The following is a 100,356-nucleotide window of genomic DNA, read 5'->3' as shown; positions in this document are numbered from 1 at the left end:
CCCAGGGTGTAGTAAATGCATGGATTAATAGTGATAGCCACAGAGAAGTATTGGAAGATGATTTCTCGCATATCGGAATCTCCGCTAAAAAAGATAACAACGGAAAGTATTACTACACTACTATATTTTCTAAACTACAATAAATAACAAGACATAAAAACTTAGTTTGCGATTACATATTGATTGATTAGTTATTGAAAACTCCGGCAGCCCCAAGCTGGAGTTTTTGTATTTAAGACATTTCATAATTAAACAATGACCTAATAGTTCAGGTTTTCAAGCTCCTATAAACGTTTTGCATACGCTTATTTATCAACGAGTTAATCGATATTTAAATGAAATGTTAAATAATTGTAAAACTTAGGAAACTTTTGCCGTACATAAAGTTTCCTTAACTACTTTTACTGTCCACTATGAAAAATAAAATACTTCATAAAGCGACAGAAATGTTTTTGGACATTGGTTTCAAAAGCGTCACTATGGATGATCTTGCTGAAGAAATGGGAATCTCCAAAAAGACTATTTATACCCATTATGAAAACAAGACCAGACTAGTGGAGGCAAGTACATTTCACTTATTTGACAAAATTTGTATAGGAATTGATGCTATTTGTGAAAACACGCCAAATCCTATTGAAGAGCTTTATCATATAAAACGATTTGTGATGCTTCATCTAAAAAATGAAAAGGCATCACCGCAGTATCAACTTAAAAAATACTATCCGAAGATTTTCGAGAACCTTAGTTGGAAACAATTTGAGGTAATGCACGAAAGTGTATCAGAAAATTTGCAACGTGGAATCGATCAAGGAATTTTTAGAAAAGACCTTGATGTCGACTTTGTTGCACGTATGTACTTTAATGGAATGTCTGGTATTAAAGACGATAAATTATTTCCAAAAGAGACTTATACGGCGAACGATCTTATGGAGCATTATCTTGAATATCACCTTCGAGCCATTGTGACCGAAAAGGGTTTAACCGTACTTAATCAATTCATACAATCAAATCACGAACACTAATGATGCAGAAATTTGTATTACTAACAACCACCTTATTTTTTAGCATTGTAGCTTTTGCGCAGCAAAAGGAATACATCTTTTCACTAGATGAGGCAATAGAATTTGCGCTTGAAAATAATTATACAGCGATTAATGCTAATAGAGACATTGAAGCCGCTAAAAAACAAAAATGGGAAACAACCGCAAGCGGACTTCCTCAAATAAGCGCTAGCATTGAATATCAAAACTTTTTAAAGCAACCTGTGAGTCTATTACCGGCGGCGGCGTTCGATCCACTAGCTAGTTTAAGAGATATCGAGCAGTATTATAATCTTGACGCACTGCAAATACAGCAGTTTCCCGATCCGCCTGAAGGATTTATTCCGGTTGTATTTGGAACCAAGCAGGCGGTGAATGCGAATGTTAATGTTAACCAGTTAATTTTTGATGGGTCGTACATTGTAGCATTACAAGCGGCCAAAGCTTTTACGCAGTATTCCCAAAATTTTAAGGACAAGACTGATCTCGAAGTTCGAAAATCGGTAATTAGCGCATATGGTAATGTATTGTTATCTAAAGAAAATATTGCCATACTTAAAAAGAACAAAGAAGCACTTCAAAAAAACTTAGATGAAACAACCGCAACGTTCGAAAACGGATTGGCAGAAGAAGAAAGTGTAGAGCAGTTAAAAATCACCATGTCGAATGTTGAAAGTGGCTTGAATAACGCAGAACGGTTGCTGGGCATTACTGAAAAGCTATTGAATATTACTTTAGGTATTCCCGTTGAGTCGAAAGTAACTTTGACTGAAGAATTAGATAAACTGGCGGTTCAAAATATTGAACCGGTACTGTTGGCTAATGAATTGACACTTACTAACAATGTGGATTTCAAAATTGCGGAAAACCTAACGATTCAAAGGGAGCTTGAGCTTAAAAATGAAAAGGCAAAGGCCTTGCCATCATTATCGGCGTTTTTGAATGCAGGATACAATGGTAATAGTGACACTTTTACTTTTTTGGATAGCGATCAACGTTGGTTTGGACAGGCTTTGGTTGGTGCCCGTTTGAATGTGCCAATTTTTAGTTCTTTGGGCAGAAGTGCTAGAACACAACGTGCAAAAATTGCTTTCGATCAAGCAAAAACACAGTTAACAGAAACTGAGCAACGTATCAAACTACAAACCGAGCAAGCTAAAAGCAATTATAGCTTTGCTATAGAACAATATGATACCTCAAAGGAAAATTTGAATTTAGCCGAGCGTATTGAGCGTAAAAATCAAACAAAATTTTCTGAAGGTATTGCTAGTAGTTTCGAGCTGCGTCAGGCACAAACACAATTATATTCAGCCCAGCAAGAATATTTAAATGCCATGATTAATGTCATTAATAACAAAGCTGAATTAGAAACAATATTGAATACTATCTCAAATTAATCAATCAAAAAAATGAAACAGACATTATTATACATCGTTATCTCATTAGTATTTATCGCTTGTGGAGGATCTGGAGCGACCGGAGACAAGGACGTGGCAGCGATTATCGAAAATGGAGATTTAGCTGCAATGAAAGAAATGAAAGAAAATCTTGCTGCTGAACAAACTGCTCTAGAAAGTAAGATTAAACTATTAGAAGATGAGATTAGCAAAAAAGATACCACCAAAAGGTTACCACTAGTAACTGTTTTTAAGGCTAAAGACACTGTTTTTACTCACTTTTTAGAGTTACAAGGAAGCGTTGCTACCAAACAAAATGTGGTTATTTATCCTGAAATGTCGGGAACGTTACTACAGGTGTATGCTAAAGAGGGACAAAGGGTTCGTAAAGGGCAATTGTTAGCGCGCATCGATGATGGTGGAATGAGTCAGCAAGTGGCGCAATTGCAGGTACAGGCGGAGTTGGCAAAGACTACTTTCGAACGACAAAAAAGACTTTGGGAACAGAATATTGGATCTGAAATCCAATACCTACAAGCTAAAACAAATTATGAGGCAACCCAAAATGCGGTGAAACAAGCAAAAAGTCAGCTGGGTAAGTCGACCATTGAAGCACCGTTTTCTGGTGTGATTGATGAAGTAATTACAGAACAAGGCACTGTTGTAGCTCCTGGTCAATCAATGATATTTAGGTTGGTTAACTTAAGTGATATGTACATTAATGCCGACGTTCCTGAGACCTATATAACTAGTATAAAGAAAAACAAGAAAGTAGAAGTTAACTTTCCGGTGTTAGGAAAGAATGTGGATGCTAAAATTCGTCAATCTAGTAATTTCATCAATCCTGCGAATAGAACTTTTACAGTCGAAATAGCTGTGCCAAATAAAGACGGTGAGATCAAACCAAACCTTACCGCGAGATTACGTATTAATGATTATACGAATGAAAAAGCTATTTTGGTTCCGCAAAGTATTATTTCAGAAAATGCCAATGGAGATCAATATGTATACGTGGTTGAAAATAGAACAGGTAATAATGAAGCGACTGCCACACAACGTATTATTACTACAGGAAAGACACAAGCAGGTGTTATCGAAGTGTTAGACGGATTATCTGCCGGTGATGAAATCATCGAAGAAGGTGCCCGTAGTGTAAAAGATAAGCAGGGAGTGAAAATAATGAACGATTAAACCAACCACCATGCAACAAAAGAAAAAGAAAGTAGATAAAGAGTTTGGCTTATCATCATGGGCCATTAACAATAAAACGACCATTTATGTTTTAATGGTGCTGTTCTTATTCCTTGGTGTCCAAGCATATTTTAGTATGCCACGTGAAAATTTCCCTGAGATTAAGGAAACCAAAATTTACATAAGTTCTTTATACCCAGGTAATACTGCTGAAGATGTCGAAAAGTTGATCACGGATCCCTTAGAAGACAAATTAAAGAATCTAAGTAATGTAGTCGAAATTACTTCAAATTCGCAAGAAGATTATTCAATGATCATTGTTGAGTTTGACGAAAGTATTACTGTTGATCAAGCTAAGCAAAAAGTAAAAGATGAGGTAGATCAGGAAACTTCAGGTGAAGATTGGCCAACCTTTAATAATGCTAAGGTAGAACCTAACATATTCGAATTGAGTATGTCCGAGGAGTTTCCTATTGTAAACATTAATATCTCTGGAGATTACCCTGTAGACAAGCTAAAGGAATTTGGGGAGTACCTTCAAGATGAAATTGAAGACTTAGATGAAATAAAGAAGGTCGATATACGTGGGGCACAAGAGAAAGAAGTTGAGGTTGCTGTTGACATTTACAAAATGATGGCTGCTCAAATAAGCTTCAACGATATTATTTCTGCAATACAAAATGGGAACACCACGCTCTCAGCTGGTAATTTAATCGCCAGTGGTCAGCGTCGTACCATGCGAATACTTGGTGAAATTGAAGACCCTGCTGAGTTGAATGATTTTGTGATCAAATCAGAGAACAATAAACCAGTTTATCTCAAAGATGTTGCAAGGGTAAGTTTTAAAGACAAGGACAAAACAACCTATGCTCGTAAGTTTGGCGATCCGGTGGTGATGCTAGACATTAAGAAGCGATCTGGTAAAAATGAAGTAGCAGCTGTAGAAAAGGTTAGAAAAATAGTAGCAGATACCAAAGCTGATATTTTTCCTAAAAATCTAGTAGTTGATATCACAAACGATCAATCTAGTAAAACTATTGGCCAAGTTGATGATCTGGTAAACAACATCATTTTTGGGATTATTCTGGTAGTAACCGTGCTAATGTTTTTCTTAGGATTTAAAAACGCCTTGTTTGTTGGTTTTGCCATCCCGATGTCAATGTTTATGTCATTGATGGTACTTGAAATGCTTGGTTATACAATGAACACCATGATCTTATTTGGTCTGATAATGGGACTTGGGATGCTGGTAGATAATGGTATTGTTGTTGTCGAAAATGTGTATCGCTTGATGGATGAAGAAGGATTAACTAGAATACAGGCGGCAAAAAAGGGGATCGGAGAGATTGCCTTTCCAATTATAATATCAACAGCCACTACGGTAGCAGCCTTTATTCCATTGGGATTGTGGCCTGGACTTATGGGGCAGTTCATGATTTATTTCCCAATAACATTATCAGTAGTTCTTGGTTCATCACTTTTTGTGGCGATATTCTTTAACTCCGTTTTAGTGTCCCAATTTATGACTACTGAGGACAAGGAAATGTCATTGAAACAAATTGTGCGAATCACTTCAATCGTTGGTGGGATAGGTCTGGTGATCATGATTTTCGGTGGTGAGTTTAGAGCATTTGGAACACTCATGGTTGTAACCTCTGCTATGCTATGGATATATCGACTTATTTTGCGAAAAATGGCCAACAATTTTCAAACAAAAACTTTGGTTAGGTTAGAAAATTGGTACCGTCGTCAACTTGGTAGGGCGCTTACGGGCAGAAGACCTTACTTTTTAGCAGTGGGTATTTTTACCATGCTTATTCTTGCCTTTATGGCATTTGGAGCTTCGGTAGCATCACAAAGAACAAAGATCGAATTCTTTCCCGACAATAAACCAAATCAAATTATTGTCTATATCGAATATCCTGAAGGAACTGATATTGAAAAAACCAATAGAATTACGAAAGAAATTGAAACGAGAGTGTATGACGTATTAAACGCGAACACCTATGTTGATGACGATTATAACTTTTTGGTTGAAAGTGCTGTTTCGCAAGTAGGCGAAGGCGCCGGTAACCCAATGACTGATGGTGGCTCTGCTGCAGAGATGCCGCATAAAGGAAAGATCACGGCGTCTATGCGCGAATATAAGTACCGTCGAGGGGAAGACAGTGAAGTGTTACGTACTAAAGTACAAGAAGCATTATCGGGTATTTATCCCGGAGTACTAATTTCAGTGGAAAAAGATGCAAATGGTCCACCGGCTGGCCCACCGGTAAATATTGAATTGGAAGGGAATAATTATGAAGAGTTGGTGGTTACCGCAGAACAGATGCGTAACTATATAAATTCCAAAAATATTCCTGGGATTGACGAGCTTAAAATTGATGTAAACAAAGGAAAACCATCAATGCAAATTAATGTTGATCGTAAAAAAGCCGGGGAGCTTGGTGTTAGCACTGGTCAAGTAGGACAGCAACTACGAAACTCAATTTTTGGAGCAAAAGCGGGTATTTATAAGGAAGATGGAGAAGATTATGATATCTATGTTCGTTTTGACGAGAGAAACAGATATAACACCAGTGCAATATTTAATCAAAGCATCACTTTTAGAGATCAGGCATCTGGAAAAATAAAAGCAATACCTATTTCTGCGGTGGCTAAACGTTCAAATAGTTCAGGTTTCAATACCATTAAACATAAAGACACCAAACGGGTAGTTACAGTATATTCTGGTCTTGCACCTGGATTTACCGATGCTGGAGCCATTGTAAGTCAGATTCAAAAGGAGATGGAAAACTTTAATGGACTGCCTGAAACTGTAAAGATTGATTACACCGGTCAGATAGAAGAGCAGGAAAAAGAAATGAACTTTTTGATGGGAGCATTTTTTTCAGGCTTGTTCTTGATTTTCTTGATATTGATTTTACAATTTAACTCCGTATCAAAACCAGCAATTATTATGATTGCTATCTTCTTAAGTTTAATCGGCGTATTTGGAGGAATCGTAATTACTGGTGCATCTTTTGTGATTTTGATGACCATGATGGGAATTATTTCATTAGCTGGTATTGTGGTAAACAACGGGGTGGTACTACTTGATTACGCACAATTGTTGTTGGATCGTAAACGAGTAGAATTAGACCTTGCTGATGATGAGCATTTATCAATTGATGATATTCGAGATAGTATTGTAAAAGCAGGAAAAGCGCGTTTGCGCCCGGTATTGTTAACAGCTATTACTACCATTTTAGGATTAATTCCACTAGCAATAGGTTTGAATCTTAATTTCTTTACGTTGTTTAGTGAATTTGATGCAAATTTATATTTCGGGGGTGACAATGTTATTTTCTGGGGACCACTAGCATGGACGGTAATTTACGGATTACTAATCGCTACCTTCTTAACCTTGATCATCGTACCAGTATTGTTTTACATTGTGCATAAGATCAAAATTCGATTTAGAAATTGGAGAGGAAAAGGCGTACAAGAAGTGGTTTTGGAAACCCCTGTTTTAAAGGAAAAATCGGCAGCCTAAGTCCGATGAGTTTAAAAATAAAAAGGGAAGCCAACGGCTTCCCTTTTTTATATGAATAATTCTAATTCTATTCGTTTTCCGTAAGTGGTGTTGGGAAAACATTGAATATTTGATCACCTGCTCTATCGATTGGTAAGGTGTTAGAAAGATTATATCTTCTAAGATCAAACATTCTATGATTTTCTGCCCATAAAGAATACCTACGTTGATTGAGCATTTCTGTGGTAAGATCCTCAGCCGTAGCAGCAGCAGTATCGCCTAATCCGGCTGCATTTCTAATAACATTAAGTGCACTAGCAGCATCAGTTAAATCGGTTGCACTACCCATACCAATTTTTGCTTCGGCGTAGATTAGTATTAATTCTTCATTTCTAATTATATCAATCGGAGATACATTTGTTTCATAAAGTTCTGTTTGATTTGAACCTGTTAAACCATCTTGAGTAGTTGCGTTCGCTCTCACACTTGTTTTGTTGGTTACTCTTGTGTCGCCAGCTTCGGCATCGTTAATCCAGCTATTATGAACTATTATTTGATCCCCATTATTGTCCGTGATCTTAAATAAATCATTGGTGATATCACCTGCACCTAGACTAAATACATGTTTTGGGCCAACGGTAAGTTCTCCATTTAAATCCAAAAAAGAGGCATTTAAGGCTGTCATTGTGCCGCTAAAATCACTGGCATATAACGCGGCAACTGCAGCAATTGCCCGATTAAACTCAACAAATGTACTTGGTGAATCAAATCCAGCAAAGCCTCCTAAGTCAAAAGCAAAATCTCCTCCGGCAGCATTAAGATCAGTTAATGCTTCATCTAGAAGTGAGCGTATAGCAGTAAGTGCAGCGTCAAATTCAAGAATTGGGCCTAGATTGTCTGGATCAGAGACATCAATACGCGCTCTTCCATACGATTTCAGCACATCAATAAGTTCATGAGCAATTATTGTTTTAGCAAAACCTGAATACCCTGATCGTTGTGCATCTGTAATTGCATCTGTATTCGCAACAGACTCCAGTAATATGTTAGCATTCTTAATAGCTCTATATCTACCTGCCCATGGTGCAGTAGAGTAAAAAGAGTTGTTGTCAAGAGTAGCTCCATCAGCCCCAAGTAAATCTCCTGTATTTCGCGGATCTGCATCGAACAAATAAAGTTCACGTGCCATAGTACCACTACCTGTGGTTTGAATGCCTAGACCGTTTCGCATAGTAGCTTCAACACCTACCACCAAATTATTTAATTGGTTAACAGAAGCGCCTGTTAGAACACCTTCTAGACTTGGTCTATTAGGATCTACTTGTTCATCAAATGAACATGAGGTTAATGCCAAAGACAATGCAATGGCAACCACAAATAATGTATTTATTTTTTTATGAATTGATTTCATTGCTTTTATTTTAGAAATTAACATTTAAGTGTAAGTAAAATTGTTTTGAAGAAGGGAATGGGGTCACTTCAATACCACTAGATAAACCAGCACCACCATTTGTGGAGACTTCAGGATCATAACTACTATAATCAGTTATTGTAAAGATATTTCTGCCTGACACACCTATTCTTATACCATCAATAGCATCACCTAACCAGTTTATTGATTTTGAAGGAATGTTATAGTAAACTGCCGCTTCACGTAGCCTTAAATATCCTGCTGGTTCAATAAATCGTTCAGCAACAAAACCTAACGTAGTACGCTGTTGTCCTGCGACTGTTTCTAAATCTGGAGTAGTACCACCTAAATCAGTTAACAATTTTGAAAGGTTGATATTCTCACCTCCTTGTTTCCAATGTAATAAGAATGAAATATCCCAGTTTTTGGCAATAGTCAATTGATTTGAAAATGACATTTGGAAATCTGGTTCAACATCACCAATCTGTGTCGGAACCCCATTTACATTACCAGCTAACTGAGTTACTGGTTGACCTTCTTCAATATAAAAGGTTCCAAGGCCTAAACCAAAGCCTGCTCCTGGTTGAGGAAATGCAGGAACGTCAAGTCTTGTTACTTCAGATCGGTTTAACCAAAATTGTACCCCAGAATTCCAAATAAAATTCTCATTTTGAAAAGCGTCAATATTAATACCAAGTTCAACCCCTGTATTTTTAAGGTCTGCCAAATTAGTAGTTTCTGTGCCAAAGCCAGAAGATGTAGGTAGTGTTCTACTAAGAATAAGGTCATTTACCTTTCTGTTGTAATAAGTAAACTCTAAACCTATCTTATTAGCTATTCTGGTATCAATACCTACTTCAAATTCAGCTGAAGTTTCAGGTTCTATACCCGCATCACCTTTAAGTGCGCTAATACTAGAACCTCCATTTCCGCCAACAGAAATTTGATTTAAACTGGTAAATGCTGATCCAAATGTAGCCGAAGACCCCGTTTCTCCATAAGCAGCCCTGAGTTTAAATTGACTGAACATTTCTGAACTCCAAAAATCAAAGTTGTTGAAGTTTAAAGCTACAGAAGCTCTAGGAAAACCGTAGAATTTGTTAGGATCGCCGTTTAAGGTAGATTTGTCAATACGATAACCTAAGGTTGCTATAATTTGATCTTTATAATTTCCTTCAATCTGACCGAAATATCCAAATTCTTTAACAGTAGAAACAGCTTGTGTAATTGATTGTGCAGAGCCTTGTCCTAATGTAGTTTGATTCGGAATTAATTGAGTCGCCTGATTAAATACAATATCGGCCTGTTGTTCTAGATAAGAAATACCGGCCTGAGTGGTTAACCCCAAATCACCATTCATGGCATCGTTATTCCAAATTGCAATACCTTGATAGTTTAGATTGGTGAAATTGTTTTTACCAACACCTATAAATCCGTTTTGATTACCTCTTTGTGCTTGATGAGTTTCAGGAACATAAACGTAAGTTTCATTAGCCAAGAAATCTAAGCCCCCATTAAATACTAAACGTACGCGATTTCTTTCTCCATTGTAAAGATTTGTAGTAACCTTTAATCCTTGTATAAATCGATTGTTTTCATCTTCATTAGTCGCTTGATCCCTTACAAAAATCGGGTTACCAGAATAATTGGGATTATCTGGATAATTACCTAATGCATCTGGAAATTGATTAACCCATGGACGGGTAAAAGCCAATGTATAACCATAGCTCAAACCTCCTTCATTCTCATTTCCTGTAAAACTTCTACTAGAAGCACTATTTACATAATTTGAGCTGGTTGAAATGCTAAAGGTCTTAGATATTTGATGATCAATGTTAGCTCTTATGGAAAAACGTTCAAAGCCTGTACGTTTTATAATACCATCCTCATCTCTATAGGAAGCACCTACATAAAATCTGGTTTTATCATTACCTCCACTGGCGCTAATTTTTGTTTCAGTAATGAATCCTGTTTCTCCATAAATTTCATCTTCATAATCGATTAATCCTCCATTACTAATAGCATTATTAAATGCTGCTACTTCAGCTTCTGCTGCTGCTCTTGAATCTGCTTCCGCTGCTGGATCATCTGGATTAGGAGTAAAAAATTGATTAAATACACTTTCGGCCGTCCACTGTCTTAAACCTAAGGGATTGTTAATGGTATTGAAACCAGTGTCTTGTTTAAAATTAATAGTAGTCTTACCGTTTTTACCTTTTTTAGTAGTGATAATTACAACTCCAGCATTTGCACGAGTACCATAAATGGCTGCAGCTGAAGCTCCTTTTAATACCTCAATATTCTCAATATCGTTCGGGTCGAGATCGGCAATTCTGTTTGATGAGTTTTCTTCGTTACCTCGATTTGCACCAGATGCAAATCGCAATCCAGAAGGAATTTCAGCGTTGTTGATGTAAACTCCGTCTACAATAAATAATGGTTGGTTATTCCCATTAATTGAAGATATACCTCTTAATCTTAAAGCAAAACCTCCACCGGGGGCACCCGAAGATGATGTTATATTAACTCCTGTTAACTTGCCATATAATGCACCATCCAGAGTGGTTTGCGCCGTTGTACCTACTAACTCTTCGGAAGAAACAGTAGAAACTGCATTTGCTAGATTACTTCTTTTTATCGAAGTACCTAAACCCGTAACAACAACTTCATCTAGCTGTTCCGCAGATTCATCTAAAGCAACATTCACTCCTGAAATACTAGTAACTCGTATTTCTTTGGTTTCGAAACCTAAAGATGAAAAGACTAAGGTAGCAGGCAGCTCTCCTACAGTAAGGGAAAAATTTCCGTCAAAATCTGTGGTTGTGCCATTAGAGGTACCTTTTTCGACTACTGTTGCTCCAGGCAGAGGACTCCCATTACTGCCATCGGTGACATTACCGGTGATCGTTTGCTGTGCAAAAGCCCATACTGGCAAAAAGGCAAGCACAGCAAAAAATGCCTTTTTAGGTAAAAGATGTTTCATAATTATCAGTTTTTGATTCGTTATGTTAACAAATTAGTAATTATTTTACCATTAAGAGCAGAATTTTTCGATAAATGTGTTCTGAACAATTGTTTTTAACAAGAAAATCATTAATGTGTAATTTCTGACAAAAAGATTCTAATCTCAATTCATAGGCGCTTTTATGGATTAAGAAGTTTAACTTATTAAATTTGCAGCCAGTAAAAAACAAGCAATGTATAGAAGTCATAATTGTGGTGAATTAAGAATTGGGGATGTAGGAAAACAAGTTATACTCTCAGGGTGGGTACAACGTATAAAAAACCGCGGAGTATTAAACTGGGTTGTAGTTCGCGATCGTTACGGGACTACTCAGCTTGTATTTGATGAAGAACGCTCTGCTGCTGATTTGTTAGAGCAGTCGAAAACCTTAGGTCGCGAATTTGTAATTCAAGCCGAAGGAACCGTGATCGAACGAGAATCGAAAACCCAAAGTATGACTACCGGAGATATTGAAATTTTGGTAACCAAACTAACTATTTTAAACGCAGCGGAAACACCACCATTTACGATTGAGGATGAAACCGATGGCGGCGATGATCTTCGCATGAAATATCGTTACCTTGATATACGTCGTAATCCAGTAAAAAACAGTTTGATTTTTCGCCACAAAGTGGCGATGGAGGTACGTACATACCTCTCAAATCAAGATTTTATTGAGGTGGAGACCCCTTATTTAATTAAATCTACTCCGGAAGGGGCTCGTGATTTTGTAGTGCCAAGCCGTATGAACGAAGGCCAATTTTATGCATTACCACAATCGCCTCAAACGTTTAAGCAATTGCTTATGGTGGGTGGTATGGATAAGTATTTTCAGATTGTGAAGTGTTTTCGCGATGAGGATTTGCGCGCTGACCGCCAACCGGAATTTACGCAGATAGATTGCGAAATGGCATTTGTAGAACAAGAAGATATCCTGAATACATTTGAAGGTTTGACCCGTCATTTATTAAAAGAAATTAATGGTGTAGAGGTCGACAAGTTTCCAAGAATGCTATATGAGGATGCCATGCGTTTGTATGGTAACGATAAGCCTGATATTCGTTTCGGAATGCAGTTTGGTGAACTGAATGAAGTGGCGCAACATAAGGAGTTTAATGTTTTTAATAAGGCTGAGTTAGTAGTTGGCATTGCTGTTCCTGGCGCAAATATATTTACCAGAAAAGAGATTGATAAATTAATCGATTGGGTTAAACGACCACAAGTTGGAGCTATGGGAATGGTGTATGTTCGCTGTAATGAAGATGGATCCTACAAATCCTCAGTCGATAAGTTTTATGATCAAGCTGATCTTGCTAAGTGGGCTGAAGTGACTGGAGCCAGCGCTGGCGACTTAATTTGTGTATTATCAGGTGAGAAAGATAAAACTAGAGGTCAGCTAAGTGCGCTGCGAATGGAATTAGCAGAACGCCTAGGTCTGCGTAACCCGGATGAATTTGCACCACTTTGGGTAATCGATTTCCCTTTGCTTGAATGGGATGAAGAATCAGAGCGTTATCATGCAATGCATCATCCATTTACCTCACCAAAACCGGGTCAAATTGATCTTCTGACTACTAAACCAGGCGAAGTTAAAGCTAATGCCTATGATTTAGTTTTAAACGGGAATGAAATAGGAGGAGGCTCTATCAGAATCCATGATAAAGAAACCCAGGCACTCATGTTCGATTATTTAGGGTTTACTCCTGAAGAAGCGAAAGCACAATTCGGATTTTTAATGGATGCTTTTCAATATGGTGCACCACCTCATGGAGGTATCGCATTTGGTTTAGATAGGCTCGTTTCTATTTTAGGAGGTCAAGAAACCATACGTGATTTTATCGCATTTCCTAAAAATAATTCTGGTAGAGACGTGATGATCGATGCGCCAGCACCCATTGATAATGAGCAATTAAAAGAGCTAAATTTAAAGCTGGATTTATAACACACAATTCAACTTTTAAAAATAAAAGACCTATAGGCACTATGTAGCTTGTAGGTCTTTTTTCTTATTTTTAAGTGCTGCTAGTTAATTGTTTATGAAATGGGCTATTACAAAATTTGGATGCCGAACTAGATGCTTATCAGCGAATTACATCTGACCTTTTAGAAATAATAAACCAAACAGGTGAAACAAAACTACTACTTCAAGAAATTTCTAATTTGGAAGTATAAGAACATTTCTGAAAAAACCTTCATTTTAATTTTAAGCACCTTAGTTGGATTGTTAGCAGGATTAGCAGCAGTATTCATTAAGAATATTACGTATGCAATTGAGGCGGCTTTAGAAGATGGCATCGTTTTTTCTAAAAACCAGCTATATTTTATTCTACCGGTAATTGGGTTATTATTGGTTTTTCTTTTTGTAAAGTTTATCAGCAAAAAACCAATTGAGCATGCGATTCCATCAATACTATATTCCTTATCAAAAAAAAATGGGTTTTTAGCTAGCACAAAGATTTATTATCCGCTTATTACAGCACCATTAACGGTTGGGTTTGGAGGTTCGGTAGGGCTTTTGGGACCAGCAGTAGCCTCCGGTGCTGCATTAAGCTCTAATGTTGGGAGCCTATTTCACTTAAAGGGGAAAACGAAAATGTTACTGATTGCCTGTGCATCGGCAGGGGCAATTTCGTCTATTTTTCAATCTCCGATCGCTGCAATAATTTTTGCAGTTGAAGTGTTTAGTCTTGACCTCACATTTGCTTCTTTATTACCCTTGTTGCTGGCATCTATATCATCAATTATTACTTCTTACTTTTTTAGGGGGGACGCTATTCTGTTTGATTTTTTAGTGACGGATAAGTTCGAAATTAAGGATACCTTATTTTATGCTTTACTAGGTGTTGCGACTGCATTTGCATCGATATATTTTACAAAAATGTATTTCGCAATCATTCAATTTTTTAACAGGTTCAAAAGTCCGATTAAAAAATTATTGGTAGGAGGATTGACTATAGGGGGCATGCTTTATTTTATTCCTCCATTATATGGTGAAGGTTTCGGTTTTATTAATAGTTTGTTAGAAGGAGATCATATGAAGGCATTAGGAAAAACACCTTTTGATTCGTATGTAGAAAACATTTGGGTGGTTATCGGCTTATTGATAGGAATTACTATTTTCAAAGCGGTTGCGATGACTACGACGTTCGCAGCAGGTGGCGCAGGGGGAATTTTTATTCCTTCACTAGTAATGGGTAGTGCCTTAGGGAATGTAGTGGCTAAAATCATCAATAATTTAGGGCTTGGTTTTAACGTATCAGAGTCTAATTTTACCCTGATAGGAATGGCGGGATTAGTAGCCGGAGTACTTCACGCACCTTTAACATCTATTTTTTTGATTGCTGAAATCACCGGAGGTTATCAGTTATTTGTCCCGCTAATGATTACTGTTGCTATTTCATTTATTATAACTAAAAATACGCTTGAACATACCATTTATACTAAAGAATTAGCAGAGCAAGGAGCGTTATTAACACACAATAAAGATCAAACCGTACTTACATTAATGACTTTAGATAGTGTTATAGAAAACAATTTTGTTGCGTTACACCCAGAGATGAAGTTACGCGGAATGCTTCATGATGGTGTAGCCAAATCAACTAGAAATTTATTCCCTGTAGTTGATGAAAATGGTCACCTACAAGGGGTAGTACTTCTTGATGATATCCGGGAGTTTATGTTTGATACAAGCTTATATGATGTTACTTTTGTAAAAGAATTAATGCAAAACCCACCAGCACTTATTCATCAAGAAGGAGATTCGATGAAAACAGTTATGCAGAAATTTCAAGATAGTGGTGCTTGGAATTTGCCGGTAGTAAAAAATGGTAAATATGTTGGTTTTGTGTCGAAGTCTAAATTGCTAACAGCCTACAGAAGAAAGCTAATCGATTTTACGGGATGAAATATGTTTTAAGGATTTTATTAGTGGCTATTATAGGCGGAGTTGCGGTTGGTTATTACTACCGGAACACCGGTGATTATCCTACAGGCGATAAAATAATAGGGATTAGCATTTTGGCATTATCTTTTATTTTGATGCCGCTCTTTATTTATCATCGATACAAGAACAAAGATTTAAGCGGTTATCAGCTATTTCCTGAAACTGATGATGAAAAAGATGGAGATAAAAGTAAGTTGAATTGAAATCTGTTTGTGCTTACTTGGAGTCAGTAGGTTATTAATTCAAATTTCGTTTTTCAATAAAAAAACGTTTCATAATCTGGCTGCATTCGGCTTCTAAAACTCCTCCTTTAACTTTTGTTTTTGGATGCAGTTGTGTACCCATAGATTGGTATCCTCTTTTATCATCTGATGCACCGTAAATAATTTCTGAAATTTGACTCCAGTATAAGGCGCCTGCACACATTTGACAGGGTTCTAAGGTGACGTACAATTTACAACCTGTTAAGTATTTTCCTCCTAAAAAGTTCGACGCTGCAGTAATTGCTTGCATCTCTGCATGAGCAGTAACATCATGTAATGTTTCAGTCAAATTATGACCCCTTGCGATAATACGATTATCAACAACCACAATAGCGCCTACAGGCACTTCACCTTTATCAAAAGCAGCTTCCGCCTCTTGTAAGGCCTTTTTCATATAATATATATCGTCAAAAGGTGTGATCATACGCTGTAAAAATACAATTTCAACTTGTACCTTTATCAACTTATAATGGTACTACTAAAAAATATCGATTCACCTAAAGATCTCCGTACTTTAAAAAAGAACGACCTACCTCAGCTCGCCCGAGAGTTGCGGGAGTTTATTATCGACATTGTTAGCACCAAAGAAGGGCATTTAGGTGCCAGTTTGGGCGTTGTTGAACTTACCATTGCATTACATTATGTATTCGATACACCAAATGACCAGTTGATTTGGGATGTAGGCCATCAGGCATATGGACATAAAATACTTACTGGGCGTAAAGATATTTTTGACACCAACAGAAGACTAAACGGGATTAGCGGATTTCCAAAAAGAGCTGAAAGCGAATACGATGCTTTTGGCGTAGGGCACTCATCTACTTCCATTTCTGCAGCTTTAGGTATGGCAATTGCATCTAACTTAAAAGGAGAAACAGAAAAACAACATATTGCGGTCATTGGGGATGCTTCTATTGCCAGCGGAATGGCATTTGAAGGTTTAAACCATGCTGGTGTTACCGATGCAAATTTATTAGTAATCTTAAATGATAATGCAATCGGTATTGATCCTAGCGTAGGAGCCTTGAAGCAGTATTTAACCAATGTAAAGAAAGGCACTGTGCGGGAAGAAAATATCTTCGAAGCACTTAATTTTGAATATTCAGGCCCCATTGATGGACATGATTTGGGTGCATTAGTTACCGAATTAGCACGACTTAAAAAGATAAAAGGCCCAAAGTTTTTACATGTGATCACTACCAAAGGCAAGGGGCTTCAACAAGCAGAGGAAAACCAGGTAGCATATCATGCGCCTGGAAAATTTGACAAAACTACCGGCGAGCTAACTCCAAAAGCAACCAATGGAGACGAGCCACCAAAATACCAAGATGTTTTTGGTCACACCATTGTTGAATTGGCCAAGAAAAATGAAAAAATTATCGGAATAACACCCGCAATGCCTACAGGAAGCTCGTTAAAATTTATGATGCAGGCCGTGCCGGCTAGGGCTATTGATGTTGGCATTGCTGAGCAGCATGCTGTGACTTTGGCCGCAGGGATGGTAACGCAAGGGATGGTGGTTTTTTGTAACGTGTATTCTACTTTTTTGCAACGTGCCTATGATCAAGTGATACACGATGTGGCACTTCAAAACCTTCCTGTTATATTCTGTTTAGATCGTGCCGGGTTAGTAGGTCAGGATGGCGCCACACATCACGGGGTTTATGATATTTCGTATTTAAGGTGCATCCCGAACCTGATCATTTTTGAACCGATGAATGAAAGTGAACTTCGAAACATTATGTATACTGCTCAATTAGGATTAGATCATCCTATTGCAATTAGATACCCTAGAGGTAGAGGAGTATTAACGAAATGGGAAACGTCATTTAAGAAGATTGAAATCGGAAGTGTTCGAAAACTTTCCAACGGAAGTCAGATTGCTATTTTATCCTTAGGCCATATAGGGAATACCGTAACAAACTTGCTGAATGATTCTTTGTTGCGCAATAATATTGCGCACTTTGATATGCGTTTCGTTAAACCTTTAGATGAGGCCATGTTACATGAAATTTTTAATGAGTTTGAACATGTTATTACTTTAGAAAATGGTGTGAAAAAAGGTGGCTTTGGCTCAGCAATATTAGAATTTGCTGTAGATAATCATTATAAAAATAGCATTAAGGTATTTGGTATTCCAGACCAATTTATTGAGCATGGAACCATTGAAGAACTTCAAGAAATTGCACAAATTGATATCAGTAGCCTTAAAAATTACATTGAAAAAATTCTGAAATAGCCTTTCATTTTACTGATCGTATGTATTTTTGAAGCTTTATTGGTCTATTCATGCGAAAAGCACTGCTACTTTTCATTTTAATACTAACTAGTCATATCGGCTTAGCCCAACGTGGTTATCAAAACCCGATACCAGAAATTAAAACTGAAGGAGTAAGAAAATTTAAGCCAGATCTTGGAATTTTACCTTTCGATGAGCAGTGGCTACGATTTAGCGTAGCGATCGATACGATGTGGTGGACTAAAAAAAACAACTTTGGGATTGACCTAAGTCAAGTGTCATTCGTTAATTGGAATGCCGGGGGGAATAATGCTATTTCCGGATTAGTAAAGGGTGCAATTACGAGAAATTACTTGCGCAAATTGGTTAGCTGGGATAATGAAATCGAAGCACGCTATGGCTTGAGTAAACAACAAGAAACCGAGGTGCGTAAAACTGATGATTTAGTACGTTTGAAAAGTACTTTCGGATATAGAAAAGACAGTGTTTCTAGCTGGTATTATTCCGTAAAACTTGATTTTAGAACACAGTTTACAGACGGATTTAAGTATCCTGATACTTCCACCCCAATTTCCCGGTTTATGGCACCGGGATACTTGTTTTTGGGTGTTGGTGCCGAGTATGCGCCAAAAAAGAAAAAATTTAAGCTGTTTTTATCTCCGCTAACGCAAAAATCGACTTTTGTGCTAGATCAAGATTTGGCCGATGCCGGTTCTTTTGGAGTTGAAAAAGCTGTTTTAGATGCTGATGGGAATGTTGTTCAACGAGGTAAGAACTCCAGAAATGAACTGGGGATTCTTATTACACATAACTGGGAATTTCCCATTTACGAAAACATGAATTTTAAGACCAATAGTACTTTCTATTCAGATTATTTAAACAAATTTGGAAATATCGACATCGACTGGGAAGTACTGATCGATTTTAAGGTAAATGAGTATGTCAATGCATCGCTAGGCACTCAGGTACTTTATGATGATGATGTAAAATTTAGAGATGATCTCGATGGAGATGGCACTTTAGAGACACTCGGTCCTAGAGTTCAATTTAGACAAGTATTGGGTATTGGGTTTAACTATAATTTTTAACTCAAAGACCCGCAATAATAAATCTTCTAAAGAAAAAGCTAATTACTATTAATAGAATGTGAAATGTTTGTTTAGCGTTAAACAGACCTTTATCTATGCAAAATTCTTAATGCCTGAATAAAAGGCGTTTTTATAAAAAATAATAGTTATATCGATTGAATACTACCCTGCTTGAAATATCAATAATTGCAAGTACTATTATTGGTTGCTTTATAAGCATCGTATTGTTTACATCTTCTTTTTATAGAAGTCGAGCGAATAACTATTTGGCACTATCATTACTAATACTATCAATTTTAACCCTTTTATTATGGTTAGAGTTGGAGTATGAAGACAGTATCTTGCTTGCATTCATTGGTAATTTAAAGTTAGAAGCATTATTTGCGAGTACCTTATTTACCTATTTTTTAATTCAGATTAAACATAACTTTTATAAAAGTAGGAGGTATAAACTGCTGTATCTTCCCTTTATTAGTTGTGTTATTCTTGAAATACCCGTTTACTATTTCAATTTATACGGTTCAGTTTCTGAATTGATCCTATTCTTATTTAGAGATACATTAGCGATCATTTTTAATACAGTGCTAATTTTTTGGAGTAGAAAATTAATTATAAAAGCCACTAGTATTTCCAAGGATAAAAGACGTTGGATATTGCGTTTAAACCTTTTTATGATATTACTAATCATGTGTTGGATACTAACACGGATAGAAGCGTATGTATTTCAATCATTTTATACGGTATATATTTTAACGATAGGCATGTCTTTGTCTTTGTGGTGGGTACTTTATTATGGCATATTTAAGTTACAGATCATTGCTCAAAAAGAAGAAATACATAAGTATCTGCTCACAAAAAAAGCAGCCAAAAATCAACCAAAAAAGAAAATAAATAGTACCACTACCTCAAAAATTATATCTGAACTATACCTATTAATGGAAGAGGAAGAGTTGTACAAAAATCCACTGTTAAGTAGGGCTGATTTAGCCAATGAATTGAACACAAACGAAGGTTATTTATCTCAAATCATCAATCAGGAAATTAACAAAAGTGTTATTCAATTTGTCAATGATTATAGAATTGAAGCTGCCAAAAAACTGCTAAAAGATCCAGTTTTTAATAAATACTCAGTCGAAGCCATAGGCATGGAAGCGGGTTTTAAATCGAAGAGTGCATTTTATAATACTTTTAAAATGAGCTTAGACATGTCACCAGGTATGTATAGAAAACTTCAAATAACGTCCTGATTCGTGTGATCCCTTCGTTTTAGTACTTCTACAAAGCAAAAAACAGCTGCTGCTGTTTACTGCAACAATACTTTTGCATCGATAAATCAAAAAACATAAATCGATGAAAAGAGTATCCTTAAAAATGACAAACCGTATTGGTTTTCGTTTTATCCCCAAAATGCTACTAATATTTTTAGCAATTGTTACAGGGTCATGTTCTAATGATGATGACCAACCGACTACCGCTATTACAGAAATCTCTCAAGAAATTAAAAACCTTATCTATTTCAAAGGAGATGAAAAAGCAGCCACTGTACTAATTACCGTATCAGGAGGACCAGGTACAGTTATAGGTTCAGATACCGTAGATGATTTTTCCCCATTTCTTAATCCAAAAGGCATTTTAACCGTAGCGGTACATCAGGCGCAAACATTAAATCCTGAGATCCTTGCCGGAAATGATATTACGTTAGCGCAAGCCAGTTCTTTTGATGCAGAAAGTACCGAGATGCTTGGTAAAGTGATTGCCTATTTTAAAAATCAAGGTAGAACGGTGTATGTCGTTGGGCTTTCATTTGGCTCATTTGTTACGCAAGACCTTATTGCAAAAAAAGGAATAAATAGTGCCGATAAGTACCTTATTCTGGCAGGAAGATTAGATATGAATGAAATTGTTTGGCAGGCAGCCGCCGAAGGGAAAACGAGCTATTTCGAAAATGGGATTACGCCTATAATAAACCCAGAGCCGAACCCCGATGTTAAAGAAAGAAACCTTGAAAGAATAGGTGCTGGATTTGTGATGAACCGATATACTCAGCTATTTAATTCTATCGAGAGTTTATGCAACCTCACATACATTTATGGAGAAGTAGATCAAGCTGTTGGCGCTCTTACCGCTAACGAGATTCAATTTTTAGAGTCGAAAAATGCCAACGTAATTAAAGGGCCTGGAGATCATGATGATACGCTTAACAACTTTTTAGAACGCGGTTTTGAAGAGGCTTTTGACATAACAGTACAATAATAGTTAACAACACCATAATCAAAAAACATAAAAAATATGAAAAAATTAGTATTAGCAATCGTAATTGCGGCTATAGGATTTACAAACATCAATGCACAAGACATTAAACTTGGCACAAAAGCAGGGCTAAACTTTGCATTTATTACTGGAGACGATACAGATGACATTACTCCCAATACAGATTTCCATTTTGGCATTATGGCAGAATTTAAGATTTCAGATAAATTCTCTTTTCAACCCGAATTAATCTATTCTGGACAGGGGTCTGATCTAAATATTGCATCCGAAGGCAGTATTAGTTTAAACTATCTAAATCTTCCTTTGATAGGCAAGTACTATGTTACAAAACAATTGAGTTTAGAAGCTGGACCTCAAATTGGTTATTTGCTCTCTACTAAAGGAGGTAGTGTGGATTATAAAGATTTTTTAAAACCTACGGATTTTGGTGTCGGTTTAGGTGTCGGCTACAAACTTGATAACGGACTCAATTTTAGCGCAAGATATAATCTTGGACTAACTAACATTAATGATGTAGAGGGTGTCACGGATAAAAACAGAAATGGAGTAATTCAACTATCTGTTGGCTATTTCTTCTAAAATTGAATTTTATAGCTACCCAGGTGAATTCACTTGGGTTTTATTTAAACTTTTATTTCGATCACAATCAATTAAACAATATAAAATCATGAAAAAAACAGATACGATCTTATTACTTCTAATAATGTCATTTTCATTAATGAATTTTAGTTGTACTAATAGTGATGATGGGGTAATAATTGATGATTTTTCTTCTCTTGATAAAGAACTTTTGGCGAGAGATTTTTCAGGTGTTGTTTTAGTAACTCAAAATGACGATATCTTATTTAATAAAGCATATGGAAGAAAAAATAATCAAGAAAATGGATTGAATGATATCAATACTGTTTTTGATATGGGCTCTATTACTAAACAATTTACTGCGGCTGGGATTTTAAAATTAGAGATGCAAAATGAGCTCTCAGTTAATGATAATTTATCAAAATACTTTGATGCTGTTCCTAACGACAAAAAAAATATAACCATTCATCAGTTGCTCACACATTCTTCTGGTTTAGTAGGTGGAATCGGTGGAGATTATGAAACCATTACCGAGGAAGCGTTTTTAGATCAAGTATTTGATAGCGAATTAATTGGTCCCGTTGGAGAAAGATTTAATTATTCTAATGTAGGCTATAGCTTACTTGGTTTAATAATTGAAAAAGCTAGTGGAATGGATTATGAAAGCTTTTTAAATCTAGAGATTTTTGAACCTTCAAACATGTACCATACTGGTTATATAATTCCAGATTGGCAACAAAATGAAGTGGCCAATGGTTATTTGAATGGTGTTGAAAATGATAAGCCAAATGAAGAGAATTGGAGTGACAATGGTCCGTATCTCAATCTTAAAGGAAATGGAGGGATTCTAACACGAGCGAATGATTTATTACTCTGGAGCCAATCAATAATGAATAATACCGTACTAGATGAAGCAACTACCTCTAAATATCTTTTTCCGCATTTTCAACCTACAGGTTTATATGAAAGCTATGGATATGGCTGGGGTATTGAAAATAATGATTCAGAGAATAAGTTAGTGGTACATGGAGGTACGACTGAATTTTTTGCATCTGATATGTGGATCTACCCAAACAAGGGAATTACAATAATCGTACTCAGTAATGAACTTAAGGAATCTGTTTACACAATTGCACCAGAGATATCAAATTTTTTATTAACGGAGTAAAAGTAATATGTACAAACCTGAGTTCGATTATTGTGAATTAGCATTGAAAGTTGTCATTTCGAGTGTTTTTTCTGAGGCACGATAGAAAAAATGTATCGAGAAAGACTACGTTCTCTTCCCAACCTCGGTCTCGATACAATTTTTTACAATTTCGATTGAATCTTACTTGCAAAAAATCACTCGACCTGACATCATGTTTTATTAATCGAACTCATGTTACAACAATATTTACATAGACTAATAAAAGCATAACTAAAAATTTTAAAATAAAATGAAAAAAATAAACGCAATCATTGTAATGCTATTGCTGTCATTAATTTTAGCAAGTTTCAGCTATATAACAAATAGTAAACAAGATCCGATGATCATCAGACATGATAAAGATGAAGCCGAGTTCATAAAGCTTGCTGAGCGCTTCGAAAAATATATGTGTCATTTAAATCTACCCGATTGTGAGGGCACCATCATCGCAGATCAATGGGCAATCACCGCCGCACATTGCGCAATCGGAATTGCTGAAAAATTTAATAATGGACTGAAGCACTTTGTTATTGTAAACAATGAAGAAATTGAAGTAGATAAGGTCATCATGTATAAGGAATGGGATGATATCCAAAAAAACCCTTCCAATTATAACGATATGACACCATTAAATGATATCGCATTAGTACATCTAAAGACAAAACCCATTGGTGCGTTGCAAGCAAAATTATATGTCGATGAAGACGAAGTGGATAAACTGATTTATATGGTAGGAAAAGGAGATATAGGTACTGGCTTAACTGGAGTAAAAGGGAATGATGGAAAGCAAAGAGGCGCCACCAATAGGATTGAAACCGCTAAAGGCAAATGGCTAACATGGACCTTTGATCATCCTGATACCAAATCAAAATATCTAACCGAATATGAAGGTATTAGTGGTCCAGGAGATAGCGGAGGGCCAGCCTTTATTGTAAAGGACGATACGGTATATCTAGCCGGAATTAGCTCATGGCAAGACACCAAGGATGGTCCGGAAGGTTTATATGGTGTTGTAGAAAATTACGCTAGAGTGTCGCACTTTATAAAGTGGATTCAAGAAGAAATGTCCGGAACGGACTCTAAGTCAGAGCCGATGTTAAGGGTAGAGCCAAAAGCAAACGCCATTGATGACAGACCCAAAGCCATCGATATAAATCCAAATGCATTAAATCAATACGTAGGGGATTATAAATTAAAAGAAACGACCATAAAGATCTATACTGAAGAGAATGGAACAAAACTGTATCTATTCGTGGCTGACCAACAACCCTATGAATTGGTCCCAACAGCAAAACACCAATTTACTTTTAAACTATCAAATGAATATAAAGTAGAATTCAAGAATCTAAAAAATGGTGTTTTTAAAGAATTAATTGCAACTCAACCTGAAGGGACATATACAGCGATTCGCAAATAAAAAAGATGAAAATGCTAAATAAAATCAAAAAAACAAAAGCAATCTTAATACTTCTAATGATGTCATTCTCATTGACGAGTTTTAGTTGTACTAACAGTAAATCAAAAACTTTCGCTTTAAATACAGAAAATATCTTAAAACAATATGTCGGCGAGTATATATATGAAGCAGTAGGAATTTCCATAATGATTTATACCAAAGAAGAAGAAAATAACAGAAAGCTTTATTTGTTTGTGTCGGGGGATCAAGAAAGTGAATTGATGATCACAGGAGAACATAAATTTGCTTTTAGAGCAGAACCAGAATTTAAAGTAGAGTTCAGGAACAAGAAAAATGGGATTTTTAATGAATTAGTTCTAATACAACCGCAGGGAAACGTAACAGCGGTTCGTAAAGAAAAGGCAACTATTAAAATTGATGATCTAGCAACGATTGATGATAAACTTACTGAAAGAGATTTTAGAGGAGTGGTTTTAGTCGCCCAAAATGACAGTATTATTTTCAACAAAGCCTATGGTAAAAAGAATAACCAAGAAAATGGACTTAATGACCTTAATACCGTTTTTGATATTTGTTCTATTACAAAACAGTTTACGGCAGCAGGCATTCTAAAACTATCGACGCAAAATAAACTTACTGTTACCGATAAACTATCAAAATACTTTGATGATGTTCCAAAAGACAAAAAAGACATCACCATACATCAACTGCTAACACATTCCTCCGGATTGGCAATTGGAATAGGCGATGATTATGATACAATTACAGAAGAAAAGTTCCTACGTCGTGTATTTCGAAGTAGATTGATAAGTACAGTTGGTAAAGAATTTAACTATTCTAATATTGGATATAGTTTACTTGCCTTAATCATTGAAAAGGTTAGCGGTATGGAATATGAAAGCTTTTTAAATGAATACATTTTTAAACCTTCAAAAATGTATCACACCGGTTATGTCATTCCAAAATGGAAAAAAGATGATGTTGCCAATGGTTTTTTTGAAGGCCAGCAGGCCAAAAAACCAAACGAAGAAAATTGGAGTGATAAAGGACCATATCTTAATCTTAAAGGAAATGGAGGTATTTTAGCAAGTGCCAATGATATGCTGCTTTGGAGCAAAGCAATACGAGAGAACACTGTTTTTGATGAAGCCACAACGGCTACCTATCTCTATCCTCATTTTGAATACAGCGGCGGAAACGAGACCTACGGATATGGTTGGTGGATTGAAAATAATGATACCGAAAATAAGCTAGTGCGTCATAGTGGCGGGAGTGATCTATTTGCTACAGATTTATGGATGTATCCCCAAAAGGGAATTACCATTATTGTATTTAGTAATACACAAGATTTGACAGTATTGTCGATTACAAGAAAGATTTCAAATTTTTTATTGCAGGAATAAATTAACGCAAGCCCTAGTTCATAAATGAGTAAGAGAGATCAGTTTTTAATTTTAAAAGACGAAAGAAAACTGGGTTTTGCTGAATATGGTAAGCGAGGTGGTTTTCCTATTATTTATTGTCATGGTTCGCAAAGTTCAAGATTGGAAATGCATTATGACATGTCATTCGCCTTGAAGAACGATTTACGAATAATTATAGTCGATAGACCCGGTCATGGAATTTCAGATTTTAATCCTAATGGCTCTATTCTAGAATTTGGAAACGATATTAAACAATTAGTAGACCATCTGAAAATTAATAGGTTCTCTGTCGCAGGAATGTCGGCAGGTGCTCCTTTTGCTTTAGGTATTGCATATTTATTTCCAGAAAGCGTCTATAAAACCTCCGTAATTAGCGGATTTGCACCTTTCAATAATGAAAGTAAAAAACACCTATCAAACAAAGTTCTACAGATACTTAACCTCGCTAAATCACTTCCTTTTTTTGTAAAATTCTTACTTAAGCTTCAGGCTAAAAAAATAGTTCATAAGCCCAAAAAAGTGCTTCAAGGCTTTTTGAATATCATGAGCGAACCTGATCAAAGAATCCCGAAAAATGAATCTGTAAGACAAGTTATTGAAAGCACGTTTAAAGAGGCTTTTAGAAACGGCAGTAAAGGCATAGCCTATGAGATTTGCAATGTACTAGTCCAAGATTGGGAGTTTGAATTGGATGAAATTCAAGCGCCGATTACATTTTGGCAAGGAGAAAAAGATACTAATGTACCTTTTAGATGGGCAGAATTAATGGCGAATAGCTTTAGTAATGCCAATCTAAGGAAATATCCTGAAGAAGGACATTTATTAATATTCAAATATGCTCAAGAGATATTTACCGAACTAAAAGAAGTTGGCACTCATACAGATTAAGATGCTGTCGACTGAAGACTGATTACTGACAACTAAAGGCTACCAGCTTTGACCGCTTAACTTTAAAGCACCTTTTAGAATGTCTTTTCGGCTAATCTGTCCAACTAGCTTTCCATTTTGCATAATGGGGAAGCGCCGTCTTTTTGAGTCGTAAAACTGCTTTGCGGTGTCAAATATATTTTTATCCCACTCAATAGTTTCTACATTGGTGTACATATATTTTTCTACCGTTTGATCTCCCATGGGCATATTAAAGTAACGACTTTCCGATACCTGTTTCATACAATCACCTTCAGAAATCATGCCGACCAACTTCCCAGTATTATCAACGACGGGTCCTCCAGAAATTCGTTTTTTAATTAGCACCTCCATTACTTCCAAAACCGATTGATCGGGTTTAAAAAGTATTAAATCTTCTACCTTGGTCATGTAATCTGATACTAAAATGGGAGCATCATATTCTTTTTTTTGCTCGGCTTGCGCGCCTCTAAAACTTTTAATCCCCATAGCTGTTAGTGTTGTGGTTGGTATTAGAATTCAATTTTGAATAGAAAACATCAAAATGAATTATCGTAAGTTAATAAAGATAAGGGGTTTAGTTTAGAATACCAATCTTAATTGCAACCACAGTCGTCTCCACAACCATTTTTTTTAGCATTTTTTCGGGAACCAATGCGTCTTGGGAAGAATTTATTCACTAGAAAAACGATCGCACCAATGAAGGTGATTAGCACTAAAATGGTTTGAAGATCGAGTTTCATAAATGCAATATTTGCTATTTTTATTATTGGTCGATTATTACAAAGATAGCGCACTATTGTTTAAAATAGATATCTACATAATCTGCGACTTGATCACAAGGATTATTGATATTGTTTAGGCGCCAATATTTGCGTTTGCCTTTTGCTTTGAATTTGAAAATGCCATTGCGCTTACAAGCTTCACCGTCATTAATAAAACTTACTGAAGTTTCTATTATTCCGGTAAAAACCAATTCATTTAAGCTGGTAACTTTAAGTGTCCCATCAATTTTTAAATAATCAGCGTTTTCTTTACTTTTTTGTGCTCCGTTTATGGTGTATTCGTTGGGGTTTTCTGTTTTGGTGACCATTGCTTTACCAAAGTAGTCCCATGAAATCCATTGCAAAGAGATCATGTGTTCTCCAACTAATTTTTCATCAAAATTAGACTGAGCGTTTAGAAATTGAAGCCCGAAGAATAGCACTATTAGAAGCAATTTCTTCATACTGTTATGTTAAAAATTGATAAGCAATTAACGATACGATATATGCGATAAAGCTCATTGATACAAGTTGTAGAACCGGCCATTTCCAGCTGTTCGTTTCTTTTTTTACAATGGCTAGGGTACTCATACATTGCATAGCAAATGCATAAAACAATAGTAATGAAATGCCCGTGGCGAAGGTAAATACTTTTTTACCCGAATCTGCATGCACTTCTGACCGCATTTTGGTTGTTATGGTGTTCCCTTCTTCATCTTCACCTTCGCTACCTACGCTATAAATCGTGGCGAGTGAGCCAATAAAGACTTCTCGTGCAGCGAATGAACTTACCAATGCAATACCAATTTTCCAGTCGTAACCTAAGGGCTTAATCGCTGGTTCAATTGTTTTTCCTAAGGCACCAAGAACAGAGTTTTCAAGTTTGTACGCTGCAATTTCATCATTGACAATTTCCTGACCAAAAATAGGGAGTTGCTCCTCGACGGCACTCTTTATTTCTTCATCGGTTAATGTCTGGTCGTTGCTCGCCGCATCTTCTTGCAGCTGCCTTTTAAATCTTATTACTTTATTGTCTATTGATATTTTTTGTATTTCGCTAAAACCGTTTTCCGAAATGGACTCGGTCACGATTTGATCTGCATTTTTAAAGGAATCATTCACGCCGACTGATGCCAAAACCCAAAGAACAATGGAAAGCGCTAAAATAATTTTACCCGCCCCGAATACAAACGATTTTGTTTTTTCTAGTACATTAATTAGTACATTTTTAAACATTGGGACTTTGTAGCTGGGCATTTCAATAACGAAATAAGACCTACTTCTAATTTTTAAGGTTTTACTAAGAATGTAAGAAGCAAGAATTGCCGCAGCAAAACCTATTAAATAAAGTAACATTAAAGTTAGTGCCTGAGCACTCAATCCTAGGTATTGATCGTTAGGAATAACAAGAGCAATGATGATAGCATAAACAGGTAATCGTGCAGAACATGTGGTAAAAGGCGTTACCAAAATGGTGATTAGCCGTTCTTTCCAACTTTCAATATTTCTTGTAGCCATAACGGCAGGTATGGCACATGCGGTTCCAGAAATTAGTGGTACAACGCTTTTTCCGCTAAGCCCGAAACGTCGCATTCCGCGATCCATTAAGAATACCACTCTACTCATATATCCGGACTCTTCTAAAACTGATAAAAAGAGAAATAAAAATGCGATCTGCGGGATAAAAATCACAATTCCCCCTAATCCGGGGATAATACCTTCAGCAATCAGATCGGTAAATACTCCGGGAGGCATTGAGTTTTTGGTCCATTCGCTTAATGAGGCAAAAGCATTATCAATAAAATCCATTGGGACGGTACTCCAATTGAAAATCGCTTGAAAAATGGTCAATAAAATAGCAAAGAAAATAACATACCCCCAAACTTTGTGTGTAAGAATACGGTCTAGTCTTATACGAATATCAGTTGCCGACTCAAGATCGACTTTTTGTCCCTGTTTAAGCACATTATTTATAAACTGATAGCGCTTAACTGTTTCTTTTTGCTGTAACCTTTTTAAGTGCGATTTCGATTTCGTCTGAAATTCGGTCGCATCGGCAATTGTCTTTCTATCAATATTATTAAAATTGACATCTTGGGTAATCACTAACCATAGCTTATACAATTGTTGATTCGGGAAAGCCTTTTGAAGACCCTCAAAATATTCCGAGTCAATTTCTGAGGTGTTTAAGCAGGGTGCGGTATCTAATTTTTTATAGGAGATGATGAGTTCTTTTAACTCATCAATACCTTGACTTTTTCGTGTACTTATTAGTGCAATTTTTGTTTTTAATTGCTCTTCCAGTAGTTTAATATTGAGACTAATTCCCTTGCGTTTCATTCTGTCGGCCATATTAATGACTAGAATGGTCGGAATATTAAGATCTTTGATTTGGGTGAAAAGAAGTAGGTTTCTTTTTAAGTTTTCAACATCAGTAACTACAATGGCTACATCGGGAAAGTCTTTGTCATTTTTGTTTAGCAATAACTCAATCACTACATTTTCATCCAAAGACGAAGCGTTTAGACTGTAAGTGCCAGGCAGGTCTAAAATATGTGCTTTTATACCCCTTTCGAGCTTGCAAACACCTTCTTTTTTCTCAACAGTAATACCGGGATAATTGCCTACTTTTTGGTTGAGTCCAGTAAGTGAATTAAAAACTGATGTTTTTCCGGTATTGGGATTCCCAATGAGTGCTACATTTAGTTGTTTGCTCATATGGGTTATGCTATTTCTTCAATTTCAATAAAATTGGCAGTTTCCTTTCGTATGGCGAGATGGCATCCATTAATGTTTAAGTACAAAGGATCATTAAAGGGGGCTACTAATAAAAGTTCAACTTCATTGCCGGGAAGACAGCCCATTTCTAATAGTTTTAAAGGAACCAGATCAGAATCGATATCTTTTATGATTGCACGTTCTCCTAACTTTAAATTAGCAATGGTTCTTTTCAATTTTTATTTAGATTGATTTTAATTAAGACAAAAGTAAGGGAAAAACAAGAAAGGGTAAAGTAAAGTTATATTGGTATTGTCTATGCCAGCATTTGTTTAGTCTTTATAGCTGTCTTTAAGTATTTTAATGTCCTCAAGTAATTTTTCAATTTCTTCCTCTTTTGTTCCGTCATAGTAGCCTCGTACTCTTTTTTCTTTATCAATAAGTAAAAAGTTTTCGGTATGTATCATATCGTACTTGCCACCATCTCCATCTTCCTGTACTGCCATGTATGACTTTCGCGCTAGCGCGTATATTTGTTTTTTATCGCCCGTAACCAGATTCCATTTGGTATCGATTACTCCTTTTTCAATTGCATATTTTTTTAGTTGAGCAACACTATCTATTTCAGGAGTTACCGTGTGTGATAGTAACTTTACCTCAGGGTCATCAATGATCTCTTTTTGGATATCGCCCATATTCTTGGTCATTATCGGGCATATACTTCTACAGGTGGTAAAAAAGAAATCTGCTACGTAGATCTTGTTTTCATAATCCTTTTGTGTAATGGTGTCACCATTTTGATTAATTAGCTTGAAGTTGGCTATTGTATGATACTTTTTTTGCTGTTGTATGGTGCTATCAACCAGGCTAGGGTCAACCATTGTAGGTTGATAAGTAGGAAGCACTTTTTTTGGTTTCAAAGCAATATAAAATAAGGAAATTATAACTACAGAAAGTAAGAAAAAGACAATTCCGAATATCTTATATCTACTAAAAAATGAGATCATATCACCCGATTAGACGACAAAATTACGACCTGAAAATCATATTCTTTCGCTGTTCTCATTAAAAAAATCATAAAAACTAGGGCATAGCCAAACTATCTTTTTTTACATAGCGCTAAAAACGTACTTTTACGCACTAAATTTACTGACACAGATCTCCCATATGGAAATTGTTGTACAGATTGCACAGTTTATAGCAATCATCTCCTTACTAGTAGTTTTGCATGAATTAGGACACTTCATTCCTGCGAAGTTATTTAAAACAAAGGTTGAGAAGTTCTACCTATTTTTTGACGTAAAGTATTCCCTTTTTAAAAAGAAGATTGGCGAAACGGTATATGGCATTGGCTGGCTTCCTTTAGGGGGGTATGTAAAAATAGCAGGGATGATCGATGAGAGTATGGATAAAGAGCAAATGAAATTGCCTCCTAAGCCTTATGAATTTCGTTCGAAACCTGCATGGCAGCGTTTAATTATCATGGTGGGTGGTGTTGTGGTAAATGTGTTACTTGCCTGGTTTATTTATGCCACGCTGTTGATTTCTCAAGGTGATACGTATATACCTGTTGAGAATTTAAAATATGGATTGACAGTAACTGAACAAGGTCAAAAACTTGGCTTTAAGGATGGTGATCAAATTGTTGCGGTTGATGGAGAAAAGATAAAGCGTTTTGATGAAATCATGCTCGAAGTTATTCTTGCTGATACCGTTGAAGTAGTACGTGACAATAAAAAATTATTTATTCCCATCACCGATGAAGCATTGGGTGAGGTGTTTACAGGATTAAAAAATCCATTTTTTGCTCCGCGCACCCAAGCCTTAGTCACTCGAGTAGTCGACACCTTGAATGCTGGTAAAGCCGGATTAGAAAAAGGAGATAGAATACTTTCTGCTAATGGTAAACCTGTTGCTTATTGGAATGAGTTTGTAAATGCGATAGGCGAAGTTGAAAATGCTAATTTAAACCTAGTTATTGACCGTAACGGAACACAAATTGAAAAATCGGTTTTTGTGGATAAAGACCAACCTATTGGTGTTGGCACAACAGCCGACTTATTTACTACCGATGAGTATTCATTTGGTGCTGGTATTCCGGAAGGGTTTAAAAAGACATTTAGAGAGTTAAGCAAGCAAGTGCGACAGTTTAAGGTGATTTTTAAACCCAAAACAAAAGCATATACACAAGTGAAAGGACCCATAGGTATTATTGAAGTGCTCCCTAAAACATGGGATTGGGGCTTTTTCTGGAGTTTTACTGCAATGTTTTCTGTTTGGCTGGCCTTTGTTAATATTTTACCGATACCAGCTTTGGATGGGGGTCATGTTATGTTCTTATTATATGAAATGATTACAGGCCGTAAGCCAAGTGAGAAGGTTTTGGAATATGGTCAAATAGCCGGTTTTATTTTCTTGGTAGCACTTATGGGGGTTATTTTCGGAAATGATATCTGGAACATCATTAAAAGATTCCTTTAGATCTTGATTATACTCTAAAAAATCTATTGCGGGAATGAACCTGCTTCAAAACCTAACATTACATTTTTAGGTTTAACCATAGCGATGCTATGCTAAAACCTACAAAACATAAGGTTTTATTGCATTTTTACCCCTCATAAAGAAGTTCTAAAGCAGAATCAAGGTTAAAAAAGATTTCTTTTGTTTTGGGGCTTTAAAAAAACTGTTATATTTGCATCCGCTTAGGCAAAATATAAGGGTTGTTTAAGTATTTTAAATTATTGAAATTCCTCCTTAGCTCATCCCGATAGTTATCGGGAGGTTAGAGCATCAGAGGTAAAGTTCTTTTAAATTTTTAATGAAATATGTTGTTTATATCATTTATTCTGATGGGTTAAACCGATATTATGTTGGCGAAACTATAGATTTGGATAAAAGACTTAATGAACACAATGAAGGGTATTACAATAATTCTTATACCTCTTTGTCAAATGATTGGAAACTAATCCTTTCAATTACTTGTCATGATAGAATTCAGGCGAGAAAGATAGAGGGCCATATCAAGAGAATGAAGAGTAGAAAATATATTGAAGATTTAGTGAAGTACCCTGAAATCATTGAAAAACTAAGAGAGAAGTATTAATATTCCTCCTTAGCTCAGTTGGTTAGAGCATCTGACTGTTAATCAGAGGGTCCTTGGTTCGAGCCCAAGAGGGGGAGCAAAAAGTAAAAGAGCTGCACGAAAGTGCGGCTCTTTTACTTTTGCCCTTTTGGGCTCGCCCAAGAGGGAGGGCCGAGCGTTAATAAAATGTCCGGTGGACATTTTTAGCGAGGAGCCAGGAGTTGCATGGGCTGGAAAGAGCGTTAATAAAATTATTTTTCACCCCACCTCTCCATTAATTTGTTTATACAATTGCAGCGCACGACCATCGGTCAAACTGGCCACATAACAACAGACGTCTAGAAGGTTTTTATATAGCGAATTGCTTTCTACATGTAAAGAAGCTGGGAGCAGTTTGAGTATCAGTTTATCATAGTTATTGGCCTTTCCATTGCTATTGTTTACAACGGCATGGACAAAAACATCCAACAAACTGTTTAACATTTTATAACCGGCAACTTCTTTTTCAATAACCTCATTAGATTGGTATATATTTTCAACACTCAATTTAATGATATCATTAATCTGCGGTTCAAATCGGCATTTATCAATGAGCGCAACGTCAAAATCACCATTTAAAATGGCATTTTCATTATCAAGAAATACAGAAACAGCCTCATTTATTAAAGTACTAATCGACAATGCACGCAAATAGCTTAACCGATCTTCCTTAAATTTTAAAGCGTTGTATTTTTTGGTATTAATGGTGTCTCTTACCAAATTAATAAGATATTCTAAGGCGTAACTTTCATCAACCAAGCCAAGATTGATACCATCTTCAAAATCGATAATGGTATAACAAATATCGTCTGCAGCTTCAACTAAAAAAGTAAGGGGGTGTCGACTAAAACTAATGTCTTTTCCCGTTCTTGTTTGGTTTAATCCCAGCTCATTCGCTACATCAATAAATACCTCTTTTTCTGATTGAAAAAAACCAAATTTCTTATCTACAATATGCCTTGTTGGTTTCTTGGGAAGTGATTCTTTTGGGTACTTTGTAAATGTGCCTAAAGTGGCGTAGCTTAATCGCAATCCACCTTCAATACCTTGTCTTGATTCTGTAAGAATTTTAAAGCCGTTGGCATTACCTTCAAAATCGATCAGATCTTGGTATTCCTTGGCTGATAATTGATTTTTAAATTGAAGTCCGTTACCTGATTTAAAATATTCTCCAATCGCTTTTTCACCGCTATGCCCGAAAGGAGGATTTCCGATATCATGAGATAAAGCCGCGGCAGCTACAATAGCACCGAAGTCGTTAAATTGATATCCATGTGTTTTCTTTAATTGCGGATGGCGCTCTAATAATTGTTTACCGACAATTCTACCTAATGATCTTCCGACCACAGATACCTCCAAACTATGAGTTAATCTGGTATGAACGAAGTCGGTTTTCGATAATGGAATTACCTGGGTTTTATCTTGTAAACTTCTAAAAGCTGATGAAAATATGATACGATCATAATCTACTTCAAAACCAAGTCGGGTTTCATCTTGTTCAATTCTAAGTCTTTTGTGAGTGTCGCCAAAGCGTTTAAGTGACAGGAGCGCTTCCCAATTCATAGTAACATATTGATTGGCACAAGATACTATTTGTTGTGTTATGAAAATGTTTCCAAAATAAAAAAGGAAGGTCTTTTTAGTAACATTTAGATAACTGTTTTATTACTGATACTTCATTTTTGGTTAACCACTGCTTTACAGTATGACGGTTTCTTTGCAGCGGTAATTATTTGTAATACTTAATATGAAAATTAAATTATTCGCTTTGATGTTGTTTATGGCATCATTTGCATTTGCACAAACCGGTAGTATTGCCGGTAAAATCACAGACAAGGATATGAACAACGATCCTTTACCGTTTGCAACTGTTGTAGTAAAAGGAACTACCAAAGGAGCCCAAACCGATTTTGATGGTCTTTTTAATATAGAGGGACTTGAGCCTGGCACCTATACAGTAGTAATAAGCTTTGTGGGGTATGAAACGTTAGAAATACCCAATGTAGTGGTAGAGGTTAATAAAGTAACTGAGGTTAATTCAGGAATCGGATCTAGTGCGGTTAGCCTTGACGAGGTCGTATTGTCTGCTCCTGTAGCTAGAAAAGACTCTCAGGTAGCCTTGTTATTAGAACAAAAAAAAGCGGTTCAAATTGTAGAAAGTATTGGAGCCAAAGAACTTGCAAAGGTAGGTGTTTCTGATGCTGCATCAGCCACAACTAAAATTTCTGGAGTTACCTCAAGTGAGGGATCTGGTGACGTTTTTGTTCGAGGGCTTGGCGATCGTTATTTAGCGACTACTTTAAATGGATTGCCCGTACCGTCAGACGACGTCGATAGAAAGAATATTGATTTGTCATTATTTCCAACTAGAGTGATTCAAAATGTTGGTATTAGTAAAACCTATGCGGTAGCATCTTCGGCCGATCAGTCTTCTGGTAATGTTAACATTGTTTCGCGAACTCTGGCTGGAGATTCTGAATTTTCAGCAAGTGTAAGTTCTGGAGTAAATACGAATGTTGCGCAAAGTGGTGTATTTGATAATTTTCGGGTGTCACCTAATTTGAATGATGCAAGCTTCGGTTTTTACAAACAACCGCGTCAGTTGTTGCAGCAAATTACGCAGCAAAGTTGGAACACGGTAAAGCAAGACAATCCTATTAACTATTCGGCCTCTGTTACCGGTGGATACCGATTGAAAGAGAAACTTTCTTTATTGTTAACTGCTTCTCACTCCCAATCATACGAATACAGAAGGGGATTGTTCCGTCAGTTTAGATCGAACTTTATTGATGATACCATTACTGATGCAACAACCTACAGTAAAAAGATTACGAATACATTGTTAGGAGATGCGACTTATTTCATTAACGATAAAAATAAGTTGAAATACACTTTTTTCTTCATCAATAAATTAAATGATGAAGTTTTTGAAGGTGGTCGAAATGGCGAAGCAACCATCTTTGAAGAAACCAATCCGGCAGAAGGGTTATTTCAATTTATCCGAGATCAAAATACAAAGCAAACCAACGTGGTTGTAAATCAACTATTAGGAACACATCGTTTTGGTGAAAAGAATACATTGGAATGGGCAGGAAGTTTTAATTTCTTAGAAGCAGATGAGCCGAATCGTATTAGAAATGAGATCAACTTTGATCCTGATGGGACCTTAATTCAATTGGGCCGTAATGGAGGTTTCCAACAGCGAAAATCGAGTCAAAAGATTGAAGATTTTGACTACAATGCTCGAATTAAAGATATCTTCAATATTCTAGATGAAGAAAATAGATCGTTTAAGGTTGAGGTTGGTGGTGCTTACCGAAATAAGGAACGTGAATTTAGTTCTGAGTTTGTTGGGGTCGAAGAAACCGCTACCAATGCGATTAATCCAACATCAATTGATGATCTTGGTTCCATTTTTCAACTGCCAAACTTTCAAGATGAATTACTGGAAATTAACTTATTAGGTATTAATGGTCGTGGCCGAAGAAGAGATATTTATGACGGATCACTTGATTCTAAGGCCATTTTTACCAATGTGAATGTCGGCTTAGGTAAATGGAATTTCAACGGTGGATTACGCTGGCAAGAAGATAATATTAATGTTACGTATGACATTGGTAACCTTTTTCCAAGAACGGGAGAGAGTATTCAAAATTACAATAATGTATATCCAACTTTTAGTGCCAAATATTCACTAAATGAAAAGCATGCATTCCGTTTTGCAGCTAGTAGGACGATTACACTTCCTGAATTTAAAGAGATTGCTCCTTTTGAATATGTATCTCCAACTGGGCAAATTACCCGTGGTAATGTTGATGTTGCTGCTTCGACAGATTTGAACTACGATATAAAATGGGAATATTTCCCATCGGCAGGGCAACTAATATCGCTAGCTGCTTTTTACAAAGATATCGATGACCCAATTAACCGCGTAAGAGATCGAGGATCAGCAGGAGTGTTTTCATTTTTCAATTCTGCAGAAAAAGCGGAGATTTTTGGACTAGAGGCTGAAACAAAACTTGATTTAATAAAGCCGGATACTGATGAAGAGGATAACGCTAAAGGGTATGCATTAAATATGATCTTCAATGCAACAAGAATGTGGCATACGCAAGATCTAAGAGATATTCGTGATGAAAGCGGAAATCTTATTAGAACCTTTAAATATGGTGATAATACGGATACTGATTTACAAGGCGCATCAGATTGGATATTTAATGGAAGTTTGAACTTTAATACGGCTGGTGAAAATCCGTTGGCGGCATCTATTTCGGCCAATTTTGCATCGGACAAAATTTTTGCTTTAGGTGTGCCGACAGACCAGGCGAATAGAGTTGCTTTTTATGATGATGCTATTGTCGAAAAAGGTTTTGTAGTACTCGATGCCGTGGTCAGTAAGGAATTTGGCGAGCATTTTAAACTGACATTTACGGGTAAGAATTTATTGAATCCTACTGTAAAACAAGTTCAAAGTATTTTACAAAATTCTGGTGAAGTATTAGCTAATCCTGATACTGCACCAAGAATAACAAGAGATGAAACGGTACTTTCTTACACCAATGGTGTAGGATTGAGCCTTGGCTTAAGCTATAAATTTTAACCAACATATCTTTTAACAACAATTTTTAACTATGAAAACAATGATGAAATTTACACAAGTTGCAAGTATGCTATTATTGGGTGCTTTGGTAGTAACCAGTTGTGGTAACGACGATGATCTTCCTCCAGTTCAGGCTAGCTGTTCTGACGGTATCCAAAATGGTACTGAAACAGGTGTAGATTGCGGTGGGACTTGCCAGCCTTGTATAAGTGAAGATACTAATCTTACAGGATCAATGACTGAAGATAGAACGCTAGATGCATCAGTTGCATACACACTTACCAATACATTTAGTGTAGAAGCAGGTGCGACATTAACAATTCCTGCAGGAACTACAATTACAGCATCTGTTCAAAGTGGAAGTGAGACCAACACCTATATTGTTGTTCAAAAAGGAGCTCAAATTAATATTCAAGGTACCTCGTCAAATCCTGTTACAATGACATCTGCAAATGATAATCCTGGTGATTGGGGTGGATTGGTCATTGCTGGTGATGCTACCACTACCGAAGGTACAGATGCAATCGCAGAAATTGGACAAATTAGATATGGCGGCACGAATAATTCTGATAATTCAGGTTCAATTAATTATCTGATTATTAAGAATGCAGGAGCACAAATTAATGCAGAAGCACAGTATAATGGCTTAACACTTTATGCGGTAGGTTCAGGTACAACAATAACCAATGTTGCTACAATTAATGGTGAAGACGACGGTGTTGAATTTTTTGGTGGAACGGTTTCAATGACCAACTTCTATTCAGAAAATAACCAAGACGATTCAGTCGACTGGACAGAAGGATGGAACGGGACACTAACCAACGCCTACATTGTTCATACGGAAGATGGTTTTTCTACCGCTGTTGAGGCTGATGGGAATAACGGAAATCCGTCATTAGTAAACCTAACAGCAGTGTCTTCAGTAGGAGGTTTAGCATTACAGTTTAAAAAAGAATCTGGTGCAACTATTACCGGATTATCATTACAAGGCTACACAACATCTATCGATTATAAAGATAATGGTGCGCTAACTAACGTTACTATTGACGGTGAAACCTCTAACCCAGCTTTGAGTTATGTAGCTCCGGCAACAGTCGATGCATCATTGTTTGATTGGGTAAATAGTAATAACCAAGTTTCGACGCAAGTTATTGGAGGTAGCCAAACTTCTGATTTGACATTGGATGCTTCTATTTCGTATTTCCTAAAGGGAACATTAAGTATGGAAGCGGGGACTACTTTAACAATTCCTGCAGGGACTAAAATTACTGCTGATGTAGAAGCAGGTGATGAGACAAGCACCTATATCGTAATACAAAAAGGAGCAACTATCGATGTACAAGGTACTGCTGCTAATCCAGTAGAAATGACATCGGCGACTGAAACTCCTGGTACTTGGGGCGGACTTGTTATTGCCGGTGATGCTACCACTACAGAAGGTACTGACGCAATTGCTGAGGTAGGCCAAATTGTTTATGGCGGTACTAATGATACTGACAATTCAGGATCAATCAGATATTTAATTATTCGATATGCGGGTGCTCAAATTAATGCGGAGTCACAGTATAACGGATTGACCTTATATGCGGTTGGCTCAGGAACTTCAATTGAGTGGGTGGCTGCTATTGATGGTAAAGATGATGGTGTTGAGTTTTTTGGCGGGACAGTATCTGTTACGAATTTCTATTCTGAAAATAACGAAGATGATTCTGTTGACTGGACTGAAGGTTGGAATGGTACGTTGACAAATACCTATGTGTCTCATACAATTTCTGGTTTCTCAACAGCTATTGAGGCAGATGGGGCTAATGGAAACCCAACAATTACAAACTTTACAGCAGTAACTGATGTTAATGAAGGTATTGCATTACAGTTTAAAAAGAACTCTGGTGCAACAATGACTAATGTACTTTTGACTAATTACGTTACTAATGTCGATATGAAAGATGATGGCCCAGTAGCTAATATAATTGTTGATGGTACTGCACTAACAACGGTTGATGATGATGTATTTAATGGCACTGCTGTTGATGTGGCTACCTTTGCTTGGGCAACAGGAAACTAGAAAATATTTGAATTAGAGTTAGTTTATAAAAGGCAATAGTTTTTTGTATTAATTATACAAATACTTACCTAGGAAAAGCGTTCATGTTAATGGGCGCTTTTCTGATTAAAAAAAGCCCTAATGCTAAGTATTAGGGCTTTTTACGTAATTAAATTATCAGATTAGTTAGTCTCGAACAGCAACTACTTGCTTCTTATTGGTCCAAAGGCTAACATTTACGATTCTATTGTCTGTGTAGTCAACTTCTTTTAAAGTATTGTCTGACCAGAAAAACCATTTCCCAGTTTTAACGCCATTAGTATATTCTCCTACCGCTGTTTTTTTACCAAATTCATTATAGCTAGTCCAAGCACCTTCTAATTTACCAGCTAAATTATAGGTACCTTCTTGACTCATTACACCGTTATCATGGTATAACTTAGCTTCTATTAAATTGGTCTCTTTATTTAATGTTAATGTCTTTTTCTCTTGGGCAAAAGAAAAAGTCACACTTACTAGTGCTATTATTGCGATTATCTTTTTCATCTTTTGTAGGTTTTAATTAATCTTTACATTACAAACATAACATTAATTTCTTGATTAGGAAACAATTTGGTAACATTAAATTTACATTAAAAATATAATTAACTGATAACCAATTATTTATTATGAATGAATGGTTTAATTTTTGCATTATGGAGCGCTATTTTAATTATACTGTAATCTTGATCTTTGCCAGCAACTAATTTTGTTGATTTGGTTGTATTTTATCATGTAAACTAAGAACCTAGATTATCTGCTATAACATAACATTACGGTAACATACTGATGAAATTTATATAAGACATTTATCCTCAGAATTTTTGACATGGAGAATATCTATATTTTCATGCTGGTTGCCCTAGTAACCTTAGCTATTATTGACCTAGTTGTGGGTGTTAGTAACGACGCAGTTAACTTCTTAAATTCGGCTATTGGCTCTAGAGCCGTTTCCTTCAAAACAATCATGATCGTTGCCAGTATTGGCGTTGCTTTTGGTGCCTTGTCTTCTAGTGGAATGATGGAAGTTGCTAGAAAGGGAATTTTCGTTCCCGGACAATTTATGTTTAGCGAGATCATGGTGATATTCCTCGCCGTGATGTTAACAGACATTCTGTTACTGGACTTTTTTAACACTATGGGACTCCCTACTTCGACAACCGTTTCTATTGTTTTTGAATTATTAGGTGCGGCAGTTTGCGTAGCCGTCATCAAAATAGCCTCAAGCGAGACTGAAACTTTTTTGTCACTTGGCAATTATATCAATTCCGATAAAGCTTTGGAGATCATAGTAGGCATCTTACTATCCGTCTTTATAGCGTTTAGTATAGGTGCTTTGGCACAATTTTTATCGCGATTGGTATTGTCATTTAAATTTGAAAAACTGTCACCTATTTACGGAGCTGTTTTTAGTGGAATTGCGGTTACGTCTATCGTATATTTCTTACTAATCAAAGGTTTCAAGAATGCTGCTTTTATGAGTGATTCTGTAAAAGCGTTTGTAAACGGCAATGTTTGGGGTACCGTGGGGATCAATTTTGCTTTTTGGACCATAGTTTCACTTGCGCTTATTCAGTTTTTTAAGATCAATATATATAGGATTATTATTATTCTAGGTACGTTCGCATTAGCCATGGCATTTGCAGGTAATGACTTGGTTAATTTTATTGGTGTGCCCATTGCAGCTTTTAATTCTTATGAAGGTTGGACATTAGCTGGATCACCTGACCCAACAACATATAGTATGGAAGGTCTTGCTGGTGCTGTACCTACAAAACCTATATTATTATTAGGAGCTGGACTAATAATGGTACTAACCCTTTGGTTTTCAAGTAAAGCAAAAGCGGTTGTGAAAACATCAGTCGACCTTGCGCGTCAAGATGAAGGAAGCGAGCGTTTTGAACCGAATTACCTGTCAAGAATATTTGTACGCTTTTTTATAAATGCAAACTACACAATCGATAAAATCACCCCAGAAGGATTTAAAAAGTTTTCTGATAAACAGTTTTCACAAATTCCTGCAAGTAGATCAAGAAAAGAAGAAGCCCCCGCATTTGATATGGTACGGGCATCCGTTAACTTAATGGTCGCCAGTGTACTTATTTCTATTGCTACTTCTATGAAATTACCGCTATCTACTACTTATGTAACTTTTATGGTTACCATGGGTACCTCATTGGCGGATCGTGCTTGGGGAACTGAAAGTGCAGTATATCGGGTAGCCGGAGTGCTTAACGTTATCGGGGGATGGTTTTTTACGGCTATCAGTGCATTTGTGGCAGCAAGTGTTATGGCAGCTGCAATTTACTTTTTAAAACTACCCGGAATAATTGGGTTGCTATTACTAGCAGCTTTTTTCTTGACGCGTAATTTTCTTAGTCATCGGAAAAAAAGTAAAGAAATAAAGACAGAGACTAGTCTTCAGAAAGCAGAAAGTAGCTCGATACAAGGTGTTATTCAAGAAAGTGCTGCTAATATTTCATCCGTTGTAAAACGTGGTAACAAAATTTATAGTACTTCTTTAGATAGTTTGGCAAGGCAAGATCTTTCACGACTAAAAAAGAATAAAAAAGGAATTAGCAAGCTCAATGTCGAGGTTGATGAGCTTAGAGATAACATTTTCTATTTTATTAAAAATCTTGATGAGTCTAGTGATGGTGCGAGTCAATTTTACATCACCACTTTAGGTTATTTACAAGATATGACCCAGTCGCTTGAATATATTAGTAAAGCGAGCTATAAACACGTTAATAACAATCATAAAAACCTTCGTTTTAATCAAATAAAAGAGTTGAAAGAAATAGAAGGTAATTTAAATGAATTGTTTGATGAAATTCAAATAACTTTTGAAAACAAAAACTTTGAACATATTGGCGCTATACTAGATCAAAAACAGCAGCTTTTTGATCAGGTATCTGATAAGATAAATAAGCAAATTCAACGTACCCGTACAGAAGAATCAAGTCCGAAAAACACGACACTCTATTTTGGGTTATTACAAGAAACCAAAGATCTAATTGTAGCGACCATGAATTTATTAGAGCAATATGATAACGCTTATGATGGTTCAGTAACCGCAGCAACAATATCGATGCCTGAAAAAGACACTTCAGATTCTGAAGTGACGGAATAGCTTTGGTTTTTATTTAGTGCCAGTATTAATCCCATTATTTTCGGTCAATGGATCGTAACCTTCATATAATAGATGAGCCACATTGATTAGTTCTTTAATAATGTTGTTAATATGGTCGTTATCGTTTACTAGCGACGATGCCATATCTACTGATATTAAATTGTCGCGTATAAGTTTATCGATTTTTCTATTTCCCGTTAACGCTTCTTCCTGAGCCCTAACACTAAGTTTTATAAGTTTTTCATGATAAGAAAACCTGTCTTTCTCAGTCCTAAAAAGATAAATAATCCGAAGGGTTTTGGCCACTTTCTTTCGGAAGGAATTGTACATATCACCGAGGTGTTCATTTTCTGAATTTAAATAGGTAGAAATACTTCTGCTTATTTCTGTGATTTCTCTGATGATACGTACCATTTTACGGTTTGCAACCTGTATTTCAGTGAGGCGCTCGCTTTGTTCGTTATTAAAGTTCACTTTTGTTTGAACATTGCTCATGTAAGTAAGTATTTGTCCGTATATAGATTTTACTTTTCGATAGTATAAATCTCGGACATCTGTTTTAAGATCTTTAGTGGATTTTTCAATGACTTCTCGAATTCTCAGTTCTGATTTAATATCATCTCTTTGAATATTTAGTCCGTTCGCAACAATTTGAAAAATGGCATGTTCAAAAAGATACTTCGATTCTTCTAGTAATGCTACAATTGCGGTTTCAGGGTACTTTTTTGATTCCTTTGTAAGAAACTTTGGTTCATCTATGGCCCTTTCAGGTATCATTTTTTCCGGAACAAATCGCTGTACAATCTTCGCAATAGGTTTGACAAACCAAACCAATAACAAGGTATTTGTTATGTTAAATGCCGTGTGAAACAGGGAAATTGCTACAGGAACAGCAGCAGCGCTTACATAGGGTGATTCCGATCCCAATTCTGTCGATAGCCAGCTAATAAATCGCAGAAAAGGATAAAATAAAATAAGCATCCAAAGCACCCCTAGTAAATTAAATATAAGATGTGCTCTTGCCGTTCGCTTCGCATTAAAATTACCTACAATGGCAGCGAGATTTGCGGTTATGGTGGTACCCACATTTTCACCCAGGACCATAGCTGCAGCCATTTCAAAAGGAATCCAACCTTGAGCGGTCATAATCAAAGTTAAAGCCATCGTAGCACTTGAAGATTGTATGACAACCGTCAAAACTGTACCTATTAATAAAAATAGCAGTATGGACCAGAAACCAAGATCTGTGTATTTAGATAAGAATGCTAAAATTTCAGGGTTTTCATTAATGTTGGGCATAGCTTCCTTCAAAAACTGAAGTCCTATGAAAAGTATTGCAAAGCCAATGATGAATCCACCCCAATCTTTTGCCTTTTCCTTTTTTATAAAGGTGAATGCAAAACCAAAACCAACTAATGGTAAAGCGATAGCACTCATACTTACTTTAAAACCTAAAATGGTAATCAACCAAGCGGTTATGGTCGTGCCAATATTTGCTCCCATTATTACACTAATCGATTCTGTTAAGGTGAGTAAAGAGGCATTTGCGAAACTTACTACCATTAAGGTGGTTGCTGAAGATGATTGAATAACAGAGGTGATTAAAAAACCGGTTGCTATACCAAAAACCCTATTAGAAGTCATCCTTGCAAGAAAAGATCGCATCTTGTTGCCTGCCAGATTAAGTAATGCATCGCTCATTACTTTCATTCCGAAAAGGAACAACCCTAAGGAACCAATTAATTGAAGTATTTCATAGAATCGGTATTGCATGCGCCGTGGTGCTAATTAACTACTGGAAGCAAATATAATTGTTAGTGTGTTTTTTTGTAATTTTCTTAAATTATTAATTAATAAGCATTATGAAAATTACTGCTTACGGCCATGGCTGTATTGGAATAGAAACCGGGACAAAAAACATTATTATTGACCCATTCATTACTGAAAATCCGCTAGCAAAAGAAAAGATAAAGTTAACGGAACTTAAAGCGGACTTTATTCTGGTAACGCATGCCCATTTTGATCATACTGCTGATGTCGATGCTCTTGCAAAACATACTGGAGCCATCATTGTATCTAATTACGAAATAGCAATGCATTATCAGGCAAAGGGACATAAAGTGCACCCAATGAATCATGGAGGAGCATGGAATTTTGATTTTGGAAAAGTGAAGTATGTCAACGCTGTGCATACATCGTCTTTTGGTGATGGTACTTATGGCGGTCAACCGGGAGGGTTTGTTATGGAGGCAGATAAAAACATTTATATAGCCGGAGATACGGCCTTAACGATGGATATGAAATTGATACCAATGCAGACCGCTCTAGACCTAGCTGTATTTCCTATCGGCGATAATTTTACTATGGGTGTTGATGACGCTGTCGTTGCTTCTGATTTCGTTGAATGTAATCGTGTACTCGGTATTCACTATGATACTTTTGGGTATATCGAGATTGATAAAGAGGAGGCAAAAAATAAGTTTTCAAGTGCTAGTAAAGAGTTAATTCTTTTAGAGGTTGGAAGTAGTATCGAAGTGTAATTTGACAGTTTTTGAAATAGTTTTTTCATACTGAAATCAGTTGAATCTAACCAATCTACTGGTCAATTCTGTATGTTTTTTTATCGGGACCTACACCTTTAATGGTTAACGATTTCCATTGCTTGGGTAAAATGGGATTTTTTTGAATAATTCCTTCACTAGAAAACTCTAATCCGGCAAATCCGAATAACACACTTTGTAGCATACCACCCGCACCGGTAGCAAAATAAGAGAAGTTGGAAGTAGCTACTTCAGATAAGGCACCAAAAGGTGCTTGTTGATTAGGTACATAACTATCTTTAAAAAGCCTAAATGCATTTTTTGCATCTCCTTGTCTTGCGTACAATACAGCAAAAATTGATTTACCCATTGCAGGACCTTCTTTTGCTAGTTTTGGTTCATAGTACTTGAGGTCTTTTAAAATGGTCTTTTCATCGTTTACCACATTTAAAGGGTAGGAGAGTAAATTGACATCAGCCTGTTTAATCCGCTCGCCATTATAGTGGCTATGTTCTTTAGTAGTACCATCTTTAAACTTTAAGATTCTTATTTTGGATGCCACTTCGGTCCACTGTTGATCCGGGTCGATGTTTAACTCTTTAGCGGCTAAAACAGCATAATTTAAGGCAGTTATTGCGGCACCATTCGTAAAAGCGTTATCATTTACATTAGGGGCAAATTCATTGGCGCCAACTACATTATTAATCGAAAAACTACCATCATTATTTTTAGTGACACGACTTACCCAAAAGTCTGCCACCGCCTTCAACACTGGAAATCCTTTTTCCTGTAACCAACGTTTGTCTTTGGTTACCCTATAGTAGTTCCAAAAAGCGATGCCAATATCGGCAGTAATATGATGCTCAAATGGCCCTGTTAATGCAAATGGCGGTGTTGCTTCCTCTCCGGTATCATCGCTTTCCCATGGAAACATAGCACCTTTATATCCATAGTTTAGTGCGCGCTGTTTTGCTTTATCTAATCTGTCAGAACGGTAGTTAACCAACGAACCTGCAATATCTTGGTTGAATATAAGTAGCGGTGGAAACATCCATAATTCCGTATCCCAAAAAATATGTCCGTTATAAGGTATTTGAAGTGATAAACCCATGGGTGCGATACTTAGATCTGAATCACCCCGGCCGAATGCATATAAATGATAAAGGGCAAGGCGAACATCCTGTTGGGAGGTTAGGTCACCTTCAATAATGATATCACCTTCCCACAGTGCTTCCCATTGCTTTTTATGTTGTCCCAAAAGGACTTCACGACTATTCAGCAAATTATAAATAACAATGCGTTCTGATTCTGATTTTGGGTCGGCAAAATCTTTGGTAGTACATTGTGCTCCGGTCCAAGCAAATTCTAAAGTGTTCCCTTTTTTAATTTGCTGTTGCCATGAAAGAGTGTTCTCATAGTCTGAAATAACCTCATGTTTTAGTTCGGGCCTTTGGTGTTCTCTGGAAGAATTAATAGCGTGCCAAACAAAGGTCCCCGATGTGCTGACAAGATGTTTTCCGAAAGGACTCTTAGCTTTTGATTGTAAAATGGGCATGGTGGTTTCTACATCTTTAAGTACTTGATAGGTGTTGGTAGGTTTTTGATATTCTTTAGGCACGATAATCTTTCCTGCAATCTTTAAATCTATTGTTTTTTTGGCAGTTACTTTAATGTCTATGTAGGATGCGTACTGGATGTTTCTAAGTGCGTACAGGGTGCATGAAACATCCGCCTTATTTTTAAATGAAAAGGAAGTAGTAAAGGCAGCTTCCTTCATATTCATAGTTTGTTTCCAATTACTGATATTATCTTCTGATATTTTTTCGCCATCGATATACATATCTAGGTTACCAAAATTCATTCCGTGTAAAATCTGACTCACTTTTAGGTTCGGATCAACATCGTATACATTATTTAGTACAACATGTTGTATTTCTAATGGTTTTTTAGAAGAGAGCATTCCGATTCTTCCGTTGGCGATAGCGATACCGGTATAATCAGAATTATCAGTGGTTGAAATATGCCACTCGTCATTTTGAGCATTGACTACGAAGAAAAAACTAAAAAAAGCAAAGAAAAGAAGGATGTTAGTTAAAGAAGTTTTCATTGGTAAATACTTATTGATTTAAAATTAAGGAATCAATTTTTAGTTATCAAACCAATTATAAAAATGATATGGGAATCCTATCTTTGTCAAAACTTTTTTTGAATGGAAGCTAAAACGCCAAGCGAATCCCAAGCAATATTGACTGATCTTGTTTTACCTAGTGAAACCAATCCGCTAAATAACCTTTTTGGAGGTGAATTATTGGCCAGAATGGATCGGGCTGCCAGTATTGCAGCTAGACGTCATTCTAGGCGCATTGTGGTAACTGCATCGGTGAATCACGTGGCGTTTAACAGAGCGATTCCGTTAGGAAGCGTAGTAACTGTAGAAGCAAAAGTAAGTCGGGCATTTACATCAAGTATGGAAATATTTATTGATGTATGGACAGAAGATAGGGAGTCGGGGGCGCGTGCAAAAGCAAATGAGGCTATCTATACGTTTGTTGCGGTAGATGAAACTGGACGTCCGGTGGCAATACCTAAAATTAAACCTGAGACTGCACTTGAAAAAGAGCGTTATGAAGCTGCTTTGCGAAGAAAACAACTAAGTTTAGTATTAGCTGGTAAAATGGAACCTAAAGATGCAAGTGAGTTGAAAGCGCTGTTTACTTAGACGCTAGCCAGGGAGCTGGATTCATGGTTTTAGCTTCCTTAAAAACGCTAAAATAAAGCTCAGTTTTTCCACTACTTCTGCTAGTAAATACCTCGCCAATTTCTTGTTTGGCTTTTATTTTGTCACCCTTTTTTACATATACTTTCCGCAGGTTTCCGTAAACGCTAATATAATTACCGTGTCTGATCAATACCTTCGGATTTCCTCTTTTCTGCACCTGTACTTGTAGCACTTCACCGTCAAAAATAGCACGTGCTTTTGCTCCTTTTTCACTAGCAATACGTAAGCCATTACTTTTAATGGTATTACCTTTAAATACCGGGTGTTGTTGAATGCCATATTTTCTAGTAACCACTCCTTTTTCAATAGGCCACGGGAGTCTTCCTTTGTTTGCAACAAAATTCCCGGCGATAATTTTGTCTGCCGGAGTTAATGCAAAGGTTTTTGCCCCGCTTTTTCCAAGTTTTTTGTTAGATGCAGCAATCGCTTCAGCAATGAGTGATTTTATCTGCGCATCAATTCTGTTTGATTCTCGTTGTTTACGCTTAATCTCCGCAACATATTTATTTTGATCTTTTTTAAGAACAGCAATGAGTTCTTGTTGTTGTTTTTGATCTTCTTTTAACGCTTTTTGAGTTTTCTTGTTTTCAGCTAAGACCTTTTCTTTTTCTTTTTTCTTTTCTTTGAGATCGATATTGAGCAATTGCAATTCTTCAGTCTTAGCGCTTATTGCTTCACCCTGTTTACGACGGTGGCGTGTAAACTGTTTCATGTATTGCATACGTTTGTATGCCTGTAAAAAATCATCAGACGATAATAAGAACATAATTCTACTTTGTTCCGATTTGCTTTTATACGACTTTCTAATCATATCGGCATATTCATTTTTCAATGAGCTTAAATCGGACCGAAGTTTTGCGATGTTCTTCAAATTTTCATCAATTTCTCTGGTATATAAGTTGGCTTGTTGGTTGCTTACCCGAATTAGTTTTTGAAGTGCATTGACCTTTTGGTCCATATCTTCTAATCGTTCTAAAACGGATTTGGATTCTTTTTTAACTTCGAAAAAAAGCTTATTAATTTGCTTAATCTCCTGTTGTAGCTTTTCCTGTCGTTGTTGTAGTTCTTTTTGTTTTGTAGACTGTGCTGAAAGTGACGTAGGAAGCCAAAGTATTAATGTAAATAAGGGAATAAAAATAAAAGTAGCAACAGACGTTTTTTTCATTTTAGTTGATCTGAATCTCTTTATACCCACTAGGTATTTTAAACGGAAAAGAAATATCCTCATCAAAATTAACACTTCTATATTCAAACGCAATTTTTGTGCTTGTGGTATTTTCACTGGCAACAATGTCAATCTTCTTTGGGAGTATTTTTCCTTTTACTTTTTGGTATTCAGGATATAAAATTGATAGTTCGCGCGCTTTGTCTTTTTGTCTTAAGCGTTGCTCAGCCATTTTAAAGTTTTGACTATTTACAAAAAATAGTTTGTCGAACAACGGAATATTTTGACTGGACTGTAATTTGTAAGATCTGTTGAAAACAGAGCTCTCCAATTTTTCATCCTTCAAATCAAAGATAGCCTGTCCCATTAGCATATCTTCTAATTGGTTATAAGTAAGTTCTGTACCTAGCAAATCAGTTAACAAACTAAAATCACCATCAAAATAGTTTTTTTCCAGCTTGTTGTAATACTGTACCTGATCGGGGGTGATTAATGCTTTAGCCCCGACAATTCCCAAAAATGATACACTTAGCCAAATAGTTTTGCCTTTTTCAATACGGATGTTAGCAGTTACGGTTTGTCCCCGACTTTCGTCTTCATAGCGAACTTTTGCACGACCTTTTAAAGTTTTAAAAACCGTACTGCTTTTATAATGATTTTTTACAATTTTTCGGGCGTTAAGAGGTGCAACCACTGTAGTGTTTGTTACTTTATTTGTTGCCTTACATCCTGATAATAGAATGACGAATACAGCAAATATTATCTTTATGAATTTTTTAGATGACACTAAATAAAATTTAAGAATATTCTTTCTATTTGATTATTAACTATTTATTCGAATCAGAAGTGCTTCATAGTATTTCATTTTCTTCGTATTATTTAAACTACGATAGGCCACAATTAATTCTTTATAAATGCTTGATTCAAGTTTTATATTATCTACTACAAAATCAATACCAATTTCTAAAACGTCAATAGCTTCTTTATATTTTTTAAGATTATTACATGCAGCACCCCTTAAAAAATACAAAAGTGGCTGTGAAGGATAATTCTCAATAGCCTTTTCTGTTTTTTCATAAAGCTGCTTATAGTTATTAGATTCTGCTAACAAGAATAGCTGCTTTTTTAGAGCATCAAAATTATTGGTAGGGAGCTCTCCATTAAATGCAAGCTGCAAATATTTATTAGCTTGTTGGTCTTTCCCATTTTTTAGGTAATAATTGCCAATATCAGTGTAGACTGATCGCATTCCTTCGATCTCTGCATACAAATTTGCAGCTTTTTCAAGGGCTGGTTCTTGTTCAGGGTGTGTATCAGTATAACGCATAAAATCGTACAGCACTTTAAACTTTGCTTCTTGATTTATTTGCGTTGCCTTCATTACAATATTCATTGAGTTAATGGCTTTATTAACTTGATCATTAATTAAATAATTTTTGAACAAGCCAAGATGTGCCAATTTTGAATCGGGGATAGCTCTCAGTAATTGTTCTGAAATTTTAAAGGCAGCTTTGGCATCCCCTTTTTCGCTCAACAAATAGATTAATGAAAGATAGTTTTTCTCATTTCTTGGATCATTTGCAATGCGCTTTTTCCAGTAATTTACTTCTTCATTTTCAAAACTACTTGTAGTATATATTTGAGCTCGAATACTATCTCGTCTTGCAGATCGTCCTTTGCTAGCATCAAGATCATCAAGAATATAAATAGCTTCTTCATATTGCTTAGTGCGCATGTATAAGCTTAGCAAATCTTCTTTATAAATAGGATGATGTGCAATTAATTTTTTGGCTGTAATAATTGCCTGATCTAGATTTTGAGTTTGGTAATACACTTCATACAGCGATTCTAGGTACCATTCGTTGCTGGGTGCTTTCGCTATGGCTTTTTTTAGATTTTCTTCCGCTGTATCAAATTTTCGAAGCAGTAAGTTGTTTTTACCTATTTCAAAATCAACAATCGCCTTAGAATCGTCAATGCTTTTGCATTTTTGAAGTGCTTCTAATGCTTTCTCGTAGTTTTCGATACTACGTTGTTTTAGCGCTTCAAAAAAATACTCTTGAAACTCATCAGTTACATCGCCAAGATCATCATTAATTTCAACCTGTTGGGCATGTAAGGGCAGAGGGAGTAAAAATCCCAATAAAACAAGGCAGTATAAAGTGTTCAAACGAATAGACAACAACAGGTAGGTTTTGACCGTAAATTACGCATTTTGATGTAAAATGGGCTTTGATTAACTAAAATATAGGATATAGGCTGGATTATCGTAACAGTTAGAGCGGATTTGATAACAATATAAAAGAAGCAATAAGATTTCGATTGCGCTCAATCTGACAATGTAGAATGTTAGTTTTGTTAGGATTAAACCTATTCTAAAACTGAATAATCTCCAATACTTATTGTTGTGAAATCACCATCAAATTTAGCATGATTACCCACCATGGCATTATTTAATTTGGCATTTTTAATCTCTGATTCGTTTTGAATCAAGCTATTTTTTAGTGTAGAATCGATGATTTTGGTTCCTTTTCCGATAGAAACATGAGGTCCTATTTTCGAATTACTAATTACCACACCCTCTCCAATAAAACAAGGTTCAATCACTTCCGAATTTTCAATGTTGGCTGAATCTGCAACCAGTTTTTCACCATCGGCATGTAAGAAGTTAAGCATACGCTGATTGGTTTCAACGGTGACATTTTTGTTACCGCAGTCCATCCACTCATCAACGGTACCAGTTTTAAATATCTTTCCTTTGGCCATCATCTGCTTGATTCCATCATTGATCTGATATTCGCCGCCATTGATGATATTATTATCTAGTACGTATTGCAGTTCGTTTTTCAATATTCCTACATCCTTAAAATAGTAAATACCAATTACCGCTTGGTCGCTAACAAATTCTGTTGGTTTTTCAACGAGTTCAATAATCTCATCGTTCTCATTCAAATTTACAACACCATAGGCTTCCGGATTTTCAACTTTCTTGGTCCAAATAACACTATCAGCATTAGGATCAAGATCAAAATCAGCACGAATTAACGTATCTGCATAAGCAATTACTGCCGGACCACTTAATGAAGGTTCGGCACACATAATGGCATGACCTGTTCCTTTTGGATCTAATTGGCGATATATACTTGCTTTTGCACCCAAACCTTTTGCAAGCTCTTCTAAGCTTCTAATAACATCATCTCCAAAAAAGGCGGGGTCGCCAAGAATAAAGGCAATTTCTTCGATGTCTTGTTTAAGCACTCCGGCAATATCAGTTACCAATCGGTGCACTATTGGTTTTCCTGCTACAGGAATTAATGGTTTGGGGACAGTTAAGGTATGTGGGCGAAGTCTGCTACCGCGACCTGCCATAGGCACTATTATTTTCATGTATTCTTTTTTTTATCATTCCTGCGAAAGCAGGAATCTTGTTTGTTTGTATATTTAAGGATTCCCTCTTTTGAGGGAATGACAATTGTCTTGTTAAGTTGTTCCCGTACTTCCAAAGCCACCAGCTCCTCGATCAGTTTCAGAAAGTACCTCAACTAATTCCCACTGAGCTTGTTCGTGTTTTGCAATAACCAACTGAGCAACACGTTCGCCATCTTCAATAATAAAGTCCTCATTTGATAAATTAATTAGGATCACACCAATTTCTCCCCTATAATCCGCATCTACAGTACCGGGGGCATTCAATACGGTAATTCCTTTTTTTGCAGCAAGTCCGCTACGAGGGCGTACCTGTGCTTCAAAGCCAACTGGTAAAGCAATAAATAAACCGGTTTTTACAATAGTTCGTTCCAGCGGTTTTAAAGTGATAGGAGCATCGATGTTCGCCCTAATATCCATCCCAGCGGAGGCCACTGTTTCGTAATTGGGTAATGTGTGTTTTGATTTGTTGACGATTTGAACTTTCATTCGTTCCGTTATCAATGTATTTATGATCGTTTGAAAATTAGTTGTAACTCTCTTTTTTCTATGAAAAAAGCGGCAGCCAAAAATACTAAAACTAAAGTGGTTGCTAACCAATAATTGGCGCGGAATTGTAGATATGACAAGGCTGCTAATCCGATTGCGAATGCTAGGTAAAATCCGATTTTCTTTAAATCGTAGGGCACAGGATAGTATTTTTTGCCCAATTGATATGAAATAATCATCATACCACCGTATGCTGCCAAAGTAGCCCAAGCGGAGGCAATGAATCCTATTTTTGGAATCATTACCCAGTTAAATATGATGGTTATAGCAGCACCTATAATCGAAATGTACATACCATACCTCGTTTTATCCGTCAGTTTATACCAAATAGATAAATTGTGATAAATACCCAAACACAAATTGGCTAGCAGTACAATAGGAACAATATCAATGGCTTTATGATAGCTTTTATCACGAACGATAAAGTCTTTAAGCGGATCGATAAAACAAACAATGATTAAAAGTCCTAACGATCCAGCAATGACAAAATATTTTAAAATAGTAGCATAATTTGCTGTTGCATTTTCTGATGTGGCATGACTAAAAAAGAAAGGCTCGGCACCCAAACGGAAAGCTTGTATAAAAATGGTCATAAAAACCGCAATTTTATAGCACCCAGCATAGGCACCCATTACATCTTTATCAATCATTTGTTCAAGCATTAACTTATCTAAATTCTCGTTGATCACAAAAGCAATTCCTGCAGCTAAAATAGGCCAACCATAACGCAGTAATTTTTTAAAAAGCCTAGTGTCAAAATGGAGCTTGACTTTAAAAAACAAGGGTAATAACAACAAGAGTGTAACAGCGCTTGCAGCTAGATTAGCCCAAAAAACATACTGTAGTAATTCTTGTTTATCGTAAAAAGAAAAATTCCAATTAAAAGTAGGAATCATCCATAGAAAAAAGAGATTTAAAAATCCAACAACGGCAATATTGGTTAGTTTTACACCTGCGAAACGAATAGGGCGATTCGTTGCTCTTAAATAAGCAAAAGGAGCAACTACCAATGCATCTAGAACAGTAATTCCTACCAATATTTTGAAGTAGTACCGATCTACTTGAATAAAATCAGCAATAAGATCTTTAAAAAGCCAAACCCCAATAAAAAATAAGATTGTTGAAGTAGTTAAGCTTATCAAAGAAGTTGAGTAGACCGTATGCTTATCTTTTTGTGTGTTAAAAAAACGGAAAAAGGCCGTTTCCATACCATAACTAAGTAACACATTGAAGAACGCAGCATACACAAAAAACGTGGTTACACTAGAATAGTCAACGGTACCCATAGCCCACGTATGCAAGGGTACTAATACAAAGCCAACAAATCTAGCAAGTACGGTTGTTACACCATAAATAGCAGTATCTTTAAAAAAACGCTTTAGTGTGTCCAAGCCTAATCGTTGATTTTTGTAGTAGCAAAGAAACAAAAATTCAATTGGTATTATGATGTAACACTAAAGCTATTTTTACTACCAATTAGGTAAAGAACAATTTATGATATTAACTACAACAAACTCGGTTGATGGAAAAACAATTGCTAACTACCTCGGAGTGGTCACTGGAACAACCTATGTTGTCAACTATGGAACTAAAGGCATGTCGTTTAAAGATATGTTTAATAGCAAAAAGTATTACGAAAATTATGAAAATGGTTTAGAAGAAGCCAAAGAAGAGGCGTTTCAAAAACTACGTGAAAATGCCACAAATTTAAGTGCAGACGCTGTTGTTGGTATTTCTTTTGATATTGAAATGATGGGTGCAAACGGAGTAACCATGGTTTCGATTGTCGGCACCGCAGTTAAATTTGCCTATGTAAAAAGAAACGTTTAGTTGAGAGTAGAAGATTAAATAGTAATCGCTTTCTCCTGATGTTTTTTAATAATCTTGGTAAACCATTTCGCCGAGTCTTTTGGGATACGTTCTAAAGTATCGTAATCAATATAATTAATACCGAAACGTTGAGAATATCCGGATGCCCATTCAAAATTATCAAACATACTCCAAGCAAAATAGCCCTTTAGGCTAACGCCATTTTGTATAGCATCGTCACAAGCTTCTATATATGATTTATAAAATTCAACTCTTCGTTCATCATGCACTTCGCCATTTTGAACTTCGTCATGATATGCACAGCCATTTTCAGTAATAATAATATTGGGATTGTCATATCTGTCTGCAATCCATTGAAGCATTTTGGTGCAGCCCCATGGAACAACTGCCCAATTAAAATCAGTAAGCGGCCATTTGGGATCTTGAGATAATTGTACATCTTGATCTTCTGATAGACCACCATTACCGTAAGCAGAGACTTCTTCTGCATCTTCATCTTGCTCAGCAGCGTACATGGTTGTGTAGTGATTAAGGCCGAAAAAATCTGAGGAGTCTTTAAGAAGCACTTTTTCAGATTTAGTAAAAACAGGCAGCCTATCGCCTAAACGGTCTTTCATTACCTGTGGATAGTCACCTAACCAAATAGGATCTGCAAACCAACCCAGAAAAAACAATAGTGCACGTTCAGCGGCCTCAATATTTTTTGGTTGCTGGTCAATAGGTTCTCTCCAATCACAATTATTGGTGATGCCAATGGTACCGTGTTGACTTTTAAAGTAGCTTTTATATATATTTACCGCTTTGGCATGCGCAATAAGCATATGATGTGCTGCCAAATAAGGTTCGCTGTTAGAAATATGACCTGGGGCAAAAACTCCTTGCCCGTAGCCTAAAATTGCCGCTACCCAGGGTTCGTTAAGAGTGATCCAATGTTTTACACGATCTCCGAAACGATCAAAACAAATGGTAGCATATTCTTCAAAATGATCACTTATAACAGGATTAAGCCAATCTTCTTTTGATTCGTATAGTGCTTGAGGCAAATCCCAATGATATAGTGTAACCCATGGTTGTATATCATTAGCTAGTAATTCGTCAATTAGTTTATTGTAAAACTCAATTCCCTTTTCATTAACCTGACCTTTTCCATTTGGTAAGATACGGGCCCAGGAAATGGAGAATCGATAGGCTGTAAATCCTTGTTTTTTTAATAAGGCAATATCCTCCTTAAATCGATGATAATGATCTATAGCAATGTTACCATTATCATTATTTAAAACATTTCCAGGGGTCTTGCAGAATTTATCCCAAATAGAGGGGCCTTTACCATCTTTATCATGAGCGCCTTCAATTTGATAGGATGAGGTTGCGCTACCCCAAATAAAATCATTTGGAAAATTTGTCATGTTTTTTAGGAGCTTAAGTGTTGCAAAATACTAGTTGCTTTCGTTTGCTAAAAAACCAAGTACATAAACCGCTGATGAATTCCAATTCAGGCAAATTTCATTACTGGCATAGCTAGCTTCTTGATCTGCCCATGCTTTCATTGGGGCTTTGTTTTCGGGATATGTTACTTGATCTTTATCTTGTTTACGATTATTTGGGCCACCGGAGATGAATCCTGGTACGGGTTCTTTAATTGCATCACCAGCACTTTGACGGTGATGTATATACATTGGAGTTTTATCTCCGAAACCAGTTACAAAGCTATAAGCTGTGGCATTTTTGCCAAATACATAATCTGCAATTTCTTGTACTGTTTTTAAGTATTGTGGCTTTTTTGTTATACGGTAGGCAGTTGCAACAATCATTGCAGTGTTGAAGATATCGCTATTTGAACCCCATTGAAAATCAGAAATGGGCTGAAAATAGGCTGTTTTTTCAGTTAGTCCTAATAGCTCATTTGCTGCAACTACAATTTCGGTTTCTAACTGTGTTTTAAGTGCACCATCTTCTAAATGATCAATAAGTGCAATGGCCCCTAAATAATGCATATGATTTGCCCAACTTTCTCCCGGCTTAAAGCTGAAATTGACACTAGTTGATCTTAGATCGTTTATGTAAGATTCTTCAGCTGTAGTTAAATATAATTCGGCCGCTGCCCAATAAAACTCTTGGCTAAAATCATCATCTCCATATTCGCCGGTAACTACATCTTCTGGGTTTTTAAAGGCGACTTCTGGGTTTTTCTTTGCCCAGTTATATGCTTTAATTGCTGCTAGCATACAGCTATTAGCATATGCGGGGTCAACTTCTTTAAACGTTCGTGCACTTTTGGCTGCTACCGCAGCAAAATTTAGGCTTGCGGTGGTCGATTTCCCGATAACGAATCGCTCATCAGCGGCTTTTTCAGGTAAGATCATACCAGTAAATCGTTTGGTAGTCAGTTTAAAAAATACACCACCATCGTCATCTTGCATTCGTAAAAGCCAGTTCATTTCATATTTTAACTCATCTAACAAATCTGAAATGCCATTGCCGCTCTCGGGAATATTCAAGCTATTATCCTTGTAAAAATTTGGATATTGCTCATGAAACGTCATCATCTGTCCTAGAGGATAAGCTCCGTTTACCACATACTTTCCGAAATCGCCAGCATCATACCAGCCTCCATGACCATCCATTGTTCCTTTTTTACCTGAGGAAGAATGATAAGTAACCTCATTATCAGGATGACCCGCTTTGCGAGCCCATTTTCCAGCATATTTTTCTGGAAGTTCGGTACTGGCACGTTGATAATACAATGCTTTGACGGTCGCTTTGGCAGGTTCTTCTAACACATCATCGGCAATATCAAATGCATGAGAATATCCTAGCCCTTCAACATAAATACGGTAGCTACCGTGATTTGAAAAGTTGGAGAAATCAGCGATTTGAACCTGTTCTCCAGCGAGTTCCCAAGTAGTAGATTCCGTTAAATTACCTTCAAATACAATAGTATTTAATTCAAGGTCAACCAATGAATAGGTTTTTAGATTGCTACCATCAATTATAATGGCCTTTTTAGGCGCATTAGGATAATAACCAACTTGATTGATTCTAATTGCATCAACCTGTGAATCATTAATTTCTGATAGTGATTTTTTGCAGCTTACGACTAGAACGAAACATGAGAAAAGTAAAAAATAACGCAGCATATTCTAATATTTAAGATAAATATAGAATAAACTCTAGTTGTGATGAACTTTAGTAAATTACTTTGCCTTGGTTTCCTTAACGATATCGTTATCGATACGCTCCCAAATTTTATCTGCTCTCAGACTAAAAGAGCCTAAATGTTTGAAATTACATTCTTCAGGTGCAATGAGTGAAAGGAAGGTCGTTGCATCCTTTTTTTCATAAAGATGATAGGCTTCACCTACTATAGGTTCGAATGTGAATTTGGCGTTGTAAATAATTTTGTTATACTCATATTCGGTCATTAACTTTTGGTAAGCGGCCTTTAATTCTTTAAAGCGAGTATCAAAAAGATGATTGGCACTTGCGATATTCTTATTTTTCCAAAGTGCAACGTCATCTACTTTTATAATCGGTGATCCTACGTTTGTAGCGTAGGGAAGTATGTTCGCTTCATATTGTTCTGATTTCTCATTATAAACTACATTATCCGGCTTTTTTTTCATAGCAACAGTACACGATTATTCTTTTTGTAAAGATACTGAATTACCGTATGAAGCCCTTCATGTTTATTTTAGGCAAGTCGACTATATTTAATTTAAATTAGATGTTGTAGGCATTTTTAGGTATAGTAATCTTCTTGCCACCACCGTTAATTGCCTCATGTATCTTGTAAATACATAATTCACTTTTATACGATGATATAGCATCGTAGTTTAACTTTTCATTACCTATGATTGCTTCTATGAAATTATATAAATGCGCCGTATGTGAATTTAGATTGTACACCTTATCCATTTCCTGCATCTCATTTATTTCGTAGCTAACTTGTGGTGCAGTTTCTTTGATGCCTGAGTCACCCTGTTCTTTAGATTTATAGCCTTTTAAGCCACTAAGGTTTTTCAAAAATCCACGATCAATATATTGCTGCCATTCATTGGCATTTACTCTGGATTCGCGGTAAATCTTGTTATCTTTTCCTTCTGAAATGATGAAGGCCCCTTTGTCACCTATAAAGCGTTCATTAACTCCGATAGCTCGAGAATGTGATATATTTTCATAAATACCTATAGCTTTTCCGTTAGGGGTATCATATTCTAAAATAGTAGCCATAGTATCAGCTTGCTCCAGACCGTAATAGGAGTTATTACCGGTGGCGTAAACGGTATGCGGATATGCATTAAAAAACCAATTGAAAATATCGATTTGATGTGACCCTAAGTCCGATACAACACCACCACCCAATTTTTTGTAATTGCGCCAGTTATAAACTTGATCTTGATTGTCAAATCCGTACTTTTTCATAACCGTCATATCAAGGGCTTCTTGGCGGCTTTTAGGAAAGCTGTATATTTTTGACCTGTTCCATTGCCCAATTGCATGGGTCAGATTACCAAATATTTTTTCTTGTTGTATCAGCTTACTATACATAAACCGATATCGATCATTACTTCTTCTCTGGCGACCTATTTGGAGCAGTTTTCCGGTTTTTTTCATGGCTTTAGCCATTTTTTTGGCGTCTTTTAGGTTGTTAGACATTGCTTTTTCGCAATACACGTGTAAACCACTTTCTAACGCATCGACAGTATGCTGCATATGCCAAAAATCAGGTGTGGTTAATACCACCGCATCTAGTTTTTCTTTGGCAATCATGTCATAAAAATCTTCATAGGCATTGACTTTGGTATCATACTTTCTTTCAAATCGCCGCTTAGCGCCCTCTCTCCTATTTTTTACAATATCACATACAGCAACAAGGTTAGCGCTTTCAATTTTAGGAATGTTGCTAAAAATTACACCGCGGCCTCGACTCCCGCATCCCACCACACCAACATTCACCTTCTGCTTTGAAAACATCGGATTTGCTATTATGTTTATTGGTTTAGCTAGAACCAGTCCAGTGCCGATTAAGGCGCTTTTTTTCATAAAATCGCGCCGGGTATTTTCTGGTTTAGGTTTATTATTGCTGTTCATGAATTCTGTTTTTTATTAATATTTGATAGCATTTCAATCTTTCCGTCTTTAACGTACGCAATCCAGTTAAGATCATTTATTTGGTTGACTGTTTTTTTAAGTTCGTCTTCTGACATTACATAAAATGCGGTAGAAAGCGCATCAGATAAAGCTGCATTGTTACCGCATACCCAAACACGATCAAATTGACCTTTGAGTTCATTTTTCCCTGTTCTGGGATTAAAAATATGAGCTCCTTGCCAGTAAGTGCCAGATGCCGATATACTGGCATTTTTTAACTCGATGTTTTTAACATCTGAAGGCGATGTAAGTTGATATGACCATGATGAATTAGGTGATGTATTTTCACCTGAAAGTATAGTGCTGTCTCCTGCCTCTAATGTATAAATAGTTACTCCGACTTCTTCTAAAAAGTTCTTCACCTTGTCTAAAGCATATCCTTTTCCTATTGCACCAAGGTCAAGTTTAATTCCTTCCTTGATACAATATACTACAGGTTGATCCGGATCGATATACATACTTCCTTCATTTGCTATTTTATGTGCCTTTTCTAGTGCTGTGGTAACTTCTTTGGCATTAAGTATACCTTCTTTTGCTCCTTTAAAAATATTCATGTACTCTCCTACATTAATGTTGAATGCACCTAAAGTATTTTTATTAATGTTGATAGCGTTTTTTATAATATCCCAGGTTTCATATTCTATATGTAGTTGTTCATTTTTTCTTAATCTGTTAATTCTTGAAATATCGCTATCCGGTATGAATCTACTGAGCATTAATTCTAGATCGTCTACAATGGTAAATGCCTCCTGTAAAATTGCTTGAGAAGTTTCCTCACTTTCTGTTTGAATTTGAAACCTAAAACGAGTAGCCATTGCCTGATGCTCATTAGTATACATGGGAGGGTGTTTATTAATACGGTGTTTAATTTGCTCTTGCAAATACTTTATTTAGTCTCTCGGTTATTATATAGGCGTATTCATAAGCGTCTACTAATTCTGATTCGCCCGTAATTGCGTCTACCTCATCCATTTTAGCATCGCCATCACTGGATGTAGTTAAAACTACAATCTTTTTTTTGTTTGAAGTATTTGCACGAATGAATCTTTTTACAACTCTCGGGGGACTTAAAAATTCCCAACTATGCAAAATGACAATAGCATCCCATTCTTCGATCTTCAGGTCTTTTAATGCGGAAAGCTCTGTTACTTTGAAATTAATATCATCAGAATTTAGTTTAAGTTCTTCAACAACTTCATTTTTGAAATCACTATCCTGTTTAGACAAAAACACTTTGTATGTTTTTTTATCCTTAGCAGTATTTACAAGTTCTTGCGCATACATACTGTTCAAGAAAAAACTTGTAATAAATACTAGTAGGAGTACAGTAGGGCTTCCTTTTTTATGACCGCAATTATACATAGTTAGCGCTTTAACTGTACTAAATTAAATATACATAAAATGACGAACTATGACTAAAATCAGCTCAACGCCGGATCATTTAAACATTTGAAAAAGGACTAATTTTTAATCAAAATATTGTGTTAGTAGCTAGAAAGTCTGTTTTCAACCTTTTTCCTTTTTCCCGAAGCTAGCAGAGGGATTTCATCAACATATTCAAAACTAAAAACCGCATCATTACCTAAATATGCTTTAAAGTAATCAACCATTGCATTTTCATTGGTTTTTTCTGGTGTAGCATTCAATTTAAAACAATATGTTTTTTTCCCATTTTGAATAAATTGGAATTGTTTGTGGACAGAAAATTTAGATATCATATAAAAAATATGTGGAGAAACATATTTACCATTGGTATCATAAACAACATCCATTTTTCTACCAAAGATTTCAGTAAACACAAGCCTACCATCATCTAAGGTTTTAGCAATAGCCATATCGCCTGTGTCATAACGTATCATGGGCATAGCGTAGTTAAAAAGATCGGTAATCACAATCCTCCCAACTTCACCCTCTGCTATAGCCACATCGTATTCTGGATGTAACATTTCGACAATATAGCTGGCTGTATTTACTGTGTAATAGCATGAGGTACTATCTTCTTGTGCTAAAATACCATTTTCCATATTGCTGTATCGTTCGTAAACTCGGGCGCCAAATAGTTTTTCGGCACATTGTCGTTCATATTTATTTAATTTTTCTGAAATGGTTATAAGTGATCCAATTTTTGGTAATTCAACATCCTTTTTTTCTAAGTGCTGACAAAGCTGTTCTAAAAAAGAAGGATATACAATCATGTTCATTTTACCACTATATCTATTCATTTTATAAAGTAACTTCTCAAAATGACTTTTATCTGAATCTAAAATATTGTGCGGCATGATATTCTGGATAGCTAGCGATAGTTTGCTCTTTTTGTTCTTATGGGACCAAAGCTTTATATACAGTAATTTAACGCCAACATAGACTCCAACACGTTTGGCGAAATAAATAGTATCTGCTGTATTACGATCTTTTTTTTGTTTATTCTGCAGTACTAAAAGTGGGATGCCTGTAGAACCGCTAGTAGTCATCTTAAATAATTTGGTGTCTTTATATTGGCTAGAAATAAAAGAGTCAAAATGATCAATAAAATGCGATTTGGTGACTACTGGATAATCAGATAATTTAGAAATACCTTCAAGTTTAGCGTAATAGTCAACCGTTTTGAAAGTATGACTCAAAAGATTTAAGAGCAGTGTTTCTCTTGAATTTTTTGATTCCGCAGGATTTTCAAAATGAGAATTTATATCCGTCAAATGCTTCCCTATAATCCTCCCTTTTAATGCATCAAATGCATAAAAGGCAAATTTTCTGATAAAAGCAGTTGATTGATAAAAATACTTCAAGCGATTAAGGATATTCAATACGAAAATACTAAAATCAAAATGCTATTGAATCAACTCATTCAAATTGATAGGCAATTATAAAATGATGGTTGTCAATTTCCTATCTTTAGACCATCAAGTACTTCAAATCCCCAAAGGCTAGATAATATGTTTGAACAACAGCACGTAAAGTATGCTGACATTTTTAATTTACGTGGTAAGCAGTATCATGAAGCGATGAAATTGCTTCCTAATGCAAGGAAAAAAGAGCTTACTACTATTTTAGATCAGATTAAGTTGCAAGGTGGAATGGTGTTGGTTGATATCCCATCTGGAGGAAACTACCTAAAACAGTATCTCCCTGATAATATCAAAATATTGCCATTAGAAACTTCAGAAATATTTGCAAAACTAGGCAATTCGCCACTTTGTGATTGGTCAAAATTGCCACTTGAAGACCAGTCGGTTGATGCCATTTTGTGCTGTGCTGCAATACATCATGTAGCTGATGAAGATCGCAAGAAATTTAGACAAGAAGCAGTACGGGTTTTAAAAAAAGGAGGAAAGCTGGTTATTGCTGATGTTGAACAAGGAACACCCATGGATCCGTTTCTAAACGAATTTGTACATAATAACAACTCATTAGGCCATGTAGGAATGTTTATTGATACTAACTTTGCTCAGGACTTTGCCCAGGGGACACTTAATATAGTCAAAAACCAATATCAGAATTTTACCTGGGAGTTTTCGTCGAACCTTGAGGAATCAATGGTTTATATGAAATTATTATTTGGTATTGACAAGGCGTCAATCAAAGAGGTTGCCAAGTATATGGCTGCACATCTTAATTTAACAAAAAATAATAGTGGTAACTATACAATGGATTGGGGCTTGCGCTACGTTACCTTTGAAAAATAATTGTGTTATTTTAGGAGTCAAATACCGATATCATGAAAATTAAGTTTAGCATTTTATTTTTAATAGTCGCATTTAGTTATGTCCAGGCACAAGATGCAACCACCTATTATTTTGTTAGACATGCCGAGAAGCAGGTTGATGGTACTAAAAACCCGCATTTAACAGAGGAAGGAAAACTTAGATCAACACAATGGGGTAAGATGCTGAAAAACGAGAAAATCGATGTTATTTATAGCACCGACTATTTTCGTACAAAGGAGACAGCCTCAGGAATGGTTGCTGCGATCATGTTACCAGAAAAACCCGAACCGGGAACAAATTTGGGCATAAAGATTAAAACATACGATCCGCGAAATCTGGACTTGCCAAAATTTCTTGAAGAAACTCAAGGGAAGCGGGTTGTTATTGTCGGACATAGTAATACAACCCCAACTTTTGTAAATGCCATTTTAGGTGAAAAAAAATATGAGCAAATTGACGAGTCGATTTATGGTCATTTATACATTGTTACAGTAGTAAATGGTAAGGCAAGTGCTACTTTAATACAGACTGATTAATTAGTATGTACTAGCCCACAGGACATATAGCTTAAGGTTATTCCATATGCTTCTTGTAAAAAAAAGAAGTATCTTTTAGCTATAAATAGTCGTTTTGAACCTTAAAAAATACTGGTTTTTACTTTACGTTGTTTCGTTAGGTGCTGTTGGACAGGAACTTCCGCCTATTCAAAATTTTTTCCCAAAGGATTATCTTGGGGAAAATCAAAACTGGTCTATAGCACAGTCCCTGAACAAGCTTATTTACGTTGCCAATAGTGCAGGTTTACTGGAATACAATGGCGCGAGTTGGAAACTTCACCCTTCGCCCAATGAGACTATCATGCGATCGGTAACGGTGGTTGATGAAAAAATTTACACGGGCTGTTATCGAGAGTTTGGTTTTTGGTTAAAAAATGAAGTAGGAATATTAAAATATACCTCGCTGTCATCAACAGTTGAAGATCAACTTTTGGAAGATGAAGAGTTTTGGAACATTGTAAGCTTAAATGAGTTTGTCATCTTTCAATCTCTCAAACGCATTTATATTTACAATACTGCTGATGATTCTATAGTAACCATAGATTCTGAGACAACAATTACTAAGATTTTTCTTTTTGATAATACGATCTATTTTCATCGAAGTGGTCGGGGAATTTTTAAAATTGAGGCAGGAACAGATGTGTTAGTTTTTGATGATCCCGCGGTTAAGAATGATGAAGTGATTCAACTATTTGGCAACAAAAACCAGCCAATAGTTCTTACAAAGCACAATGGTTTTTTTAAAAAGGAAGAAGATAGTTTAGTGCCGGATATTACCTTTCCAAACAATACTTTAAAGGGTCTTAGTTTGTATGACGGAATTCAACTAAATGATGGTAGCTACTTGCTAGGATCTATTTCTGAAGGGCTTTTTCATATTAACAGATCGGGTGACCAAACGGTTAAAATAAATCAAAATAACGGTTTAGCTAATAATACAGTATTATCTCTTTTTCAAGATATTGACAATGCTATTTGGTTAGGTCTTGATCATGGCATTAGTCATCTTAACATGCAAAGCCCATATGCTGTTTTCGAAGACTTTAATGGACAATTGGGAAGTGTATATGCGTCAATAATTCATGAAGATAATTTGTATTTGGGAACAAATCAAGGACTGTTTTACAAGCCAAACGCAACGAATGACAATTTTAGCTTTGTAGAAGGAACCCAAGGTCAAGTGTGGGATTTTCAGTTAATTGATGATACTCTTTTTTGTGGGCATCATACCGGTACTTTTTTAATTAATGATGCAAAAGCTACAAAAGTGGCCAATGTTCCTGGAACCTGGAAAATTGAAAAAATAGAGAGTAAGGATGATTTGTTACTTCAAGGTAACTATGATGGCTTGTATGTTTTGCAGAAGTCAAATGATACATGGAAAGTAAGAAATAAAATAGACGGCTTCGATAACTCTTCTAGGTACTTTGAGATATTGGGGAATAATATTTTTGTCAATCATGAATACAATGGTGTTTTTAAGCTTAGTATTGATGACAATTTTACCGAGGTCACAGCTGTTGAAAAAGATACCTTGATTAAGGGCGCCAATTCTGGCTTAGCAATGTATAGAGGAGACCTTTTATATGCTTTTAAAAAAGGGGTTTATAAATTTGATAAAAAGGAGAATCGTTTTCTGAAGGACAGCTTACTAAGTGTACTATATGATGAAAAGGACTATGAATCAGGAAAACTAATTGTAGACAAAAGAGGGGAAAGACTTTGGGTTTTTACTAAATCAGGGATTAGTTATTTAGAAAATGTAGGTTTGGTTAATAAACTTTCAGTAAAAACTATTCCGTTGACAAAGGAAGTTAGAAACGGTATATTAGGTTATGAAAACATACTTAAAATTGATGAAGATGAAGACCAATACTTAATTGGAAAAACCTCTGGCTATATTATCGTTAATGAAGATAACTTGTTGTCTGAAAAATTTAATGTTTACTTCTCCTCACTAGAAAATAATGGAAAGGGTAAAGGCGAAAATCGGATTCTTGATGGTAACATTCAAGGAGATTTTGAAAGCTCGCATAATAGTTTTCAATTTTCGTTTTACATTCCACAATACAGTAAATTTCACGTTAATCAATACCAACATCGTTTAAATGGTAGGGATATCGAATGGAGCGAATGGTCAAGTAATGCTACTGTAGTATATGAAAATTTACCTTCTGGAGATTATACATTCGAACTTAGGGGAAGGTCAGGATCTACCCCATCGACAAATGTTGCCAGCTACTCATTTGCAATTGCTCGCCCATGGTACTTATCAAATTTTATGATTGCACTATATGTGCTTGGCACCATAGCTTTTTCTTTTTTCATGCATGTTAATTATAGAAGATATTATAAAAGGCAACAGCGAAAATTAATTGAAAAAAATGAGCAACGACTTAAACTTACAAGGGTCGAAAATGAAAAAGAGATTATAAAAATAAAGAAGGAACAACTAGAAAAGGAATATAAAAGTAAAAGTAAGGAGTTGGCCGCCTCAACAATGAGTATTGTAAAGAAAAATGAACTACTTACTAAAATTAAAGAAGATCTTACACAACTTGATATGGATGCTCAAGATGTAAAACCTATTATCAATACAATTGATAAAAGTTTAAGCAAAAATGACGATTGGGAATTTTTTAAAGAGGCATTTAACAACGCTGACCGGAAGTTCTTGAAAAAATTAAAAAAACTACATCCTAATTTGTCTCCAAACGATATTAAATTATGTGCTTATTTACGGTTAAACTTATCTTCAAAAGAAATTGCTCCCTTACTTAATATTTCTATTCGTAGCGTCGAGATAAAACGCTACAGATTGCGTAAGAAAATGCGCTTACAACATGAAGAAAACCTAGTAAACTACATTCTAGGGCTATAGTGCACCTATACAATACTTATTAGCACCTCAACATCACCTATACAAAGTAATTTTGTTTAATTTTTTTGCTAAAAGTATAATCAAATTGATAATACCACTGATATACAGGGCTGATAGGTGATAAATTTGTAAAAAATAAGGCTTTTTATTGTGATGTATGTTTTTTGTTGTGGTATTTTTTATGGAATACGCATTTTATGAGTTTAAGTTTACCCATCAAAAAATGCGGTATGAATACACTAACCAAAACGCTATTCTTCTTAGGTACACTGTTCTTTATGAGTCCGTTGTTTTCTCAAAAACAATCAGTTCAAGTTGTTAACGAGTCAAGTGGTACTTATCTAACAGTTAACGGGGAGAAATTTATAATCAACGGTATAAATTGGGATTATGTCCCTATAGGTACTACCATTACAGATCCCGGAATCTGGAACAGATCTGACGATATCATAAAGTCTGCTCTAGATAGTGAAATGTCCTTGTTAAAAAACATGGGTGTTAATGCCATTAGAACATATGACTTAAAACCTAAATGGATTAAGTATATATATGAGAACTATGGTATTTATACTATGTTAAATATCACCTTTGGTGCATACGGACTTACAATAAATGGTGCCTGGACACCACAAACGGACTATTCAGATCCTGCCACTCTTGAAGTTTTAATGGATGAGGCTAGAACAATGGCAAATACTTACAAAAACACTCCAGGACTATTATTGTATATGATTGGTAATGAGAATAATTACCACCTTGTATGGACAGGTGCAGAAACTGAAGCTATTCCTATTGATGATGGAGAAAAAACTAGAGCGGCAGCTAGATATTTATACCGTGCGTTTAATGATGCTACAAAGGAAGTAAAGGCAATAGACCAGTCGCATCCAGTTGCTATATGTAATGGAGATTTAGGTTTTCTTGATATTGTAAAGGAAGAATGCAAAGACATTGATATTTATGGAACTAATATGTATCGAGGAATTTCTTTTGGAGATGCATTTCAAAAAGTTAAAGATGAACTGAATTTACCAATACTCTTTGCAGAATTTGGGGCTGATGCTTTCAATGCAAGAGACAACAAAGAAGATCAATATTCTCAGGCATATTATATGACCGGTAATTGGAAAGAAATTTATGAGAATGCCTCTGGTCTTGGTAAGGCCAATAATTCAATTGGAGGTTTTACATTTCAATTTTCCGATGGTTGGTGGAAATATAAACAAACTGAAAATTTGGATGTTCATGATAATATTGCTGTTTGGCCTAATGGTGGTTATAGCCGAGATCAAGCCAAAGAAGGTGATAACAATATGAATGAAGAATGGTTTGGTATAGCCGCTAAGGGCCCGACCGATGCTAGAGGATTATATGAATTATACCCAAGAGCAGCCTATTATGCTTTAAAAGAAGCGCATCAGATAAACCCTTATGATGATGGCATGAGCCTCGAATTCATTAATAACCATTTTAATAATATTCAATTAATGGATGCGGTTTTAAAAGCTAGAGGTGATAAAGCCGCCTTGGAAGCTGAGGGTTCAAGTAAAATAAGACTAAGCATGCTGCGAGCAGAATTCTCCACTTTTAATACGGGCGGCAGTCTTATAACAACTCCCGAAAATGAAGATCCGAATGCAAACGTATTTCCAAATCAGCTGGGTTTTGATCATATGCAGTCATATTATATTGGAGTTGAAGGAAAACCAGCACCCAATATGCGTGCCAATGTTAATTTTAATGTGCTTGGTAACGTTGCAGAAAACCCGATTGATGAAATTTTTTATGAAAATGTGGGTAGACCAGTAACAGTACAAGGTGTTGATGCTGGAAATAATTTGGATGTTGAAATAGCAGATTTCAACAGGGTGCGCGTATACAATGCGGAGTTCGAATGGAATACCAAACTTGCCGATATCAAAGGATTTTATCGAACGGGTCACTATCATTGGGGGTACGAAGGTGATTTTTTCGGACTATATCCAGAAGCCAATTATGGTCCTAATCTCGACATCTACAATGGAGAGATTCTTGGAATGGAATTCAATGGTAAGAATGCATTCAAAGGTTTTAAAGCAGCATTTGGGCCTCAACTTTGGTGGGGTGCAAATCCAACAGTATTATTAAAATATGGTCGTAAACTTGGCGATTGGGATGTTACTGGTATTTACCATCGAGATCTAGATAGAGAAGTTACTTTTGATGAAACTGGGCAACGGGTATTAGATCCAAATCTAGTTCGCAGTGGTGTGATTCCTCCATGGCCGACAGAAAGAGCAACACTTGTTGTTGAGCGAGAATTTGGAAAATTCGGGTTGACCTTAGGAGGTATATGGGGCGGAAGTCCTTTAAATGGTAGTTCTTTTCAAGATGTTAGAGGAGGCCCAGGAAATTATACCGTTTTCACGGACAAAATTCAAAACACTGACAATTGGGGCGGAAAGGCTAAAATTACGTATGAGGGAGGTAAGTTTAATTGGTACGCTCAAGGTGGAGTTATGGGATTAGTCGCTAATGGAGGCGTAGATCAAACCCAAACATTTACTGGTTGGAAACTAAGAGATAACGGAAGTGGCAATCAATCTAATTTCTTAACTGGTTTTACATTCACGGTGGGAGACTGGCAGATAGCCCCTAACTTTTTATGGCAAAAACCACTAGTAGACCCTATGCCAAATGATGTGGGTAGCCCTGGTAGAATAAGAAATATACTAGTAGACCCATTTTCGGTACGAGCTAATAGGGAAACAACCGCTGGGGAATTGTTATTTACCTATGATCCTACACCAGGAACATGGATGTATGCTTGGGATGCTGATCGTTCAGAAGATGCCAAGTTGGCAATAAGTGCCGGTTTTGTGTATCGTCACCTTCCAACCACACAAGATGCACATATCGGATTTTTAGCTAATCGTACCATATTCGCTTTTCCTAATTCTGCACCCGCAACTGATTTGTGGGAAACACACACAAAGATTATTTCAAAAGTTAGTCCTGATCTTGGGTTAATTGCAAATTTATATTTCGGCAACGCTCAGGCCAATGGTAGCGATGCTAGATTAATTGAACGTTATGGAGGAGATGTAAGAGTTATTTACAAGAATGTTAAGTTTCAGCATACTTTTAAAGTAAATGATTGGGGGCCCTTCGATTATCATCGCGACTTTAACTTAACATATCCTGCGCAATTGATGTTAGACATTTCAACTACGATCGGTAAGCCAGATTGGTTTATTCTACCGAGTACGCAAATAGGAATTCGAGGCACATGGAGATCAATGAATGAATTTTCGCCTCGATATTCTCCAAATGTGGCCGAAGAATTTGCTACTTCACCAATAATTAGTCCTGTTGGTTTTCCTAACGGTAACGAATGGGAAATAAGAACATACATTCATATTAACATTGGTAAATAAGACAGATGAAAATGAAAAAAATTATAGATATATCGGTTATAAGACTAATGATGATTGGATGTTTTCTATTCATTGTTAGTGGCTGTGAAAGAGAATTTTCAGATGATGTAGATTTCGCTACATTCACACCAAACGGGGATGTTTTTCTGGACAATTTTTCACCTGGATTAGACTACTTCCCTTTTGTTGGTGCAGGGGCTGATCCTGAAGCATTTAGTGTAGTTTCTGATGAAACCTTTTCCGGTAATGGCGCTATGCGATTTGACGTTCCAGCATTTGGAAATGGTTTTGTTGGTGCAACGTTTAATACTACAGTGAATAGGGACCTTTCAAGTTTCGATGCACTTACATTTTATGCTAAAGCTTCCAAATCAGCAACAATAAATGAAATAGGATATGGTCTTAGCGGTGAGACTGCTAATAAATTTAGAGTCGCGTTAAGTGGCTTAGCCGTAAGCACGAGATGGGAAAAGTATACCATTCCGATACCAGATTCCTCAAAACTTATTGATCAAACAGGATTATTCTGGTTAGCAGAGGGCGCTTCATTTGAAGGAGATGAAGGCGGATATATTCTTTGGTTTGATGAAGTAAAATTTGAAAAACTAGGTACAGTAGCGCAACCAAGGCCAGCTATTTTTTCTGGTCAAGATCTTACACAAGGGACATTTACGGGTTCCATCATCCAAGCAAGCGGACTTACGCAGACATTTAATCTTGAGTCGGGAGTTAATCAAACTGTAGAAGCAGCTCCTTCTTATTTCAATTTTACATCGTCTGATACTGATGTTGCCACGGTGAATGAGTTAGGGGAAATTTCGGTTATAGGTGAAGGAACAACTACTATTACAGCTTTATTAGGAGGGGTTCTTGCTCAAGGTTCTTTAGAAATAACATCAAGCGGGAGTTTACAGCCTTCACCAGTTCCGACAAGACCGGCAGCCAATGTAAAGTCAATTTTTAGTGATGCATATACCAACGATACGGAAATTAACTTTGCACCAGGCTTTGGAGGCTCTACAACACAGGCTGAGGTAATTGTTACTAATGGCAATTCGGTGTTGTCTTATTCCAATAATAATTTTACGGGAATTGTTTTTAATAATCCGGTAGACGCTTCTGGTTTAGGCTTTTTACATGTTGATGTTTATGTACAAAATGCGGGGACAGAAGTTGGACTTCAAATTCGCGATGTGGGAGCCAATCAAATACTAGAAACAGATCCAAATACCGGATTCCCAATTGTAGATGATAAAGATTTCCGATTTGATTTAACAGGATTAACCGTTGGTCAATGGACATCATTCGACATACCGCTAGGTGGAGACTTGGCTAGTCAAAAAAATAATTTGGGCGCGTTGATATTAGTAGCTGGCCCTGATTTTATACTTGATAACATCTATTTCTACACAGAGTAAAGACCAATAACGAATAAAAAATTCATGAAAATGTATAAAGAAAATAAAGAAAAGGTCGTTGCTCGAAACAGTTCGGAGTGGCGTTTCCTATGTGAAAAAAGGCTTAGTTTTTCAATGATCAGTTTGTTGGTGGTGCTTACAGTGTTACTATTAATCAGCTGTGATACTGATGAGACACAACAAGTTACCCAGTTTGATCAACTGATACTACAGGAAGAGTTTGATAATGATGGAGCTCCAAATAGTTCGGTATGGGGATTTGATATTGGTACCGGCGAAAATGGCTGGGGAAATAATGAATTACAATACTACACCGATCGAACTGAGAATGTAACAGTACAAAATGGTGTTTTATTAATTACCGCCAATCAAGAATCATTTGAAGGGTCGCAATACACCTCTGCAAGGCTATTGACGAAGGATAAATTTGAACAACAATACGGACGTTTCGAAGCTAGAATTCGCCTACCCTACGGTCAAGGTATTTGGCCGGCTTTTTGGATGCTTGGAGCTGATATTGATGAAAATCCTTGGCCAGCTGCTGGAGAAATTGATATTATGGAATATAGAGGGCAAAACCCTAGTGTATTAATAGGAAGTGTACATGGTCCTGGGTATAATGGAGGAAATGCTATTTCTAAAGAGTATACCTTGCCAAATGATCGTTTCGACACGGGCTTTCATGTTTTTGGCATCGAATGGAGTCCAGAAAAGATTAATTTTTATGTAGATGATGTTTTATACAATCAGATTACACCAGCCGATGTAACAGGAGAATGGGTTTTCAATAAGCCATTTTTTATACTAATGAATCTAGCAGTTGGGGGCTCTTTTGTAGGATCTCCAAATGCAGAAACAGTCTTTCCACAAACGATGCTTGTTGACTATGTAAGAGTCTACAAAAACACCGAATTAAACTAACAACAGAACAAGATTATGAACAATTTATTTCAACAATTTAAAAGGATTTCGCTATTTATTTTGGTGTTTACCATTTTTGGATGTAATGAAGATGATACCAATAATTTGCCAAAAATAGTTTCAGGATTCACCTTTACTTTAAATGAAGATACGGGAACAGTAAAGTTCATTAATATATCTGAGGAAGCCACTGCATACGAATGGGATTTTGGTGACGGGACTAGTTCTACAGAAATCAATCCGATTAAAACTTATGAGACGGGAACATATACCGTAGCCTTAAAGGCAATGAATGTTGCAGGAGCATCTGATACGTTTGAAGATGAAATTACAATAAGTATTCCAGAGGGAGTTATGTTACCAATAACATTTGATAGCTCGAATGTGAACTACAATGCAGGCACTTTTGGAGGTGCGAGTTTTGAAGTTGTTGATAATCCAGCTCCGGGAGGAACGAACGATGTAGCCTCTCAAGTAGGAGCTATTACTAACATTGGTGCAGCCTTTGAAGGAATCTTTTTTAATGTAGTATCATCAATTGATTTGACAACTGAAAAGACCATAAAAATGAATTTCTGGTCAGAATCAGCGATTAACGTACTACTGAAATTAGAAGAGGGCAGCGCTGCTTCCGTAGAAACAGTTGCAAGCCATGGTGGTTCCGGCTGGGAAGAAATACAATTCTCATTTACCGAATCAGCGAGCTACGAAAGACTAACACTTTTTGTAGATGGCCCTGGTACTACCCCAGGTACCTTCTATATTGATGATATTCAACAGACGGAAACGATGACAGGTGGTGGTGGTTCTCTTGACGCATGTGACGGCGGTGAATTGGTCAACGATTTTGAAACGGCTGACGACGGTATCTTCAACAACTTCGGCGGTGGTGTTGGTACAATCATAGACAATCCTGATACTTCAGTAAACACGAGCGCTAAGATTGGGCAGTATGTTAAGAATGCCGGTGAGGTATTTGGAGGTATCACCATCGAGGTAGATCCTGACATCGACTTTAACGCGGGGGTATTCTCGATTGATGTGAACTCACAAGCGGTAAGACAATTGTTATTCAAGCTAGAAGGACTTAATATAGAAGTGGTGGTTCCGACATCCGGGATGGGCTGGGAGACGATCACCTATGATTTCAGTACTGTTGCAAACAATATAGGATCAGCCACGGCTATCACCCTAATCATGGACAACGGGACAGCTGGTGATGGTAGTGCAGATTGGACAATACAGTTTGACAACATACGATTATGTAGTAACGAGAGCACCGGAGGTGGTAATTCATTAGAAGATTGTGGTGGTGATCTAGTCAACGATTTTGAAACGGCTGACGACAGCATCTTCAACAACTTCGGCGGTGGTGTTGGTACAATCATTGATAATCCTGATACATCGGTAAATACGAGCGCTAAGATTGGGCAGTACGTAAAGAATGCCGGTGAGGTATTTGGAGGTATCACCATCGAGGTAGATCCTGACATCAACTTTAACGCTGGTGTGTTTTCGATTGATGTGAACTCACAAGCGGTAAGACAGTTGTTATTCAAGCTAGAAGGACTTAATATAGAAGTGGTGGTTCCGACATCCGGGATGGGCTGGGAGACGATCACCTATGATTTCAGTACTGTTGCAAACAATATGGGATCGGCTACAGCTATCACCCTGATCATGGATAACGGGACAGCTGGTGATGGTAGTGCAGATTGGACGATACAGTTTGACAATATACGATTGTGTAGTAACGGTAGCACCGGAGGGGGTAATTCATTAGAAGATTGTGGTGGTGATCTAGTCAACGATTTTGAAACTGCTGACGACAGTATCTTCAACAACTTCGGCGGTGGTGTTGGTACAATCATAGACAATCCTGATACATCGGTAAACACGAGCGCTAAGATTGGGCAGTATGTTAAGAATGCCGGTGAGGTATTTGGAGGTGTCACCATCGAGGTAGATCCTGACATCAACTTTAATGCGGGTGTGTTTTCTATTGATGTGAACTCCCAAGCGGCAAGACAATTGTTATTCAAGCTAGAAGGACTTAATATAGAAGTGGTGGTTCCGACATCCGGGATGGGCTGGGAGACGATCACCTATGATTTCAGTACTGTTGCAAACAATATGGGATCGGCTACAGCTATCACCCTGATCATGGATAACGGAACGGCTGGTGATGGTAGTGCAGATTGGACAATACAGTTTGACAATATACGATTATGTAGTAACGGTAGCACCGGAGGGGGTGGTGGCTGCCCAGCACCTCCAATGGGAGAGTTATTATCCAATGGTGGGTTTGAAGCCAACTCAGGCGATGGCGCATGCTGGCAACTCAACGCAGGTGGTGGTGCGGTAACAGTTATTGATACTGATGCGAATACTGGCACGTATTCGGCGAGATTAACAACAGGTCCAGCCCAAGTACCGAATCTTAAACAAGAACGATTTGCGGCATCTGTAGCGGGTAATCAGAACATTCAAGTTACTTTTAAATATAAAATTACGTCTGCTTTCGTAGATGGCTCAATACTTCAAGTACTGGCATTTTCAGAACGTTCAGCGAATGGCGCCGTACAACATGATTTAGGTAATGCGGGAACCAGTACGGTGGACGTTTGGGAAACCTATACAGGTACTTTTACAACGGATGCAGCTATAGACGAAGGGATATCGTTACTCATCCAAGCCACATGTGGCGGTGCTGCCACTTGTGCTGGGGAGGTGCTTATTGATGATGTTGTAGTGACAGAAATTTAATAATCAAAGTTTTAGCGAACATAACCCCATATCCTAAAACAAGTATAAGAGGTTGGTGTTTGATGACACCAACCTTTTTAAAAACTCATTACGAACTATAATTAGCATGAATGTCTAAAAAAGAGATCTACATTGGTAATTCAAAAGTCATTTCTGATACAAAAGAGATATCGGGAAAACTTGTTCAATTTGAAAACGAATCATACTACAAGATTTCGAATTATGATGCGATGCGTTCCTTTTTTATGAGTGTGGTAAGCGCTTCTAATCATTGGATGTTTATTTCTAGCAACGGAGGCTTGTCTGCGGGAAGACAGAATTCTAAATCCGCTTTGTTTCCTTACTACACGGATGATAAAATAACGGAATCTTCAAAAATTACAGGTAATAAAACCGTATTACACGTTCTCAAAAATGGGAAAACATTCTTGTGGGAACCCTTTTCTGAGAAGTATTTAGGAATCTATACTATTCACAGAAATCTTTACAAAAATGTGTTTGGAAACAAATTAGTTTTTGAAGAAATCAATGACGATTTAGGTCTTACCTTTCGATATCATTGGAACTCTAGTGAATTATTTGGTTTTGTAAAAAAGTCCAACCTGATCAATAATACAAATGAGAATGTCCTGATCACTGTGCTTGATGGTATCCAAAATATCATGCCGTATGGTGTTGATCCTAATTTGCAAAATTCGGGTAGTAACTTGGTAGATGCTTATAAACGAAATGAGCTTCAAGCTTCAATAGGTTTAGGTATTTATGGCTTAAGTGCCATTATTGTTGACAAAGCAGAGCCTAGCGAAGCCTTAAAAGCAACTACCGCATGGTCAACAGGACTTAAAAATGCTAAATATCTGGTATCGTCTTTACAACTAAACAACTTTAGAAAGGGGCATGATGTTAGCCAAGAAATCGATATAAAAGCTGAAAAAGGGGCGTACTTTGTTTGTGCAGATATCGAATTAGGTGCGGGTAATCAAAAAGATTGGCTTATTGCAGCGGAAGTCAATCAAACGATGGTTGATATTAATAAGATTTCTAAAAGACTAAAAAATCAAGATAGGTTATTTGCCGATGTAGAAGCAGATATCAACTTAGGGACTGAACAGCTGCTTAAACTCAATGCGGCAACCGATGCTATTCAGCTTACGGCTGATAAATTAGGTAATACCAGACACTTTGCGAACGCTCTTTTTAATATCATGCGGGGTGGCATTTTTGACAACAATTATACAATAGAGCGTCAAGATTTTATCCGGTATATCAAGAAGGCAAATATCAATGTCTATCAAGAAAAAAAGCAAGACTTCGCTCAACTTCCGGAAATATTTGACCTCAATTATATTAAAAAGCAAATTGCTTCTGATTCTGATGTCGATTTCCAAAGATTAGTAAGAGAGTATCTACCGTTAAAATTTAGCCGACGTCATGGTGACCCTAGTAGACCTTGGAATCAGTTCTCAATCAATACTACAGCACAAGACGGGTCAAAGTTATTAGACTATGAAGGTAACTGGCGCGATATTTTCCAAAATTGGGAAGCCTTGGCATACTCCTATCCAGAGTTTATTGAGGGAATGATCTTTAAGTTCCTAAATGCAACCACCTTCGATGGTTATAACCCGTATCGTGTAACAAAAGGCGGTTTTGATTGGGAAACCATTGAGCCAGACGATCCGTGGTCATATATTGGTTATTGGGGAGATCATCAAATAATCTACTTACTAAAGTTCTTAGAATTTATCGAAGCTCATTATCCAGAGAAATTAGGAGGTTATTTTGGTAAATCAATGTTTGTATATGCCAATGTGCCTTATAAAATAAAGGATTATAATGCAATACAAGAAAACCCAAAGGACACCATTATTTTTGATGAAGAACAGCACAAGGCTATCGATATTGAAAGGGTTCGAATAGGAGCAGATGGTGCTTTATTGAAAGACTCTGAGGGTGGCATTTACCATGTAAACTTGCTCGAGAAATTGCTTGCCACTGTTTTGGCAAAAGTTTCAAATTTTATTCCTGAAGGGGGTATTTGGATGAATACACAACGCCCAGAGTGGAATGACGCTAATAATGCGTTAGTAGGTAATGGGGTTTCAATGGTGACGCTTTACTATTTAAGAAGATTCCTGCACTTTTTTGAAGGATTAGTGGAGAGGACATCACAAGAAAATTTTAGGCTATCAAAAGAGTTAATCACTTTTTTTGACAGTAGTAGAAAAACACTGATCAAAAATCAATCTATTATCCAAAAATCCATATCAAATAAAGATAGAAAAATGGTGATGGATGGGCTAGGTGAAGCAGGAAGCACTTTTAGAAATGATATTTATCAAAATGGTTTTAGTGGCCGTTTAAGTACGTTAACAAAGGACGATTTATTGCAATTTATAGGGCTTGCCCTGAAATTTATTGACCATAGTGTAGATGCTAATAAGCGATCTGATAGTTTATATCATGCTTATAACCTAATGACCATTGAAAATGATACTGAAGTTTCAATCTCGTATTTATCTGAAATGTTAGAGGGGCAGGTAGCTGTTTTAAGCTCAGGTTATATTACTGCTAAAGAATCGCTTAAGGTTTTAGATGCATTAAAAAATAGCGCGCTCTTTAGACCAGATCAATACAGCTATATTTTATATCCTAACAAAGAACTTCCTCGGTTTGTGGATAAAAACAACATCCCGTTAAAAAAAATCGAAGGTATAGACTTATTACAAAGACTTTTACAAAATGGTAATTCACAAATAATAGAAAAAGATGTTGATGGAAACTACCATTTTAATGGCTCATTCAACAATGCAGAAAGTCTTAAAAATGCCTTAGACTTATTAGAAGACGATGATTATGGTCAACTTATTGAAAAGGATAAAGCAAGTTTACTCGAATTATTTGAAGATACGTTTAACCACAAGGCATTTACAGGGCGTTCAGGCACCTTTTTCGGATACGAAGGTCTGGGGTCTATATACTGGCATATGGTATCTAAGCTATTACTAGCTGTTCAAGAAACTTGTTTACGAGCAATTAACAACAATGAAGAAGAGGAAACAATAGGTAGATTATTAGAGCATTACTATGAAATTAATGAAGGTATTGGTGTACATAAATCACCTGAGTTATACGGAGCATTTCCTACTGATCCTTACTCACACACTCCTGGAGGGAAAGGTGCGCAACAACCTGGAATGACAGGGCAGGTAAAAGAAGATATTTTAAGTAGATTTGGAGAACTGGGAATATTTGTTGCAAACGGTCAGCTATATTTTAACCCGAGCTTACTTAGAAGAGAAGAGTTTTTAAAACGCTCGGGAACATTTTCATATATAGATCTTCGAGGAAATAGGCGAGAAATAGCGTTAAAAAACGGAGAATTAGCATTTACGTATTGTCAAGTTCCAATGGTCTATAGACTTTCAAGCAAAGCATTTATTGAAGTGTTATTTCAAGATAAAACCTCATTAATCCTTGAGGGACTTTCACTTGATAAAAAAATAAGTAAAAAGTTGTTTAGCCGGAATGAGGAAATAGATAGAATAAATATCTCATTAATCAAATGAATTAAAACACATGAAAAATAATCTTAGAATACTCGGTTGCGCTGTGCTTTTACTGTTAGTTTTTTCATGTAAAAACAATTCCAAATCAAAAGAAAAACAAGCTACGGTGAAAAAGGAAAATACCATTACCGCAAAAGATATTCTTGGTAATCCTAAATATCAAGCGATATCTTATGGGGGCTATCGAGATAAAGACCATAATATTGAACCCACCATTGATGAGCTGAAGGAAGATATGAAAATACTATCAGCAATGGGTGTCAAGATGCTTCGTACCTACAAGTTACATAAACCACATGCCCATAATCTGGTTCGGGCAATTAGTGAGTTAAAGCAAGTAGATCCTAATTTCGAGATGTATATTATGCTGGGCGCATGGATTGATTGTAAAAATGCATGGACTGGACTTCCTGTTGATCACAATCAAGAGAGTGAACGAAATGCACAAGAAATTGAAAAAGCGGTTACACTAGCGAATCAGCATCCCGATATCATAAAAGTTATTGCCGTTGGTAATGAAGCGATGGTTAAATGGGCGACCAGTTATTATGTAGAACCTTGGGTAATCTTAAAATGGGTAAACCATTTGCAAAAACTTAAAGGAGAAGGAAAGCTTTCTAATGATTTATGGATAACGAGTTCTGACAATTTTGCTTCTTGGGGAGGTGGTGGTAGTGAGTATCATGTTGAAGATTTAAACAAACTAATCAAGGCTGTAGATTTTCTTTCGGTACATACGTATCCTATGCATGATACACATTACAACCCACAGTTTTGGGGTGTGCTACGAGAAGAAAGTAGTTTATCTGATATCGATAAAATTGAAAAAGTAATGGAACGGTCTTTAGCCTATGCAAAGGCACAATATGAAAGTGTAAAGCAATATATGAATGAGCTAGGGGTAGATAAACCTATTCATATTGGTGAAACAGGATGGGCAAGCTTTTCAAATGGCTTTTACGGTAATGAAGGTTCTAAAGCAACAGACGAATATAAGGAAGCATTGTACTATAAATCAATGCGTGATTGGACGAACGAAAACCAAATTTCTTGTTTCTATTTTGAGGCTTTTAATGAGCCGTGGAAAGACGCAGCAAATCAAGGGGGTTCGGAAAATCATTTCGGATTGTTTACTGTTGACGGAAAAGCCAAATATGCGGTTTGGGATCTTGTAGATAAAGGAACCTTTGAAGGTCTTACAAGAGGAGGTAAAAGCATTTCTAAAACCTATGATGGTGAAAAAGATTCATTGATGCTGCGCGTCTTAATTCCAGCAATAAAAGATACACTTCAAGTTGATTTTCCCAAAAAACAGATAAAGCAATAACTAACTAAAACCCAAGATATGTCGCAATTAAAAACCGCCTCAAAAGACAAAGTGCCCGTAGGGCAAAAAGCTGCCTTTGGTGCAGGGCATTTTATTCTGAATATTTTACCAGGAACATTAGGTGTTTTCATTCAGTTTTTCTTGTTGACTGCTTGGGGGGTAGACCCCTTGTGGGCAGGGCTCTTAGGAGGATTACCTAGAATCTTTGATTCGATTACCGACCCCATTATGGGTTTTATTTCCGACAATACAAAATCTAAATGGGGACGTCGTCGTCCTTATATTTTTATTGGGGCCATCATAAGCGGAATACTGTTCTTCTTGATGTGGCAATTAGATGATGATGCTTCACAATCTTATATTATATGGCATGTGATGATAATTCAGTTGCTATTTCTCATTGGTAATACCATGTTCGCTACACCACTAGTGGGATTAGGCTATGAGATGACTTCTGATTATAACGAGCGTACACGTTTAATGGCTTTTTCAAATACGATGGGGCAAATTGCTTGGATGATTGTGCCATGGTTATATGTAATAATTCCTGATACTAACACTTTTAATACCCAAACCGAAGGAGTTAGGACTATGGCACTAATCGTAGGTGTATTATGCATTGTATTTGGTATTCTTCCAGCTTTATTCTGTAAAGGTATTGACTCAGCCAATATGGAAAATAGAAAAGAAATTAATTTCAAAACGCTAGCCGCTAATATGAAAGAACTTCTTGCAGGGATTAAACAGGTCTCTAAAAACAAGCCTTTTATGAAACTCTGTGGCGCAACATTTTTAGTGTTTAACGGGTTTCAATTAGTTGCAGCATTCGGTGTATTTATAATAGTTTTTTATATGTACAATGGCAGTTATGAAGTGGCTGGAACATGGCCAGCTTGGTTTAACACGATCAATGCAATGTTGACTGCATTTATTGTGATACCCATTATTTCAAGAATGGCCAATAAATGGGGTAAACGAAAAGCTTTCATCATCTCAACGGTATTATCAATAATCGGATATATTCTTAAATGGTGGGGTTTTGACAAAGAGCTGAATAGTCAATTTAACCAAACAGAGCTTGGTAAAAGTTTAACCTCTGGCATTGGTTCTCTTTTTGAATCGATAAATCCGTTTTTAGACAGTGTTGGAATGTCATGGTTTAGCATTGACCCAGGTAGTGAAATTCCGTGGCTGATATTTGTCCCAATTCCACTTTTTGCATTTGGAATGGGTGGATTATTTACCCTAATGATGTCCATGACCGCTGACGTTTGTGATCTAGACGAATTAGAAAATGGGATGCCGAGAAAGGAAGGAACTTTTGGCGCGATTTATTGGCTAATGGTTAAGATAGGACAGTCCATCGCCCTTGTTTTAGGTGGGGTCATTTTAAGTATTGTCGGTTTCGATCCTAATGCAACTCAACAATCTGTTGAAACTATGAATAATCTTAGGATTGCAGATATCGTAGTGCCCTCAGTAACAGCAGCGTTAGCTGTTTGGGTTATGTGGAAATATAGCCTGAATGAAGAAAGAGCAAGAAAGATTAAAGCAGAACTGGTAGCACGTAGAGGTGAACTCTAAGTTTTAAATTAAAATCATGTGTAAACGAAATGTCTTTAAGATCTGAAAAATACTTAGCATTAGCATCCTTAAATTATACAGGTAAATCTCTAGAAGATTTAAAATCGCTTTTTCATCAAACTTTAAATGATGGAATGCATGGTCTTTGCTTTAGTCCTTATATGGAAGGGCAACAACCGGGAGATCAATTGTCTGAAGAGCAAATTAGAAGGCGTATTGAGATTATTAAACCCTATACTAAATGGATTCGTTCTTTTTCATGTACAGAAGGGAATGAGCTCATTCCTAAAATAGCAAAAGAACATGGCCTAAAAACAATGGTTGGTGCCTGGTTAAGTGATGAAGATGAAACAAATGAAAAAGAAATAAAAGGGCTCATTGAATTAATAAATGAAGGGAACGTTGACATTGCTGCAGTTGGTAACGAGGTATTGTATCGAGGAGATCTTAATGAAGATCAATTGTTAGAATATATCTATTCAGTAAAAAGATCAGTAAAAAATAATACACCTGTAGGGTATGTTGATGCTTATTATGAATTTACTGATCATCCTAGAGTAACAGCAGCTTGTGACGTTATTTTGGCCAATTGCTATCCGTTTTGGGAAGGTTGTGACCTGGATTATTCACTATTGTATATGAAAGATATGTATCATCGAGCCATGCGGGCTGGGAATGGGAAAAAAGTGATTATTTCAGAAACGGGCTGGCCTCAAAAAGGAACGAATTTGGAAGGAGCATTCCCGTCTGAAGAAAATACCATTAAATATTTCATTAATACCCAAAAATGGTCTGTAGAAGAAGATATCGAAATTTTCTATTTCTCTTCTTTTGATGAATCCTGGAAAGTGGGTGCTGAGGGTGACGTTGGTGCATATTGGGGTATTTGGGATAAAGATGAAAACCTCAAGTTCAAATAGCTTTTGGAAAATCGGTGTTTTTGAAGTGGACTTAAAGTTGTATCTTTTTTGACCAAAACCACATATTCTCGATTTATCAATCAAAAACATCTACTAATGAAAAAATCAGTCCTCTTTCTTTTTTCTTTGTTCTTTTTTCTTTGTTCTTGTCAGAAAAATGAGGAGTCTAAAACTACCATTAAATGGGATAGTTGGGGAGTTCCCCATATTTATGCCACTTCGGTAAACGAGTTATTTTATGCGCAGGGATGGACCCAAATGCACAATCATGCCAATTTAATTGTCGAAATGTATGGTTCATCTAGAGGTAAAGGTGCAGAGTACTTTGGTGAACAAAAGTTTCAAGAAGATATGATGATTCACACCTTAGGTTTTGAGGAATTGGCTGATGAATGGGCAACTACTCGCGACCCCAAGTTAACGGCAATGTTCGATTCATTTGTAAAAGGTATGAATGATTATGTGACTAAGAACCCCTCGGCGGTGAAGGATGAGTTGAAGAAAATACTGCCATTATCTACTAAGGATCTTACTATGCATAGCATGTATGTTATTTTTAGCCGATTTATTGCCGGAAATGATTTAGGACGCGTACAGCAGTGGCCTGATATGGGTAGTAATACCTATGCTATTTCTCCACAACGTTCGGCTTCTGGGAATGCAATGTTAGTTCAGAATCCGCATTTACCTTGGTGGAGAGAATTTACTTGGATGGAGTTTCAGCTAAACCTTGAAAACAAATCTATTTACGGTGCGAATTTAGTCGGTCTTCCGGGAATAGGTATCGGATTTAATGAAAGTCTAGGTTGGAGTCATACGGATAATACCATTGATAATTGTGATACGTATGAACTGAAAATAAAAGATGGGGGATATCTATTGGATGGTGAGCGTAAAGAGTTTATTTCATCCTCAAAAAAAATAAAGATAAAGCAGGAAGACGGGACTTTGGTTGAAAGAGAGATTCCCATTAGACGAACTGAACATGGCCCTGTTGTAAATCAATCTGAAGAGAAAGTGCTAGCCATTCGTTATGTAGGAACTAAAACACCAAATGCGTCCTTGCAGTGGTGGAACATGGCAAATAGCAATAATTTAAATGAGTTTGAAACGGCTTTAAAAATGGCTCAAATTCCATTTTGGAATGTAATGTATGCCGATAAGCATGGTGATATTTTTTACATTTTCAATGGATTAGTTCCTAAAAGAAGTGCTGGCGATTGGGATTATTGGGATCGTATTATTCCAGAGGGAAAGTCGTCCGACATCTGGACTGAAACACACGCATATGCCGATCTTCCTAAGGTCAAAAACCCGGAAACAGGATGGTTGCAAAATGCTAATGATCCGCCATGGACAAGCACTATTCCTAAGGTATTAGACCCGAATGATTATCCAGGTTACATGGCACCAATAAGCATGTCATTCAGGCCACAGCGTTCTGCAAGAATGTTGCTCGAAGATGAATCGATCACTTTTGAAGAACTTGTTGATTATAAATTGTCAACCCGATTAGAATTTGCAGATAGAATTTTAGATGATTTATTTGTTGCTATAGATGCCTCAAATTCTGAGAAAGCCAAACAAGCTAAAGAAGTATTAATGGCTTGGGATCGCGAAGCGGATGCTGATAGCAAAGGAATGCTGTTATTTTATAATTGGGCAAGAAAATTTAATAGTTGGAGAAAATCGAACTATAGCACTCCATGGGATTTTAAAAATCCAAACACAACACCCGATGGTCTGGCTGATCCTGAAAAGGCAGTAGATTTATTAGAGACAGCCGCTACAGAAATCGAAACTAAATTTGGCAAACTTGATGTCCCTTGGGGCGATTTTTATCGTATTAATTCACACGGAAAAAACCTGCCTGCCAATGGTATTGATGGTTCACTTGGGGTATTTAGGGTAACATGGCCCGGCGGAGGTAACGAGAATAATATGTTTGCTGGAGGAGGAGACAGTTGGGTAGGTGTTATTGAGTTTGGAGAAACTCCAAAAGCGAAAGTGCTATTAAGCTATGGTAATGCCTCTCAAGAAGGATCACCTCATCGTGGTGACCAATTAGAACTTTATTCTAAAAAACAGCTTCGTGATGCTTGGTTTGCCAAAGAAGAAGTAGATGCTAATACCGTTAAAAAAGAAGTTTTAGGAGAAACAGGTTTTAATCAAGAAGTAGATAAATCTAAAAACTAAGATATTTTTTTCTTGCGGGTTAAGTTCGCGATCATATCTTTAGTAATGGCATCCAGATCAAATTCATGCTTCCATCCCCAATCTTGAAAAGCAATTGTATCGTCTATGCTATCCGGCCAGGTATCTGCTATTTTTTGCCTGAAGTCCGGTATATAATTTATAGAAAAATCCGGGATGTGTTTCTTTATTGAAGCAGCAATTTTTTCAGGGGTAAAACTAATACCACCTAAGTTATAAGAAGCCCAAACAGTAATATTGCTAAAATCAGCCTCCATTATTGCGATGGTAGCTTTTATAGCGTCATTCATATACATCATTGGCAATTCAGTATCGGCTTTTAAAAAACAGTTGTAAACTTTATGGGTTAAAGCTTTATGGTAAATTTCGATGGCGTAGTCCGTGGTGCCACCACCTGGATCAGTTTTCCAACTAATTAAACCTGGATATCGAATACTTCGAACATCAATGTTATGGTTATGGTAAAAATAATCACACCAACGCTCACCTGCTAATTTGGTTATCCCATAAACGGAAGTAGGCTCCATTATCGTTACTTGCGGTGTATTTTTCTTAGGAGTGGTCGGACCAAAGACCGCAATACTACTTGGCCAGAATATGCGCTTAATCAAGCCCTCTTTAGCAATATCTAAGATGTTGGATAAGGAGATCATGTTCAAATCCCAAGCTTTACCAGGATATTTCTCGGCTGTAGCCGAAAGCATCGCTGCCATTAAATAAACTTCGGTGATATCATGCCTTTTTATGCAGCTTACCACAGCTTTTTTATCCATGACATCGAGTTTTTCGAACACGCCAGAACTCAAAAGACTTTTACTTCCTTCTCGAATATCGGTTGCAACAACAGTATCAGCACCTCGTTGTTTTCTTAATTCAATGGTTAGTTCGGAACCAATTTGCCCACAGGCTCCAATAATAAGTGATTTTGCCATTAACTTCAAAATATCGTAACAAAAATAAAATAAACGCACATTATTTTAGGAGGTATTTAATAATATAGGCTTAAAATTTTTAAATCATCAACATAGAAAACTATATCTTTGGATGGATGAAGAAAAGAATATTTTTATTCGTTTTTTTGGTTAGCATGCTGCTAAGTTGTAATGAAAAGAACGTTGCTAAAAAGACTGATGAGCAAATTGCTCAAGACACCTTAGTCTTACCCAGCGAAAAAAAGAAGAGGGTTACTTCATATAATAAAATAGCCATTAGTGGAATAGCTAAAAAAGAGATTTCTCAATGGGCGGCTTTCAATAATCTTGAGCGAGAAATTAATAACATTTTAGAGGCTGATTATCGTATTTTGAAAACAGAACTTGAGGTTTTTGATGAGATATTTAAAAATGTATATGAATCTGATTTTCCCGAAAAACTTGATGTTCCTAGATTTAAGAGCAAATTGGTAGTGCTAAAAACTTTTATAGGAAAATTATCCAATGAAGTGGATAATAACGAGTCGGTTGAGGTACTTGAACAAACAATTGACCAAATAGCAGCGGAATTAAACGCAATGAGAAATCAGATTAATGAATTATATGAAAGCAGCATAGATACTGACATGCTGATTATTGAGCCAAAAGAAGAAGCTAATGAATAATTTTATAATGAGGTATTTAATTTTAACAATAGTTTTCTGTACTGGTCTTTTTGTTCGGGGTCAAGAAGCTGAAAAAACAGCAATAAATGAAGTACTTACTAATTGGCATAAAGCAGCTTCAAATGCAGATTTTGAGGCATATTTTGGGTTGATGACAGAAGATGGGGTGTTTCTTGGGACTGATGCAAAAGAAAACTGGCAAAATGAGGAATTTAGGACATTTAGCAAACCGTATTTTGATAGAGGAAAGGCATGGAGTTTTACGGCTGTGGAACGAAATATTTATGTTAGTGCCGAAAGTAATTTTGCATGGTTTGATGAACTTTTAGACACTCAAATGGAACTGTGTCGAGGCTCTGGCGTTTTGAAGAAACAAGATGGAAAATGGAAGATTGTACATTATGTTTTATCGATTGCAGTACCTAATGAAAATGTTAAAGAAGTGGTACTGGCAAAAAAAGTTTATGATAGCATTTTAAAAACTAGACTGAAGAGGATAAAAAAGTTTTAATAATTTGTAATTAACTGAAGTAGTTAACGTCAAAAAAGGGTGTTAGATGTTAAAATAAACCTAATTTGGATGATTTCTACTATATTTGCGATCCGCGTGAAGAATCAAAAAAAATTGCACCAACCTACCACTAAAAATGAGGATTTTTCACAGTTATTTTATTAAATAGATAAGAATGAAGAGATTGTTACTCCTAGTTGGGTTGTTTTCATGCTTTGCAATGAAAGCGCAGTTCAACCAAAATGCACCATGGATGGAATCGGTAAATACCGACTCAAAAATTAAAGGTATCACCGAAAAAAATCAAACTAACTACAATTTATTTGAGATTTCAAAGTCTTTTGAAGAATATTGGAAAGATAAAGACCATACCAAAAAAGGAAGTGGATATAAACCCTTCAAAAGATGGGAATATCACTGGAGTCATTACGCTGATGTAAATGGAAACTTACCTAGTGCAAAGCAATTATGGGATGCATTTGAAGCAAAACAGAATAGTACATTGAGACCTAATCCAACTGCTAACTGGACAGCGCTAGGACCTTTTGAACATATCGCTGAAGGAAATCGTTTAAGGGGTCAGGGTCGAGTAAATGTGATGGCTATAGACCCGAATAATGCCGATATCTGGTACGCGGGAGCGCCAGCAGGTGGTTTATGGAAATCAACGGATGCGGGCACAACATGGAATACAACAACTGATAATTTACCTCAAATTGGAGTTTCTGGAATAGCCATTGATCCGAACGACTCAAATATTATTTATATCGCAACAGGAGATGATGATGCTGGAGATAGTGTAAGCGCAGGAGTTTTTAAATCAATTGATGGCGGTGCTACTTGGAATCAAACAGGGTTAAATCCAAGTAATACACCAAATTTAATGAATGAAATATATATTGATCCTACTAATTCTAACACCTTATGGGTGGCGACAAGTTCAGGAGTTTTTAAAACACTTGATGCAGGTACAACTTGGAATATGATACGCTCTGGTAATATTCTTGATTTAAAAATAAAACCAGGTGATAGCAATACACTTTATGCAGTAACTAGAAATCAGTTTTATAGAACTACAGACGGAGGTACCACTTGGACAAGAATAACTGAAGGGTTACCAGATGCTTCTCGAAGATTAGTCATTGATGTTACTCCAGCTAATCCAAATGTCATTTATGTTTTGAGTGCTGCAAGTACCACCGGTTTTCCTTTTCAAGGTATTTACAAATCTTCAGATAGCGGTGTGACTTTTACGAAAACTGCTGAGACCGATAATATTAACGAAAGTGATCAGGCATGGTTTGATTTGGCAATGGCCGTTTCTCCAACTGATGAGGATGAAGTATATGTAGGCTGCTTGAACGTTTGGAAGTCAACGGACGGAGGGAACAATTTTAATGTGCTAAACTCTTGGTTTAGAAGTACTCCATCTTATACCCATGCTGATATTCATATGTTACGGTTTTTTGGAAGTACTTTGTTTTGTGGAAGTGATGGGGGATTATACGTTTCAACAGATAATGGATCAACGTTTGCCGATAAGACTGAAGGAATGGCTATTAGCCAATTCTATCGCTTGTCAGTTTCCAAGCAAGATGCTAACGTTATTATAGGAGGTTTACAAGATAATGGAGGACATGCTAGAAGTGCAGCTGGTCAATGGAGAAATTATCATGGTGGGGACGGAATGGATAATGCCATTGATCCTAATAATAGCAATATTCATTACGGGATGACCCAAAATGGTGGTTCTTTAAATATTACGGTGAATGGCGGCCAAAGTTTATCTTCTCAAATAGGTCCACCTCAAGATGGCACTGGAAACAATATTTCCGGAAATTGGGTAACTCCTCTGCAAATTGATAGTGAAGGCAATTTATACTCAGGTTTTGATGCCTTATATAGATTAAATGGAAATGTCTGGGAACGGGTATCAACAACAATTGGAACCAATATTGATGAGATCATTATTGACCCTAACGACATAAACAATATTTATATAATCAACGGAAGGTTTCTGCGTAAAAGTTCTGATGCGGGAACTTCATTTAGTGTTGTTGGAACCTTTGATTCTGATATTTCTGATATGGTGGTTAGCTCGTCAGATTCAAATACTATTTATGTAACCCTATCAAATATATCGCTAGAAAGCACCCCTAACTCTGGCGAACCTAAAGTATTTAAATCTACTGATGGAGGATCTACATATGAGGATATTACTTTTGATTTACCCACAAATCAGCCTATATTTTCAATAGTTCATCAAGGTAGAGATACTAATAACCCAATTTATGTAGGTACCAGTTTAGGAGTCTATCGTTTAGACGATACTTTAACTGAGTGGGAAGAGTATTTTGCTGGACTACCGAATGTAGCCGTAACCGATATGGAGATTAATATTGATGATGAAGTATTGACGGTGTCAACTTATGGTCGGGGAATATGGCAATCTCCCATCCCAATCCAGGTTCCTGAAAATGATATTCGTTTGCTCAACGTAGCAAGCCCTCAGCCTAATCAAGTGGTTTGTGGTGAAATCATACCGGAGATAACAGTACAAAATAATGGGGCCAATGATATTACATCGGTCGATTTTACATATTCTGTAAGTGGTGGAACGGTCCAGAATACTACAATAAACCAAACGATTACTCCTGGAAGCCAAGCTATACTGACGCTACCTTCATTACAATTAACAAGTGGAAAATATGTTTTAGAAGTAACTGGTACTGTTGCAAATGATGCTTTTGCGGATAATAACGTACTTAATTCTGAATTTTTTATCAATGATTTCGGGATAACGCAAGTAGTAAATTCCTTTGAAACCGAAGCAGACGCACTTTTATCATATAATGAAGGCGACACTGAAAATTCACTTTGGGAACGTGGAGCACCGGCAGATGCATTCTTGAATGCTGCTGCGACAGGAACGAATGCATATGTAACTGGACTTACCGGTGATCACCCAAATAATACAAAAAGTTATCTAGTTACAAAATGTTACGATTTTAGTACAATAACATTACCAGTAATGTCATTCAATATGGCCTATGACCTTGAGCAAGATTTTGATATTCTGTATGTAGAATATACAATTGATCAAGGTAAGACTTGGAATGTTCTTGGAACGAAGGATAGCCAACCAAATTGGTATAATAGCGATCGAACAAATGCTTCTTCTGGTACTGCTGATGATTGTCAAAACTGCCCGGGGGCACAATGGACAGGAACAGAAACCGCTTTGGCGAATTATCAATACGATTTTACTGCAAATGCAACCGCAGGTGAGACTGACTTGAGAGGAGAGAGTAATGTTATTTTCCGCTTCGTATTTCAGTCAGATCCAGGTGTTACTGAAGAAGGGGTAATGATTGATGATTTTGTGATTTTAGGTGAACAGGACGACGATGACGATGATAATGATGGTATCCTTGATGTTGATGATAATTGTCCGCTTAATGCTAATGCAAATCAATTAGACACAGATGGCGATGGTATAGGTGATGTATGTGATACGGATGACGATAATGATGGAATTTTAGATGTTGACGATAACTGTCCATTGATTGCAAATGCGGATCAAGCAGATGAAGATGGTGATGGTATAGGTAATCCTTGCGATGATGACGCAGATAACGACGGAGTGCCCAATGCCGATGATCTTTGTCCAGATACACCAACAGGAACGGCAGTTGACGTTACAGGCTGCCCTGTATTTACATTGCCTGTAAATAATTTTAGTATTCAAACATTTGGCGAAACCTGCCGTACAAGTGATAATGGTGGCGTAAAAATTACCGCTCAAGACACATCATTGATGTATAACATAATCCTAACTGGTGATGGAGGCTTTACAACGAATGGTACTTTCAATGATGTGTATGATTCTCCAGAGATTCCAGCAGGCATGTACAGAGCATGTATAACGGTCGATGGTCAAGCAGATTATGAATTGTGTTTTGATCTTGTTGTTGGAGAACCGGAGCAGTTAGCTGTAAGTACCGAGATTCAAAGTGCTACCAATAGAGTACGTTTAGAACTTGAAGGTGGTGAACGCTATACTATTCAAATTAATGATGACATCTATACTACAACTGAAAGTGAGATTATACTGGATCTAAAGAGCACTGAAAATATCTTGACCGTAAGAACCGACAAAGATTGTCAGGGGACATATGAAGAAACCATCTTGTTAAGTGATAAAATATTAATTTATCCAAATCCACTTACTGGCGATCGGCTGTTTGTAAATATGGGGCCTTTCAATCAGGATAAAGTTTTTATCTCGTTAACATCGATTACGGGACAAGTCATTTTAAGAAAAGATTTTCCGGTAGTTGATAATAAAATTGAAATCAACACTGGGAATTTAACAAATGGGGCCTATATTCTCAATATTAGGACGCAAGAATCATTACTGAACTTTAAGATTATAAAAAGATAAATATGAAGACCTCGAACATAAAAAACATTGCACTAGCGGCTATTGCGTTAATTGGAGTTTCATGCGGAGGAGGAAGCGACGACGGACCTCCACCACCACCGCCCGAAGGACCAGCACCAACTGCGGCAACTTTGGTTTTTCCAGCGGATAATACGGAATGTAATGAAGGAACAAATATTACAGCAAATACTAGTGATGTTAACTTTCGCTGGAACGCTGGGCAAAATACAGTGGGATACACTGTCCGTGTTACCAACTTAAATACAAACGTTACAACAACACGCGATGTTACGGCAACAAATGAAACAATCACGATTCAACGTGGTGCTCCTTTTTCATGGGAGGTGGTTTCTAAAGGAGATAATACTACTCAAACGGCTACGACAAGTACTGCTCGTTTTTATAACGCAGGTGAGCCAGTTGAAAATTATGCCCCTTTCCCGGCTGGAGTAGTAGCACCAACAATGGGGTCTACGGTTTCTTCAGGTACCGTTGTATTAAGTTGGACAGGGAGTGATATTGACAATGATATTACTGGTTATGAGGTATTTTTCGGAACAGATAGTTCAAGTCTTACTAGTGCCGGAACTACAGATGCTGCAACGACATCTTTGGATGTTACTACAGCGTCAACAACAACATATTTTTGGAATGTAATTACTACTGATAGTCAAGGGAATACATCGACTTCAGAAGTATTTCAGTTTAAAACTAACTAAGGGTTTTATAGCTCTTATTCAAATACCAAACAAAAAGGAGGCCAATAGCCTCCTTTTTTAATATCAACTAAAAAAGTTTAATTCTTGGCTGCTGCTGCTGCTTGTTTCTTTCTATTCTCAAGAGCATCCCGACTAATACGTGCCATATTAAAGTTAGGATCCATATTAAGTGCTTGATTAATAAATGTCAAAGCACCGTCTATGTTCTTTTGATCTTTGCGAAGCTCAGCTAGCCCTTTTAAATAGGTGAAAGCAGCCTTTAAACTAGTTTCATAAGGTTGTTGCGATTCATAAAAAGCGCGCTTCATATCATCTTTGGCATTAGCAAGACCATATGTTATATGCGTGGTAGCTCCTGTAACATCATTAGTCTGAATTTTTAGATCAGCTAATTCGTATGCCAAATAAGGATTCGGTGCGCGTTTGTTCAGCTCTTCATATTGTTCTATGGCGCGAGGTAATTGATTCATCGCTTTTAATGAAATGGCTTTTACCTCAACTGCCAAATCTGAATCTGACGCATTTTTTTCAATTCCGATGGTATTTAATGCTTGAAGATAGTTTCTTCCGTTGGCATATAAATATGCCAAGGTGTCAGTACGACCTTGATCCGGTTTCAAAACATTTAAATGCGTTAGTGCATTTATTACACCCTGTACATCACCTTGTTTTTTCATTTGCGCATAATACGCTTCATAATGTTTTGTAAGCTCGTTGTTTGATTGGGCATTGACCGCAAAAGCCATAAACATACCCAGTACACAAATTAATTGCTTCATAATCCTATAGTTAATTTAATTGCGCCCAAAGCTAACAAAATAATTCACTTTAAATCTTAACGAGATGCTAAAGGTTTAAATGGGTTTTTTGAAGCGGAAACCAAGACGTTGAATCTTTTCTGAAGAAATTATTTTATGACCACCAGAATTTACATTCTTTTGAAAAATTGGTAATGCAAGAGCTCTGTCCCTCGCTGCTTTAATGTAATATGACGCTCTAGTAGGATGATCTGGATACGCTATATTAAACTCATCTTTCCATAATGCATTATTTATAATGAAGAAAACTACGTCAATGCAATCTTCTAAATGAACTAGGTTGACCGGATTATTTCCATTTTTTAAGTCATTTTTACCGGAAAGAAATTTTACAGGATGGCGATCAGGTCCGATCAAACCACTATACCTAAGTATGGTTGTTTCATAGTTTTTGCTATCCTTTATTAATTGTTCTGCATCCAAAAGTTGTTTTCCAATTTGGGTGTCAGGCTTCAATACTGTTTTTTCAGTTATTACTTCATTTTGATTGTTATAAACGGATGTGCTACTTATAAAAAGAAGTTTGTTGATTGTAGAATCTTCAATTTTTGACCGAAGAAGATCAATTTTTTGGTAATAGTTTGAGGAAGGATTTTTTCGAAGCCGTGGTGGAATGTTAACAATGGCTATTTCACATTCATGAAGCAGCCTATCAATATCACCTACTATTTCATTTTCAGAAATTGTTATTTGAAAAGGTAGAATGCCAGCTTTTTCTAACGTATCGATTTTAGTAACAGAGGTTGTACTTCCTTTTACTTCAAAACCTTGCTCAATTAATTTTTTAGCCAAAGGAAAACCCAACCATCCGCAACCAATAATGGCAATTTTTGGTTTCATTTAAAACCTGAGTTCTTTTTTAACCACCACAGCATCATTCAATACAAAAGGCTTTGGGATCATATCTTGTGATCTTTCAGGTACATTAAATAGCTCATTGGTTAATAAATCGAAGGACGATTCATAAAATTGTAAACTAGGTTTTTCATCTTTGGGAAAACTAAATTCCAGATTCAGCGGTTCTTGATCATTCATAAAGAAAGCAAATAATCGACTACTTCTTCTGCTTCCAAAGACATAAGATTCGTTTTCTTTTTTGTCTTTTATAACACCATTAATAACAAAGCTGTTAAAATTGAATTGTCTATCAGCAAAAAACTCAAATCGATCCACAAATCTTTGCGGACTTATGCATAATGATATTTTTCGTTCATTACCAATAATAGTGTCAAGAGCTATATCAATTACCGGAGTTCTTAATGCCTTATTTTCAGCTTTTTTACTGTAGGTAAAATCAGTACCATATTTACTGTACATAATATCTGTACCCTCTACTTTTTCAACATCTTCATTTAAGAAAGGGCGTGTCCAATTATCTAACTTTTCATCATAAGTAAGCCAATTGGCACTATTGGTATCGGCATTGTACACATAGAGTAAGCTGTTTGGCTTTTGTCTTTTATCATTAAAACCCGATTTAAAATGAGCTGTAATAAAACAGCCTAATGCAATAATAAGGAATCCATACCCTAGAAGTTTCTTTCGGTTATAAAAACCAAAAACCGGCAGTATTAAACTAAATAATAAAGCGGTAAAAGTGGTGCAGGTAACTAACATTGCTAAACCCAAACCAACTGGAAACATCTCAATAAAAGGAGCAAACATAATAATGGCAGGAGCACATAATAGCGTCATTGACAACAAATTTGGTTTTTTTTGTCGAATACAAACGAATAGGCCAAATAATGCAAAATAAACTGGTATAATGAAGAAAGAAGCTCCTCGTAAATATAGCGCTACTAAAATATTAATGATGAGCCAAAAAGTAATAGGAGCAATAAAGTGACTAACTGTTAAAACCGGTTTTGAAAACTTATGGTATAACAAAAATGCCATACCTACTACCAAAAATGCTGCAAACGCAATATACCAATGGCCGTTATAGGTAAATCCATGGAGTATTTCTCGATAGTCGGGATACATTAATTTCAATAAAGGCCATAAGAAATAACCAACTAATCCGCTTGCTAATAATAGTATTAAAAACGGAATAAAACCCTTAAAAATCTCATTTACCTGAAGTCTTTTTGTGCGCATACCATAAACAATAAGCCAACCAAAAATGACCAATCCAATTAAAAGCATTGGGTATACCAAGGTAAATGGATACGAGATTATCTTAAAAATGGGAAAATTGAAAAATACATGATCATTTTCCGATTTTATAGTGCTCAAATCGGCATTGGCAAAGTAACTAAGTAATGGCATAATATAGCTGCCTTGATGCTCTAGTGTTGTTCTATCCAGATTCGCATAATTATCATTTGCGGTATGGTAATCATAATGGTCATCTATAAAAGCAAAGTTGAAACCATCAATGTTCCCATCTTCTCTAAAAACTGTAAGATCGGTATCATTAGGAAGTAATTTATAAATGCTGTACAACAAAGAATTAGAAACTGGAAAATCTGGGTTAGCCTTTTTAAAGCCTTTAATTAGATTAGCGTTACCCCCATTAGTTTCAGCGAACATGAAACTAGGCCCTCCACTACCTCTGGCTTCAAAGTTTAATACTAGGCCTACATCTTTTGCCCAGGGGTGTTGATTTACAAATACATCAGCGCCGCTTAGACCAAGTTCTTCACCATCAGTAATTAAAATAATGATATCATTCTTCGGTTTATTGTTGGTCAGATAGGCTCTAACACCTTCTAAAATAGTAGCAACGCCACTAGCAGCATCACTGGCACCAATGGCAGAATGCGGGTTGCTGTCGTAATGCGAAAGTAACAGTAGCGCTTTTGAACTATCAGAGCCTTTAATTCGAGCAATGATGTTTTTTACTTTGGCCATGTTATTCCATTGGGTTAGGGAATAGCCTTCTTGAATATCAACTTTTAATCCCAATTTTTCAAGCTCTACGGTGATATATTCACGCACTTTTGTATGAGCCTTTGTGCTACCATAATGTGGTTCTTGGGCTATTTGAGATATTTGAATTAAAGCTCGTTCTGTTGAAAATTGTTCGAGAGGGGCATCACTTTTAGAGTAACTAGAGGGCATTATACCCTTAAAACTATAGTACGCTAATGCAGCGATTAATAAAAAAGATAGCTTATGAGAAAAATTCTTCATTCAGTCTTGGTTGGGTTGAATATCTACTTAAAGGGGAAAGTGTGTTTTGTATTGTTAAAAATACAGCTTTTTTGAAAATAGTCGTTTAGCACATCAATCACATTTTTGTTTTGTGGGAGAGTACTTTAACAGGTGCGATTGCTGTTACTTTTTTGGTAGTAGTTCGTCTTATTTCAAAAGCACTATCAATTTGGCATCATTCATGGTGGTAAGGTTAAAATATTAATAAAATAGCCTTAACGATTTCTAAATTGATCTACGAAATTGTTTTCATATGCATTTATTCGCATTTTAAATTAAAACTATGCAACTAAAAATTACTCGACTATTCATTTTTATTCTTTTATCGTTTCCATTTTTCCTTAAATCGCAAGTCATTAGCTCAAAAGTGGTTGATGCCAAGACGAATGAAGCACTTCCTTTTGTGAATATTTTTTTAGCGAATAAAAAGGGAGTTATTACTAATGCCGAAGGGAAATTTACTTTTCAGTTGCCAGCAAATACAAAGCCAACTGATTCACTTTTTATTTCATTTATCGGATATGAACAATTAGGAAAACCACTCCAAGAATTTACAGAGGAGGTGATTTTATTAAATCCAAAAGCAATCGAGCTCAATGCTGTTGTTGTCACCAATAGTAATTTGACTCCCGAGGAAGTAATTGATAAGGTTAAAGAGAATATCCAAAACAATTATAATTTCAATTTTACCAAGAAGAAGATATTTTTTAGAGAGTCAAACCATCAAAACTTTGTAAAAACTGATTATGAGTTTAAAAAGTCTACTATTGACGAATTAAACAAACCATTTTTAGATAGTGTTTTAAATACGCTTCCTAAAAAGTATGATTACTATTCAGAAATACTTTGTGATTTGTATGGTGATTATTCAAAAGAAAATCAGAAAATAAACATGATAAAAGCTTCTGAGTTATATGATAAGACTAATGAAGTGGGAATGTCGGCCTTAGAGGATAAGTTTAATGATATTATCAAGAAAAACGTAAAACCTAATTCGTACTTCAAAATTAAGTCCGGATTGTTTGGCCAAAAAGTAGAAATGGATGACATGGTTTCTGGTTCTGATCAGGATTCAACGAAAGTAGCTGTAGCCCAAGAAGAAATTGAAAAACAGAAAAAAAGAGAAGCCGAACGAAAGGAAAACTTTGCAAAATACCGAAGGAATACTCTTGGCAGAATTTTTAAAACCTTATTTTTTGATGAAGATAGCAACCGAAATTTCATTACAAAATCGAATCGATATGAGTTTACTCATGTAGATTTCACCTATTTAGGTGATGCGGCGGTATATGTGATGGATTTTGAACCGAAACGAAAGGAAGATTATAAAGGACGTGTTTATGTAAATGCAGATGATTTTGCAATTGTCCGTATCGATTATGAAAATGTCAAGCCGCTTAAAAGTTTCAGTTTATTTGGTATTTCATTTAAGCAATATAAAAGCGATGGAATTGTATTATTTCAGAAAAATCAAACAAACAATAAATACGATTTAAAATATTTAGAAAGTTCAAATGCTTCGCGTTTTGGAATTAGGCGTCCTCTGAAAATCATAGAAAAAAACAAACATGTAAAGGGGCGTCGTAAACAGAATGAATTATTTGTAAAGCTTGATATGGCCACAACAGCCGCTAACAAATACGAAGTTGTAGTTTTTGATATCGATGAAAGCGATAAAAGTGTGTTTGATGCATTTAAAGAAAATAACAAGATATCGGCCACTTACATGCCGACCTATAATCCTGAATTTTGGAAAGGATATAACATTATAGAACCTAATCAAGCGATTAAGGAGTTTAAAGCCGCAGAGTAGACTTTGAATAAAATTATTTTTAAGAACCCATTTGTCATGTTGATAGATGGGTTTTTCAGTTTTATTAAATTATTTTTCACGGTTTTCAGGGATTAATTCGTGCACTTAATCTGTGATTTTTGTATCGGACAATAAAAGTTTTGCATAATCACATGTTAATCAATATGTTTATGCACATTTTGTCCCAAAACAAAAAGTATGAAAACTAACCTATTACAGCTAGCACTTGGCCTGTGCTCGCTGTTTTTCTGTTCAGCATTACACGCTCAAGGATTTCGTGCAACTTGGAATACTTCTGAAGTAGGATCCTCCGCTGATAATGAGATTACGATACCCACAAATTCAGCATTTACCTATAATTACAGTGTCGATTGGGGAGATGGAACTACGGACACGAACATAACAGGTGATATAACACATGCCTATACAACCCAAGGAATTTATACCGTAGAGATTACAGGAGATTTTCCAGCAATTTATTTCAATAGTACTGGCGACCGAAGAAAAATAATTGAAATTTTGTCATGGGGAAATATCGAATGGGAGAGTATGGAAAATGCCTTCTTCGGTTGTGAAAACTTAAATTTTGATGCGATCGACAGTCCAGATTTATCAAGGGTTACGAGCTTGAAGAATATGTTTCGCGAAGCATCATCTTTTAACGGAATAGTCAATAGCTGGAATATTGGAAATATAACAGATATTTCTGGGATATTTTTCGATGCAGGTGTTTTTAACCGCCCTCTTGATAATTGGAATACCATTTCTGTGACGGACATGTCAGATGTTTTTAACGGTGCAGGATTGTTCAATGAGCCATTAGATAGTTGGAACACTACTTCTGTAACAACGATGGCAAGAATGTTTCGCAGAGCTTCAAGTTTTAATCAAAATATAAACAATTGGAATACAGCAAATGTTACTGATATGTCCGCAATGTTTCAGTCAGCTGGAGATTTCACTTTTTCGGTAAATGATTGGAATGTGAGTAGTGTTCTTGATATGTCAAGAATGTTTGAATCCAGTAGTTATAATCTGCCACTTGACAATTGGAACGTCAGTAATGTGACCAATATGTCCAGCATGTTCGCAGGAAACAATTTGTTTAACCAACTTCTAAATGGATGGAATGTCTCTTCTGTGACTGATATGTCGAATATGTTTTATCGGGCTATCAGGTTTAATCAACCGCTGGATAATTGGAATGTTAGTAATGTAACTAATATGTCGGGCATGTTTGATGGCTTTATCCTTGACATGGATTTTAATCAACCATTAACAGCATG

Annotated in this window: 73 protein-coding genes and 1 tRNA gene (1 of these 74 running past the window's edge); 44 read left to right on the top strand and 30 right to left on the bottom strand. The window is 36.4% G+C overall.

Annotation, left to right across the window (positions count from 1 at the left end):
* The 5 genes from ABN763_RS14185 to ABN763_RS14165 all read left to right on the top strand — a co-directional run.
* On the top strand, positions 1 to 143 hold a 143-nt coding region (locus ABN763_RS14185; RefSeq protein ID WP_410486147.1), incomplete at its 5' end, for a CAP domain-containing protein.
* A gap of 270 nt (positions 144 to 413) precedes the next feature.
* Positions 414 to 1,022 (top strand): TetR/AcrR family transcriptional regulator, encoded by a 609-nt coding sequence (locus tag ABN763_RS14180; RefSeq protein ID WP_410486142.1) that lies wholly within the window; start codon positions 414 to 416, stop codon positions 1,020 to 1,022.
* Positions 1,022 to 2,437, top strand: a complete 1,416-nt coding sequence (locus ABN763_RS14175; protein ID WP_410486141.1) for a TolC family protein — start codon at positions 1,022 to 1,024, stop codon at positions 2,435 to 2,437. The genes ABN763_RS14180 and ABN763_RS14175 overlap by 1 nt, the downstream gene beginning before the upstream one ends.
* Positions 2,438 to 2,449: 12 nt before the next feature.
* Positions 2,450 to 3,628 (top strand): efflux RND transporter periplasmic adaptor subunit, encoded by a 1,179-nt coding sequence (locus tag ABN763_RS14170; RefSeq protein WP_410486140.1) that lies wholly within the window; start codon positions 2,450 to 2,452, stop codon positions 3,626 to 3,628.
* Between the two features lie 10 nt (positions 3,629 to 3,638).
* Positions 3,639 to 7,163, top strand: a complete 3,525-nt coding sequence (locus ABN763_RS14165; RefSeq protein WP_410486139.1) for an efflux RND transporter permease subunit — start codon at positions 3,639 to 3,641, stop codon at positions 7,161 to 7,163.
* Positions 7,164 to 7,230: 67 nt separating this feature from the next.
* Here ABN763_RS14165 and ABN763_RS14160 read toward each other — a convergent pair whose 3' ends face one another.
* Together ABN763_RS14160 and ABN763_RS14155 are read right to left on the bottom strand one after the other, a co-directional pair.
* Positions 7,231 to 8,553: a RagB/SusD family nutrient uptake outer membrane protein gene (locus ABN763_RS14160; protein WP_410486138.1), complete on the bottom strand. Its 1,323-nt coding sequence runs from the start codon at positions 8,551 to 8,553 to the stop codon at positions 7,231 to 7,233.
* Between the two features lie 10 nt (positions 8,554 to 8,563).
* Positions 8,564 to 11,536, bottom strand: a complete 2,973-nt coding sequence (locus tag ABN763_RS14155; protein WP_410486137.1) for a SusC/RagA family TonB-linked outer membrane protein — start codon at positions 11,534 to 11,536, stop codon at positions 8,564 to 8,566.
* A gap of 214 nt (positions 11,537 to 11,750) precedes the next feature.
* Between ABN763_RS14155 and aspS the strand changes: the two genes are divergently transcribed.
* From aspS to ABN763_RS14140, 3 genes are all read left to right on the top strand, one after another.
* The gene (aspS, locus tag ABN763_RS14150; RefSeq protein WP_410486136.1) at positions 11,751 to 13,499 is read left to right on the top strand and encodes an aspartate--tRNA ligase; all 1,749 of its coding nucleotides are present in this window, start codon (positions 11,751 to 11,753) and stop codon (positions 13,497 to 13,499) included.
* A 183-nt stretch (positions 13,500 to 13,682) separates the two neighbouring features.
* Positions 13,683 to 15,461, top strand: coding sequence for a chloride channel protein (locus ABN763_RS14145; protein ID WP_410486135.1), 1,779 nt, complete (start codon positions 13,683 to 13,685; stop codon positions 15,459 to 15,461).
* Positions 15,458 to 15,703 (top strand): hypothetical protein, encoded by a 246-nt coding sequence (locus ABN763_RS14140; protein ID WP_410486134.1) that lies wholly within the window; start codon positions 15,458 to 15,460, stop codon positions 15,701 to 15,703. The genes ABN763_RS14145 and ABN763_RS14140 overlap by 4 nt, the downstream gene beginning before the upstream one ends.
* Before the next feature lie 34 nt (positions 15,704 to 15,737).
* Here ABN763_RS14140 and ABN763_RS14135 read toward each other — a convergent pair whose 3' ends face one another.
* Complete coding sequence (locus ABN763_RS14135) at positions 15,738 to 16,187, bottom strand: nucleoside deaminase (protein ID WP_410486146.1); 450 nt, start codon at positions 16,185 to 16,187, stop codon at positions 15,738 to 15,740.
* 45 nt (positions 16,188 to 16,232) lie between these two features.
* Here ABN763_RS14135 and ABN763_RS14130 point away from each other — a divergent pair, with 45 nt between their 5' ends.
* The 9 genes from ABN763_RS14130 to ABN763_RS14090 all read left to right on the top strand — a co-directional run bounded on the left by ABN763_RS14130 (position 16,233) and on the right by ABN763_RS14090 (position 26,858).
* Positions 16,233 to 18,002, top strand: a complete 1,770-nt coding sequence (locus ABN763_RS14130) for a 1-deoxy-D-xylulose-5-phosphate synthase (protein ID WP_410486133.1) — start codon at positions 16,233 to 16,235, stop codon at positions 18,000 to 18,002.
* A gap of 50 nt (positions 18,003 to 18,052) precedes the next feature.
* A complete protein-coding gene (locus tag ABN763_RS14125) occupies positions 18,053 to 19,090 on the top strand; it encodes a DUF3078 domain-containing protein (RefSeq protein ID WP_410486132.1) in 1,038 nt (345 codons plus the stop codon).
* Between the two features lie 155 nt (positions 19,091 to 19,245).
* Positions 19,246 to 20,337, top strand: a complete 1,092-nt coding sequence (locus ABN763_RS14120) for a helix-turn-helix domain-containing protein (RefSeq protein ID WP_410486131.1) — start codon at positions 19,246 to 19,248, stop codon at positions 20,335 to 20,337.
* 103 nt (positions 20,338 to 20,440) lie between these two features.
* Entirely contained in the window at positions 20,441 to 21,343 is a 903-nt protein-coding gene (locus ABN763_RS14115; protein ID WP_410486130.1) for a hypothetical protein, read from the top strand.
* Between the two features lie 36 nt (positions 21,344 to 21,379).
* A complete protein-coding gene (locus ABN763_RS14110; RefSeq protein WP_410486129.1) occupies positions 21,380 to 21,940 on the top strand; it encodes a porin family protein in 561 nt (186 codons plus the stop codon).
* Positions 21,941 to 22,028: 88 nt separating this feature from the next.
* Entirely contained in the window at positions 22,029 to 23,108 is a 1,080-nt protein-coding gene (locus tag ABN763_RS14105) for a serine hydrolase domain-containing protein (protein ID WP_410486128.1), read from the top strand.
* Between the two features lie 271 nt (positions 23,109 to 23,379).
* A complete protein-coding gene (locus ABN763_RS14100) occupies positions 23,380 to 24,546 on the top strand; it encodes a S1 family peptidase (protein ID WP_410486127.1) in 1,167 nt (388 codons plus the stop codon).
* A gap of 11 nt (positions 24,547 to 24,557) precedes the next feature.
* Positions 24,558 to 25,949, top strand: coding sequence for a serine hydrolase domain-containing protein (locus ABN763_RS14095; RefSeq protein WP_410486126.1), 1,392 nt, complete (start codon positions 24,558 to 24,560; stop codon positions 25,947 to 25,949).
* Positions 25,950 to 25,973: 24 nt separating this feature from the next.
* Positions 25,974 to 26,858 carry an alpha/beta fold hydrolase gene (locus tag ABN763_RS14090; RefSeq protein WP_410486125.1) on the top strand — a complete coding sequence of 295 codons (885 nt, stop codon included), beginning with the start codon at positions 25,974 to 25,976 and terminating at the stop codon, positions 26,856 to 26,858.
* Between the two features lie 39 nt (positions 26,859 to 26,897).
* Here the strand turns inward: ABN763_RS14090 and ABN763_RS14085 are convergent, their stop codons facing one another.
* From ABN763_RS14085 to ABN763_RS14060, 6 genes are all read right to left on the bottom strand, one after another.
* Positions 26,898 to 27,365 carry a CBS domain-containing protein gene (locus tag ABN763_RS14085; RefSeq protein WP_410486124.1) on the bottom strand — a complete coding sequence of 156 codons (468 nt, stop codon included), beginning with the start codon at positions 27,363 to 27,365 and terminating at the stop codon, positions 26,898 to 26,900.
* Positions 27,366 to 27,472: 107 nt separating this feature from the next.
* Positions 27,473 to 27,619, bottom strand: coding sequence for a hypothetical protein (locus ABN763_RS14080; protein ID WP_410486123.1), 147 nt, complete (start codon positions 27,617 to 27,619; stop codon positions 27,473 to 27,475).
* A 53-nt stretch (positions 27,620 to 27,672) separates the two neighbouring features.
* Complete coding sequence (locus ABN763_RS14075; RefSeq protein WP_410486122.1) at positions 27,673 to 28,104, bottom strand: hypothetical protein; 432 nt, start codon at positions 28,102 to 28,104, stop codon at positions 27,673 to 27,675.
* A 4-nt stretch (positions 28,105 to 28,108) separates the two neighbouring features.
* Positions 28,109 to 30,358 carry a ferrous iron transport protein B gene (gene feoB, locus ABN763_RS14070; RefSeq protein ID WP_410486121.1) on the bottom strand — a complete coding sequence of 750 codons (2,250 nt, stop codon included), beginning with the start codon at positions 30,356 to 30,358 and terminating at the stop codon, positions 28,109 to 28,111.
* A gap of 5 nt (positions 30,359 to 30,363) precedes the next feature.
* Positions 30,364 to 30,594 (bottom strand): ferrous iron transport protein A, encoded by a 231-nt coding sequence (locus tag ABN763_RS14065; RefSeq protein ID WP_410486120.1) that lies wholly within the window; start codon positions 30,592 to 30,594, stop codon positions 30,364 to 30,366.
* Between the two features lie 96 nt (positions 30,595 to 30,690).
* Positions 30,691 to 31,365, bottom strand: a complete 675-nt coding sequence (locus ABN763_RS14060) for an SCO family protein (RefSeq protein WP_410486119.1) — start codon at positions 31,363 to 31,365, stop codon at positions 30,691 to 30,693.
* Between the two features lie 160 nt (positions 31,366 to 31,525).
* On the opposite strand from ABN763_RS14060, the gene rseP reads away from it, so the two are divergent.
* From rseP to ABN763_RS14045, 3 genes are all read left to right on the top strand, one after another.
* Positions 31,526 to 32,839, top strand: a complete 1,314-nt coding sequence (rseP, locus tag ABN763_RS14055; protein WP_410486118.1) for an RIP metalloprotease RseP — start codon at positions 31,526 to 31,528, stop codon at positions 32,837 to 32,839.
* Positions 32,840 to 33,176: 337 nt separating this feature from the next.
* Complete coding sequence (locus tag ABN763_RS14050) at positions 33,177 to 33,461, top strand: GIY-YIG nuclease family protein (protein ID WP_410486117.1); 285 nt, start codon at positions 33,177 to 33,179, stop codon at positions 33,459 to 33,461.
* 3 nt (positions 33,462 to 33,464) lie between these two features.
* A tRNA-Asn gene (locus ABN763_RS14045) sits at positions 33,465 to 33,538 on the top strand.
* Between the two features lie 160 nt (positions 33,539 to 33,698).
* Here ABN763_RS14045 and ABN763_RS14040 read toward each other — a convergent pair.
* Positions 33,699 to 35,042, bottom strand: a complete 1,344-nt coding sequence (locus tag ABN763_RS14040; protein WP_410486116.1) for a deoxyguanosinetriphosphate triphosphohydrolase — start codon at positions 35,040 to 35,042, stop codon at positions 33,699 to 33,701.
* A 184-nt stretch (positions 35,043 to 35,226) separates the two neighbouring features.
* On the opposite strand from ABN763_RS14040, the gene ABN763_RS14035 reads away from it, so the two are divergent.
* Both ABN763_RS14035 and ABN763_RS14030 read left to right on the top strand, forming a co-directional pair.
* Positions 35,227 to 38,079, top strand: coding sequence for a TonB-dependent receptor (locus ABN763_RS14035; protein ID WP_410486115.1), 2,853 nt, complete (start codon positions 35,227 to 35,229; stop codon positions 38,077 to 38,079).
* A 40-nt stretch (positions 38,080 to 38,119) separates the two neighbouring features.
* Positions 38,120 to 40,144, top strand: a complete 2,025-nt coding sequence (locus ABN763_RS14030; RefSeq protein WP_410486114.1) for a hypothetical protein — start codon at positions 38,120 to 38,122, stop codon at positions 40,142 to 40,144.
* Between the two features lie 165 nt (positions 40,145 to 40,309).
* Here the strand turns inward: ABN763_RS14030 and ABN763_RS14025 are convergent, their stop codons facing one another.
* Complete coding sequence (locus ABN763_RS14025; protein ID WP_410486113.1) at positions 40,310 to 40,669, bottom strand: toxin-antitoxin system YwqK family antitoxin; 360 nt, start codon at positions 40,667 to 40,669, stop codon at positions 40,310 to 40,312.
* A gap of 322 nt (positions 40,670 to 40,991) precedes the next feature.
* Here ABN763_RS14025 and ABN763_RS14020 point away from each other — a divergent pair, with 322 nt between their 5' ends.
* Positions 40,992 to 43,295 (top strand): anion permease, encoded by a 2,304-nt coding sequence (locus ABN763_RS14020; RefSeq protein WP_410486112.1) that lies wholly within the window; start codon positions 40,992 to 40,994, stop codon positions 43,293 to 43,295.
* A 9-nt stretch (positions 43,296 to 43,304) separates the two neighbouring features.
* Here ABN763_RS14020 and ABN763_RS14015 read toward each other — a convergent pair whose 3' ends face one another.
* Positions 43,305 to 45,068: a Na/Pi cotransporter family protein gene (locus ABN763_RS14015; RefSeq protein WP_410486111.1), complete on the bottom strand. Its 1,764-nt coding sequence runs from the start codon at positions 45,066 to 45,068 to the stop codon at positions 43,305 to 43,307.
* A gap of 89 nt (positions 45,069 to 45,157) precedes the next feature.
* Here ABN763_RS14015 and ABN763_RS14010 point away from each other — a divergent pair, with 89 nt between their 5' ends.
* Positions 45,158 to 45,835 carry a metal-dependent hydrolase gene (locus ABN763_RS14010; protein ID WP_410486110.1) on the top strand — a complete coding sequence of 226 codons (678 nt, stop codon included), beginning with the start codon at positions 45,158 to 45,160 and terminating at the stop codon, positions 45,833 to 45,835.
* A 55-nt stretch (positions 45,836 to 45,890) separates the two neighbouring features.
* Here the strand turns inward: ABN763_RS14010 and ABN763_RS14005 are convergent, their stop codons facing one another.
* Complete coding sequence (locus ABN763_RS14005) at positions 45,891 to 47,942, bottom strand: glycosyl hydrolase family 95 catalytic domain-containing protein (RefSeq protein WP_410486109.1); 2,052 nt, start codon at positions 47,940 to 47,942, stop codon at positions 45,891 to 45,893.
* Between the two features lie 102 nt (positions 47,943 to 48,044).
* Here ABN763_RS14005 and ABN763_RS14000 point away from each other — a divergent pair, with 102 nt between their 5' ends.
* Positions 48,045 to 48,554 carry an acyl-CoA thioesterase gene (locus ABN763_RS14000; protein WP_410486108.1) on the top strand — a complete coding sequence of 170 codons (510 nt, stop codon included), beginning with the start codon at positions 48,045 to 48,047 and terminating at the stop codon, positions 48,552 to 48,554.
* Here the strand turns inward: ABN763_RS14000 and ABN763_RS13995 are convergent.
* The 6 genes from ABN763_RS13995 to ABN763_RS13970 form a co-directional block, all read right to left on the bottom strand.
* Entirely contained in the window at positions 48,547 to 49,779 is a 1,233-nt protein-coding gene (locus ABN763_RS13995) for a murein hydrolase activator EnvC family protein (RefSeq protein WP_410486107.1), read from the bottom strand. The genes ABN763_RS14000 and ABN763_RS13995 overlap by 8 nt on opposite strands.
* Position 49,780: 1 nt before the next feature.
* Positions 49,781 to 50,566, bottom strand: a complete 786-nt coding sequence (locus ABN763_RS13990; RefSeq protein WP_410486106.1) for a DUF4292 domain-containing protein — start codon at positions 50,564 to 50,566, stop codon at positions 49,781 to 49,783.
* A 36-nt stretch (positions 50,567 to 50,602) separates the two neighbouring features.
* Positions 50,603 to 51,922: a tetratricopeptide repeat protein gene (locus tag ABN763_RS13985; protein WP_410486105.1), complete on the bottom strand. Its 1,320-nt coding sequence runs from the start codon at positions 51,920 to 51,922 to the stop codon at positions 50,603 to 50,605.
* Between the two features lie 227 nt (positions 51,923 to 52,149).
* A complete protein-coding gene (locus tag ABN763_RS13980) occupies positions 52,150 to 53,166 on the bottom strand; it encodes a sugar phosphate nucleotidyltransferase (protein ID WP_410486104.1) in 1,017 nt (338 codons plus the stop codon).
* Positions 53,167 to 53,259: 93 nt separating this feature from the next.
* On the bottom strand, positions 53,260 to 53,694 hold the full coding sequence (gene dut / locus ABN763_RS13975; protein ID WP_410486103.1) for a dUTP diphosphatase: 435 nt from the start codon (positions 53,692 to 53,694) through the stop codon (positions 53,260 to 53,262).
* A gap of 20 nt (positions 53,695 to 53,714) precedes the next feature.
* Positions 53,715 to 55,145, bottom strand: a complete 1,431-nt coding sequence (locus ABN763_RS13970; protein ID WP_410486102.1) for an oligosaccharide flippase family protein — start codon at positions 55,143 to 55,145, stop codon at positions 53,715 to 53,717.
* Between the two features lie 103 nt (positions 55,146 to 55,248).
* On the opposite strand from ABN763_RS13970, the gene ABN763_RS13965 reads away from it, so the two are divergent.
* Entirely contained in the window at positions 55,249 to 55,584 is a 336-nt protein-coding gene (locus ABN763_RS13965) for a YbjQ family protein (protein ID WP_410486101.1), read from the top strand.
* 14 nt (positions 55,585 to 55,598) lie between these two features.
* Here the strand turns inward: ABN763_RS13965 and ABN763_RS13960 are convergent, their stop codons facing one another.
* The 7 genes from ABN763_RS13960 to ABN763_RS13930 form a co-directional block, all read right to left on the bottom strand.
* Positions 55,599 to 56,990 carry a GH1 family beta-glucosidase gene (locus tag ABN763_RS13960; RefSeq protein ID WP_410486100.1) on the bottom strand — a complete coding sequence of 464 codons (1,392 nt, stop codon included), beginning with the start codon at positions 56,988 to 56,990 and terminating at the stop codon, positions 55,599 to 55,601.
* Between the two features lie 30 nt (positions 56,991 to 57,020).
* Positions 57,021 to 58,721 (bottom strand): glycoside hydrolase family 9 protein, encoded by a 1,701-nt coding sequence (locus ABN763_RS13955; protein ID WP_410486099.1) that lies wholly within the window; start codon positions 58,719 to 58,721, stop codon positions 57,021 to 57,023.
* Positions 58,722 to 58,778: 57 nt separating this feature from the next.
* Positions 58,779 to 59,207: a DUF2452 domain-containing protein gene (locus ABN763_RS13950; RefSeq protein ID WP_410486098.1), complete on the bottom strand. Its 429-nt coding sequence runs from the start codon at positions 59,205 to 59,207 to the stop codon at positions 58,779 to 58,781.
* Between the two features lie 97 nt (positions 59,208 to 59,304).
* Positions 59,305 to 60,675 carry a Gfo/Idh/MocA family oxidoreductase gene (locus ABN763_RS13945; RefSeq protein WP_410486097.1) on the bottom strand — a complete coding sequence of 457 codons (1,371 nt, stop codon included), beginning with the start codon at positions 60,673 to 60,675 and terminating at the stop codon, positions 59,305 to 59,307.
* Entirely contained in the window at positions 60,672 to 61,616 is a 945-nt protein-coding gene (locus ABN763_RS13940; RefSeq protein WP_410486096.1) for an FAD:protein FMN transferase, read from the bottom strand. The genes ABN763_RS13945 and ABN763_RS13940 overlap by 4 nt, the downstream gene beginning before the upstream one ends.
* Positions 61,600 to 62,097: a hypothetical protein gene (locus ABN763_RS13935; RefSeq protein ID WP_410486095.1), complete on the bottom strand. Its 498-nt coding sequence runs from the start codon at positions 62,095 to 62,097 to the stop codon at positions 61,600 to 61,602. The genes ABN763_RS13940 and ABN763_RS13935 overlap by 17 nt, the downstream gene beginning before the upstream one ends.
* A 122-nt stretch (positions 62,098 to 62,219) precedes the next feature.
* Positions 62,220 to 63,521 carry a CoF synthetase gene (locus tag ABN763_RS13930; protein WP_410486094.1) on the bottom strand — a complete coding sequence of 434 codons (1,302 nt, stop codon included), beginning with the start codon at positions 63,519 to 63,521 and terminating at the stop codon, positions 62,220 to 62,222.
* Between the two features lie 147 nt (positions 63,522 to 63,668).
* Between ABN763_RS13930 and ABN763_RS13925 the strand changes: the two genes are divergently transcribed.
* From ABN763_RS13925 to ABN763_RS13870, 12 genes are all read left to right on the top strand, one after another.
* A complete protein-coding gene (locus ABN763_RS13925; RefSeq protein ID WP_410486093.1) occupies positions 63,669 to 64,418 on the top strand; it encodes a class I SAM-dependent methyltransferase in 750 nt (249 codons plus the stop codon).
* Between the two features lie 32 nt (positions 64,419 to 64,450).
* Complete coding sequence (locus tag ABN763_RS13920) at positions 64,451 to 64,975, top strand: phosphoglycerate mutase family protein (RefSeq protein ID WP_410486092.1); 525 nt, start codon at positions 64,451 to 64,453, stop codon at positions 64,973 to 64,975.
* Between the two features lie 94 nt (positions 64,976 to 65,069).
* Positions 65,070 to 67,877, top strand: a complete 2,808-nt coding sequence (locus tag ABN763_RS13915) for a triple tyrosine motif-containing protein (RefSeq protein WP_410486091.1) — start codon at positions 65,070 to 65,072, stop codon at positions 67,875 to 67,877.
* Positions 67,878 to 68,107: 230 nt separating this feature from the next.
* Positions 68,108 to 71,293 (top strand): glycoside hydrolase family 2 TIM barrel-domain containing protein, encoded by a 3,186-nt coding sequence (locus ABN763_RS13910; RefSeq protein ID WP_410486090.1) that lies wholly within the window; start codon positions 68,108 to 68,110, stop codon positions 71,291 to 71,293.
* Positions 71,294 to 71,304: 11 nt separating this feature from the next.
* Entirely contained in the window at positions 71,305 to 72,711 is a 1,407-nt protein-coding gene (locus ABN763_RS13905) for an Ig-like domain-containing protein (protein WP_410486089.1), read from the top strand.
* A gap of 114 nt (positions 72,712 to 72,825) precedes the next feature.
* Complete coding sequence (locus ABN763_RS13900; protein ID WP_410486145.1) at positions 72,826 to 73,632, top strand: family 16 glycosylhydrolase; 807 nt, start codon at positions 72,826 to 72,828, stop codon at positions 73,630 to 73,632.
* Positions 73,633 to 73,647: 15 nt separating this feature from the next.
* Positions 73,648 to 76,398, top strand: coding sequence for a PKD domain-containing protein (locus ABN763_RS13895; RefSeq protein WP_410486088.1), 2,751 nt, complete (start codon positions 73,648 to 73,650; stop codon positions 76,396 to 76,398).
* 110 nt (positions 76,399 to 76,508) lie between these two features.
* Positions 76,509 to 79,967: a hypothetical protein gene (locus ABN763_RS13890; RefSeq protein ID WP_410486087.1), complete on the top strand. Its 3,459-nt coding sequence runs from the start codon at positions 76,509 to 76,511 to the stop codon at positions 79,965 to 79,967.
* Between the two features lie 10 nt (positions 79,968 to 79,977).
* The gene (locus ABN763_RS13885) at positions 79,978 to 81,294 is read left to right on the top strand and encodes a glycosyl hydrolase family 17 protein (protein ID WP_410486086.1); all 1,317 of its coding nucleotides are present in this window, start codon (positions 79,978 to 79,980) and stop codon (positions 81,292 to 81,294) included.
* An 18-nt stretch (positions 81,295 to 81,312) separates the two neighbouring features.
* Positions 81,313 to 82,878, top strand: coding sequence for an MFS transporter (locus ABN763_RS13880; protein WP_410486085.1), 1,566 nt, complete (start codon positions 81,313 to 81,315; stop codon positions 82,876 to 82,878).
* A 29-nt stretch (positions 82,879 to 82,907) separates the two neighbouring features.
* Complete coding sequence (locus ABN763_RS13875) at positions 82,908 to 83,798, top strand: glycosyl hydrolase family 17 protein (RefSeq protein ID WP_410486084.1); 891 nt, start codon at positions 82,908 to 82,910, stop codon at positions 83,796 to 83,798.
* 96 nt (positions 83,799 to 83,894) lie between these two features.
* Positions 83,895 to 85,994, top strand: coding sequence for an acylase (locus ABN763_RS13870; RefSeq protein WP_410486083.1), 2,100 nt, complete (start codon positions 83,895 to 83,897; stop codon positions 85,992 to 85,994).
* Here ABN763_RS13870 and ABN763_RS13865 read toward each other — a convergent pair.
* Positions 85,991 to 86,944 carry an NAD-dependent epimerase/dehydratase family protein gene (locus ABN763_RS13865; protein WP_410486082.1) on the bottom strand — a complete coding sequence of 318 codons (954 nt, stop codon included), beginning with the start codon at positions 86,942 to 86,944 and terminating at the stop codon, positions 85,991 to 85,993. The two genes, ABN763_RS13870 and ABN763_RS13865, sit on opposite strands and share 4 nt — an antisense overlap.
* 116 nt (positions 86,945 to 87,060) lie before the next feature.
* Here ABN763_RS13865 and ABN763_RS13860 point away from each other — a divergent pair, with 116 nt between their 5' ends.
* The 4 genes from ABN763_RS13860 (at position 87,061) to ABN763_RS13845 (ending at position 93,283) form a co-directional block, all read left to right on the top strand.
* Positions 87,061 to 87,609 carry a hypothetical protein gene (locus ABN763_RS13860; RefSeq protein WP_410486081.1) on the top strand — a complete coding sequence of 183 codons (549 nt, stop codon included), beginning with the start codon at positions 87,061 to 87,063 and terminating at the stop codon, positions 87,607 to 87,609.
* On the top strand, positions 87,602 to 88,120 hold the full coding sequence (locus ABN763_RS13855) for a nuclear transport factor 2 family protein (protein ID WP_410486080.1): 519 nt from the start codon (positions 87,602 to 87,604) through the stop codon (positions 88,118 to 88,120). Before ABN763_RS13860 ends, ABN763_RS13855 begins: the two co-directional genes overlap by 8 nt.
* A 175-nt stretch (positions 88,121 to 88,295) precedes the next feature.
* Entirely contained in the window at positions 88,296 to 92,564 is a 4,269-nt protein-coding gene (locus ABN763_RS13850; RefSeq protein WP_410486079.1) for a thrombospondin type 3 repeat-containing protein, read from the top strand.
* A 2-nt stretch (positions 92,565 to 92,566) separates the two neighbouring features.
* Positions 92,567 to 93,283 carry a hypothetical protein gene (locus ABN763_RS13845; RefSeq protein WP_410486078.1) on the top strand — a complete coding sequence of 239 codons (717 nt, stop codon included), beginning with the start codon at positions 92,567 to 92,569 and terminating at the stop codon, positions 93,281 to 93,283.
* A gap of 77 nt (positions 93,284 to 93,360) precedes the next feature.
* Here ABN763_RS13845 and ABN763_RS13840 read toward each other — a convergent pair whose 3' ends face one another.
* The 3 genes from ABN763_RS13840 to ABN763_RS13830 form a co-directional block, all read right to left on the bottom strand.
* Positions 93,361 to 94,062 (bottom strand): hypothetical protein, encoded by a 702-nt coding sequence (locus ABN763_RS13840; protein ID WP_410486077.1) that lies wholly within the window; start codon positions 94,060 to 94,062, stop codon positions 93,361 to 93,363.
* Between the two features lie 75 nt (positions 94,063 to 94,137).
* On the bottom strand, positions 94,138 to 94,941 hold the full coding sequence (locus ABN763_RS13835) for an NAD-dependent epimerase/dehydratase family protein (RefSeq protein WP_410486076.1): 804 nt from the start codon (positions 94,939 to 94,941) through the stop codon (positions 94,138 to 94,140).
* On the bottom strand, positions 94,942 to 97,236 hold the full coding sequence (locus ABN763_RS13830; RefSeq protein WP_410486075.1) for a M28 family peptidase: 2,295 nt from the start codon (positions 97,234 to 97,236) through the stop codon (positions 94,942 to 94,944).
* A gap of 304 nt (positions 97,237 to 97,540) precedes the next feature.
* Here ABN763_RS13830 and ABN763_RS13825 point away from each other — a divergent pair, with 304 nt between their 5' ends.
* Together ABN763_RS13825 and ABN763_RS13820 are read left to right on the top strand one after the other, a co-directional pair.
* Complete coding sequence (locus ABN763_RS13825; RefSeq protein WP_410486074.1) at positions 97,541 to 99,070, top strand: carboxypeptidase-like regulatory domain-containing protein; 1,530 nt, start codon at positions 97,541 to 97,543, stop codon at positions 99,068 to 99,070.
* A gap of 198 nt (positions 99,071 to 99,268) precedes the next feature.
* A protein-coding gene (locus ABN763_RS13820; protein WP_410486073.1) for a BspA family leucine-rich repeat surface protein crosses the window boundary here: on the top strand, positions 99,269 to 100,356 show its 5' end (the start). It continues 5,836 nt past the right edge of the window; 1,088 of the gene's 6,924 nt are visible here — the first part of the coding sequence; it begins with the start codon at positions 99,269 to 99,271; the stop codon falls past the right edge of the window.

Source organism: Spongiivirga sp. MCCC 1A20706 (assembly GCF_046524175.1).
Taxonomy (GTDB): domain Bacteria; phylum Bacteroidota; class Bacteroidia; order Flavobacteriales; family Flavobacteriaceae; genus Spongiivirga.
This window is presented reverse-complemented; position numbering and strand designations above follow the sequence as displayed.

What these genes read in the sequence shown, in the direction of transcription:
- ABN763_RS14180 (WP_410486142.1), top strand. Translation starts at nt 414, where the DNA reads ATGAAAAATAAAATACTTCATAAAGCGACAGAAATGTTTTTGGACATT.
- ABN763_RS14175 (WP_410486141.1), top strand. Translation starts at nt 1,022, where the DNA reads ATGATGCAGAAATTTGTATTACTAACAACCACCTTATTTTTTAGCATT.
- ABN763_RS14170 (WP_410486140.1), top strand. Translation starts at nt 2,450, where the DNA reads ATGAAACAGACATTATTATACATCGTTATCTCATTAGTATTTATCGCT.
- ABN763_RS14165 (WP_410486139.1), top strand. Translation starts at nt 3,639, where the DNA reads ATGCAACAAAAGAAAAAGAAAGTAGATAAAGAGTTTGGCTTATCATCA.
- ABN763_RS14160 (WP_410486138.1), bottom strand. Translation starts at nt 8,553, where the DNA reads ATGAAATCAATTCATAAAAAAATAAATACATTATTTGTGGTTGCCATT.
- ABN763_RS14155 (WP_410486137.1), bottom strand. Translation starts at nt 11,536, where the DNA reads ATGAAACATCTTTTACCTAAAAAGGCATTTTTTGCTGTGCTTGCCTTT.
- aspS (WP_410486136.1), top strand. Translation starts at nt 11,751, where the DNA reads ATGTATAGAAGTCATAATTGTGGTGAATTAAGAATTGGGGATGTAGGA.
- ABN763_RS14140 (WP_410486134.1), top strand. Translation starts at nt 15,458, where the DNA reads ATGAAATATGTTTTAAGGATTTTATTAGTGGCTATTATAGGCGGAGTT.
- ABN763_RS14135 (WP_410486146.1), bottom strand. Translation starts at nt 16,187, where the DNA reads ATGATCACACCTTTTGACGATATATATTATATGAAAAAGGCCTTACAA.
- ABN763_RS14130 (WP_410486133.1), top strand. Translation starts at nt 16,233, where the DNA reads ATGGTACTACTAAAAAATATCGATTCACCTAAAGATCTCCGTACTTTA.
- ABN763_RS14125 (WP_410486132.1), top strand. Translation starts at nt 18,053, where the DNA reads ATGCGAAAAGCACTGCTACTTTTCATTTTAATACTAACTAGTCATATC.
- ABN763_RS14115 (WP_410486130.1), top strand. Translation starts at nt 20,441, where the DNA reads ATGAAAAGAGTATCCTTAAAAATGACAAACCGTATTGGTTTTCGTTTT.
- ABN763_RS14110 (WP_410486129.1), top strand. Translation starts at nt 21,380, where the DNA reads ATGAAAAAATTAGTATTAGCAATCGTAATTGCGGCTATAGGATTTACA.
- ABN763_RS14105 (WP_410486128.1), top strand. Translation starts at nt 22,029, where the DNA reads ATGAAAAAAACAGATACGATCTTATTACTTCTAATAATGTCATTTTCA.
- ABN763_RS14100 (WP_410486127.1), top strand. Translation starts at nt 23,380, where the DNA reads ATGAAAAAAATAAACGCAATCATTGTAATGCTATTGCTGTCATTAATT.
- ABN763_RS14095 (WP_410486126.1), top strand. Translation starts at nt 24,558, where the DNA reads ATGCTAAATAAAATCAAAAAAACAAAAGCAATCTTAATACTTCTAATG.
- ABN763_RS14090 (WP_410486125.1), top strand. Translation starts at nt 25,974, where the DNA reads ATGAGTAAGAGAGATCAGTTTTTAATTTTAAAAGACGAAAGAAAACTG.
- ABN763_RS14085 (WP_410486124.1), bottom strand. Translation starts at nt 27,365, where the DNA reads ATGGGGATTAAAAGTTTTAGAGGCGCGCAAGCCGAGCAAAAAAAAGAA.
- ABN763_RS14080 (WP_410486123.1), bottom strand. Translation starts at nt 27,619, where the DNA reads ATGAAACTCGATCTTCAAACCATTTTAGTGCTAATCACCTTCATTGGT.
- ABN763_RS14075 (WP_410486122.1), bottom strand. Translation starts at nt 28,104, where the DNA reads ATGAAGAAATTGCTTCTAATAGTGCTATTCTTCGGGCTTCAATTTCTA.
- feoB (WP_410486121.1), bottom strand. Translation starts at nt 30,358, where the DNA reads ATGAGCAAACAACTAAATGTAGCACTCATTGGGAATCCCAATACCGGA.
- ABN763_RS14060 (WP_410486119.1), bottom strand. Translation starts at nt 31,365, where the DNA reads ATGATCTCATTTTTTAGTAGATATAAGATATTCGGAATTGTCTTTTTC.
- rseP (WP_410486118.1), top strand. Translation starts at nt 31,526, where the DNA reads ATGGAAATTGTTGTACAGATTGCACAGTTTATAGCAATCATCTCCTTA.
- ABN763_RS14050 (WP_410486117.1), top strand. Translation starts at nt 33,177, where the DNA reads ATGAAATATGTTGTTTATATCATTTATTCTGATGGGTTAAACCGATAT.
- ABN763_RS14040 (WP_410486116.1), bottom strand. Translation starts at nt 35,042, where the DNA reads ATGAATTGGGAAGCGCTCCTGTCACTTAAACGCTTTGGCGACACTCAC.
- ABN763_RS14035 (WP_410486115.1), top strand. Translation starts at nt 35,227, where the DNA reads ATGAAAATTAAATTATTCGCTTTGATGTTGTTTATGGCATCATTTGCA.
- ABN763_RS14030 (WP_410486114.1), top strand. Translation starts at nt 38,120, where the DNA reads ATGATGAAATTTACACAAGTTGCAAGTATGCTATTATTGGGTGCTTTG.
- ABN763_RS14025 (WP_410486113.1), bottom strand. Translation starts at nt 40,669, where the DNA reads ATGAAAAAGATAATCGCAATAATAGCACTAGTAAGTGTGACTTTTTCT.
- ABN763_RS14020 (WP_410486112.1), top strand. Translation starts at nt 40,992, where the DNA reads ATGGAGAATATCTATATTTTCATGCTGGTTGCCCTAGTAACCTTAGCT.
- ABN763_RS14015 (WP_410486111.1), bottom strand. Translation starts at nt 45,068, where the DNA reads ATGCAATACCGATTCTATGAAATACTTCAATTAATTGGTTCCTTAGGG.
- ABN763_RS14010 (WP_410486110.1), top strand. Translation starts at nt 45,158, where the DNA reads ATGAAAATTACTGCTTACGGCCATGGCTGTATTGGAATAGAAACCGGG.
- ABN763_RS14005 (WP_410486109.1), bottom strand. Translation starts at nt 47,942, where the DNA reads ATGAAAACTTCTTTAACTAACATCCTTCTTTTCTTTGCTTTTTTTAGT.
- ABN763_RS14000 (WP_410486108.1), top strand. Translation starts at nt 48,045, where the DNA reads ATGGAAGCTAAAACGCCAAGCGAATCCCAAGCAATATTGACTGATCTT.
- ABN763_RS13995 (WP_410486107.1), bottom strand. Translation starts at nt 49,779, where the DNA reads ATGAAAAAAACGTCTGTTGCTACTTTTATTTTTATTCCCTTATTTACA.
- ABN763_RS13980 (WP_410486104.1), bottom strand. Translation starts at nt 53,166, where the DNA reads ATGAAAATAATAGTGCCTATGGCAGGTCGCGGTAGCAGACTTCGCCCA.
- dut (WP_410486103.1), bottom strand. Translation starts at nt 53,694, where the DNA reads ATGAAAGTTCAAATCGTCAACAAATCAAAACACACATTACCCAATTAC.
- ABN763_RS13965 (WP_410486101.1), top strand. Translation starts at nt 55,249, where the DNA reads ATGATATTAACTACAACAAACTCGGTTGATGGAAAAACAATTGCTAAC.
- ABN763_RS13960 (WP_410486100.1), bottom strand. Translation starts at nt 56,990, where the DNA reads ATGACAAATTTTCCAAATGATTTTATTTGGGGTAGCGCAACCTCATCC.
- ABN763_RS13955 (WP_410486099.1), bottom strand. Translation starts at nt 58,721, where the DNA reads ATGCTGCGTTATTTTTTACTTTTCTCATGTTTCGTTCTAGTCGTAAGC.
- ABN763_RS13950 (WP_410486098.1), bottom strand. Translation starts at nt 59,207, where the DNA reads ATGAAAAAAAAGCCGGATAATGTAGTTTATAATGAGAAATCAGAACAA.
- ABN763_RS13945 (WP_410486097.1), bottom strand. Translation starts at nt 60,675, where the DNA reads ATGAACAGCAATAATAAACCTAAACCAGAAAATACCCGGCGCGATTTT.
- ABN763_RS13935 (WP_410486095.1), bottom strand. Translation starts at nt 62,097, where the DNA reads ATGTATAATTGCGGTCATAAAAAAGGAAGCCCTACTGTACTCCTACTA.
- ABN763_RS13925 (WP_410486093.1), top strand. Translation starts at nt 63,669, where the DNA reads ATGTTTGAACAACAGCACGTAAAGTATGCTGACATTTTTAATTTACGT.
- ABN763_RS13920 (WP_410486092.1), top strand. Translation starts at nt 64,451, where the DNA reads ATGAAAATTAAGTTTAGCATTTTATTTTTAATAGTCGCATTTAGTTAT.
- ABN763_RS13910 (WP_410486090.1), top strand. Translation starts at nt 68,108, where the DNA reads ATGAATACACTAACCAAAACGCTATTCTTCTTAGGTACACTGTTCTTT.
- ABN763_RS13905 (WP_410486089.1), top strand. Translation starts at nt 71,305, where the DNA reads ATGAAAAAAATTATAGATATATCGGTTATAAGACTAATGATGATTGGA.
- ABN763_RS13900 (WP_410486145.1), top strand. Translation starts at nt 72,826, where the DNA reads ATGATCAGTTTGTTGGTGGTGCTTACAGTGTTACTATTAATCAGCTGT.
- ABN763_RS13895 (WP_410486088.1), top strand. Translation starts at nt 73,648, where the DNA reads ATGAACAATTTATTTCAACAATTTAAAAGGATTTCGCTATTTATTTTG.
- ABN763_RS13890 (WP_410486087.1), top strand. Translation starts at nt 76,509, where the DNA reads ATGTCTAAAAAAGAGATCTACATTGGTAATTCAAAAGTCATTTCTGAT.
- ABN763_RS13885 (WP_410486086.1), top strand. Translation starts at nt 79,978, where the DNA reads ATGAAAAATAATCTTAGAATACTCGGTTGCGCTGTGCTTTTACTGTTA.
- ABN763_RS13880 (WP_410486085.1), top strand. Translation starts at nt 81,313, where the DNA reads ATGTCGCAATTAAAAACCGCCTCAAAAGACAAAGTGCCCGTAGGGCAA.
- ABN763_RS13875 (WP_410486084.1), top strand. Translation starts at nt 82,908, where the DNA reads ATGTCTTTAAGATCTGAAAAATACTTAGCATTAGCATCCTTAAATTAT.
- ABN763_RS13870 (WP_410486083.1), top strand. Translation starts at nt 83,895, where the DNA reads ATGAAAAAATCAGTCCTCTTTCTTTTTTCTTTGTTCTTTTTTCTTTGT.
- ABN763_RS13865 (WP_410486082.1), bottom strand. Translation starts at nt 86,944, where the DNA reads ATGGCAAAATCACTTATTATTGGAGCCTGTGGGCAAATTGGTTCCGAA.
- ABN763_RS13860 (WP_410486081.1), top strand. Translation starts at nt 87,061, where the DNA reads ATGAAGAAAAGAATATTTTTATTCGTTTTTTTGGTTAGCATGCTGCTA.
- ABN763_RS13855 (WP_410486080.1), top strand. Translation starts at nt 87,602, where the DNA reads ATGAATAATTTTATAATGAGGTATTTAATTTTAACAATAGTTTTCTGT.
- ABN763_RS13850 (WP_410486079.1), top strand. Translation starts at nt 88,296, where the DNA reads ATGAAGAGATTGTTACTCCTAGTTGGGTTGTTTTCATGCTTTGCAATG.
- ABN763_RS13845 (WP_410486078.1), top strand. Translation starts at nt 92,567, where the DNA reads ATGAAGACCTCGAACATAAAAAACATTGCACTAGCGGCTATTGCGTTA.
- ABN763_RS13840 (WP_410486077.1), bottom strand. Translation starts at nt 94,062, where the DNA reads ATGAAGCAATTAATTTGTGTACTGGGTATGTTTATGGCTTTTGCGGTC.
- ABN763_RS13835 (WP_410486076.1), bottom strand. Translation starts at nt 94,941, where the DNA reads ATGAAACCAAAAATTGCCATTATTGGTTGCGGATGGTTGGGTTTTCCT.
- ABN763_RS13830 (WP_410486075.1), bottom strand. Translation starts at nt 97,236, where the DNA reads ATGAAGAATTTTTCTCATAAGCTATCTTTTTTATTAATCGCTGCATTA.
- ABN763_RS13825 (WP_410486074.1), top strand. Translation starts at nt 97,541, where the DNA reads ATGCAACTAAAAATTACTCGACTATTCATTTTTATTCTTTTATCGTTT.